Source organism: Paenibacillus sp. JJ-100 (genome assembly GCF_948329825.1).
Classification (GTDB): Bacteria; Bacillota; Bacilli; order Paenibacillales; family Paenibacillaceae; genus Paenibacillus.
Genome location: NZ_CAOJCM010000004.1, coordinates 346,028 through 461,370 on the forward strand (window position 1 = coordinate 346,028; position 115,343 = coordinate 461,370).

The 115,343-nt window shown below is 46.4% G+C and carries 110 protein-coding genes, 6 tRNA genes and 2 riboswitches (2 of these 118 running past the window's edge); of the genes, 82 read left to right on the top strand and 34 right to left on the bottom strand.

Features of this window, described 5'->3' with window-relative positions; genetic code table 11:
* Nucleotides 1-1,820, top strand: partial view of a Tex family protein gene (locus PQG66_RS17435; RefSeq protein WP_272039005.1) — the 3' portion only. 400 nt of this gene lie to the left of the window's left edge; only the last 1,820 of its 2,220 coding nucleotides appear in the window; its start codon lies beyond the left edge, outside the window; the stop codon is at nucleotides 1,818-1,820.
* Nucleotides 1,821-2,005: 185 nt separating this feature from the next.
* Here PQG66_RS17435 and cmpA read toward each other — a convergent pair whose 3' ends face one another.
* The gene (gene cmpA, locus PQG66_RS17440; RefSeq protein ID WP_272039006.1) at nucleotides 2,006-2,149 is read right to left on the bottom strand and encodes a cortex morphogenetic protein CmpA; all 144 of its coding nucleotides are present in this window, start codon (nucleotides 2,147-2,149) and stop codon (nucleotides 2,006-2,008) included.
* 271 nt (nucleotides 2,150-2,420) lie between these two features.
* On the bottom strand, nucleotides 2,421-2,777 hold the full coding sequence (locus tag PQG66_RS17445; protein WP_272039007.1) for a hydrolase/acyltransferase: 357 nt from the start codon (nucleotides 2,775-2,777) through the stop codon (nucleotides 2,421-2,423).
* Between the two features lie 120 nt (nucleotides 2,778-2,897).
* Between PQG66_RS17445 and PQG66_RS17450 the strand changes: the two genes are divergently transcribed.
* The 3 genes from PQG66_RS17450 to PQG66_RS17460 all read left to right on the top strand — a co-directional run bounded on the left by PQG66_RS17450 (nucleotide 2,898) and on the right by PQG66_RS17460 (nucleotide 3,622).
* Nucleotides 2,898-3,359 (top strand): SprT family protein, encoded by a 462-nt coding sequence (locus tag PQG66_RS17450; RefSeq protein ID WP_272039008.1) that lies wholly within the window; start codon nucleotides 2,898-2,900, stop codon nucleotides 3,357-3,359.
* A 92-nt stretch (nucleotides 3,360-3,451) separates the two neighbouring features.
* Nucleotides 3,452-3,527 (top strand) — tRNA-Asn (locus tag PQG66_RS17455).
* Between the two features lie 6 nt (nucleotides 3,528-3,533).
* Nucleotides 3,534-3,622: transfer RNA gene (locus tag PQG66_RS17460), tRNA-Ser, on the top strand.
* 208 nt (nucleotides 3,623-3,830) lie between these two features.
* On the opposite strand, the gene PQG66_RS17465 is transcribed toward PQG66_RS17460, so the two are convergent.
* A complete protein-coding gene (locus PQG66_RS17465) occupies nucleotides 3,831-4,532 on the bottom strand; it encodes an ArsR/SmtB family transcription factor (protein WP_272039009.1) in 702 nt (233 codons plus the stop codon).
* A gap of 122 nt (nucleotides 4,533-4,654) precedes the next feature.
* Between PQG66_RS17465 and PQG66_RS17470 the strand changes: the two genes are divergently transcribed.
* The gene (locus PQG66_RS17470) at nucleotides 4,655-5,266 is read left to right on the top strand and encodes a flavin reductase family protein (RefSeq protein WP_272039200.1); all 612 of its coding nucleotides are present in this window, start codon (nucleotides 4,655-4,657) and stop codon (nucleotides 5,264-5,266) included.
* Nucleotides 5,267-5,384: 118 nt separating this feature from the next.
* Here PQG66_RS17470 and PQG66_RS17475 read toward each other — a convergent pair whose 3' ends face one another.
* Together PQG66_RS17475 and PQG66_RS17480 are read right to left on the bottom strand one after the other, a co-directional pair.
* On the bottom strand, nucleotides 5,385-6,281 hold the full coding sequence (locus tag PQG66_RS17475; RefSeq protein ID WP_272039010.1) for a Cof-type HAD-IIB family hydrolase: 897 nt from the start codon (nucleotides 6,279-6,281) through the stop codon (nucleotides 5,385-5,387).
* A gap of 3 nt (nucleotides 6,282-6,284) precedes the next feature.
* The gene (locus PQG66_RS17480) at nucleotides 6,285-7,061 is read right to left on the bottom strand and encodes a DeoR/GlpR family DNA-binding transcription regulator (RefSeq protein ID WP_272039011.1); all 777 of its coding nucleotides are present in this window, start codon (nucleotides 7,059-7,061) and stop codon (nucleotides 6,285-6,287) included.
* Nucleotides 7,062-7,427: 366 nt separating this feature from the next.
* Between PQG66_RS17480 and PQG66_RS17485 the strand changes: the two genes are divergently transcribed.
* The 4 genes from PQG66_RS17485 (at nucleotide 7,428) to PQG66_RS17500 (ending at nucleotide 8,478) form a co-directional block, all read left to right on the top strand.
* A tRNA-Glu gene (locus PQG66_RS17485) sits at nucleotides 7,428-7,499 on the top strand.
* A gap of 120 nt (nucleotides 7,500-7,619) precedes the next feature.
* Nucleotides 7,620-7,695, top strand: a tRNA-Lys gene (locus PQG66_RS17490).
* 14 nt (nucleotides 7,696-7,709) lie between these two features.
* Nucleotides 7,710-7,792: transfer RNA gene (locus PQG66_RS17495), tRNA-Leu, on the top strand.
* Between the two features lie 260 nt (nucleotides 7,793-8,052).
* Nucleotides 8,053-8,478 (top strand): helix-turn-helix domain-containing protein, encoded by a 426-nt coding sequence (locus PQG66_RS17500; protein WP_272039201.1) that lies wholly within the window; start codon nucleotides 8,053-8,055, stop codon nucleotides 8,476-8,478.
* A gap of 77 nt (nucleotides 8,479-8,555) precedes the next feature.
* Here PQG66_RS17500 and PQG66_RS17505 read toward each other — a convergent pair whose 3' ends face one another.
* The 3 genes from PQG66_RS17505 to PQG66_RS17515 form a co-directional block, all read right to left on the bottom strand.
* Entirely contained in the window at nucleotides 8,556-9,182 is a 627-nt protein-coding gene (locus PQG66_RS17505) for a hypothetical protein (protein WP_272039012.1), read from the bottom strand.
* A 29-nt stretch (nucleotides 9,183-9,211) separates the two neighbouring features.
* Nucleotides 9,212-9,415, bottom strand: coding sequence for an XRE family transcriptional regulator (locus PQG66_RS17510; protein WP_272039013.1), 204 nt, complete (start codon nucleotides 9,413-9,415; stop codon nucleotides 9,212-9,214).
* 270 nt (nucleotides 9,416-9,685) lie between these two features.
* Nucleotides 9,686-10,390, bottom strand: coding sequence for an urease accessory protein UreF (locus PQG66_RS17515; RefSeq protein ID WP_272039014.1), 705 nt, complete (start codon nucleotides 10,388-10,390; stop codon nucleotides 9,686-9,688).
* A gap of 409 nt (nucleotides 10,391-10,799) precedes the next feature.
* Here PQG66_RS17515 and PQG66_RS17520 point away from each other — a divergent pair.
* Nucleotides 10,800-10,882: transfer RNA gene (locus tag PQG66_RS17520), tRNA-Leu, on the top strand.
* Nucleotides 10,883-11,073: 191 nt separating this feature from the next.
* Here the strand turns inward: PQG66_RS17520 and PQG66_RS17525 are convergent.
* A complete protein-coding gene (locus PQG66_RS17525) occupies nucleotides 11,074-11,550 on the bottom strand; it encodes a glutathione peroxidase (RefSeq protein ID WP_272039015.1) in 477 nt (158 codons plus the stop codon).
* Between the two features lie 377 nt (nucleotides 11,551-11,927).
* Nucleotides 11,928-12,103: riboswitch (cyclic di-AMP (ydaO/yuaA leader) on the top strand.
* Nucleotides 12,104-12,220: 117 nt separating this feature from the next.
* Here PQG66_RS17525 and PQG66_RS17530 point away from each other — a divergent pair.
* From PQG66_RS17530 to PQG66_RS17615, 18 genes are all read left to right on the top strand, one after another.
* On the top strand, nucleotides 12,221-12,649 hold the full coding sequence (locus tag PQG66_RS17530) for a hypothetical protein (protein WP_272039016.1): 429 nt from the start codon (nucleotides 12,221-12,223) through the stop codon (nucleotides 12,647-12,649).
* Nucleotides 12,650-12,792: 143 nt separating this feature from the next.
* Nucleotides 12,793-13,482 carry an HAD family hydrolase gene (locus tag PQG66_RS17535; RefSeq protein ID WP_272039017.1) on the top strand — a complete coding sequence of 230 codons (690 nt, stop codon included), beginning with the start codon at nucleotides 12,793-12,795 and terminating at the stop codon, nucleotides 13,480-13,482.
* A 246-nt stretch (nucleotides 13,483-13,728) separates the two neighbouring features.
* A complete protein-coding gene (locus PQG66_RS17540; RefSeq protein WP_272039018.1) occupies nucleotides 13,729-14,148 on the top strand; it encodes an organic hydroperoxide resistance protein in 420 nt (139 codons plus the stop codon).
* 173 nt (nucleotides 14,149-14,321) lie between these two features.
* On the top strand, nucleotides 14,322-14,567 hold the full coding sequence (locus tag PQG66_RS17545; protein WP_272039019.1) for a zinc ribbon domain-containing protein: 246 nt from the start codon (nucleotides 14,322-14,324) through the stop codon (nucleotides 14,565-14,567).
* A gap of 105 nt (nucleotides 14,568-14,672) precedes the next feature.
* Nucleotides 14,673-14,954, top strand: coding sequence for a hypothetical protein (locus PQG66_RS17550; protein ID WP_272039020.1), 282 nt, complete (start codon nucleotides 14,673-14,675; stop codon nucleotides 14,952-14,954).
* Nucleotides 14,955-15,098: 144 nt separating this feature from the next.
* The gene (locus tag PQG66_RS17555; protein ID WP_272039021.1) at nucleotides 15,099-15,521 is read left to right on the top strand and encodes a thiol-disulfide oxidoreductase DCC family protein; all 423 of its coding nucleotides are present in this window, start codon (nucleotides 15,099-15,101) and stop codon (nucleotides 15,519-15,521) included.
* A gap of 120 nt (nucleotides 15,522-15,641) precedes the next feature.
* On the top strand, nucleotides 15,642-16,502 hold the full coding sequence (locus PQG66_RS17560; RefSeq protein ID WP_272039022.1) for a DUF6612 family protein: 861 nt from the start codon (nucleotides 15,642-15,644) through the stop codon (nucleotides 16,500-16,502).
* 186 nt (nucleotides 16,503-16,688) lie between these two features.
* A complete protein-coding gene (locus PQG66_RS17565) occupies nucleotides 16,689-17,072 on the top strand; it encodes a VOC family protein (RefSeq protein ID WP_272039023.1) in 384 nt (127 codons plus the stop codon).
* A 159-nt stretch (nucleotides 17,073-17,231) separates the two neighbouring features.
* The gene (locus PQG66_RS17570) at nucleotides 17,232-18,569 is read left to right on the top strand and encodes a hypothetical protein (protein WP_272039024.1); all 1,338 of its coding nucleotides are present in this window, start codon (nucleotides 17,232-17,234) and stop codon (nucleotides 18,567-18,569) included.
* Nucleotides 18,566-19,840 (top strand): CpaF family protein, encoded by a 1,275-nt coding sequence (locus PQG66_RS17575; RefSeq protein ID WP_272039025.1) that lies wholly within the window; start codon nucleotides 18,566-18,568, stop codon nucleotides 19,838-19,840. The genes PQG66_RS17570 and PQG66_RS17575 overlap by 4 nt, the downstream gene beginning before the upstream one ends.
* Before the next feature lie 149 nt (nucleotides 19,841-19,989).
* Nucleotides 19,990-20,751: a type II secretion system F family protein gene (locus PQG66_RS17580; protein WP_272039026.1), complete on the top strand. Its 762-nt coding sequence runs from the start codon at nucleotides 19,990-19,992 to the stop codon at nucleotides 20,749-20,751.
* A gap of 12 nt (nucleotides 20,752-20,763) precedes the next feature.
* Nucleotides 20,764-21,633, top strand: coding sequence for a type II secretion system F family protein (locus PQG66_RS17585; RefSeq protein ID WP_272039027.1), 870 nt, complete (start codon nucleotides 20,764-20,766; stop codon nucleotides 21,631-21,633).
* An 11-nt stretch (nucleotides 21,634-21,644) separates the two neighbouring features.
* Nucleotides 21,645-21,854, top strand: a complete 210-nt coding sequence (locus tag PQG66_RS17590) for a Flp1 family type IVb pilin (RefSeq protein WP_442955116.1) — start codon at nucleotides 21,645-21,647, stop codon at nucleotides 21,852-21,854.
* Entirely contained in the window at nucleotides 21,838-22,512 is a 675-nt protein-coding gene (locus PQG66_RS17595) for a TadE/TadG family type IV pilus assembly protein (protein WP_272039028.1), read from the top strand. Before PQG66_RS17590 ends, PQG66_RS17595 begins: the two co-directional genes overlap by 17 nt.
* A gap of 61 nt (nucleotides 22,513-22,573) precedes the next feature.
* The gene (locus PQG66_RS17600) at nucleotides 22,574-24,724 is read left to right on the top strand and encodes a hypothetical protein (protein WP_272039029.1); all 2,151 of its coding nucleotides are present in this window, start codon (nucleotides 22,574-22,576) and stop codon (nucleotides 24,722-24,724) included.
* Nucleotides 24,725-24,821: 97 nt separating this feature from the next.
* On the top strand, nucleotides 24,822-25,802 hold the full coding sequence (locus PQG66_RS17605; protein ID WP_442955123.1) for a pilus assembly protein: 981 nt from the start codon (nucleotides 24,822-24,824) through the stop codon (nucleotides 25,800-25,802).
* On the top strand, nucleotides 25,802-26,314 hold the full coding sequence (locus tag PQG66_RS17610) for an A24 family peptidase (RefSeq protein ID WP_442955124.1): 513 nt from the start codon (nucleotides 25,802-25,804) through the stop codon (nucleotides 26,312-26,314). Before PQG66_RS17605 ends, PQG66_RS17610 begins: the two co-directional genes overlap by 1 nt.
* Nucleotides 26,315-26,332: 18 nt before the next feature.
* On the top strand, nucleotides 26,333-28,102 hold the full coding sequence (locus tag PQG66_RS17615) for a DUF6382 domain-containing protein (RefSeq protein ID WP_272039032.1): 1,770 nt from the start codon (nucleotides 26,333-26,335) through the stop codon (nucleotides 28,100-28,102).
* A gap of 26 nt (nucleotides 28,103-28,128) precedes the next feature.
* On the opposite strand, the gene PQG66_RS17620 is transcribed toward PQG66_RS17615, so the two are convergent.
* Together PQG66_RS17620 and PQG66_RS17625 are read right to left on the bottom strand one after the other, a co-directional pair.
* The gene (locus PQG66_RS17620) at nucleotides 28,129-29,040 is read right to left on the bottom strand and encodes a TIGR01777 family oxidoreductase (protein WP_272039033.1); all 912 of its coding nucleotides are present in this window, start codon (nucleotides 29,038-29,040) and stop codon (nucleotides 28,129-28,131) included.
* Nucleotides 29,041-29,204: 164 nt separating this feature from the next.
* Nucleotides 29,205-29,672: a DUF2621 domain-containing protein gene (locus PQG66_RS17625; protein ID WP_272039034.1), complete on the bottom strand. Its 468-nt coding sequence runs from the start codon at nucleotides 29,670-29,672 to the stop codon at nucleotides 29,205-29,207.
* 166 nt (nucleotides 29,673-29,838) lie between these two features.
* Here PQG66_RS17625 and PQG66_RS17630 point away from each other — a divergent pair, with 166 nt between their 5' ends.
* Both PQG66_RS17630 and purU read left to right on the top strand, forming a co-directional pair.
* Nucleotides 29,839-30,945, top strand: coding sequence for a deoxyribonuclease IV (locus PQG66_RS17630; RefSeq protein WP_272039204.1), 1,107 nt, complete (start codon nucleotides 29,839-29,841; stop codon nucleotides 30,943-30,945).
* A gap of 67 nt (nucleotides 30,946-31,012) precedes the next feature.
* Entirely contained in the window at nucleotides 31,013-31,906 is an 894-nt protein-coding gene (gene purU, locus PQG66_RS17635; protein WP_272039035.1) for a formyltetrahydrofolate deformylase, read from the top strand.
* 83 nt (nucleotides 31,907-31,989) lie between these two features.
* Here the strand turns inward: purU and PQG66_RS17640 are convergent, their stop codons facing one another.
* Nucleotides 31,990-32,466, bottom strand: coding sequence for a hypothetical protein (locus PQG66_RS17640; protein WP_272039036.1), 477 nt, complete (start codon nucleotides 32,464-32,466; stop codon nucleotides 31,990-31,992).
* Between the two features lie 271 nt (nucleotides 32,467-32,737).
* On the opposite strand from PQG66_RS17640, the gene tkt reads away from it, so the two are divergent.
* From tkt to PQG66_RS17665, 5 genes are all read left to right on the top strand, one after another.
* Nucleotides 32,738-34,780, top strand: coding sequence for a transketolase (tkt, locus tag PQG66_RS17645; RefSeq protein ID WP_272039037.1), 2,043 nt, complete (start codon nucleotides 32,738-32,740; stop codon nucleotides 34,778-34,780).
* Nucleotides 34,781-34,999: 219 nt separating this feature from the next.
* The gene (gene ppnP, locus PQG66_RS17650; RefSeq protein WP_272039038.1) at nucleotides 35,000-35,317 is read left to right on the top strand and encodes a pyrimidine/purine nucleoside phosphorylase; all 318 of its coding nucleotides are present in this window, start codon (nucleotides 35,000-35,002) and stop codon (nucleotides 35,315-35,317) included.
* Nucleotides 35,318-35,495: 178 nt separating this feature from the next.
* Nucleotides 35,496-36,851: a glucose-6-phosphate isomerase gene (locus PQG66_RS17655; protein WP_272039040.1), complete on the top strand. Its 1,356-nt coding sequence runs from the start codon at nucleotides 35,496-35,498 to the stop codon at nucleotides 36,849-36,851.
* Between the two features lie 222 nt (nucleotides 36,852-37,073).
* Nucleotides 37,074-37,706 carry a YigZ family protein gene (locus tag PQG66_RS17660; protein WP_272039041.1) on the top strand — a complete coding sequence of 211 codons (633 nt, stop codon included), beginning with the start codon at nucleotides 37,074-37,076 and terminating at the stop codon, nucleotides 37,704-37,706.
* A gap of 5 nt (nucleotides 37,707-37,711) precedes the next feature.
* Complete coding sequence (locus tag PQG66_RS17665) at nucleotides 37,712-38,296, top strand: TetR/AcrR family transcriptional regulator (protein WP_272039042.1); 585 nt, start codon at nucleotides 37,712-37,714, stop codon at nucleotides 38,294-38,296.
* Nucleotides 38,297-38,488: 192 nt separating this feature from the next.
* On the opposite strand, the gene PQG66_RS17670 is transcribed toward PQG66_RS17665, so the two are convergent.
* Entirely contained in the window at nucleotides 38,489-38,890 is a 402-nt protein-coding gene (locus PQG66_RS17670) for a secondary thiamine-phosphate synthase enzyme YjbQ (RefSeq protein ID WP_272039043.1), read from the bottom strand.
* 368 nt (nucleotides 38,891-39,258) lie between these two features.
* Here PQG66_RS17670 and cysT point away from each other — a divergent pair, with 368 nt between their 5' ends.
* The 11 genes from cysT (at nucleotide 39,259) to PQG66_RS17725 (ending at nucleotide 48,445) form a co-directional block, all read left to right on the top strand.
* Nucleotides 39,259-40,074: a sulfate ABC transporter permease subunit CysT gene (gene cysT / locus PQG66_RS17675; protein WP_272039044.1), complete on the top strand. Its 816-nt coding sequence runs from the start codon at nucleotides 39,259-39,261 to the stop codon at nucleotides 40,072-40,074.
* Nucleotides 40,071-40,868, top strand: a complete 798-nt coding sequence (locus PQG66_RS17680; RefSeq protein ID WP_272039046.1) for a sulfate ABC transporter permease subunit — start codon at nucleotides 40,071-40,073, stop codon at nucleotides 40,866-40,868. Before cysT ends, PQG66_RS17680 begins: the two co-directional genes overlap by 4 nt.
* Nucleotide 40,869: 1 nt before the next feature.
* Nucleotides 40,870-41,934: a sulfate/molybdate ABC transporter ATP-binding protein gene (locus PQG66_RS17685; RefSeq protein WP_272039048.1), complete on the top strand. Its 1,065-nt coding sequence runs from the start codon at nucleotides 40,870-40,872 to the stop codon at nucleotides 41,932-41,934.
* 4 nt (nucleotides 41,935-41,938) lie between these two features.
* A complete protein-coding gene (locus PQG66_RS17690) occupies nucleotides 41,939-43,027 on the top strand; it encodes a sulfate ABC transporter substrate-binding protein (RefSeq protein WP_442955117.1) in 1,089 nt (362 codons plus the stop codon).
* 143 nt (nucleotides 43,028-43,170) lie between these two features.
* Nucleotides 43,171-43,617, top strand: coding sequence for a hypothetical protein (locus PQG66_RS17695; RefSeq protein WP_272039049.1), 447 nt, complete (start codon nucleotides 43,171-43,173; stop codon nucleotides 43,615-43,617).
* A gap of 231 nt (nucleotides 43,618-43,848) precedes the next feature.
* Nucleotides 43,849-44,643 (top strand): MBL fold metallo-hydrolase, encoded by a 795-nt coding sequence (locus tag PQG66_RS17700; protein WP_272039051.1) that lies wholly within the window; start codon nucleotides 43,849-43,851, stop codon nucleotides 44,641-44,643.
* Between the two features lie 179 nt (nucleotides 44,644-44,822).
* On the top strand, nucleotides 44,823-45,803 hold the full coding sequence (locus PQG66_RS17705; RefSeq protein WP_272039052.1) for an RNA polymerase sigma factor: 981 nt from the start codon (nucleotides 44,823-44,825) through the stop codon (nucleotides 45,801-45,803).
* An 18-nt stretch (nucleotides 45,804-45,821) separates the two neighbouring features.
* On the top strand, nucleotides 45,822-46,400 hold the full coding sequence (gene clpP / locus PQG66_RS17710) for an ATP-dependent Clp endopeptidase proteolytic subunit ClpP (protein ID WP_272039053.1): 579 nt from the start codon (nucleotides 45,822-45,824) through the stop codon (nucleotides 46,398-46,400).
* Between the two features lie 180 nt (nucleotides 46,401-46,580).
* Nucleotides 46,581-46,955, top strand: coding sequence for a GntR family transcriptional regulator (locus PQG66_RS17715; protein ID WP_272039054.1), 375 nt, complete (start codon nucleotides 46,581-46,583; stop codon nucleotides 46,953-46,955).
* A gap of 4 nt (nucleotides 46,956-46,959) precedes the next feature.
* Entirely contained in the window at nucleotides 46,960-47,826 is an 867-nt protein-coding gene (locus PQG66_RS17720) for an ABC transporter ATP-binding protein (protein ID WP_272039056.1), read from the top strand.
* A complete protein-coding gene (locus PQG66_RS17725) occupies nucleotides 47,819-48,445 on the top strand; it encodes an ABC-2 transporter permease (RefSeq protein WP_272039058.1) in 627 nt (208 codons plus the stop codon). The genes PQG66_RS17720 and PQG66_RS17725 overlap by 8 nt, the downstream gene beginning before the upstream one ends.
* 53 nt (nucleotides 48,446-48,498) lie before the next feature.
* On the opposite strand, the gene PQG66_RS17730 is transcribed toward PQG66_RS17725, so the two are convergent.
* Nucleotides 48,499-49,920, bottom strand: a complete 1,422-nt coding sequence (locus tag PQG66_RS17730; RefSeq protein WP_272039059.1) for an aminotransferase-like domain-containing protein — start codon at nucleotides 49,918-49,920, stop codon at nucleotides 48,499-48,501.
* Between the two features lie 121 nt (nucleotides 49,921-50,041).
* Here PQG66_RS17730 and PQG66_RS17735 point away from each other — a divergent pair, with 121 nt between their 5' ends.
* Entirely contained in the window at nucleotides 50,042-50,974 is a 933-nt protein-coding gene (locus PQG66_RS17735) for a DMT family transporter (protein WP_272039060.1), read from the top strand.
* 56 nt (nucleotides 50,975-51,030) lie between these two features.
* Here PQG66_RS17735 and PQG66_RS17740 read toward each other — a convergent pair whose 3' ends face one another.
* Nucleotides 51,031-51,600, bottom strand: a complete 570-nt coding sequence (locus tag PQG66_RS17740) for a TetR/AcrR family transcriptional regulator (protein WP_272039061.1) — start codon at nucleotides 51,598-51,600, stop codon at nucleotides 51,031-51,033.
* A 164-nt stretch (nucleotides 51,601-51,764) separates the two neighbouring features.
* Between PQG66_RS17740 and PQG66_RS17745 the strand changes: the two genes are divergently transcribed.
* Nucleotides 51,765-53,285: an FAD-dependent oxidoreductase gene (locus tag PQG66_RS17745; protein WP_334220789.1), complete on the top strand. Its 1,521-nt coding sequence runs from the start codon at nucleotides 51,765-51,767 to the stop codon at nucleotides 53,283-53,285.
* Nucleotides 53,286-53,541: 256 nt separating this feature from the next.
* Here the strand turns inward: PQG66_RS17745 and PQG66_RS17750 are convergent, their stop codons facing one another.
* Together PQG66_RS17750 and PQG66_RS17755 are read right to left on the bottom strand one after the other, a co-directional pair.
* A complete protein-coding gene (locus tag PQG66_RS17750) occupies nucleotides 53,542-54,345 on the bottom strand; it encodes a Cof-type HAD-IIB family hydrolase (protein ID WP_272039209.1) in 804 nt (267 codons plus the stop codon).
* A 445-nt stretch (nucleotides 54,346-54,790) separates the two neighbouring features.
* Nucleotides 54,791-55,795: a lipoate--protein ligase gene (locus PQG66_RS17755; RefSeq protein WP_272039062.1), complete on the bottom strand. Its 1,005-nt coding sequence runs from the start codon at nucleotides 55,793-55,795 to the stop codon at nucleotides 54,791-54,793.
* 233 nt (nucleotides 55,796-56,028) lie between these two features.
* On the opposite strand from PQG66_RS17755, the gene cobD reads away from it, so the two are divergent.
* The 11 genes from cobD to PQG66_RS17810 all read left to right on the top strand — a co-directional run bounded on the left by cobD (nucleotide 56,029) and on the right by PQG66_RS17810 (nucleotide 67,658).
* The gene (cobD, locus tag PQG66_RS17760) at nucleotides 56,029-57,252 is read left to right on the top strand and encodes a threonine-phosphate decarboxylase CobD (protein ID WP_272039063.1); all 1,224 of its coding nucleotides are present in this window, start codon (nucleotides 56,029-56,031) and stop codon (nucleotides 57,250-57,252) included.
* On the top strand, nucleotides 57,249-58,172 hold the full coding sequence (locus tag PQG66_RS17765) for an adenosylcobinamide amidohydrolase (RefSeq protein ID WP_272039064.1): 924 nt from the start codon (nucleotides 57,249-57,251) through the stop codon (nucleotides 58,170-58,172). The genes cobD and PQG66_RS17765 overlap by 4 nt, the downstream gene beginning before the upstream one ends.
* Nucleotides 58,173-58,209: 37 nt before the next feature.
* Nucleotides 58,210-59,190 carry an adenosylcobinamide-phosphate synthase CbiB gene (cbiB, locus tag PQG66_RS17770; protein WP_272039210.1) on the top strand — a complete coding sequence of 327 codons (981 nt, stop codon included), beginning with the start codon at nucleotides 58,210-58,212 and terminating at the stop codon, nucleotides 59,188-59,190.
* On the top strand, nucleotides 59,181-59,927 hold the full coding sequence (locus PQG66_RS17775; RefSeq protein ID WP_272039065.1) for a histidine phosphatase family protein: 747 nt from the start codon (nucleotides 59,181-59,183) through the stop codon (nucleotides 59,925-59,927). The genes cbiB and PQG66_RS17775 overlap by 10 nt, the downstream gene beginning before the upstream one ends.
* 186 nt (nucleotides 59,928-60,113) lie before the next feature.
* Nucleotides 60,114-60,262: riboswitch (adenosylcobalamin (AdoCbl) riboswitch) on the top strand.
* A 250-nt stretch (nucleotides 60,263-60,512) separates the two neighbouring features.
* On the top strand, nucleotides 60,513-61,508 hold the full coding sequence (locus PQG66_RS17780) for an ABC transporter substrate-binding protein (RefSeq protein WP_272039068.1): 996 nt from the start codon (nucleotides 60,513-60,515) through the stop codon (nucleotides 61,506-61,508).
* Nucleotides 61,505-62,551: a FecCD family ABC transporter permease gene (locus tag PQG66_RS17785; RefSeq protein WP_272039069.1), complete on the top strand. Its 1,047-nt coding sequence runs from the start codon at nucleotides 61,505-61,507 to the stop codon at nucleotides 62,549-62,551. The genes PQG66_RS17780 and PQG66_RS17785 overlap by 4 nt, the downstream gene beginning before the upstream one ends.
* Nucleotides 62,548-63,348 (top strand): ABC transporter ATP-binding protein, encoded by an 801-nt coding sequence (locus PQG66_RS17790; RefSeq protein ID WP_272039070.1) that lies wholly within the window; start codon nucleotides 62,548-62,550, stop codon nucleotides 63,346-63,348. Before PQG66_RS17785 ends, PQG66_RS17790 begins: the two co-directional genes overlap by 4 nt.
* Before the next feature lie 45 nt (nucleotides 63,349-63,393).
* On the top strand, nucleotides 63,394-64,560 hold the full coding sequence (gene cobT, locus PQG66_RS17795) for a nicotinate-nucleotide--dimethylbenzimidazole phosphoribosyltransferase (RefSeq protein ID WP_272039071.1): 1,167 nt from the start codon (nucleotides 63,394-63,396) through the stop codon (nucleotides 64,558-64,560).
* Nucleotides 64,557-65,117: a bifunctional adenosylcobinamide kinase/adenosylcobinamide-phosphate guanylyltransferase gene (gene cobU / locus PQG66_RS17800; RefSeq protein WP_272039072.1), complete on the top strand. Its 561-nt coding sequence runs from the start codon at nucleotides 64,557-64,559 to the stop codon at nucleotides 65,115-65,117. Before cobT ends, cobU begins: the two co-directional genes overlap by 4 nt.
* Nucleotides 65,114-66,013, top strand: a complete 900-nt coding sequence (gene cobS / locus PQG66_RS17805; RefSeq protein ID WP_272039073.1) for an adenosylcobinamide-GDP ribazoletransferase — start codon at nucleotides 65,114-65,116, stop codon at nucleotides 66,011-66,013. The genes cobU and cobS overlap by 4 nt, the downstream gene beginning before the upstream one ends.
* Before the next feature lie 67 nt (nucleotides 66,014-66,080).
* Complete coding sequence (locus PQG66_RS17810; protein ID WP_272039074.1) at nucleotides 66,081-67,658, top strand: cobyric acid synthase; 1,578 nt, start codon at nucleotides 66,081-66,083, stop codon at nucleotides 67,656-67,658.
* A gap of 207 nt (nucleotides 67,659-67,865) precedes the next feature.
* On the opposite strand, the gene PQG66_RS17815 is transcribed toward PQG66_RS17810, so the two are convergent.
* Nucleotides 67,866-69,566: a methyl-accepting chemotaxis protein gene (locus tag PQG66_RS17815; RefSeq protein ID WP_272039075.1), complete on the bottom strand. Its 1,701-nt coding sequence runs from the start codon at nucleotides 69,564-69,566 to the stop codon at nucleotides 67,866-67,868.
* Nucleotides 69,567-69,912: 346 nt separating this feature from the next.
* On the opposite strand from PQG66_RS17815, the gene PQG66_RS17820 reads away from it, so the two are divergent.
* The 3 genes from PQG66_RS17820 to PQG66_RS17830 all read left to right on the top strand — a co-directional run bounded on the left by PQG66_RS17820 (nucleotide 69,913) and on the right by PQG66_RS17830 (nucleotide 72,805).
* A complete protein-coding gene (locus PQG66_RS17820; RefSeq protein WP_272039076.1) occupies nucleotides 69,913-71,310 on the top strand; it encodes an L-cystine transporter in 1,398 nt (465 codons plus the stop codon).
* Nucleotides 71,311-71,601: 291 nt separating this feature from the next.
* Nucleotides 71,602-72,285, top strand: coding sequence for a queuosine precursor transporter (locus PQG66_RS17825; protein ID WP_272039077.1), 684 nt, complete (start codon nucleotides 71,602-71,604; stop codon nucleotides 72,283-72,285).
* 166 nt (nucleotides 72,286-72,451) lie between these two features.
* Nucleotides 72,452-72,805, top strand: coding sequence for a hypothetical protein (locus PQG66_RS17830; RefSeq protein ID WP_272039078.1), 354 nt, complete (start codon nucleotides 72,452-72,454; stop codon nucleotides 72,803-72,805).
* Between the two features lie 88 nt (nucleotides 72,806-72,893).
* Here the strand turns inward: PQG66_RS17830 and PQG66_RS17835 are convergent, their stop codons facing one another.
* A complete protein-coding gene (locus PQG66_RS17835; RefSeq protein WP_272039080.1) occupies nucleotides 72,894-73,982 on the bottom strand; it encodes a M24 family metallopeptidase in 1,089 nt (362 codons plus the stop codon).
* 344 nt (nucleotides 73,983-74,326) lie between these two features.
* On the opposite strand from PQG66_RS17835, the gene PQG66_RS17840 reads away from it, so the two are divergent.
* Entirely contained in the window at nucleotides 74,327-75,535 is a 1,209-nt protein-coding gene (locus PQG66_RS17840) for a PQQ-dependent sugar dehydrogenase (protein WP_272039081.1), read from the top strand.
* Between the two features lie 125 nt (nucleotides 75,536-75,660).
* Nucleotides 75,661-76,524: an SDR family oxidoreductase gene (locus PQG66_RS17845; protein ID WP_272039082.1), complete on the top strand. Its 864-nt coding sequence runs from the start codon at nucleotides 75,661-75,663 to the stop codon at nucleotides 76,522-76,524.
* 104 nt (nucleotides 76,525-76,628) lie between these two features.
* On the opposite strand, the gene thrS is transcribed toward PQG66_RS17845, so the two are convergent.
* From thrS to PQG66_RS17860, 3 genes are all read right to left on the bottom strand, one after another.
* Nucleotides 76,629-78,551, bottom strand: coding sequence for a threonine--tRNA ligase (gene thrS, locus PQG66_RS17850; RefSeq protein WP_272039083.1), 1,923 nt, complete (start codon nucleotides 78,549-78,551; stop codon nucleotides 76,629-76,631).
* A 505-nt stretch (nucleotides 78,552-79,056) separates the two neighbouring features.
* Nucleotides 79,057-80,820 carry a sensor histidine kinase gene (locus PQG66_RS17855; protein WP_272039084.1) on the bottom strand — a complete coding sequence of 588 codons (1,764 nt, stop codon included), beginning with the start codon at nucleotides 80,818-80,820 and terminating at the stop codon, nucleotides 79,057-79,059.
* Nucleotides 80,817-81,581 (bottom strand): response regulator transcription factor, encoded by a 765-nt coding sequence (locus PQG66_RS17860; RefSeq protein WP_272039087.1) that lies wholly within the window; start codon nucleotides 81,579-81,581, stop codon nucleotides 80,817-80,819. The genes PQG66_RS17855 and PQG66_RS17860 overlap by 4 nt, the downstream gene beginning before the upstream one ends.
* Before the next feature lie 252 nt (nucleotides 81,582-81,833).
* On the opposite strand from PQG66_RS17860, the gene PQG66_RS17865 reads away from it, so the two are divergent.
* The 9 genes from PQG66_RS17865 (at nucleotide 81,834) to PQG66_RS17905 (ending at nucleotide 91,104) form a co-directional block, all read left to right on the top strand.
* A complete protein-coding gene (locus tag PQG66_RS17865; protein WP_272039088.1) occupies nucleotides 81,834-82,856 on the top strand; it encodes a M23 family metallopeptidase in 1,023 nt (340 codons plus the stop codon).
* Between the two features lie 114 nt (nucleotides 82,857-82,970).
* Nucleotides 82,971-83,486 (top strand): GNAT family N-acetyltransferase, encoded by a 516-nt coding sequence (locus PQG66_RS17870; RefSeq protein WP_272039089.1) that lies wholly within the window; start codon nucleotides 82,971-82,973, stop codon nucleotides 83,484-83,486.
* Nucleotides 83,487-83,748: 262 nt separating this feature from the next.
* Nucleotides 83,749-84,699, top strand: coding sequence for a YwqG family protein (locus PQG66_RS17875; protein ID WP_272039090.1), 951 nt, complete (start codon nucleotides 83,749-83,751; stop codon nucleotides 84,697-84,699).
* A 222-nt stretch (nucleotides 84,700-84,921) separates the two neighbouring features.
* On the top strand, nucleotides 84,922-85,386 hold the full coding sequence (locus tag PQG66_RS17880; protein WP_272039092.1) for a DinB family protein: 465 nt from the start codon (nucleotides 84,922-84,924) through the stop codon (nucleotides 85,384-85,386).
* A gap of 155 nt (nucleotides 85,387-85,541) precedes the next feature.
* Complete coding sequence (locus PQG66_RS17885; protein WP_272039093.1) at nucleotides 85,542-86,489, top strand: aminoglycoside phosphotransferase family protein; 948 nt, start codon at nucleotides 85,542-85,544, stop codon at nucleotides 86,487-86,489.
* A gap of 66 nt (nucleotides 86,490-86,555) precedes the next feature.
* Nucleotides 86,556-87,260, top strand: coding sequence for a response regulator transcription factor (locus PQG66_RS17890; protein ID WP_272039094.1), 705 nt, complete (start codon nucleotides 86,556-86,558; stop codon nucleotides 87,258-87,260).
* Nucleotides 87,261-87,290: 30 nt separating this feature from the next.
* Nucleotides 87,291-88,424: a sensor histidine kinase gene (locus tag PQG66_RS17895; RefSeq protein ID WP_272039096.1), complete on the top strand. Its 1,134-nt coding sequence runs from the start codon at nucleotides 87,291-87,293 to the stop codon at nucleotides 88,422-88,424.
* Between the two features lie 122 nt (nucleotides 88,425-88,546).
* Complete coding sequence (locus tag PQG66_RS17900) at nucleotides 88,547-89,233, top strand: hypothetical protein (protein WP_272039097.1); 687 nt, start codon at nucleotides 88,547-88,549, stop codon at nucleotides 89,231-89,233.
* On the top strand, nucleotides 89,227-91,104 hold the full coding sequence (locus PQG66_RS17905; RefSeq protein WP_272039098.1) for a transglycosylase domain-containing protein: 1,878 nt from the start codon (nucleotides 89,227-89,229) through the stop codon (nucleotides 91,102-91,104). The genes PQG66_RS17900 and PQG66_RS17905 overlap by 7 nt, the downstream gene beginning before the upstream one ends.
* 125 nt (nucleotides 91,105-91,229) lie before the next feature.
* Here the strand turns inward: PQG66_RS17905 and PQG66_RS17910 are convergent, their stop codons facing one another.
* The 11 genes from PQG66_RS17910 to PQG66_RS17965 form a co-directional block, all read right to left on the bottom strand.
* Complete coding sequence (locus PQG66_RS17910; RefSeq protein ID WP_272039099.1) at nucleotides 91,230-91,688, bottom strand: threonine/serine exporter family protein; 459 nt, start codon at nucleotides 91,686-91,688, stop codon at nucleotides 91,230-91,232.
* An 18-nt stretch (nucleotides 91,689-91,706) separates the two neighbouring features.
* The gene (locus PQG66_RS17915; protein ID WP_442955125.1) at nucleotides 91,707-92,486 is read right to left on the bottom strand and encodes a threonine/serine exporter family protein; all 780 of its coding nucleotides are present in this window, start codon (nucleotides 92,484-92,486) and stop codon (nucleotides 91,707-91,709) included.
* Between the two features lie 233 nt (nucleotides 92,487-92,719).
* The gene (locus PQG66_RS17920) at nucleotides 92,720-93,025 is read right to left on the bottom strand and encodes a hypothetical protein (RefSeq protein ID WP_272039100.1); all 306 of its coding nucleotides are present in this window, start codon (nucleotides 93,023-93,025) and stop codon (nucleotides 92,720-92,722) included.
* A 116-nt stretch (nucleotides 93,026-93,141) separates the two neighbouring features.
* Nucleotides 93,142-94,479 carry a DUF4179 domain-containing protein gene (locus tag PQG66_RS17925; RefSeq protein ID WP_272039101.1) on the bottom strand — a complete coding sequence of 446 codons (1,338 nt, stop codon included), beginning with the start codon at nucleotides 94,477-94,479 and terminating at the stop codon, nucleotides 93,142-93,144.
* Entirely contained in the window at nucleotides 94,476-94,991 is a 516-nt protein-coding gene (locus PQG66_RS17930) for a sigma-70 family RNA polymerase sigma factor (RefSeq protein WP_272039102.1), read from the bottom strand. Before PQG66_RS17930 ends, PQG66_RS17925 begins: the two co-directional genes overlap by 4 nt.
* A gap of 187 nt (nucleotides 94,992-95,178) precedes the next feature.
* The gene (locus tag PQG66_RS17935) at nucleotides 95,179-95,715 is read right to left on the bottom strand and encodes an ankyrin repeat domain-containing protein (protein ID WP_272039103.1); all 537 of its coding nucleotides are present in this window, start codon (nucleotides 95,713-95,715) and stop codon (nucleotides 95,179-95,181) included.
* Nucleotides 95,716-95,774: 59 nt separating this feature from the next.
* Nucleotides 95,775-96,890 carry a GNAT family N-acetyltransferase gene (locus PQG66_RS25370; RefSeq protein ID WP_442955118.1) on the bottom strand — a complete coding sequence of 372 codons (1,116 nt, stop codon included), beginning with the start codon at nucleotides 96,888-96,890 and terminating at the stop codon, nucleotides 95,775-95,777.
* Between the two features lie 222 nt (nucleotides 96,891-97,112).
* Complete coding sequence (gene flgB, locus PQG66_RS17950) at nucleotides 97,113-97,523, bottom strand: flagellar basal body rod protein FlgB (protein WP_272039104.1); 411 nt, start codon at nucleotides 97,521-97,523, stop codon at nucleotides 97,113-97,115.
* 233 nt (nucleotides 97,524-97,756) lie between these two features.
* Complete coding sequence (speD, locus tag PQG66_RS17955) at nucleotides 97,757-98,572, bottom strand: adenosylmethionine decarboxylase (protein WP_272039105.1); 816 nt, start codon at nucleotides 98,570-98,572, stop codon at nucleotides 97,757-97,759.
* 123 nt (nucleotides 98,573-98,695) lie between these two features.
* On the bottom strand, nucleotides 98,696-99,274 hold the full coding sequence (locus PQG66_RS17960; RefSeq protein ID WP_272039106.1) for a DUF1273 domain-containing protein: 579 nt from the start codon (nucleotides 99,272-99,274) through the stop codon (nucleotides 98,696-98,698).
* An 82-nt stretch (nucleotides 99,275-99,356) separates the two neighbouring features.
* The gene (locus PQG66_RS17965) at nucleotides 99,357-100,328 is read right to left on the bottom strand and encodes an RluA family pseudouridine synthase (RefSeq protein WP_442955126.1); all 972 of its coding nucleotides are present in this window, start codon (nucleotides 100,326-100,328) and stop codon (nucleotides 99,357-99,359) included.
* A 352-nt stretch (nucleotides 100,329-100,680) separates the two neighbouring features.
* Between PQG66_RS17965 and PQG66_RS17970 the strand changes: the two genes are divergently transcribed.
* Entirely contained in the window at nucleotides 100,681-101,088 is a 408-nt protein-coding gene (locus PQG66_RS17970) for a hypothetical protein (protein ID WP_272039108.1), read from the top strand.
* Nucleotides 101,089-101,343: 255 nt separating this feature from the next.
* Here the strand turns inward: PQG66_RS17970 and PQG66_RS17975 are convergent, their stop codons facing one another.
* On the bottom strand, nucleotides 101,344-102,054 hold the full coding sequence (locus tag PQG66_RS17975) for a GT-D fold domain-containing glycosyltransferase (RefSeq protein ID WP_272039109.1): 711 nt from the start codon (nucleotides 102,052-102,054) through the stop codon (nucleotides 101,344-101,346).
* A 308-nt stretch (nucleotides 102,055-102,362) separates the two neighbouring features.
* Here PQG66_RS17975 and PQG66_RS17980 point away from each other — a divergent pair, with 308 nt between their 5' ends.
* The 8 genes from PQG66_RS17980 to PQG66_RS18015 form a co-directional block, all read left to right on the top strand.
* Complete coding sequence (locus PQG66_RS17980) at nucleotides 102,363-103,052, top strand: glycosyltransferase (RefSeq protein WP_272039110.1); 690 nt, start codon at nucleotides 102,363-102,365, stop codon at nucleotides 103,050-103,052.
* 17 nt (nucleotides 103,053-103,069) lie between these two features.
* A complete protein-coding gene (locus PQG66_RS17985) occupies nucleotides 103,070-104,059 on the top strand; it encodes an SDR family NAD(P)-dependent oxidoreductase (protein ID WP_272039111.1) in 990 nt (329 codons plus the stop codon).
* 34 nt (nucleotides 104,060-104,093) lie between these two features.
* A complete protein-coding gene (locus tag PQG66_RS17990) occupies nucleotides 104,094-105,797 on the top strand; it encodes a nucleotide sugar dehydrogenase (protein WP_272039112.1) in 1,704 nt (567 codons plus the stop codon).
* Nucleotides 105,763-106,512: a class I SAM-dependent methyltransferase gene (locus PQG66_RS17995; RefSeq protein WP_272039113.1), complete on the top strand. Its 750-nt coding sequence runs from the start codon at nucleotides 105,763-105,765 to the stop codon at nucleotides 106,510-106,512. Before PQG66_RS17990 ends, PQG66_RS17995 begins: the two co-directional genes overlap by 35 nt.
* A 125-nt stretch (nucleotides 106,513-106,637) precedes the next feature.
* A complete protein-coding gene (locus tag PQG66_RS18000; protein WP_272039114.1) occupies nucleotides 106,638-107,720 on the top strand; it encodes a glycosyltransferase family 2 protein in 1,083 nt (360 codons plus the stop codon).
* An 858-nt stretch (nucleotides 107,721-108,578) separates the two neighbouring features.
* Complete coding sequence (recQ, locus tag PQG66_RS18005; protein ID WP_272039115.1) at nucleotides 108,579-110,459, top strand: DNA helicase RecQ; 1,881 nt, start codon at nucleotides 108,579-108,581, stop codon at nucleotides 110,457-110,459.
* A 1,555-nt stretch (nucleotides 110,460-112,014) separates the two neighbouring features.
* Entirely contained in the window at nucleotides 112,015-114,057 is a 2,043-nt protein-coding gene (locus tag PQG66_RS18010; protein WP_272039116.1) for a B12-binding domain-containing radical SAM protein, read from the top strand.
* A gap of 584 nt (nucleotides 114,058-114,641) precedes the next feature.
* Nucleotides 114,642-115,343: the 5' portion of a GNAT family N-acetyltransferase gene (locus PQG66_RS18015; RefSeq protein WP_272039117.1), read on the top strand. It continues 150 nt past the right edge of the window; the window shows 702 of its 852 coding nt (coding positions 1-702); it begins with the start codon at nucleotides 114,642-114,644; its stop codon lies beyond the right edge, outside the window.

The window sequence follows — 115,343 nt, forward strand, 5'->3', positions numbered from 1 at the left end:
TGGCTAAGGAAAAAGGTCTGGAACCGCTCGCTCAATGGATCTGGGAACAGCCTAAACAGGGCGACGCGCTTCAAGAGGCTGCACGTTATATTAACGCAGAACTCGGGGTAGAAGATGCAGAGTCTGCTCTTCAGGGGGCGAAGGATATTCTCGCTGAAAATATTGCCGATGATGCGGCCATTCGTGCCTGGATTCGTAGATACACACTGGATCACGGCATGCTGACTTCGGAAGCGAAGGATGCTGAGCAGGAGTCCGTGTACGAGAATTATTACAGTTATCGTGAATTGGCCAAAAAAATGCCGCCGCATCGTATTCTTGCGATTAACCGCGGGGAACGTGAGGGGATTCTCAAGGTTGGCCTTGACGTGCAAGCTGAACCAGCCCACCGTCACATGGAAGGACAGATCATTCGGGGCGCTTCTGCCGTGCAAGATATTTTGCGTAACGTTATTGAGGATGCATACAAACGATTGATCGCTCCATCCATTGAACGTGAAGTGCGTGCCGAGTTGACGGAAAAAGGGGAAAATCAGGCCATTTCGGTATTCTCCGCAAATCTGCGGAACTTGCTGTTGCAGCCCCCGATTCATGGCAAACGTGTACTGGGTGTCGATCCTGCGTACCGGACTGGCTGTAAACTTGCGGTTGTCGACGATACAGGTAAGCTACTGGAAGTGGCTGTCACTTACCCAACACCGCCGCATAACAAAAAACGTGAAGCGGCAGAAGTATTCCATCGTCTGATCAAACAATATGATATTGGATTGATTGTCATTGGTAACGGAACCGGATCACGCGAGACCGAGCAGTTTGTGGCTGAGATTATTCAGGAGAATGGCGACGAGAGCCTGGTCTACCTGATTGTTAACGAGGCTGGTGCGAGTGTGTACTCTGCTTCCAAGCTTGCTCAGGAAGAGTTCCCCGATCTGGATGTTGCTGAGCGTAGTGCGGCTTCGATTGCTCGCCGGGTACAAGATCCACTGGCTGAACTCGTTAAGATTGATCCTAAAGCCATTGGCGTGGGCCAATATCAGCATGATGTATCTCAAAAGGTGTTGGAAGAGAGCTTAAAGGCCGTAGTGGAATCGGCAGTTAACCATGTTGGTGTGGATGTCAACACAGCTTCGCCTTCCTTGCTGTCTTATGTTGCCGGTGTTAATGCAACCATTGCTAAAAACATCGTTAAATATCGCGAGGAAAATGGCCGCTTTACCAATCGTCGTCAGCTACAGAAAGTGCCACGGTTGGGGGCTAAAACCTATGAACAATGTGTAGGGTTCATGCGTATCTCGGAAGGTGAGAATCCGCTGGATCGTACTCCGATTCACCCGGAATCGTACAAGGTTGTCGATCAGCTCTTCAAGGAGCTTCAGGTTGATCTGGACAAGCTTGGAAGCAAAGAGCTTTCTGCACTTCTGTCTGAACAGCAGACAGAACAACTGGCTGTTAAACTGGATGTAGGTGTGCCTACGCTACGCGACATTCTGGACAGCTTGCAGCGTCCTGGCCGTGACCCTCGTGAAGAGATGCCCCTGCCGATCTTCCGTACCGATGTACTCAAGATTGAAGATCTGGAGGAAGGTATGGAACTGCAGGGAACAGTCCGGAACGTAATTGACTTCGGAGCTTTTGTTGATATCGGGATTAAGAGTGACGGGCTTGTCCATATCTCCCAACTCAGCAACGGCTATGTGAAACATCCGATGGATGTGGTGTCTGTTGGAGATAATGTGACGGTCTGGGTAATGAATGTGGATACGAAAAAGGGCCGTGTCGGACTCACGATGAAAAGACCTGCGTCCGCTTCAGCCAAATAATGTTCGTCCTCGAAAGTAAGACGTTTGATTGGTTACAGCCTTCCCGTTGCGGGAAGGCTGTTTGTCGATACATATTACGTCGAGATTAAAAAAGAGCTGAAAGGAATATGGTCAATACCTTTTCGTAATCTCATTATTTCTAATTAAGTAAGATAATACATATATATCCGTTTCCGTGATACGACTTACAGTTCATTTTCTGCACTGCGTGATGTTCCGCTTGCAGGTTTGTTTCGATAGAAATACCAGCATTCATTCAACAACTTGATTTGGCGGCTGTCCTTTTTGTGAAACGCTCGCATGAGTTGGTTACATAGCCATTGAGGCAAAGGAATCTCCTCCTTTTGCGTAATTCATCTGTACGTTAGCATATGTAGCAATAGCCTGGACTGTGCGAGATTACTCCATGTCAATTAATTGGTCAGTGTTTGTTGAAGGGGACGAATCGGAGGAAGAATGAAAAAAAAGCACATTACCCGGCTGAGGGAAGTGCGCTTTCCGTTGGAACCTATACAGTTGCAGAGATTAATGGCAGATCATTGAAGCACACGCACTAAACCATGGTGTGCATAAGAGCTTGACTGGTTTGAAGTAAAATAATTAGAGTGACTCCATCTCTTCTTCATACCATTGCTCCAATTGGGCTTGTAGTGCTCGAATCTCGGTAAGCAGGGAAATCAAAGGATAATTGCTCTCACGAACAGCTGCAAAACGCTCTTCAAGGGCGTTGATATAGTCAAGGCCGCCGATGATGGACAAGTTTTCGTTTAGCAGATCGAGATGGTCACATTCGGCAATGGCCCAGGGCAGAACAGGTATATCTGTTGCCGTGAGTTTGTCGATCTCCTTGTGCAGACGCAAATTAAGTGCACTCAGTTGATAAGCATAGTCTGCGGGCATCTCGACAAACTGCAATTGATGCTCCTGCTGCAGGATAACGTAGCGCATTGTTGGCATAACGAGTATTCGTCTCCCCTCATACATTCTACTTGACAGTGTAGCCTACGAAACAGTTAGAATTCAAGTATTGTGTCTTAAAATAAAGGACTTCAAAGGGGAGGGAGAGAGGAGAAAAGAATGGAAAACAAAGAATTACAACAATGGATTGAGCGGGTCTCATTAGAATATTTCGGAGTTCCATTCACCCATGAGGCGATTTTTAATCGTCGTTTGACGACAACCGGGGGGCGATATATGCTCAAAAGCCACCGAATTGAGATCAATCCACATCAGCTGGAAGTGTACGGGAAGGATGAAGTGGAGAAGATTATCAAACATGAATTATGCCACTATCATCTGCACATCCGGGGACGAGGATATCAACATCGAGACCCGGAATTCAAGGCGCTTTTGCAGAAGGTGGGAGGATCAAGATTCTGTCAGTCCCTTCCTGGAGATCAGGCTCGAAAACCGTTACCCTATCGATACAAGCTGGTGTGTAAGAGTTGTGGTATGGAGTACTTGCGTAAGCGGAAAGTAGATCCAAAGTGTTATCGCTGTGGTCGATGCTCGGGTAAGTTGGGCATAATATCCATATAAAGTGAAATTAATAAATATGGAATATAATGAATGTAGAAGTAGGTTGACTTGAATTATTAATCATGATAAATTAATGTTATTCAAGTTAATTTTCCCTGATAGCTCAGTTGGTAGAGCACTCGACTGTTAATCGAGTTGTCACAGGTTCGAGTCCTGTTCGGGGAGCCATTTCTTGGAGAGATACCCAAGTGGCTATAAGGGGACCCTCTGCTAAGGGGTTAGACTGCGTAAGCGGTGCGAGGGTTCGAATCCCTCTCTCTCCGTTCTGAATAAACTTCAATGGCAGGGATGAGAACCCTAAAGGTTCGTCGGAGCATATGCTTCGGTAGCGATACATCGCAGTCTCGAACGAAGTGAGAGTATCCCTCTCTCTCCGTTCTGAATAATAAGATGAAAAACCTTTTTACATGAATGATTTCTTCGTTCTCGTAAAAAGGTTTTTTTGATTTCAGTATATTCCCCTTAGAGGTATTAAATAGAAATATCTAAAACATCGTATAAACCTGACTTTCCAGTCTCTGTTACTTCAACAGCGCGGCTTCCTGATTTTTGACGAATCCAGTTTAGTTCGAGTAATCGATGAACGAGCTGATCACCAAGCAAACCGGACACGTGATGACGACGTTCGCTCCAATCCAGACATTTACGTGCGATGGCACGCCGAGATCCAGGTTTTAATTGAAGCTGAATTCCAAATGTAGTAAACCACTGTTCCCCTTCCTCTGTAATTAGAAATTCTTTACTATGTGCGTTATTCTCCTGTTCAGACAAATAACCTCTCTTGAGAAAAGCTTCGCACAATGAAGTGCCGAGTTTACCCGCCAGATGACTGTAACAGGTGCGAGCATAACTTAATTGCTGCAATTGATTCGATTGTTTCAATGAGCGAACCTCTACCGGTGGAGCGATGCTGGCCATTTTTTCAATCAAATCTGCGATGTCCTCGCTTGCGAGACGATAATACCGATGACGGCCTTGCTGTTCTACTTCCAATAGTCCTCCAGCTACAAGTTTGGCGAGGTGATTACTCGCGGTCTGTGGACTGACACCAGCCATATAGGCGAGCTCACCAGCAGGTAATGCACGACCATCTAGCAAAGCGGAGAGAAATATAGAACGGCTCGTATCAGCAATAAGTGAAGCAATAACAGTGATATTCGGATATGCATTCATACTTCGATGATAGTTGAAATAATGCTGTATTACAATGGGGTTTGAACTCAATATCCGAACAGGAGAGATGCATAGTGAATGGCCATACGCAGCAGCAAAATAGAACAAAACAAACTTCCCAAATGCGCAAGCCCAATGTTCATGAAACGATAAATCCAAGTATTCTATACTATGGCACACCTGTCATCATTCTCAGTACTTTAAACAAAGATGGGTCTACGAATCTTTCCCCTTTATCGTCTTCTTGGGCGTTGGGTGATTGTCTGGTGCTGGGGATAGGGACACAGGGCAGAGCTTATGAGAACCTTTGTCATCATCCTGAATGTGTGATTAATCTGCCGGATGAATCGATGTGGGGAAAAGTAGAAACACTGGGACGGACAACGGGGATTTCCCCTGTGCCTGAAATTAAAAAGCGAATGGGGTATACGTTTTGCCAAGATAAATTTAAGGCAGCGGGGCTGACACCTCAAAGTTCACTTCAAGTAGCGCCTGATAAAATAGCGGAATGTCCGCTTCAGATTGAAGCGTCTGTTCAACATATAAGAACCCCGGAACATACGCCATTCATGGCGATTGTAGAAGTAAAGGCGGTAAAGGTACACGCCCATACTCATTTGATCTCAGAGGTCAACAAGATTGATCCGGAGCAATGGCAACCGTTGATTTATAATTTCCGCCATTATTTCGGGTTGGGGGAGAGACAAGGTGAGAATTTTCGGGCTGGTAGATGAGTGGGGAATGGTATTGAGGGCGAATTGTAATTCTCCACATGTTGAAGAATCAAAAACAAGCACAGGCTCGGTTAACGAGTCTGTGCTTGTTTTCAATGGATCAACCTAGTGCTGGACGTTACTGGCCCTCTGAGACAATCGTTTCCAAAGGAGCAATAGGTTTACCTTCCAGCAGGCTATGAATCGCATGAGCAACGCCGTGCTCAACATTGGTAAGGGTTATCGTTTTAGCCAAGGCACGTATTTCAGGTTCGGCATTACCCATGGCGATGCCTAGTCCTGCCATTTTTAACATCGAAACATCATTGAAGTTATCTCCAATCGCTACAGTGTCTTTCATCGGGATATTTAGATGTTCTGCCAGTATGGTGAGTGCATTACCTTTGGATACATCAGGGTGCTGCATCTCGAAGTTATGCTCAAAGGATACAACCATGGCAACATCCGTTCTTGAAGAAAAGGTTTCGCGTCCCAGTTGGAGTTTTTCGGGATTCATTGAAAAGGCCATAATATTATAGATACACCCTTCTGCTGGAATTTCATGATGGCTAGTCACACGATGATAGTCTTTTTTGTTGTAATGTTTCTTAATTGAATGAATCATGCGAGCTATATCTTCGTCAGGTTCTGAGCCAAGTACACGTTCCAACTCCGCGAGCATGGCCTCGTGACTGCTGATTTGTGCGTAGATGCCCATCTGGGTTGAAGCTTCATAGTAAATCTGTTCGTCTTCCAGCCATTGCATCACCGAAGCAGCAGTTTCACGCGACAATGGCTGATGGAATAACCGTTCCCCGTTCTCATCATGAATGGTGGCACCGTTGGAGCCGATAATTGGGGTTTTAATTCCGCCTTGGCGACTGATTTCGACGACATCTGAGTATACACGTCCAGTCGCAATGGTTACTTTCATTCCAGCCTTTTGTGCCTTATGGATCGCATCAGCGTTCTCCTGGCTGATCTGACTATCTCGATTCAACAGTGTACCATCTAAATCGGTAGCGAATAACTTCATATCTTACAGCTCCTTATCTTGTGTAGGTTCGGGTATCAAAATGTCAACTTGTTGTTCCTTTAGAAAATCAAGCCATTCCTGAGCCGGCCATTGATCTGTAATCAACATATCCACGAGTGACCAGTCTGCAAAACGATAAACGTATCGTTTGCCCATCTTGGAATGATCGGCAAGTACAATAACATTTTTGGCTGATTTCATCATTTGATGTTTGATCTTGCCTTCCTCTTCGGACGCACTGAACCCATCCATGGTGAGACCGCCAATGCCAATAAATGCTTTATCAACATAGTAGTGAGATAGCGTCTCGATAACAGGTGTTCCATAGACATAACGCTGCTCCTTATCCAGCTTGCCTCCGAGCAGTCGGATCTGGACAGCAGTATGATTGGATAACAGATCAGCAGAATAGATTGAATTGGTGATGACGGTGCAGGATTTGCCGTTCAGATTCTCTGCGCAGGTCTGGACTGTGGTGGAGGAATCCAGAATAATGGTTTCGCCTGAACGAACCAGAGCAGCCGCCAGTTTGCCAATAGCTCTTTTTTCCTCAGTAATATACTTCAGCCGGTCTTGGTAAGACTTGAATTCTTGCGGTGGAGGAGGCAGGATTGCGCCGCCGCGTGTGCGAATGATCGCTTCCTGTTCTTCCAGTTTAATTAGATCTCGGCGTGCAGTGTCGCGCGAGACGTCAAATAGAGATACAATCTCATCTGCCGAGATTCGATTATGTTTGCGCAGGTGCTCAATAATGAGTTGCATGCGTTCTTCTTGAAACAAAAGTAAAGCCTCCTTCGTGTGGAGTGACCGTGCGTTGTACTGTAAATAATTATAAGTGATTATAATTATATCTGCAATATTTTAAGTAAATAATAAGCGTTTGTAAGTATTTAATTTGTTTTTTACAGAAAAAGCGTAGGGAGGAGACAAAATTTTGATTTTTGAATTTCGGATTGAAAGTTGGATGTTTATTAAAAGGTAGAAGTAATCAGAGAAACTTCAGTTAAATGGCGTGTGATTATAGATTTATATGTATTGATTTTGAAATAAGAGAGAGCATTCATATTTTTTTAAAAAAAGTGTTGCGCTATTCAAATTCATTATGCTATACTCATTCTTGTCGCCAAGAAAGACAACTTAGTATAAGGCCCGTTGGTCAAGGGGTTAAGACACCTCCCTTTCACGGAGGTAACAGGGGTTCGAATCCCCTACGGGTCATAGTATTACCTACTTCTTCACCGTATAGAGATTCACATTTTAGTGAGAATTTCTTCAAAAAGTCACTGCTCTGTAAAATCAATATGAAGCATGGCATAGCATCGGATGGAGTTACATTGAGAGCCATTAGCTCAGTTGGTAGAGCACCTGACTTTTAATCAGGGTGTCGAAGGTTCGAGTCCTTCATGGCTCACCATTTATATTTTATGTGCGGTCGTGGTGGAATGGCAGACACGCTATCTTGAGGGGGTAGTGGGTGTATACCCGTGGAGGTTCGAGTCCTCTCGACCGCATTACAGCAATAATGGTGTTGAAGAAGACTTTTGTGATTAATCACGAAAGTCTTCTTTGTTTTTTGCGAAGTGATTTTCAGTGTGAGTGGCCATGGTTTGCGGATGATATGGATGATCAAGCTTAAGACCAACCTTTCATAATTGCTGGTATTTGTTGAGTATGATTGAACGAATAAAAGGCTGAGGATTCAGGAAAATTGTGCTATAATTCTATCATATGGCTTGTGAGTTCATTATTACGGTTGGAAGGCGGTTCTTGCATGCAGTCGATCTATGAGCGAATTGAACACCTGATTGCTGAAAGAGGGATGACGAAGAAAGCCTTCTGTCAACAGCTGAAAATAAGTACAGGTAACTTGGGTGACTGGAAGCGGGGGAAGTCCATTCCGAGTACAAATAAACTGATTGAAATTGCTTCATTTTTTGATGTGAGTCTGGACTGGCTTATGATTGGACGCTTATCTAAGGAAGCTATTGTGCGGGAAAAGCGGGAAGATTATTTTTTTAACGTTTTGCGGCAATTGGATTGCCAAGAGAGCGAATTATCGACTGTGGAGCAGTCATTTATCAGTGAATATATCGAGTTCACGCGTTATCGCAAAATGAAAGAGGGTAAAGACAATAGTAGCTATCACTACCAACCTGAAACGAACGACGACGATAAGTCAGAACAGGACGGTAAGTGAATGCTTCTGGATGATGAAAAACCTCCATCTGTACCGAATTTCTTCGGAGACAGCAGGGAGGTTTTTTTGTGTTGAGGTTAGTGGGGGTGATCAAGGATGGTGGAGTATTTCGGGTACAATCGGCGAATGCATTCCGGGCAAATATCATGTGTGAACTCGGCAGAAGTATGTTTTTCCAGATAACGCTCTACGGAGTTCCACTCGTCCGATTCATCTTTAATATGTTTGCAAACAGCACAAATCGGTAGCAGTCCGTATAAAGTGCGCGCTTCATTCAAAGCTTGTCGCAATTCTAGCTCTGTCTTTTTTTGCTCCGTGATATCGGTGTGAGCGACTAATGCAAGGTGTTTATCCGCGAGGGAATTGTCTTGCAATGGGGTGAGTTCTACGCGAAACCATTTCTCTTCGTTGTGTTCTGTGGTGACAGGGATGTCGTATGTATGGGCCTCGCTAAAAGGGACTACATTGTGCCTCAAAAAGTGTGCGATTTGGGATGGGTAACCGTTTTTCTGTTGTGCTGACCAGGCTTCCATCAGATGTAGGTAATGATTATGGCGACAGGCTGCATAAGATAAAAGTTTATGAAGTCCATGCTGCCAAGCTCGATTGCAACTCCGGATAATCCAATGTTGATCGATAATAATGAGTTGATGTTTGGTGGACTGAAATGAAAGGCTCTCAAGGTCTGATGTGAAATGTCTCATGCAAGAGGTCCTCCTTTGATGGAAAAGTCTTATCGCAGCTCTTCTGGTATGTCTAAAATATCCGCCACTTGTTGTCTGAATCTCGTTGCTTTACGTGTGCCGTGAATAAGATTAGAGAGCCGGTAAGGGGGAATGCCGTGTTGTTCGCAAAAGGTTTTCTGATCGACTTGAAGTTCGGTTAGCCGTCGTTTTATGGCCCAGCCGAACGGAGTGACTGGTTTTTTCTTGTTCAAAAGGGCTCACCCCTGAATGAATTTTTGGATTTGCAGCACGTTATTCTTGGTGTAAGATGGATGTAGATGCGAATTGTAATTTCCATTATATACGTAAAACAGTCATCTAACAATTAAAAAATACGGAAAAAAGTGTATTTTATGAATTATTATGACGTAATTACGTATTTTGTTGTGGAGATTAATGAGAAAAATATAAAAACACGCCAGCGAGGGGGCGGCGTGTTTAAGAAACTGTTCAATACAGGCGTGGAAGAGATACGAGGTTTTTTAAGCTCTGTAAGCATGGAGCCCTGCTCCAAGCATATGAAAGCTGGGGAATAATGACTTCATTGAGATGGATGAAGGATACATGTGTGTATCTGTAGAAGTGGTGTTAATTGTAATCCATTCATTTTCAAGGTCTGCGGCAAGACGAGCGAGAAGCTCTTGGGTGAGATTTTCGCTAAGAGGTATGACTTTGCAGGCTTCGGATACGCAGGCATTCATGGCTGAATGCAAGTAACCAAGGATCGTATCTTCAACGGGGATGTCGAGATGGTGATTGATCCATGCGTGAACTGTGGGGAGACAGCCCACGGAATGATACTTCTCGAAGATTTGCTCAAGCGGGCTGAAGTCGATCCAGGGGTGCAGAGCGCGAGATAGTTTGATTAATCGTTTGCCTGTGGTCTTGGCTTGTTCTCTTAGTTCAGAGGGGGTTCGCTGTACGTGGACAAGTTTGTCGACGAGTGCGATTCGCCATGTATCCTGGTGATCTATTGCATTATAGATGCCTTTAATTGCCATGCCTTCGAGACGAACAAGGGTGGGGTGTAACTGACAACGCATGAATGATTCGAGATCTTCGCCTGTTCGAATCGTACCTTCATTCATGTGGGTGTGAATACCGAAATAGTGGGTGAAGCCTCCTAATTGAATAGAGGGATCAAGCAGTTTCACATAATCAAGCAACTTATTCCCGCGATTCATCATTTTCAACCTCCTAATACATTTGTGTTACATTTAATTACGTGAAGATGACCGTTTCATAGTAAATAAAGACCGTTTGAGAGTTTTATGGTATATATATTCACATATTTATCCTTAAATTGTCAAGTATCTATATGTGAATATGAGAAAAAATTATAGAAATAAAGATTTATGTTATATAAAATTACATACAAATTTCAGTTCATGTTATATATGTCCCAAACATCCTCATTTGTCGAATCAGGTTAATGATATGTGCTTTATCATTTTTTATGTTCGTTCTTGGAATTTCTATATAAACTTTAGATCAAATTATGTTGAGTTATATTTTTCGACTTGCTTCTTAATTAAATGCTTTACTTTTAGAATTAATTCTGGTATCATAATTTCTGTTGCCGATAATTTACGACATGCGGTCGTGGTGGAATGGCAGACACGCTATCTTGAGGGGGTAGTGGGTGTATACCCGTGGAGGTTCGAGTCCTCTCGACCGCATCATATGAAGAAATACTGAAGAAGCTCTCCTTAATGGAGAGCTTCTTTTTTGCTTGTTTCCGTAGTTGTAAGGCATATCGCAGACAGTGTAAGGTTATTCATAAGAACATACACCAAAAAGCCATTCTAAAGCTTGAGCAGAGTCTCAGCTTAGAATGGCTTTTTGGATTATTCTTCTGTATGAAATGGAACTATTTAAGCAGTTTCTGAATGTCTTCTTCAATTTTATCCGGTGTAGTCTGCGGGGCATATCGCTTCACAACTTTCCCATCCTGATCGACAAGGAATTTAGTGAAATTCCATTTAATTGCTTTGGATCCAAGAAGGCCTGGCGCTTCTTTCGTAATATGTTGGAAGAGGGGATGAGCGCTTGAACCGTTAACGTCAATCTTTTCAAACATAGGGAAACTTACGCCATAGTTCATTTGACAGAACTCCGCAATATCATCAGAAGATCCTTTTTCCTGTGCGAATTGGTTGCTGGGAAATCCGAGTACTTCGAACGGAGCATCTTGGAATTTATCCTGCAGCTCCTGTAAACCTTTGAATTGAGGTGTGAGACCACATTGACTTGCGGTGTTTACAATTAACAATACTTTGCCACGATATTGGGACATCTCAATCTCTTGCCCGCGGAGGGTGTTTACCTTGAAATCATAGACTGACATAGGGATCGCCTCCATCATCTTATGTTTGATGGTTATAGTATATTTTAAACAATTGAATAATGCAAAATTTATTTCAGTCTGACTTTACTCCCAGTAATCATATGGTTTCACCATTTTTGAAAGAGGGATATTCGAATTCATTTTTGTACGGATAAGAATTAGATAGCTTGAAAGAGTAGGATAGCGTATAAACGGTATGTAAGCGTTATTATGTGAGTTTATCTCTCGAAACCTGCCGATTCAGTGATCTGTCTACACTTTACATGATCATGCCGGCGGTGTATGATTCATATCGTGATTTGATTTATAATGAAGTTGTATTAAAAAATGAAACAAACGATAATATCGATCGATTTTATGCTCAAGATAAACGAACGATGTTTTAATCGCTGAGTTTCCATTCGTAGTGAGTGGAAAACGGGGGAACCAACGGGATGGGCTGTGTTACAACAGCAGACATCCATGGGGTGAATTTTCCGGTTGCAACCGGAAATAGGGCGACTCTCGCGCCCGAATCCGTCAGCTAACCTCGTAAGCGTTAAAGGGAGAGGCAACAAACCGCACGCTGATTCATGGCGATTTCGTCATGGGTTATTTAAGAAGCGTTTCGGAGGCCTTGGTCCCCACGCTTCTTTTTTGTTGTCTTTTCACGCCAAGGGAGGAACGAAGAATGGATAAAGAGATGATTCTAGTCACGGCTCCGAATGAAGCTGGACGTAAATTTGTAAAATTACTGATGTACAAAAAAATGCCGTTTGCGGTTTTGACGAACAGTGCTGATGAAGAGCGCAAACTTCGCCGAATTGGCGTAGAACACATTATCCGCATGAATACAGCGGCCGCTGAAAAATGGTTTTTGCCGCAAGCTAGTGTAGGTAATGTGTTCATTTTCGAAAACAGTTTAAACTTGACTTGCCGCTATCTTCAGATTTGTCGCTCGTGGACATCCAAATCTTTGTGTGTAATTACGGAGCAAAGCCATCCCAAAGGAATTTATCGTGGCATGGGTGCGGACAAAATTGTATACTCGCTCAACGGAGAAGTCGGCTTTCTTCTCAATAGTTGCAATAAGCCTGAGGCTGAAGCGAGCAGCATGTGATTGATCCCTTGTAAGGCGCCTGCTATAATCGCAGGTATAGACTAACGGAATATTGAGGAGACTCATGCTTGTCGTGGGTCTTCTTTTTTATGGATACAGCAAGAAAGCTGTGGAGAACCTGCGGCTTACAAGGAGGAATAGGCGTGCTGGATATTGCAGGATTGAAGTGGTTGTTTTTTGATGTAGGGGACACGCTGGTAGACGAATGGGAACCGGTAGACGATATTATCGGGCAATTCGTTCGTGAGGCTAATGCTTATGGCTATCCAGTAAAGATTGAGGCGGTGCGAGAGCTGTTCGCAATGTGTTACCGAAAATTTGAACAATGGCCGATGAAAGTTGCCATACGTACATATATTCATGATGAAGATCACCGCAATCAGATTCAGGACAAGTTGAAGTTTTGTAAAGAGCTGGAGAAGCCTTTTCCTCATGCAGCTGAAGTTCTAAAGCAACTTTCACAACACTACCGCATTGGTATCATCGCTAATCAGAGTCCTGGGACTGAAGTGAGGCTGGAAAGCTATGGGCTTCGGAAATATGTGGATGTTCTGGCCTGTTCGGCAGAAGAAGGATTATCCAAGCCTGATCCGGAGCTGTATGTGGTTGCTCTGAAACAGGCAGGATGTGAACCCGGCGAAGCGGTGATGATCGGAGATCGAATCGATAATGATATCATACCTGCGCGCAGTTTGGGCATGAGAACCATCCGTATTTTGCAGGGATATGGAAGGTTCCAGCCGGATCTGTCGGATAAAGAACGTGCAGACTGGACAGTGGAGTCGCTGGATGAACTGCTGCCACTGCTTATACCAGATGGAGCTACCAGCTGACTCCTTTTATATTTAGGTTAGAACAGCATGATTGTCTGGACAATCAAATACACATTCAGTACGACAATGATCGTAGCAATGATCCAGGAAACGATCTGGAGCCATAGTTTGTTTACAAAAGGCCTCATGCTTTATTTGTCGCTTGTAAACATGATGATAAAGAAATGATCAAGCGTTTCAAATCGAGCCAGAAGTTTAAAAAGAAAATGTAGGCAGTTAAAAATCAGTAGCGAAGGAGAGATTCTGATGGAAGCTTTATATACAGCAACAGCAACGGTGAAAGGTGGACGTACAGGTTCTGTGTCTTCTTCGGATGGTGTACTGCAGCATGATCTGAAAATGCCGAAAGAGCTGGGCGGTGCAGGTGGAGAAGGGACAAACCCTGAGCAATTATTTGCGGCTGGTTACGGTGCATGTTATGAGAGTGCTCTGGCTAATGTAGCTCGCAAAGCGGGTGTTAAACTGGAAGACGTGGTGGTAACTAGCAATGTATCCATCGGTAAAGATCCTACGGATGACGGGTTCAAACTGGCGGTGCGTCTGGATGTAAGTATGTCTGGAGTAGATCATAGTCAAGCTGAGGAGCTTGCTCGCAAAGCACATGATTTCTGCCCATACTCCAAAGCAACACGCGGTAACATCGACGTTGTATTGAATGTGGTTTAATCGTGGGGTATCTAGCGATACCTGATGTTATAGTACAAGCCCTGCTGCTAGTCAGCAGGGCTTTATTTCCCTATCTGGGGAATAGGGAAGCATATTTTTCCCGTCTCAGCACGTACTCTTTTACATAACAGAACAGTCACTTCATGCCACATATTCCATAAGGGGGAACGGTCATGAGTATAGAAGAAATGATTGAGAGAAGATTTGTATGCACCAAATGCCGGGGGACAGATTGCAGTATTAAGGAAGTCTCCATGTCGGGAGCGGGTCTCAGTAAAGTGTTTGATATTCAACACAACCACTATTTATTTGTAAGTTGTAACTCATGTGGGTACGTCGAAGTTTTTAATCCAGATGTGTTGAAAGGCAAGAAACAGGGACAGGTCGGAACGATACTGGATATTTTGTTTGGTGGATAAGCATATGTGAGTTGACATCGACCTGAAATTTCTTTAATATGACCTAGTACTGAAAAAAGTCAGTGCAGTTAGCATGAACCAAATTTGAATTCACAGGTGATATCCATGTCTTATAGACCAAGCATCGCAAAATTGCAAGTAGCCAGCAAAAATGAAAAAGACGGACTGTACGAATTTACGTTACAACTGGCGGACGGTACAAAATGCCGTGTATTCTACTCCAAATCTCCAGATTGGAAAATGACTGCGATCAGCCGTCTGCAGAAAACTCCTTGCCCTGTATGCCGTAAAGATTTCATCTGTAAATGTATGGATCAATGGTCAGGTGACCTGCATCAGCAAATGTCGGACGAATGGATCGAAAAAGCACTAGCAGAAGCTGAGTAATTGGTGGACAAATATGAGTGTGGGCATATGCCTGCGCTTTTTTTCTTTTTAAAATAAAAATAGTCATATAAAGTTTAGATTCAGCGAGAAAGTTGGTTCAAAGTGGGTAAGTATTCTAACAGCAATAAATAGGAGGCTACCATTATGACAGCAGCTTATGAGGACCAACATGAAGGACATTCAATTGTTCTTGTCGACGGTGTGTGTCATTTCTGTCAGGGAATAACGAAGTGGATTATCAAACGTGACCCGGAAGGGAAATATCATTTCGCTTCTCTTCAGTCGGATGTAGCAAAGGAATTATTAGAAAAGGGTGGCTTGAGTACAGACAGCATGGATACGTTTGTACTGATTGAAGATGGGGAATACTACACACGCTCGACCGCAGCTCTAAAACTGGCCAAAGGATTAAAATTCCCATATCCCTTGTTCTATGTGTTTATTATCGTGCCCAAATTCATTCGGAATGCGGTTTATAACTGGGTTGCGCGTAATCGGTATCGCTGGTTTGGGAAAGATGAAGCATGTATGTTGCCTACGCCTGAGATTAAAAATCGTTTTTTATAATTAATAGTTTTTCCAAATAAGCTTCCATTAAAGAGTCAACTCCTGTATTATGATTAATATCGGAAATTATTGGTTAATAGTTAATGGTCTTATTACTTACATTTTTAGGAGGATATCAACTTGAAGAAGTGGACAACAATTATGATTGGGGCATTACTAGCAGTAAGCTTGGCAGCTTGTGGAAACGATACAGATAAATCCGCAACGCCGTCAGCAGGAAACGAAACAGCAAATGAAAGCAACAAACCAGCTGAACAGAAAGCAGCTGTACCTACACTGGATGAATTGCTTGCAAAAACAAGTGAAGCATCGAAAGCACTGAAAAGCTTCACTACTGATGCTAATATTGATCAGAAAATCAAAGTGGTTGCTGGTGAGCAATCTCAGGATCAGGAAGTTAAAACTTCTCTGAAAATGGATATCATCAAAGATCCAATGACGATCTATCAAGAGGTAGAGTTGGATATGCCTGGACAAGGTAAGCAAAATGTGAAGCAATATATCACTTCCGATAACATTTACTCTCAAGTGGGTGACCAATGGGTAACGGTCCCTGAGGATCAAGCGAAAGAACTGATCGAGCCGATGAAAGCAAGTATGAATCCGGAACAAGAGCTGGATCAATTCAAAAAAGTGGAAGATAACATTAAAATCACTGAAGAAGGCGACAGCTATGTCATGAGTGCCGATGTATCGGGTGACAATGTCAAAGATTTGGCTAAATCCCTTATGGAACAGAATGGTTCAGATGCTCAATTGCAAGCTATGCTTGAGCAAATGACAATTAAGAGCATGAAGATGAAATATATGATTAACAAAGAGACTTCATTGCTTGAGAGCGTTGATGTAGATATGGTTATGGAATTGGAGCAAGAAGGTCAGAAAATGACGATGGACATGAAAATGGATACAAAGTTCTCCAACCATGACAAAGTTGAAGAAATCAAAGTTCCACAAGAAGCATTGGATAGCGCAAAATAAGTAAAACCTACACACCTTTGATCTGAAATCGGGAGAACCTGCGGGCAACCGAATCAAGATCAAGGGTGTTTTTTTGGATTTTGGCTAGAAGTTAGAGCTCGATCTAGATATGGAAAGTTTGCAGAATGGTATAGTATAGACTGATGAACGTAAGATTCATTGGAGTTGCTGGGAGGGGACACTAAAATGATTAGATATGCACATATTCATCACGTAAGTTTGGCCGTTCGAGACCTGGAGACAGCAAAAAAGTTCTATTCTGGCTTATTAGGTATGCAGGAGATTGAGCGCCCGCCGTTTCGTTCAACGGGTACCTGGTATGCTATCGGTAGTCAGCAGCTTCATCTGCTGCAGCATCCAGAAGGTCATACATTGAGAGAGGCAGGAATTGATACTACAGATGGACATTTTGCCATCTGGGTCGTTAGTTATTCGGAAACCATTGCATGGTTGGAACAACAGGGCATTGAATATGAAGCGAGACCCGATAGTGTCGCTGGATTTGCCCAGATTTTTATCCTGGATCCGGATCGAAATATCATCGAGTTTGGAGCACCCTATGGTTCATAACCCGGAGGTTTGAATAAATCACTTGCTCGTCCATAAAATGTATGCTATAGTATGCATACATTCATAGCACGTGACGGAAGCACCGTCCATATCCTGCAACTTCATGCGGGTAATGGACGGTGTTTTTTTTTGTGCTTTTTTGTGGGAGGGAAGCAGAATTTGATTGTACTTAAGACAGTATTGGTAGCCAGGGATAAAGACTATATTCGTGCCTGGCTTGATTATGCACAGAGTAGCCCAGCGGGCGATCATATGCGGTTTACGGCGTTTTCCCAGTTGGAAGCATTCACTAATTATATGACTGAACAGGAAGAGCGTGATTTGCCTGATCTAATCATAGCTGAACCAGAGTTTTTGAATCCGTGGCTGATCAACGGAGGAGAAGCATCCGGAATCCCATGGCTTATGCTTAGTGAAGGACATGAAGGTGAGCATGAGAATAAGCAACTGATGAAGTACCAGCCACTGTCCACCTTGTTAGAAGCTGCGAGGAATGCTTGCCGGCAGCCAAAGAGTAAGAAAAACCAACGTCGGGGTCAAGAGACGCTATGCATTGGTGTTCTATCAGCATCAGCCGGGAGTGGTAAAACAGCGGTGGCTATGCATATGGCAAAGCAGCTTGGGCTTGCAGGGTATGCTGTGTTGTATCTCAATCTGGAAACACTGGACAGTACGTTTCCCTTCCTGGAAAAAGGACTGCGTCAGACTCATCGGCATCATGCTGAGGCAGAGACGGGGCTGTCGCGGTTGTTATACGATCTGAAGATGCGCAGAAGAGAAGTGAACAGCGGTCAGATTCAGGGGCAACGAAAGGGACAGGAACGTGGTTCACATCAAGGCAGGACTACGAATATAAACATAGGTGAAAAAGTGCCTGCGCCTGCGATCTCTGGCAATGAGGCATCGAACGACGGGATTGCTCCATGTAAAGCAGCAAGCGAATATGTTATTTCGCATGAAGCATTAAAATCGGATGTATTTTGGCCTTTAACTAACCGGAAAGAAATGCTGCAGATGTCTAAAGGAGACACAACAGATCTGATTCGATATTTGACCGACTGTGGTCAGTATGAGTTACTGATTCTGGATGGAGATTCAGGCTGGGATGAACGAAGCGAAGGCATAATGGAGGCAGCAGATACCTTTGTATGGCTGGTAGAGGATGATATCGCTGCGATGCATCGATGGGGGCAATGGCTGTATCATGCAGAGCGTAATCGGCCAGATGTAATCGAAAGTGTATTGGAGAGGACATATTTTGTAATTAACAAATACCGGGAACAATTGCTTAATCCCTTGCCAAGGGCAGATCTGCGTGTGGATGCCGTATTACCCTATATCCCTTCATGGAAGCAGTTAAATCAGGAAGAAGTTATGCTGAGCTCACCCATTTTTCAGCGTGAAGTGAAGAGATTGTGTGCTCTGCTGGTTCAGACTATGGGAGACGAGCAACGACAGACAGGGCAAATGGTTCAACAGGAGTCAAGAGTGTTATGACGGAACATTTATGGAGCATCGCAGATCGGGAAGAACAGTTCCAAACGATACGTAAACAAGTACGTGCATCACTGGATCTGACTTCATCAGCTGGAGACGAGGAACTGTGGCGAGGGATCGAGGATAAGGTTCTTCGTGATTCGGACCTTGGGGATCTGACTTCAGGTGAACGCCATGCACTGGTACAACGATTGTTTGATTCTTTTCGCGGGTTAGATATCTTACAACCTTTAGTTGATCACCCGAACATTACGGAGATTATGATCAACAGTCACCGGGAGATATTTGTGGAGCAAGAGGGGGAGGTCAGACAGATTCCTCTGCAATTCGAGTCCAGAGAGCGGCTGGAAGATATTATTCAGATGATTGTCTCCGGTGTAAACCGGATCGTGAATGAATCTTCTCCGATTGTGGATGCCCGTTTAAAGGATGGTTCTCGAGTTAACATCGTACTTCCACCTATTGCGCTTAAGGGTCCAACAATGACCATCCGGAAATTCCCGAGTGAACCGTTGAAGATGTCTAATTTGATTGAAAAAGGCGCGTTGCATCAGGAAGCAGCCGTCCTATTACAGCAGTTAGTACGGAGCAAGTACAACATTTTTATTGGGGGAGGAACAGGATCTGGTAAAACGACATTTCTAAATGCCTTGTCTCAGTTCATTCCTTCTGACGAGCGGATTATTACGATTGAGGATTCAGCCGAATTACAGATCGTGACGGTGCCCAATCTTGTATCATTAGAAACACGAAATGCCAACACAGAAGGCAAAGGTCTTATTTCCATCCGGGATTTGATCAAATCCTCCTTGCGGATGCGGCCTAACCGGATTGTTATCGGGGAAGTTCGGGGAGCGGAGGCGTTGGATATGTTACAGGCAATGAATACTGGACATGATGGAAGTTTGTCAACGGGCCACGCTAACACCATCTCGGATATGATCAGCAGACTAGAGACAATGGTACTCAGTGGAGCGGATCTTCCTATTGCGGTTGTAAGGCAGCAGATCAGTTCGGCTATCGATATATTTGTTCATCTCTCCCGGCTTCGAGACCGTTCACGACGTGTAACAGAGATCAGCGAAGTGATTGGTATGGAAAATGGTGAAGTACTCCTGAATCCGTTGTATCGTTTCCAGGAAGAAGAGGAGCGTGAAGGTCATATCATCGGTGGACTAATACAGGTCGGAAGACTGAGCAAGACAGATAAAATTCAGGCAGCTGGACTTGGGAAATGGCTTGATGAATACATAGAGGGTTTGGCCAAATAGATCGAACATGAGGATAGGGACGGAAAATGAAATAGTTTGTTATCGTCGTGTAACAACGATTGTTCGACATTTGAAGTAAGCGATATTATTTAACCTTTCATGATAATGTGCTTCTTTATCAAATTTTAAATATGGGGAGGTGATGTAGTGTGGAGCAAAGCAGACAAACATTAACGGATTACAACGTGTATACGCTTAGCTCAAAGCAACGCCTTGTGTGCATGCTCGTCAGCGGTATGCTGTTTTTCGGAATTGGTTTGTTGTTTTATCATCACTGGATCGCCGGAATCGTATTAGCAGCAGGATGCATATGGGTGCCCAGGTTTTGGACAAAAGTGTTACTTGAACGAAGAAGGATGACGCTTAGTCTACATTTCAAGCAGGCACTCTATGCGCTATCTTCTGCGTTGGCGGCAGGGAAATCGGTAGAGAACGGCTTCAAGGAATCAGTTGAAGACTTACGCATGTTAAACCCAGAAGCGGATACAGATCTGATCCGAGAATTCACCATATTGCGGACACGCATGGAATACGGACAGCCAATAGAAGAGGCGTTGCAGGATTTTTCGGATCGGGCACAGATCGAAGACATCACCAATTTTGCAGACGTGTTCATCACTTGTAAACGAACAGGTGGTGATCTGGTTGAGGTCGTTCGCCGTACCTCCGGAGTGATTGGAGAAAAACTCGACATACAGCAAGACATTATGGTGGCTGTGGCACAGAAAAAATTTGAATCTAAAGTGATGTTTGCAGCTCCATTCATTTTTCTGTTGTTCCTCAACCTCACAGCCAGTGATTTCATGGCACCACTATACAGCGGGATGGGATACATCATCTCGACAATTGCACTTGCTGTCCTAGTCTGCTGTTATTTATGGATTCAGCGCATTATGAATATCAAAGTGTGAGGAGTTGAGAAGATGCTATTTCCTCTCATTATTGGAGGAGCACTTGGAGCGGGCTGGTTGATGCTTGATCGAACCCGAGGGCAAACCTATAAACATTTACGAAATCTAGATATGAAAGGGTTACGTTTCAAGAAATTGCACGCCCCGTTTCTATTCATGCTGGATAGATTCGAGATTGGCCGCAGATTGCCAGTGCTTATGTTCCGAATGCAGCATGCCATCCAAAAGATGTATGGCGTACAGCATAGCGGTGAGAAGACGCTGCTCTATTGTGCGGAAATGTTGACTTACTCTTGGCTCTTGCTACTGGCTGGGTGTGTACTTTCACTCGTCGGGGATACAGGTATGGGAGGAGTAGCCGGAGGATTTGTCCTTGGGATCGCTGTACCTTTTGCTATGTATAAAGACCTTTACACCAAAGTGAAACATAGAGATCAGGATATCCTCATCGAGCTACCGGAATTACTTAATCGGATTGTCCTCCTGGTTGGAGCAGGAGAAACCGTACAACGTGCGATTATTCACTGCGTGGATAGCCAAGGTGACCGGGACCATCCTTTATATAACGAACTGCGGAAGGCGGCAGGAGATTGGAATAACGGCTATTCGTTTCAACAATCCTTTGAGCAGTTCAGTCGCAGATGCGGGGTACAAGAAGTGACGATTTTTACAACGACAGTGCTGCTGAATTTCCGGCGTGGGGGAGGTGACTTTGTATTGGCGCTGCGGGATCTTTCACATGCACTGTGGGAGAAACGCAAGGCTGTTAGCCGGGCCAAGGGAGAGCAAGCTTCTTCCAAACTGGTGTTTCCGATGGTATTGATCTTTTTTACAATCGTAGTCATGATCGGTGCACCTGCTTTTATGATGATGAATATGTAGGAGGAAATGAGATGATGGATCTGAGAAGCAATGCAACGGAAGGAATGAAGAGCAAAATATCCTCACTGTGGAAGGAAGAGGATGGGTTAGGTACTCTGGAGTCAATTCTGATTATCGGCGTAATCATCATTATTGCCTTGATTTTTAAAAATCAGATTAAAACTTTGGTCGAAAATTTGCTAAAAAGTGTCAGCAGTAAAAGTAATGAGTTCTTTGAGTAGAAACTTCAAAAAGGAAGAAGGGAGCTTCACCGTTGAAGCTTCCCTCGTCTTCCCGGTTGTGTTGTTTACTCTTGTGCTGCTACTTTTCTTCACGATGTATATGTACCAAAAGACATTTTTGAACCAGCATGCCTATGCGGCATCCGAACGAGCTGCTTATAGCTGGGATAACAGTAAAAAACAGGCGATGACAGGCGAATACGCTGCTGGAGAATATGATCACCTGTACTGGAGGTTAACCGATGATCGGCTCTTAGGTGCCCTGTTTGGATGGGCGGGAGCGGATAATGAGGTGAGTATTTCTGTACCTTCCGGTGAAGGAGGAAGTCTATCGGAAAAGAAATTAGTACAAGCATCCAGCCAGATGCCTTCAGCTATGAAAGGTACGATGACATATCAAAATACGCTGATTCAGCGGAAAGTGACAACTCATCTGGAACAGGTTATTTCACTACCTTTGCCTATGTTTTTGTTTGATTCAGGAAATCGAGTACTCACAAGGGGCTCATCCGCAGTTGTGGAGCCGGTTGAATTCATCCGAACGGTAGATTTGATTCGTTACTATGGTGCGAAGTTCAAAGGTAAAGGCGGCAAGGCAGCCACTTCAGCTACAGAGGCGGGGCAAGTTGTGCAGTATTTTGGCACAAGTAAAAAATAAGCAAAGGAGGAGGAAGGAGCTGTTCAGAAAAAAAAACGGTGGTGAATCTGGAGCGGTAACATTGTTTTTGATCTTAATTTTGGCTGGTGTATATATGTTTGTAGCCATTTTTATAGATTACTCGAGAATTGCAGCCTTCAAGGTACAGACGGAACGTATGACACATGCAGCGATGAGATCGGTTATGTCTGCTTATGACACATCACTTCGGGAGTATGGATTGTTTGCATATGGGGATACCAGTGGAGATGCACTCATGGCAAAAGTGTTGAATGATAGTGTGAAACCTTCGTCTGTAAAGGATAGTTTTCCGATCCTGGATATCCAATGGGATACCACTTCACTCCAAATGGAGCGCGAGCTAGGCAGACATGATATTTTTAATCGTCAGATCCAGGAAGACATGAAGTATAGGGCTCCAGTTGATTTTGCTATTGAAGTGATTAATCGATTCAAGCCGATGTCGGAAGAGATGAAAGAAGCAGCCCATACGGTGGACCTGTTGAAGAAATTACAGAAGCTCTATGACAAACGTGAACAGCTGCTGGATGAAGCTATCGCTAATCAAGTAGACTCTGCTGAGAAGGTAAAGAAGCTGCCGGACCTGATTATGAAGCCGCCAGGCCAGTCAATCTATGAAGAAATGCTTGAAGCAGCACCGGAGACAGCGGCAGAAGCAGCAGCACGTTATAGCGATTACTTAAATAAAAAGCAGGCAGATGAAGGATTACCATTTAATCAACAGCAGTACATATTGGAATTGGGACGTTACCGGACAGGTGTCAATCAAATTGTGACAGGCATTAGCATGATCATACAACCAGCATTACAGGCACATCAGACCAAGCTTGCCGAAGCGCAGGCGAAAATTGAAGAAGCGCGCGGAATTAATGAAGAAATGAAACGGGTGATTGCCGAAGGAGAAAATCGTTCTGAGAATGCCAGTTATGATAGCGTGGGAAGCTCTACTCTGCCTGGAACGAGTCCGACATCTACGGGTTCCGGCAACGAAGCCAAGAGCACACGTTCACTCGCTTCGGAGCTTGTTAGGGAAGATGCTCTATTTGATCGGTTAAAATCTCGTGTCATCTCGCAAAATACAGACTTCTCTAATGTTCGAAAAGATAGCATAGAACTCAATAATCAGCTTCGGAATGTGACAGGTATGAGTGGTGTACCCATCAAACCTGCGGTTAGGCAAGGAAGTCAGACTGCGGAACGATATATGAATTCCTTCATAAGAACGGGTGCTGCCAATCTTATCACACAGAGCAAACAGGAGCTTGAGAATGGACGTGGGTCGGATGCCCAGCGTAAAGAAAATGACAAGCAGTCCCAACGTAAATTGAAGGAAATTAAACGGTTATTTAGCAAGATTGAGAACGGCAATGCGGGTTCAATGCAGGCATTCAAACAGTTGGAGGAATATTATGAAGCCAACATTGCGTTGAATGAGAGTAGCTCCGTACGAGCGGAAATGACGGGGATAGATAGTGATCCTTATGATTCTGGCGGAAATGCCATGAAAGGAATGGATCACCTATTTGGTGGAATGTCTGGGTTACTGGATCAACTTGGTGATGAGTTATTTCAGAATGAATATGCACTTGCCTATTTTAATCCCATGGATTTTGGTCAATTGTTTTCTTGGACGGAAGGCAGTGGAAATGCTGATGATGTGTTCAAGCTGGAGAATCAGGAACTGGAATATATCATATACGGATTTCACAACCCTTCAGGTAACATCGCATCTGCGTATGCCGAGATCTTTGGTATGCGGCTGGCGATCCGAACAGCTGAAGGACTTGCCGAAAACAGTAAGCTGGGGAATCCGCTTCTTGTGTTATCTGCGGCGATTCTATACGGAATTACACATGCTATAGAAGATATGATGAAACTGGCAAAAGACGGAAGTGTTGAATTATCCAAATACATCAGGGTGAAGTTGACGTATAAGGATCATCTTCGATTGTTCTTGCTTATGCATAGCAATAATGAACGCAAAATGTCTCGCATGCTGGCACTGATTCGAATGAATACGGGTGTAAACCCGGATGAGAAACAAACCTACGCTTCAGGCCAGATTCGTAGCAGTATTAAGCTATGGTTTTTACCTGGAATTGTGCGAAGTATAGGTGCTGCTATGGGGAGTACAGATCAAGTACAGGATGGACGATTTTACATTGAACGGAAGGCGGATTATTCCTATTGAACAGATGAACAAACCATTGGATGGAGGCGCGATGGATAAATGGATTCAGGTTCAAGATGAACGAATGAATGTGCAGGTGCAACATCGAATGACGCGGATAAGTAGATTAGATCGCTTGATGTCCTTGAGAAAACAGATGCTGGAAGCGAAAAAGGAACAGGGCAGTATGGTGCTGGAAGCTTCACTGGTTCTTCCTGTTTTTTTATTCTTTATTCTATTTCTTATCTTCATCGTTCAGATGACGCTGATCTCCACCGCATTGCAGAGTACAGCAGGGGAAACGGTGAAGCAGCTATCAACAAAGGTGTACCCAGTCTCTCTTGTCTTTGCTCCTTCGGATTCAGCAGGAGGTGAGGGCTCAAAAGAGGGATTGATGTGGTCAGAGCTTTCTCTTACCGAATGGGCAGATGAGTATGCCTCTTCATTGCCTGAACCGTTAAGTGACTGGGTGCAAGCAGCTGCAAGGAGTGGAGAAGAGCCACTGCAAAGAATTAAAACCTCGGCATTAGAGGTAGTGCTTGATCCTGTGATTAAACCGTTACTGCAACCGTTCGTTGACACAACGCTGCTAGATATGGAGCGAATTCATGTGAACGGAGTTTCCGTCCCCAATCTAAGGGATAAAACGAATCCTTATTTCAGACTTGAGCTAAGTTATGAGCTGCCAGTGAAAGTACCCTTTCTCGGTAAACCTTTGCGAATTCAAGTTGCTGCGGCAGAACGCATATGGATTGGGGATACAGGTGAGGGGTCAGATGGCGTAAGCGGGGAGGGCAAGAGTGGGAGCGCAGCGACCGTTTTATCCAAGCCAGACCCCGCATTTATAGGGAATCAAGCTAAGATAAAGGTTCAGGTGGAGCCTGGATCAACCGCCAATCTTACGATTTTTTACAAGTCGGGTGAGAGTTCCGCGCAGCATATAGGCTGGGCTGTTGCTGACGAGAATGGAATTATAGAGTGGAACTGGTTTGTCGGTACTCGAACAACAGAAGGCACATGGAGTTTTGTTGTAGAGACAGCGGACGGTGCTCAGACGGAAACGTCGTTTACGGTAGCATCTAGAAATAAGGAGAGGTGATCTCGGTGGGATGGTTTTATATAATCTGTGGCGCATATCTTCTAGCGGCGTTCATAACTGACATACGCTCAATGAAGATTCCTAATTGGCTAACTCTGCCCGTAACGGCAATAGGTGTAGCTGCCCATCTCCTGTGGGGAGGATGGCAGGGTGTGCTGTTTTCCTTAGCTGGATTTGCTGTGGGTTTCGGTATGTTGTTTTTAATGTATGTCATTGGTGCAGTCGGTGCAGGTGATGTGAAATTGTTTGGGGGGATCGGTGCATGGACAGGATTTACATTTGGTATACACGTTATTGTGTACTCGATCTTGTATGCTGGTGTGATTGGTTTAGTGATCCTCTTGTTTCGTAGAGATGCGGCGAAGCGAGTAAGGACAATGGCATTTAATCTACTAAGTTTCTTTAAACTAGGTTCTCTTAAACTTGTAAGTCAGGAGAAAACATTAAAATTTCCGTTTATGCTGGCGGTGCTGCCCGGCTTCGTTAGTTCATGGATATATGTGACGGTATAATGGAAAGTGAGGAGCGACATGTACGGATTAACGAGAGATTTCGTGCGGAATGGCGGAGCTTTTATGATTTTAGAAAAAGCAGACGGGCTTCGTATGGACGAGCTTAGCAAAGTGCAGATTGGTATGTTATTTTCCAATCGGATTCCACATGTTTTACCTTTACATACGCGGGAGATTGATCAGAATGTAACGTTGCAGTATGACATCTCAGGTTATAAAATGCTATCCCAGATGTTAAAGTCTGGACATATCAGCCTGCATGTTCTATATCATCTTTTGTTTCAATTGGCTGATGTTCTTGTGGAGTGTAGGCAGTATATGTTAGAACCGCAGAATTTTTGGATTCAGGAGGATTACGTATTTATTCAGGGGTCAATGGAGCAGGGGGAGTTAGGTTTAGTTTATGTGCCGATGATGAACACCGGACAGACGGATCAAACCCCGCAGTTATTCCGTGACTTGGTCATCAGATTAATGGCTCATGTACAAGAATTGCAAGGCGAGGGCATACAAAGGGTATTGCAACTCTGTGATGATGAGCGATGGGATATTCAGAAGTTGCGTGAGCTTTTGCATGAATTGTCCGCTGGAAGTTCCGCTCGACCGTCCAGCCAGCCAATAGGAGAGGAGAACGAGATCGGCTTCAATCTTAATACGTCAAATACAGGGCAACCGAATCTACCTCTACGTCCGTCATTACTCAAGCCAGATGTAGAGGTCCGAGACATTGACCCCAATATGAATTCTTTTTTACATAGGCGAACAAAAGAGAAAACTTCATCGGATAGCCCTAACTACACATTTCATAAACAGAACTCTGCACAGACACAGGTTCCTTTTGCCAAGTCGGCAGCACAGGAAGATATGGATATTGAAGAAGACAGTTCAGCGTCAAGTTCATCGCGTACTACATACCTATGGCTCGGTTGTATGGTCGCAATCGCACTAGTATGGAGATTTATCTACATGGAACAGCCAAGTCGTAATGTCATGATCCTGTCTATTTTGCTAAGTGTGGGACTGATTGCAGCTGCAGGCTGGATAGGGAAGACCGGGAAGAAAAAAAGTGGTTTTCGGAGTGAATCTGGGGATCGCAAACGCTTCACTTTATCATTGTCAGGAAGTAAAAAAGACAAACGGGCAAAGGTTGAAGAGGAAATGTTTCAAGAGAGTTGGCGCTGGAATACGACAGACAAATCTGGAGGAGTGAAGGAGCCGTATAACGAATCTTTACAGGCGGGTTCGGTTGATGAAAACCGTATAGCCTCTCGTTTCTCAAACCTTAGCACTATGAGTGCTTCTGACATAACATCTATGGGTGCCACGCCAGAAGTAATGTATAATCCTCTGACTTCACAGAAACAAAGTGGAGAGTATGCTGGTTCTTCTGGGATGGAAAGCGCCATTCCTGCTGTGGATGCAACAGTGAATCTGCAACAACTGGCAGCATCCGGCATAGCCAATATAAACTCCGCAGTCAAATCCTATTATTTAGAACGAACGATAAAAAAAGGTGAACGGAGTGAACGTGTAGATCTGAAGGGAACATCTTTTGTCATTGGAAGAGCCGAAGATATGGTCCAATGCGTAGATCGTTCAACAGGCATATCTCGTGCTCATGTAGAATTGAGCCGAAGTCAATCCGGTTATGTTATCAAGGATTTGGGTTCCGTCAATGGAACGATACTTCAGGGTCAACTGCTGGCCCCCTACAAGGAGTATCCATTGACGGATGGAGATACATTTATCCTGGCTGAAACGGTCTATGTTTATCGAGTGGCAGGTTAAATGTGCTTACGGATGACGTATAAATTTTAATCGGACAAGCCTCGATGCTTCAGATCTTCCAACGCTTGAGTCAGTGTCGGAAAAGTGAATTGAAAGCCATGGTCCAGTGCCTTTTGCGGAATGACACGCTGTCCTTGCAGCAGGACAACAGACAGCTCACCAACAATGGTTTTGATCAAGAAAGCGGGCACGGGGAACCAGTGAGGACGATGATAGACTTTGCCTATTGTACGACCGAATTCATCATTGGTTACGGGGTGAGGAGCAGCAGCGTTAACAGGGCCGGAGATTTCTTTGTTGTGAATGGTAAAGTCGATCAACCGAACGATATCCATAATGTGAATCCAGCTGGTCCACTGCTTGCCACTGCCGATCTTGCCGCCAAACCCCAGCATATATGGCAGTTTCATCAATGGGAATGCCCCTTTCTTATGTCCCAAAACGAGACTCACCCGAATTTTGACCAGTCGTACACCTTGGATGGCATCGGCAGCATTTTCCCATTTCTCGGAGACCCGTGAAGGGAAGTTCATACACCTTTGCGGACTGTTCTCATCAAAAGTTTCATCAGGGGAAGTTCCATAGATCGCCATAGCTGAAGCCTGAACGACCACTTCAGGCTTTTGCTTCAGAGTTTCTACCAGCCTAGCAACTCGTGCGACGGTTGTGACTCTGGATTCCACAATCTCATGCTTGGCCTTGGTTGTCCACCGTTGGTTAAGTGTCTCACCTGCAAGGTTCACCAAGGCATCAAAGCCTTCCAGTTCATGTGGCATTTCATCAAGCTGTTCCCAAGAAATATATGTAAGGTTTGTACTCGGATTAGGCATGTCAGGAAGCTTGCGAGTGATTACTTTCACATGATGTCCCACTTCTAACCAGTAATCCACAATCGCTCCGCCTACAAATCCGGTTCCCCCGCAAATGGCAATCTTCATAATGAGCACCCTCTCTACATGAGTCAAAAAGCCCCACACGGTAAGTTTTGAACGAGTGAACAAGCCTCACCGAGCGGAGCTAATCTGTGTAATTCATTTAACCAGATTTGTGTCAAGTCTAACGATCTGGTCTTGCTTTATTTTTCACCCAGTCCTTACGTAAATTATTTCATTAAGTGACGGTAGGGAGTGTAGTCGATTTTATTTTTCTCCAAAAATTTAACTAAAAATTTGTTGTCCCGTTTGGGTGTTGCGATGATATAACCTTTAATGCAATGATCTCTTGATACTTCGGTTGCACAATCCTCCACAGCAAGTTTACCGATCTCTGCTGCAATAGAATGTTTGGCGATGTCGCGAAAAGGGCCTGGCACAGGCTCAACAAGCTGGTCAAGGAAAGCTTTGGCTTCATCTGTCCATAAGTGTCTGCTTGTCTCTACCCAATAATTTTGCCAATCCAGCTTCGATTTGCCATCTGCTTTGGGCAGCACTTTGAGGAATTTGCGCATCATAAAAAAACCACCTATGCACATGCTTCCAAGTAGTACAAGCGTCCAAAATGCGATCGTATTCATAAACCAGTTACTGGGGGTACTGTTGGTTAAAAAGTGGGTGTAGGCATTAGCAATCATCGCGGAATCACCTCGTTTATTAATTTTACGCAGTAAAAGAAAGCGCTATCTATGTTGCGTACGTAACTGTAAAAAATAGCCTCTCATCCGAATTATAGCGCATTTCTAGATTTATTTCGATAATCGCGTTATGATAAGGGATAATTCGGAATAAGGGGGATCAATGATGCTGAAAATCGGCTCCCACGTGTCCTTTTCGGACAAGGGATTACTGAGTGCAACGAAAGAAGCGTCTTCGTACGGTTCTAGTTCGTTTATGATATATACGGGTGCACCGCAGAATACCCGCCGCAAACCTATTGAATCGATGTTCATCGAGGAAGGTAAACTGGCGATGCAGGCAGGTGGCATCGAGGAAATTGTTGTCCACGCTCCCTATATCATTAATTTGGGTTCATACAAGGACAACACGTATAGACTGGCTGTGGATTTTCTTCAAGAAGAAATTCGCCGTACCCATGCCATTGGTGTGAAAAATATTGTACTGCATCCTGGTGCATTCACAGATAAAGATGCTCATTACGGTATTGAGCGCATCGCACAAGGACTGAATGAAGTGTTGGATGGCGTTCAGGAGACGGATGTGAACATCGCCCTCGAGACCATGGCTGGTAAAGGAACTGAAATGGGGCGCAGCTTTGAGGAAATCGCTCAGATTATCGATAAAGTAACACACAACGAGCGCTTGACCGTGTGTATGGATACTTGTCACATTCATGATGCCGGCTATGACATTGTCAATGATCTGGACGGTGTGCTGGATCAATTCGACCGCACGGTGGGACTTGATCGAATTGCTGTTATGCACATCAATGATAGTAAAAATGCTGCAGGTGCACGCAAGGACCGTCATACGCCTATTGGATCGGGCTGGATCGGTTTTGAAGCGATCAATCGTATTGTGAACCATGAAAAATTGCACAATCGCCCGTTCATTCTAGAGACGCCATGGATTGGTAAAGAGGCGAAGACACAGCGTCCAATGTATGAAATCGAGATTGCATTGCTCCGCGGAGACGTAGAAGGTCGTTTTGGCCAGGAGTTTCTGAATGAGGTTGAGCAACTGCAGCATTTCTTCAAAGGTAAAGAACTGGCTTCTCGCGCCTATGTACTTGACGTGTGGACTCTGCTCAAAAATGATGCGAAAGCCAAAAAGGCTGATCCACGTGAACCGCTAGAACGGTTATACGACATGGTGACGGAAGCAGCGCTATTTCCACATCTGAATGAAGAACAAGTGAACCATCGCTTGATTGCATGGCTTGCAGGGTAATCCCTGCAAGTCTTGCCTGATATAATTCCTGAATGTTTGTTTATTTTGAAGGAGGAAGATTACCCCGATGGAGATTCATGCTAAACAAGTACGACCTGATAATCAAAACCGTGCCAATCGAGCACGAATGCTCATTTCCTGTCCAGATGGTCCAGGGATTGTAGCTGCTGTATCACACTTTTTGCACCAGCATGGCGCTAACATTGTACAATCTGACCAGTATACGATGGACCCTGCTGGTGGTATGTTCTTTATGCGAATTGAATTCGATCTTGCACAGCTGCAGGATAACTTAAAGAAACTGGAAACCGACTTTGCCGAAGTAGCGTCAAGATTTAAGATGGAATGGTCCCTTACCGCGGTTAGCCGCAAGAAAAGACTGGCTATTTTTGTCTCAAAAGAAGACCACTGTCTGGTAGAGTTACTATGGCAATGGCAAGCAGGCGATCTGGATGCAGATATTGCGCTTGTGGTCAGCAACCATTTGGACATGAAGGATTATGTGGAATCATTTGGTATCCCTTACCATCATATCCCGGTTACAGCGGATACGAAGAAAGAGGCAGAACAACGCCAATTAGAAGTCATTGGAAATGATGTAGATGTAATCATCCTTGCACGTTATATGCAGATTATTTCTCCAATGTTTATCGAGCATTATCACAACCGCATTATCAATATTCATCACTCGTTCTTGCCAGCCTTTGTTGGTGGAAAGCCTTATGCACAGGCGTATAACCGTGGTGTCAAAATCATCGGAGCAACTGCACACTATGTAACAGAAGAGTTGGATGGCGGTCCGATTATTGAACAAGACGTTCAGCGTGTAAGTCACAGGGATGATGTAACTGAATTGAAACGTATTGGACGCACGATTGAGCGTGTTGTACTTGCACGAGCGGTCAAATGGCATGTAGAGGATCGTATTCTTGTACATGAGAACAAAACGGTGGTATTTTAATCTTTTACTTTAACACTGTGCAAGGTTGATTCGTAACCTTGCAAGCGAAAGCTAGATAATTAAGCGAAGCGGCCCTCAGTTCATCATTGAACTGGGGGTCGCTTTTTGGCGAGTACATATTTTCCGCACATACCAAGCAATGTACCAAATAACAGATGACCTGCAACCCAATATAAGATCGCTCCAGTGTCATTCAAGTCAGGCACACGTGGGGATAACGGAGCTAAGGGGATGTACAATAGGGAAGAGAGCGCACCAAGTATTATTCCCCGGATGATCGGACGACCTGAACGCTGGATCCACCAAATATAGAAGATGCCAATGACCATAGAAACAGCGAGATGAAGGAAAAATTCAAACCATTCCGGTAAGTGGGCAGGTAGTCCTGGCACAAAATCAACGTTTAATAACAAGGTGTACACTTTCTCACCGCTTAGCGCCTGAACGGATTTGAGAAAGAAACCAAGAAAAACACCCGTGACTATTCCAGTTATGATTCCTGATAACAAGGGTAATGATGTTTTTAAAGAACTAGACGGGTGTCGCTTTGAATGAGGCATATTAATTCCTCCTTGGGTGTATGGTTTTTGGCTTAAGGGTTATACTTCATCCGATGGATTAGCAAGATTCAACATTTGATCAGCCGCATTTTCCGTAACTTTCTAAAAGAAGGTTATGGAAAAGCTTCACTCCAAGTGATACAATACAAAAGTGAATAAGTCAAAATGAAACATTCAAGCGGATTTACTTATTGTTTATGCGGTTTGCTTGTATGATGAGAGGGATTCGCTTGCGCACCCGACTTATCTAAAGACATGAGGAGGACAAACCATGACTGACAAGAACGAAGCGATTCAAAAGGACGAGAACAACACAATTGACAACCTGTCGATTACAACCGTACGTACTTTGGCGATTGATGCAATTGAGAAGGCTAACTCCGGACACCCGGGCATGCCGATGGGCTCCGCTCCGATGGGGTACCAGCTTTTTGCAAAAACGATGACTCATAACCCGGACCACCCGACTTGGATTAACCGGGACCGCTTTGTGCTGTCCGCAGGACATGGTTCCATGCTTCTGTATAGCTTGCTGCACCTGAGCGGCTATGATCTTCCGATGGAAGAATTGAAACAATTCCGTCAATGGGGAAGCAAAACTCCAGGTCACCCGGAATTCGGACATACAGCTGGTGTTGATGCAACAACTGGACCACTGGGTCAAGGTATTGCTATGGCAGTTGGTATGGCGATGGCGGAAGCTCAACTGGGCGCAACTTACAACAAAGACAACTTCAACGTTGTTGATCACTATACGTATGCCATCTGTGGTGATGGTGACTTGATGGAAGGCGTGTCTCATGAATCAGCTTCCCTGGCTGGACGTCTGGGCCTTGGTAAACTGATCATGCTGTTTGATTCCAACGACATTACACTGGACGGTAAACTGGATCTTTCCTCTTCCGAAAGCATTGCGAAACGGTTTGATGCGTATGGCTGGCAAGTGCTTCGCGTTGAAGATGGTAACGATCTGCCTGCAATTGAAAAAGCAATCAAAGAAGCTCAAGCGGACACTGCACGTCCTACATTGATCGAAGTGAAAACCGTTATCGGTTACGGTAGCCCGAACAAACAAGGTAAAGGCGGTCACGGCGGTACTCACGGATCTCCACTGGGTGCTGAAGAAGCTAAGCTGACCAAAGAATACTATAAATGGGTATACGAAGAGGACTTCCACGTACCCGCTGAAGTACGCAATCACTTTGCTCAAGTAAAAGAGCGTGGTATCGCTGCTAACAAAGCTTGGGATGAGAAATTCGCTGAGTACAAAAAAGCGTACCCTGAACTGGCTGCTCAGTTCGAAACTGCAATCAACGGCGACCTTCCAGAAGGTTGGGATCGTGACCTGCCGAAATATGCAGCAACCGACAAAGCGTTGTCTACACGTGTAGCATCCGGTAATGCTCTGAATGGTTTGGCGCATAACGTGCCACAATTGACAGGCGGATCTGCTGACCTGGAGAGCTCCACAATGACTCACCTGAACAATCTGACAAACTTCACTCCAGAAGACTACTCCGGACGTAATATCTATTTCGGTATCCGTGAGTTTGGTATGGCTGGAGCGATGAACGGTATGGCACTGCATAGCGGTGTGAAAGTATTCGGCGGTACGTTCTTCGTATTTACCGACTACCTGCGTCCGGCTGTTCGTCTGGCTGCATTGATGAATCTGCCAGTTACTTATGTTCTGACTCACGACAGTATCGCTGTTGGTGAAGACGGCCCTACGCACGAACCAATCGAGCAATTGGCATCCTTGCGTATCATCCCTAACCTGACAGTAATTCGTCCGGCTGACGGTAACGAAACTTCAGCAGCTTGGGCTTATGCGATCGAAAATAAAGAAAACCCGGTTGCTCTGGTGTTGACTCGTCAAAACCTGCCGATCCTCGAAGGAACCGTAGAAGGCGCACGTGAGAACGTGAAACGCGGTGCTTATGTTGTGTCTGATGCGAAGGATGGCAAACCGGTTGCTCAAATTATTGCTACAGGTTCTGAAGTACAGCTGGCTGTTAAAGCTCAAGCTGCACTGGCTGAGCAAGGCATTCAAGTTCGTGTAATTAGCATGCCAAGCTGGGATCTGTTCGAGAAACAAGACAAAGCTTACAAAGAGTCCGTGCTTCTGCCGGATGTTAAAGCTCGTCTTGCGATTGAAATGGCTCATCCAATGGGCTGGGAGAAATACGTTGGAGATCAAGGTGACATTCTCGGAATCAGCACTTTCGGTGCTTCCGCGCCTGGTGACCGTGTAATCCAAGAATATGGCTTTACGGTGGATAATGTAGTTAGCCGCGTAAAAGCATTACTGTAATAGTTCTTAATAGTTCTAGTTGACTTTGATTTTACGTTTCATTGTATGCAAGTCAACTTGTAATGAGCTTTTGTTTCAATAGTACTGTCATGGCCGGAACAGCTTAGTCCAGTTCTGGTCCATGACAGTTGTTATTTCCGCCAGTGCCAAGGGTGTGAATGGACGCCCGGGTCTGTGTTGCCTTTTGTTTTGTATTAACCTTCAGGGGAGCGGGTACACATGTCACAATTGGATCAAGTCAGTGTAGTGAAAAAGGCCAACATTTACTATGATGGTCAGGTAACCAGTAGAACGGTTATTTTGGGGGATGGCAGTAAAGTAACGCTCGGTATCATGCTTCCAGGCAGCTATGAATTCGGTACGGATTCCCGCGAGATCATGGAGATTCTGTCCGGAGACCTGAAAGTATTGCTTCCTGGTGAAGAAGAGTGGCAAGAGATTCAAGGCCAAGCGACGTTTCATGTGCCTGCCAAATCTACACTTAAACTGGTGATACGCAGCGTTACTGACTACGTCTGTTCGTACCCGGGGGAATAACTCAAGAAGGGGAACTCGAACCGCAATACTGCGGATTCGATTTGCCCTTTTTGCTTCTTGGCTGTGAAAGTCAAGTTATGCGTAAGCTTGTCAGCCTGATGGATTTGAAGTATCCTAAGGACAAGTTGTATAACATGAAAACGGAATAATATACCGATATCAGGAGGTTTTTGAGATCATGGCAAAAAAAGTGACATTTGACTATAGCAAGGCTTTGCAATTTGTGAACCAGCACGAAGTAGACTATTTCGCTGAACCGATTCGTTTGGCACACGAGCAGCTACATAACGGTACTGGAACAGGTTCCGACTATCTGGGCTGGATTGACCTGCCAACAGCATATGACAAAGAAGAATTTGCTCGCATTCAAAAAGCGGCTGCCAAAATCCAAAGTGATTCGGAAGTGCTGATCGTTATCGGTATCGGCGGTTCTTACCTGGGTGCACGCGCAGCGATTGAAATGTTGACGCACTCCTTCTATAACAACTTGCCGAAAGACAAACGCAAAACACCAGAAATTTATTTTGCAGGAAACAACATCAGCTCTACGTATGTAACACATTTGCTGGATCTGGTAGAAGGTAAAGACTTCTCCGTGAACGTCATTTCTAAATCCGGTACAACCACAGAACCGGCTATTGCTTTCCGTATTTTCCGTGCAGCTCTGGAGAAAAAATACGGTAAAGAGGAAGCTCGCAAACGTATCTATGCAACAACAGATAAAGAGCGTGGAGCACTCAAAAAACTTGCCAATGAAGAAGGATATGAGTCTTTCATCATCCCGGATGATGTAGGCGGACGTTATTCCGTACTTACAGCAGTAGGTTTGTTGCCGATCGCAACAGCAGGTATCAACATCGAAGAAATGATGCAAGGTGCAGCTGACGCTTCCAAGGAATACAGCAACCCGAACGTTGCTGAGAATGAAGCATATCAATATGCTGCTGTTCGTAACGCATTGTATCGCAAAGGCAAAGGCACAGAGATTCTCGTGAATTATGAGCCATCCTTGCACTTCGTATCCGAGTGGTGGAAACAGCTCTTCGGTGAAAGTGAAGGTAAGGATTACAAAGGGATCTATCCAGCATCTGTGGATTTCTCCACAGACTTGCACTCCATGGGTCAATTCATTCAGGAAGGTACACGGAATATTTTCGAAACGGTTATCCAAGTTTCTGAAGTTTCTGAGCATATTTCCATTGAAGCTGATCCGGACGACCTCGATGGCCTGAACTTCCTGGAAGGCAAAACAATGGATTTCGTTAACAAAAAAGCATTCCAAGGAACGTTGCTCGCACATACAGATGGTCAAGTTCCGAATCTGATTGTGAACATTCCGGATATGACTCCATATTCCTTTGGATATCTGGTATACTTCTTTGAAAAAGCATGCGGCATCAGCGGTTATCTGCTGGGTGTGAATCCATTTGACCAACCGGGCGTGGAAGCATACAAGAAAAATATGTTTGCGTTGTTGGGCAAACCAGGTTTTGAGGAAGAGAAAGCAGCGCTTGAAGCGAGACTTTCTGAATAATTCTTGGCTTAGCTCATATAGTTTAATAAAAGATCGTTAAGTCCATTCGGGAATCGGTGCTTTGCAGAGGATCGTTTCCTGAATGGGGTTAACCAGAGCAGTTCATCCGCGTTATGCGGAGAACTGCTTTCTTTTAAATGGACGATGTTTATACAGCGACCCGTAACCTGAATGATGGAATAGAAGACTAGCATTAGAAGATTTCAGAAAGTTGGATTAGAAATGATGGAACGTTATCGAACAGTGCGCGGACCAGGTCAACTGGAGATTGTCATTAAAAAATCACGTTTTATCGGTCATATTATGCCGGTTACAACCGAAGAAGAAGCGATTGCATTTATTGATGATATTAAGAAAAAACATTGGAACGCAACACATAACTGCTCGGCGTACATGATTGGAGAGCGGGATGAGATTCAGAAGCAGTCTGATGATGGGGAACCGAGTGGTACAGCAGGCAAACCGATTCTAGAAGTAATTAAGAATCAGCACTTAAAAAATGTAGCTATTGTAGTCACACGTTATTTCGGGGGAATTATGCTTGGTGCTGGCGGACTGATCCGTGCCTATACGGATGGAGCAGTGGCAGCAATTGAGGCAGGAGAGGTTATTACCCAGGTACTGCATCGTGAAGTATTTGTTGAGCTGGACTATACGTGGCTAGGTAAAGTAGAAAATGAGTTAAGGAGCCGGGAAGTGCGTACGGGTGAAACGACTTTCACCGATAAAGTTACGTTGACTTGTCTTCCGCCGGATAATGAAACCGAGGCTTTTATCGCCTGGATCACGGATTTGACGCAAGGGCAATCCCGGATCACGGAGGGACAGCGGCTTTATTTTATTGAAGGGGAATAAAATGTATGGCTAGAAGAGCAGTCGAACAGGAGTTGTCGAGGGAGCGGATATTGGAGGCAGCGAGACACCTTTTTATTACCAAGGGATACCGCGCCATTTCGATGCGAAGCATCGGCCAGCATCTTGGTTATAGTCATGGGTCGCTGTATTATCATTTTAAAGAAAAAGCAGAGCTGTTCTATGCGATCGTGGTGGAGGATTTCAATCACTTGAGACAGTTGCTGTTGCAAGCGATGGTCAGGCCAGAGACAGATGGCGTGAGCAGGGTTGAACATATTCTAATGGAATTTATTCGTTTTGGTCTAGAGAATCCGTATCAGTATGAAATCATGTTTATGATTCGGGATGAAGAATTATTGTCCTATTGTCGTACCGAACAGGGACGTTGTTTCGAACTTTTTAGGTCCATTATCGTGCAGTATATGAAGGAAGAAGACTGTTCCGAAGAGGACATCGAGCATGTGCCACGTACATTGTTTCTTGCCATGCATGGATTCATATCCTATTATATACAAGATCGTTTAACGTTTGCGGAGATCGAGTCTTCTGCACAGTCTCATGTTAAAGTGTTGTGCCGTAACATAGGTTAACAGCTTGCGTGCAATATGTAACACTTTTTCTTGTGCTCCTATACTTCAGGACGGTGATTGGTCATAACATTAATTCTTTATAACGTTATCTTGCGAAAGTTAATCATTATACACGCTTCAGAGACAAACAGGCGATTCCGAACCCCGATAAAGGGTGGATCGCCTGTTTTGTTTTGATTTTTAGAGTTATAACTACCCTTCCATAATCTTAATGAAATACTCCCGGTTACGCGGTCCATCAAATTCGCAAAAATAGATACCTTGCCAGCGGCCCAAAAGTAGCTTGCCTTCATGCAGAATAACGGTCTGTGACGGACCGGTAGTCATCGACTTAAGATGAGATGCCGTATTCCCTTCCGCATGTCGATATTGGGGATGTTCCCATGGATATACTTCATCCAGGCGTAACAATACATCATGTTTTACATCAGGATCTGCATTTTCATTAATGGCAATACCGGCGGTTGTATGCGGGCAGTAGATGAGCACGGTGCCATTTTGTATGCCACTGCTCTGCACAACTTGTCTTACATCTCGAGTGATATCTTTCATTTCATCTCGCACAGATGTGGATAAACTTTGGGTATACAACATGTGTAATCACTCCCTATCGTTGTAGTACTTCCTCTAAAGTGCAGCTTCCTAAATTGTACCTTAACCAGATCTAGCGAAACAAACCAAGTTTCAATCAGAAGCAAGGGTAAGCCAGAAAAAATTAGCGAGAAGCACGGTTACACTGGTGCTTATTCAATGAATCTATGAACAAAAAGATTGCATCCATAAGTTCAAATAAAAGCATTGACGATCAGCACTGCAAACTGGTAAAGTATCAGTTAAGAAAAAAAACCAAGTAGACTAATGGGAATAATATTAAAGTAAACTTATCCAACTTAGGGAATTGTCGTATGGTCAGTTAGACTGCCGACCGGATTGAAAGCCGGAGGCTGGGAGGGAACACAGTAATGAATACCGTTCTTCGTCACAAGGGATGGACTTGGGGATTTCGTAGCACTGTTTTGTTATATTTTATCGTACTCATTGTGCTTCCGATCATCGGTGTGTACGCGAACTCCTTCTCTGAAGGATGGAGTAACTTTGCCGAAAGTATTATGGACCCAATTGCGTGGAAAGCGGTCCTCTTGACGGTGCGTCTGGCCGTAGTCGCTGCGCTAATTAATGTGATTCTGGGCACCATGATTGCCTGGGTGCTGACAAGATACCGATTCGTTGGCAGATCATTTCTCAACAGTCTCGTCGATTTGCCCTTTGCCTTGCCAACAGCCGTAGGCGGGCTCATGATTATGCTTCTACTCGGTCCGGTGAGTATGGTAGGAAAACTGGCAGAATCCATGGGCTTCGAAATTGTATTTCATCAGCCTGCAATTGTGATTGCAATGACCTTTGTAACTTTTCCTTTTGTCATCCGGGCAGTGCAACCTTTACTGGAAGAGATCGACCCCTCCGAGGAAGAGGCTTCGTACACCATGGGGGCTTCCAAGGCTCGTACGTTCATGCAGGTTATTCTGCCTTCGATGGCTCCTGGTATGATTAGCGGCGGGATGTTGGCCTTTTCGAGAGCACTGGCTGAATTCGGAGCGGTTGTACTGGTTGCAGGTAATATTCCAGGCAGAACACTCACAGCTTCCGTTTTCATCTATGGAGAGATTGAAAGTGATAACCCGACTGGAGCGGCCGCGGTATCCGTGTTGCTTCTGACGCTCTCCTTCCTGATCCTCTGGCTGATCAATCTGGTACAGATGCGGGGGAGAAGACGATGAGAAGACTGTTAATTGGACTGACCTTTGCTGTTTTTACGCTGCTGTTGATCATTCCTCTTGGGCGCATTCTCATTGGAGCATTTGAGGACGGTGCTGGCGGCTTTGTCCAAGGGATTATGCGTCCTGAGGCACTTCATGCACTGATGATGACCGGATTGGTTGTACTGGTGGTTACCCTGTTAAATACATTGTTCGGGATTATGATGGCGATTTATCTGGTTCGGGCAGGCTGGCTGAGTGATCGGTTAAAAGGGCTGCTAAACAGTATTGTCGATCTTCCTTATGCGGTATCACCAGTGATTGGCGGTTTGATGATCGTTTTGCTGCTCGGACCGAACAGCATTATGGGTGGTTTTTTTGAAGGCATCGGATTTAATGTGGTATATGCTTTTCCGGGTATGGTTATAGCCACATTGTTCGTTACATTTCCGTTGATGGTGAGAGAGGTCATGCCCGTATTACAGGAGCTTGGTTCCCAACAGGAAGAAGCGGCTTCCACACTTGGGGCTTATGGTTGGAGAACATTCTGGAGTGTCACTTGGCCTTCTATTCGCTGGGCGGTCGTATATGGCTTGGTGTTGACGGTAGCGCGCTCCTTGGGCGAATTCGGGGCTGTATTAGTCGTATCCGGTAACATTATGAACAAAACACAGACGGCAACAACGCTGGTGTATCAGGATGTAGAGAATTTCAATGTGTCGGCTGCAAACGGTGTAGCATTGGTGCTGGTTACCTTTTCCGTAGGACTGCTGCTCCTGATGGAATGGGCCAAGAAGCGAAAGGAAGTGCATTGAGATGCATGTGGAAGTCCGTGATCTGAACAAACATTTTGGTGATTTTCATGCGGTAAAAGATGTCTCGTTTGATATTGCCAAAGGCCATCTAATCGGTCTGCTTGGCCCCAGCGGAGGCGGGAAAACGTCAATTTTGCGTATGCTGGCAGGGCTTGAAAGTCCGGGATCGGGAGAGATCCGCTTCCACGGACAGGTTGTCAATCATTTGCCGCCGCAAGAGCGGGGGATTGGATTCGTATTTCAGAACTATGCTTTGTTTAAACATATGAGTGTGTTTGATAATATCGCGTTTGGCCTCAAGGTGAAAAAAACACCCAAAGCCCAGATTCGTGATCGCGTGATGGAACTGGTTGAACTCACTGGGCTAAAAGGGTTCGAACAGCGGTATCCGCACCAATTGTCGGGTGGTCAACGTCAGCGTGTGGCTTTTGCCAGAGCGCTTGCGCCAGAGCCGCAGTTGCTCTTGCTGGACGAACCGTTTGCTGCCATTGATGCAAAGATTCGTCAGGAGCTGCGCTCATGGTTGCGTGAGCTGATTGAGCGCGTTGGCATTACGTCGATTTTTGTTACCCACGACCAAGATGAAGCGATTGAAGTGGCAGACGAGATTATGATTATCAGTCAGGGACGTTTGGAACAGAAGGGGACACCTTGGGATATTTATAAAAATCCGCAGACTCCTTTTGTGGCGACTTTTATTGGTGAGTCTACGGTAGTTGAGGATGCCTCGCAATTGAAAGGTTTTGAACATGCGGTGCCCGATCATCATACACGTGCGCTGATCAGACCGGAGTATATCGAGGTGGGATTGAAGAACGAATTCACGATGCTGTCTGCAACGGAAAAAGGGATCGTGAAACATCTTCACTTCCGCGGCAGTGAATGGATGGTTGAAGTAGAGGTCGAGGGCCACAAGCTCATTACCTATCGTTCGCTGGAGAAAACGACACTGGAGATTGGGCAGACCATTCGTGTGCTTGTACATCGTGCGTATTTGTTCAACGATTTGGATAGCTGGGTTGTTGAGAACCGACTGAAGGAAGATCCGATGCCGGTGATGATTTAGATCAATGAAGAAAGAAGGAACGGCCATGCAGACGAGCGAAAACAAGAAGAGATTGAACCCTATATACGTGGTCTTGATGCTTGTGCTCGTCTGTGTGACTGCAGGCTGCAGCAATCAGGAGCAAGAGCAGTCAGACACGGCTACAAGTGGCGATGCATCAACCACGCTGGTTATCGGTGCATATAGCGTAGCAAAGGATGCTCTGGGTGAGCTATTACCCAAGTTTCAGGCGGAATGGAAGGCCAAGACGGGACAATCCATTCACTTCCAGGAGTCTTATGAAGCTTCAGGAACTCAGGCTAGGGCAATTGCAGGCGGATTTGAAGCGGATGTAGCTCTGCTTGCCATGGAAAGTGATATTGATAAGTTGGTGAAAGCCAAGCTGGTCAATGCGGATTGGAAGCAGACCCCTAATGCGGGGATGATTACCCGTTCGATTGTTGTACTGGGTACGAGAGAGGGCAATCCGCTGGGGATTCAAGATTTTCAAGATCTAACCAAACCGGGTGTGAAGGTGTTGTATCCTAACCCGAAAACATCTGGCGGTGCGCAGTGGGACATCAATGCCATCTACGGTGCGGGATTGAAGCTCTCAGAAGAGCGAGAAGGCAAGAAAGACCCTGCCGCAGCCAAAGCTTTTCTGGAGGAGGTACACAAGAACGTCGAATCCCTGGACAAAAGTGGTCGTTCCTCGATGGCAGCCTTTGAATATGGTGTAGGTGACGTCATCGTGACATACGAAAATGAGTTGCTTGCCCGAATTGCAAAAGGTGTAAACTATGATATTGTTGTGCCGAAAAATACAATTTTGATCGAAAATCCTGCAGTGGTTGTGGATCAATATGCTGACAAACACGGTAATCGAGAGCTGGCAGAAGCCTTTGTCGCTTATCTACGAACGCCGGAAGCGCAGAGGATTTTTGCTAAACATGGTTTCCGTCCTGTAGACCCGGATGTATTTGCAGAGACACAGTCCGCGTTCCCGACACCAGAAGGGCTGTTTGATATTCATTATCTAGGTGGATGGGATGAGGTGCGAAGTACGTTGTACTCTAAACGTGGGGTATGGTATCAAGTGCTCGCGGGGTTATAGTTCAGTTACTGTTACTATAGGAATGTAAACCTTCATTTCGCTATATGCTGAGATGGAGGTTTTTTACTGCGGAAAGGTTATAATAGGAAGTATACGAATGCACAGGATGTCATCATCGTTAATTTCAGAAAGGCGTGACAGCAATGAGTACAGAGATCAAATTATCCCAAAGTACCGCCATTCGGCTGGAGCAAGCCCGAGGCAAAGGTATGCCGGAAGCGGAGATTTTAAAGGCGATTCAAGCCAAGGATAAGGCTGCCTTTGATGCCGTATCGGAGGAGCATTATAATTATGACACCTTCTTCTCCTATGCAGACGAGCACGGTGAGAACCTGGAAGGGGCGCTTCAGAGCGGGTATCGAATTACGTTTAATACTCGCGGCGGACTTGGCATCTGGCTTGAAAAGGCATTTAACCTTCAAGCCGAGAAGGATTTTACGGTGGGTGAGGGCATCATCACCGGTTTGCAGCTGACTGCTGCTCAGGCGGAGATACTAGAGCAGCGGCTGGCTTGGAACTGGGTCATTGCCGATTCCAAGGAGGTTCCTGCTGGACGGGAACTGACGCTGAAACTGCGTGCACTGGTGTAAGTGAACGCACCCGGCACAATCCGGTCTGACCTGTTACTCAAGGTCAGACGATAGACTTTCCCGGCCAGCATAGATGAGCTGCAGCGGGAGAGTCTTTTTTTTGCAAAAGCGGAGGTTGGAGATTACAATTTACATAGAATATTTGAAGATAAGAGATATGGATCGATTGAGATTGTAGAGATTTTACATCTGAGCTGAATCGGCTTCAGGGATCGAGAGGGGAATGCAAGAATGAATCAGCTCACATTTCTGGGCACAGGCGATGCCATGGGTGTTCCACGGGTGTATTGTGATTGTGAAGTATGTTCGGAGGCCAGGCTAACCGGTGCCAATAGACGAAAACGTTCATCGGTTCTGGTTCACGGTAGTGGTCAAGATCAAGGTATGCATGAAGATGACATGTTTATGATTGATTGCGGGCCAGACTGGCGTTCTCAGATGGAAGACCAGGGGATGCGGATGGTGAACACGCTGCTGATTACACATGCGCATTTTGATCATATTGGCGGGTTGCCGGAATGGGCGGATGCATGCCGCTGGCTAGGGGTGAAGGGCAAGTTGTATGCACCGCGTGAAGTGATTATCATGATTCAGGGACAATTCCCGTGGCTCACTCGTCATATGGATTTTCTGGAGACGGACAACGGGATCGAACTTGGCGGATGGGAGATTCGCTCATGGAAGGTGTGTCACGGACATAACGGATTTTCGTATGCTTATCGATTGGAACGTGAAGGGTATGCATGGGCGTACTGTTCAGATGCTATAGATTTGAAGGAAGATGAGAAGAAACCATTATATGGCCTGGATCTGTTGATCCTGGGAACAAGTTTTGTGCATGAACTGGCGGAATTCTCGACACGATCGGTGTACGATATGCAGGAGGCACAGGTACTTTTGCGAGAGTTGAAGCCGGGGCACACTTATTTTACACATATGTCGCATGATGTGGATGTACGGCGGGATTATGATCTGGAACAAGGGATTACGATTGCACGTACAGGGATAACGGTGAAACTGGACTAAGTTGCGATTGGATAACGGCATTACTAAATGAGATTCGGTAATCGAGATCCGAATATGGATCTTGAAAAATAAATAAAGAAGAGCGTATCCTTCGAGGGAAGTTCTTCGTTTACATAGTGAAAGTCATCTAAGAAGTAAGTATGAATTCAATCAGGAACCAGCAAAGGGGGGCCCCCGAGATGGCCTTTGTGAAGTCCGTAGATTGCCAAATCGACAGACCACAGTATGGATATAACAATACATGTAGTTATTACAGAACAGATGAATGGGTTACGTTCAATAGAGCCGGAGCCCAAGAACATGATGGGACTATAGAAGTTAATAAAACAACTCAAGGCGAGGGAAACGATGGCAAGACGGACGTTGTGGTGGATAAGTTGCGAAACTTCACGCTTCATTCTGTTCTGCCTGAATTGATGAAACCCCTCTATGCTTATTGCTTCTCTCTAACTAAGTCTGTTCCAGAGACGGAGGATCTGGTACAGGAAACCTGTCTAAAGGCGTTATCGTCTGCAGCTGGCAAGGCCTCGGAAAGAACAAGAGAAATGAATTGGGAGGCGTACCTGATTCGGATCGCACGCAATACATGGATTGACGGAATACGCAAACAAGAGAAACTGCGTTCCATACTCGACGGGCTGAAACCTGTTGTGCCAGCGTATGTGGAAGAGGAATCGTTTGAAGAACTGGAATCGGCGGTGCAACTTCTGGTTAACACATTGCCATCATGGCAACGAGCGATCTATATATTACGGGAAATATTGGGGTACAAGGCGGCAGAGACTGCGCAGATGTTGGGAACAACAGAAGGTGCTGTGAAAACAGCATTAAATCGTGCACGTACCGCTTTGAGCAAGGTGAGGCATGCGTTGGATAACTCTGAAATGGATGCCTTATTGGAAAAGGGTACAGCACCAAATGGCATTGATATGGATCAAGAACAGCTTCGTGATTATCTGATGGCATTTCGTCAGGGAGATACGACACGTCTTATTGACTTGTGCTTGAACCAGACAGATGATCCGATGGCTGTGGCAGGTACGATTCTGCAGCAAACTCTGCCGTCTCCATCCTTGCAGCCAGTGATGTACGGTTATGCGACTTCTGGCATGAATTTGATGTCTTATGGAAGTGGGTATACGGTCATCATGGCTGCCTAAAAATAAGGAGGCGACATCATGAACGTAGTACCTTATGTGGTGGAACAGACCGCTCGCGGTGAGCGGAGTTATGATATATATTCACGTTTGTTGAAGGATCGAATCATTATGGTGTCGGGAGAGATTGAGGATCAGATGGCTAATGCGATCGTGGCCCAATTGTTATTTTTGACTGCAGAGGACCCGGATAAAGATATCCAGATGTACATCAATAGTCCAGGAGGGTCAGTAACAGCTGGATTCTCCATCTATGACACGATGCAGTTTGTGAAACCGGACATTTCGACGATCTGCACAGGCATGGCTGCAAGTTTCGGTACGATATTGCTGGTAGGGGGTACCAAAGGGAAACGGATGGCATTGCCGAACAGTGAAATTATGATTCATCAGCCGCATGGCGGAACACGTGGGCAGGCATCAGATATGCTGATCCATGCGAATCGGATTATCCAGCATCGCCAGCGACTGAATCAGCTGCTTGCGGACCATACTGGTCAGCCGCTGGAACGAATTGAAAAAGACTCCGACCGTGATTATTTCCTCACCGCAGCTGAAGCGGTGGAATATGGTCTGGTGGATAAGGTTATTAGTAGCTAGCATACAAGGATGAGGGATGACAGGGGACTGTCGTCCCTTTTTGTTTTGGCAGGAGAGAAGAAAATAGATCAAAAGAAAAAAATAAATAAACATTGACCTCAACCAGGCATAGTGTATATATTATATATATACACTATGCCTGGTTGGTCATACGATACAGCAGCAATGAGGTGAACAAAGTTGAATATAAGGATTTCTAACGCTTCAAGCGACCCTATATATATCCAGATTTTATCCCAGATCAGGCAGATCATTCTGAATGGGGAGCTCGCTCCAGGGGATCATTTACCTTCGATCCGGCAGCTTGCCAAAGATTTGCAAGTCAGTGTCATTACAACGAAACGTGTATACGAAGAGCTGGAGAAGGAGCAACTGATTGATTCGGTTGTTGGCAAGGGAAGCTTTGTTTCGGGTGCTAATCAGGATTTTATTCGCGAGAGGCGCATGAAACAATTGGAAAACAAGATGCTTGAAGTCATTCAGGAAAGTAAGGAACTAGGCATGAACTCTAAGGATTTGATCCATCATCTTACTGTGCTGCTAGAGGAGGAATAAGCTAATGAATGCTATAGAATTGCGGAACGTATCCAAGTCGTACCCTTTATTCAAGGTAGATAACATATCTATGGATGTAAAACAGGGATTTATTACAGGGCTAATCGGGCCGAACGGTGCTGGAAAGAGCACGCTGATCAAAATGATTACGGGGTTAATTCACCCGGATCAGGGAACGTTACGTACCCTGGGCAGAGATATGGCAAATAACGAAGTCGCTGTTAAACAGCGACTGGGGATTGTGTCTGATGAATGCTTTTATTACGAGCATCTGACGATCCGGGAGACGGCGAGTATGATTGCTCCTTTTTACAGTCGATGGAATCATACTCTGTTCAAGAACTACTTGGAGCAGTTCGAATTGTCTCCCAAGAAAAAAATTCGAGACCTGTCCAAAGGCATGAAGATCAAATTCTCACTTGCCGTGGCATTATCACATGAGGCTGATCTGCTCGTAATGGATGAACCGACATCAGGTCTTGATCCGGTGTTTCGGCGAGAGTTACTTGATCTGCTGGCCGGAATGATACAGGACGAGACAAAATCTATTATTTTTTCGACTCATATTACGACAGACCTTGAGCGTATTGCCGATTATATCGCTTTTGTTCACAGAGGCAAGCTGATCTTCAATGAGGCCAAAGACGATGTGCTGGAACGCTATACCATTGTCAAAGGGGATACGGATTTGCTGGATGCCGATACCCGGCGCCATTTCGTTGGTATACGTGAAACTAAGGTTGGTTTTGAAGCATTGTCAGATAACAAGGAAGAGGCGCAGCGGTTGTTTGGCGACGAGGCTCTTTTACATAGACCTGCTCTGGAAGATCTCATCTATTTTACGGCAAAAGGGGGACATCAGCATGCTTAATTTACTTCGCAAAGATTTTATCGCTCTAAAGAGTTCCTTGTGGACGATTGCTCTATATTTGGTGGTGTTCAGCGTTGCTTTTATTCCGCAGATTGAAATGTCGATGTATTTTGTTGGGATCTATACGGCTTTTGGTTCGATCATGATGGCGACGATGATTGATATCAAAAATCATCATCATAACTTCCTAGTCACTCTGCCTGTGAGCCGTAAGCAGATCGTGCAAGCGAAGTATCTGTCTGCCATCCTGTACGCTCTGTTCGGAGTGCTCACATCCTACGGAATTCATAAGCTGGTTATCCTGAATTTCCCTGAACTCATCAAACCTCAGTATTCACTATTGGACATCGCTATTTCGATTGGAATTGTACTTATACTGGCATCCATCTATATGCCGCTTTTTTATGCACTTAGTAAAAAGGGAGCAGGCATTATTAACGCGATCTTTATGATTTGCTTAATTATATTTGCTCAGCCGGCGGCATTTATTCTCCATATTGCAGGTAACAAAGGGTTGACTACAACACCAATCATCGCGGGGATTTCCGTTGGTGTTATAGCTTTGTTTTTCATTTCGTATATCGTTACGATTCGCCTGTTTGAGAGAAAGGATCTATAAGCAGAGGAGGTCTACCTGCTAAGGTTCAATTCGCTCTTCGAACTTTCTTCGTTTTACCTTTTCGCCGCCAAGGTAATCAGTCTCTCCATGCCTTCCCGAATCTGCTGCTCACGAGCGTAGGCGTAGGAGAGACGAAGCTTGCGGCTCCCAGAGGCTTGGGAGGTATCAAACACTGTGCCGGGTACAAAAGCAACGGATTGCTCCATGGATTGGTGCAATAACCTGCCTGTGTCGATTCCCTCCGGCAGCTCCGCCCAGATGTTTAGTCCCCCTTCGGGGCGTGTCCATGTCCAGTCCGTCTCCAGCAGACACTGTTCCATCACTTCCATTCGAAGCTGAATTGCGGTTCGCAGTTTGGACAGATGCTGATGCATTCGTTCCGATTGAAAATAACGAAGAAAGAGCTTCTGATTCAGTAACGGTGACCCGTTGTCGGTCAATGCTTTGATCGCCTGTAGCCCTGCCATGAGATGTGGACGGCACATGATGGCTGCGATTCGCAGACCCGGAACAACGTATTTGCTGTAACTGCGAATATACAACGTATGTCCGGAAGTATCATAAGTGAAGATCGGCGCGGGCGGTTTTTCTTGAAAATAAATATCATACGTGCTGTCATCCTCCAGCAGATAACAGCCATACTGCTCAGCCAGTTCCGGCAGCTGTTTGCGCTGCTTTACAGAAATGCTGATACCTGTTGGATTCTGGAACGTCGGTGTCATATAGAACAGACGTGGCTTCTCTGTTTTCATCAGATGCTCAATCTGTTCCAGATCATATCCTTCCGATCGGAGATCGGTAAACACAAGCTGTGCGCCTTGTTTGCGAAAAATCTGCATTGCTGGGCCATAAGTTGGCCGTTCAATTAATACCCGATCTCCGGGCTTGACGAGAGCACGGGAGATGACATCAATCGCCTGTTGTGCACCGGAAGTAACCAGCACTTCGTCAGATGACAGGTAAAAGCGCTCCTTTGCGGTCAGATGGCTTGCCAGACTGGTGCGAAGCTCCAGATCGCCTTGAATGGTCGAATATGTGCCAAGCAGACGGGGGTACTGATCGAGCAAATCTCGCATTAACTCGCCCCAGTATCGGTTGGGCAGCAGGGCAGGATCAATTAATGATTTGGAAAATTGGTATTCAGCCTCTAGCGATTGAACGCGATCAAGTGTGTCCCAGTGGAGCCAGGCCGACACAGAGGGATCATCTCCCTGATCTGTATCCGCTAGTGGTTTCGCCGGACTGACATAATAACCGGACTTGTCTCTGACATAGACGATTCCGCGCTGTTTTAATTCCTGATAGGCTTTGAACACCGTAAGTCGGTGAACGCCGAGCTGCTCGGACAGGCTTCGTACCGAAGGCAGTTTTTGTTGTTCAGTCCATTCACCTGCCTCAATCCGTACCATGAGATAGTGGATGACTTGCTCGTACCGTTTCATACGGTTATCTGTCATCATTACGGTTTTGCCCACCCGTTTCACGCTCCTTTTTGAATTCCATTGTAACAGCTAATGGGAGATAACTGTTCTGTTTTGTTCATTCTGTTCTGTAGACCATGAGCTATGATGGAGAACAGATAAAGGAGTGGTTAACATGGTGGGGATTGCATTTACCGTAATGTGTCTCGTTTTTGGAACAACGTTTCTGGCCATCAAAATTGGAGTAGAGGCAGGCATGCCACCTTTTCTATCGGCTGGACTTCGGTTTGTCATTGCAGGAGCTTTAATGTTTACATGGATGTGGATGAAGGGCAAAGTGAGCTTGTCCCTGTTGTTCCGCAAAGAAATGCTGATTACAGGAATGGGACTGACGTTTGGGACGTTTGCCACGTTATATTGGGCTGAGCAGCATGTCAGTTCCGGTGTTGGAGCGATTCTATCGGCTACAGGACCACTAATGATTATGCTCATGCAGACGGCGTTGTTAAGGCAGAAAACTTCTGCCCGCATGCTAGTGGGTTGCCTGATCGGGTTCACGGGTGTTGTACTTGTTGTTTTGCCAGGCGTATCGCTTGGTGCAGGTTCTTTATTTTTGTGGGGTTGCGTAGCTGTGCTGGTAGGGGAAATCTGTTATTCCGCAGGTACGTTGTATTCCAAAAAAGTCATTCATCAATTCAGTGAGATGAGTCCTGTTGCGATTAATGCGGTGCAGATGATGTATGGCGGCGTGTTGTTATTCATCTTGTCGGCATGGACGGAATCTTGGAGTATGTCTACACTCAATGTACTGCCAGCCGTGTCATCCGTGATTTATCTGACGGTCATTGGTTCGATGGTCGGGCACAGTCTGTTCTATTGGATCATGTCGCGCACGAATCCGCTGTTCCCAGCAACCTGGTTGTATATCTCGCCACCGATTGCGGTAGGGCTTGGGGCTATAGTCTACGGGGAACATGTTAGCTGGGTGACGTGGATCGGTGTGGTATTGGTGATCTCTGGTTTACTAGCCATGAATGAGAAGGTGAGTGGCTGGTTGAAGAAAAAGCGTGTGACAGAGGTGGGCCAAGCTCCTGAATCTGTTTTGTAAAGAAAGTTAAAGGCTCAATCTCAAAATCAACTCATGATTTTGGATTGGGCTTTTCGTTATTCTAACCTGATTTTCTCGTTAACCAATTGGTAGTAATATTCATCCATCTGTTCAGCTGTAATATGATCCTCAAAATGAAGTATCCACCACGTCACAAGTAAACTGATGACCCCTGAGTGAAATTCCGCTACAAGTTCTACAGGAAGTGCAAATTGCTTCCCCCTTCTTTTTAATTCTAGAAAATCTTGCTTGAAGAGTTCTCCGATATAATTTCTGAAAAAATCGTTAAATGCCTCATCCTCCTTTTGATTCTGTACGATCGTTGTCAGCACGTTTCCAAGCATCATTCTAGACAGGCTTTGCAGTGGTTGTTGCAGACGTTTCTCTACGTCCATTTGCAAATAATCCCGAAGGCACCAAGTGAGGGTGGAGGACAATAGGGCAAACTTATCTTCAAAATGCTTGTAAAACGTTGTGCGGTGAACCATGGCTCCGTCGCATATCTCATTAACCGTAATGTTGCTGAAGCGTTGGCAGTGCCTGGATAACAGATCAATAAGCGCCATCGTTAACAATTTATGAGTTCGGGTAACTCTTAAATCGACCTTCTTACCCATCGTTTTCATCTACACCATTTCCTTATTGTAGTTTATCTATATACTTCTCTCACTTTGTCCCTTACCAAAAAAGAGATTTTAGTTATATATTGGTATTATAAGTATATTTTTGAATGATCTACAACTGTAGAAAAATAACCGTCATGGAAAGGATGGAATCAATGATGCCTGACATGAAAAAAGCTGTAATCATTGGAGCAGGAATTGCAGGGCTAATCACAGCCAAAATGTTATCTGAACATTATGAAGAGGTATACGTTATTGAGAGAGATGAACTGCCTTCTGATCCAACGAATCGGCAGGGTGTACCTCAATCCTATCATCCACATCGGGTATTGCCGCGCGGCGGCCTCATTCTGGAACAATACTTTCCCGGATACAATGATGAATTGATTGCGCTGGGTGCCATTCCTTCACAAGAAGAAAAATTTGTGATTGCCAATCGTTACGGAACGTTAGTCAATAAAGCGGATGCTGCTGCTTCTTCATTCAAGATTGCATCGTGTAGCAGAGCCCTGTTGGAATGGGTACTGCGTCAGCGAGTGCAGAATATCGATCATGTAAGCTTCTTGACGAGTACAGAAGTTACCGGATTAATGGTATCGGAAGATCGCCGTTCCATTACAGGAGTATATACGAAAGAAAGAGGCCGGGATCATCAGATCGGAATGCTTGCAGCGGATATGGTGATTGATGCCTCAGGACGCTCTTCCAAATTGATCAGGTGGCTTGATCAGATAGGAATACCCGTGCCTGAACCGGAAGTGCTGAAGGTATCTCTTGGTTACAGCACCCGTTATTACAACATCCCATCCTCTATTCAGAATGAATGGGGAACGGTGATCACAGAATCAGACCCAGAGCAAGGCGTTCGTGCAGGTATGTTATGGCGAATTGAGAATGATACCGCAGGAGTGCTACTTTTCAACGCAGGAGGCAATGAATATCCTTCCACCGATCCGGATGAGTTTCAAAAGCAAATCGTCCATTTGTTTGCTTCAGATGAAATAGCAACTTTGGTAGACCAGTTAGAGCCAATTCAAGGACCCCGGGGATACCGTATTTCCGAGTCAGTTCGTCAACATTTTGAACTTATGGAGCATTGGCCTTCGGGATTACTTGTGCTTGGCGATGCATTCTGCAGCTTCGATCCGATCCATGGCCAAGGCATGACGGTTGCCGCCATTGAGGCCGAGACGATCGGGAAATGTTTGGAGGCACAGCGAGTGCATCCCGAACCGCAGTTTGAGCGCCAAGTGCTGCTTCGTATGCAGCAGGAGATCGAACCGGCTTGGTGGCTTAGTTCGGTGGCAGACCTGCGCTGGCAAGGTGTTGAACATGTTGGACCATCTCAACTGAAGGGGGTTACTTTTGCTCAGAAATATATCAATTTGTTTATGAAGCAGGCAATGAAAAAATCGAGTCAGGAAAACAATAATCGTCTCTTTTTTATGCAATTTCTGATGAATGCCTTAATTCTTCCTCCAAGCGAATTTTTTAAAGGAGACCTCTTGAACCTGATTTTGAATGACAATGGCTCCAAAGAAGAAATGGAGTTAAGAGCAGAGCTTGGTGTAGAAGATCCAGAGCTTTTCCAGCAAAGAATAGATGAGATTATGCCATCATTTCAGTTGGAGACCGATGATCGAATCAAGAAAATGCTGGATTCTTTGCAGCTAGCTATGAGCAAGTAATGAGGAAAAATATATGAGAACAATCTTCCTGAATTTCGTAGCCAGCGTTATCATTACTATCATTGTTTTCATTCTTGTTTTATTTTTCGTTCATATATCAGATTCAACGAATATCATGGTTTCGGTAGCAATTACTGTGTCGTTACAGATTTCTTTTTTAACCGCAGTATTGCTGGCCAAAAATAAAAAATAAAAACAAAGCCCGGAGCCACAAATCATAGTGGCCTCCGGGCTTTGTTGAATTAACAAATTATATTTACTCCGCATTCAGTACAAACTTCTCAATTACCTCTTTGACACCGTCTTCGTTGTTGCTTGCTGTAATGTAATCCGCCAGCTCTTTCAGGGCAGGGATAGCATTGCCCATCGCTACACCAAGACCGGCCACTTCTAACATCTCGTGATCGTTCCACGAGTCGCCGATCGCGATGCACTCGCTAAGCTCGTGACCGAAATGATCGGCCAGGAACGTTAGCGCGTGGCCTTTCGTGCCTTCTTTATGCATGATTTCAAGGAAATATGGCTTGGATTTGGTAATATGAACTTCAGGTCCGAGCAGCTCACGAAGCTCTACAGCAACTTCATCCAAATAGTCCGGCTCATCGACAATGAGCAGCTTGGGAGTCGGTTGTTCGATCACTTTGATGAAATCAGGCTCGATGTAATATTGTGTGCCGTTTAGGTTGGCATAATCGAGCAGTTTTTGGTTCTCTTCACGGGCATACAACTTGTCGTCGATGTACGTTTGCAGATGCAGGTTTTTCTCCAAACAATACTCAAACAGCTTGCGAGAAGCCTCCTGCGGAACATAACGCTCATACAGTACTTTTTCATCAAGCAGGTTTTTCACCAAAGCGCCCTGATACGTAATAATCGGCACGTTCAATTTCGTTTGGCGAGCAAGTGCTTGTGCGGATGCGTATGCGCGTCCTGTAGCTAGGGTTACCACCACACCGTGTGCTACGGCTTGTTCCAGAGCAGTTTGCGTAGCAGGTGTAACTTCCTTGTTGTCGTTAATCAGCGTGTCGTCGATGTCGATGGCAATCAGTTTGTAGGTCATGTGATGTTTCTCTCCTTTTTTATCTGTATCTATATTCATTGAACGAAATAAATAGATTATACGAGTCACTCCAAATCAGATTCATCTTAAGATCGCTCTTTTAATCATCTCCGGATTTTTATTAGAGCTTACTATAAAAGTTGAACCACCGATGATTTACACATACACTCCGAAGACAGAATAACCTTACGATCGCTGTTATCCCCAGATTTTTTGAATCCCCTGAGAAAGGGGAAATCCGGTGATAAAGGCGAACGCTTCGCTTCTCCAGGTTTGTTCTGTCCTCTCCGTTATTGTGTAAATAAATAATTCAACTTAATAGATGGTAAATCCGGTCTAACGCGAGCACTCGCTTCTTCATATGAATTCTGCCTTTTCCGTTAAACGTGTAATCCAGAATTCGTTCAAACAATCGATATCCATCTAAATTTCGTATTTCCGTTTGTTACTCCTCCAGGAAAACAAGGCCAATAAAGTCCTCCAGCTCCAGGTTGCCGAAGTAATGCTTCACATCCAGGCCTTCCAGTGCTGATCGAACCTCAGTCTCGTCATAACGCTTGCCACGCAGCATATCCTCGATATCGGCTACATCGCCAACACCGAAGAAATCGCCGAAAATTTTAATATTTTCGATGCGTCCATCCTTGATGTTCATGCGCAGGTCGATGATGCCAACCGGGAATTTTCGAGTGTGCTTCACATTGCTCTCCGGTGACAAACCATAGTTCCAGTCCCAGTTGTTATAGCGCTCCGCCGAGATTTCCTTGATTTTGTCCCAGTCCTTCTCGGTCAGCTTGTACTGAGGAACGTCCTGCGGCTCCATACGGAAAATGTGACGCAGCAGTTCATCACGGAACTGTTCAATCGTCAGATTGGTGTCAATCAGATCGCGAATATTAGCCACGCGACTGCGAACCGATTTGGTGCTCTTGGACTTGAACTTCTCAGGATTGACGTTCAGGGATGCCTGAACATGCTCCAGATTCAGATCAAACATCAACGTGCCGTGACTGAACATACGTCCACGGGTGGCAAATTGGGCGTTGCCCGAAATTTTCTTTTCCCCGACTTGCAGATCATTGCGCCCGGTCAACTCGGCATTTACACCAAGCTCATGCAGCGCTTCGACAACAGGTTGGGTAAACTTACGAAAGTTGTGGAAAGATTGGCCGTCATCCGCCGTAATAAAACTGAAGTTCAGATTACCCAGATCGTGGTAGACAGCTCCACCCCCGGAAAGACGACGTACGACTTGTACACCGTTATCCTGAACATATTCGATGTTAATCTCTTCGATGGTATTTTGATGTTTACCAATAATGATCGACGGACGGTTGATGTAAAATAACAAATAACTATCATCCTCCATCGGCAGATGCTTCAGAATATACTCCTCAATCGCGAGGTTTACAGAAGGATCTGTAATGCCCTGGTTATCTACAAACAGCATGGTCATTCCTCCATTAATGTATGTGAGGGATGTTAAGTCCCTTATGTAGTGATGCTTGTGAATAAAGATGTGGAACCGTAGTTCCTGTATTTCTGAATTTCTTCTTCTATTGTAAACGAATTGTCGTTGGGACACAAAGAAAACAAGCTGACCACTTATTTACACCAACTCCGCATCAGTTAATGAATGGAGAAGTAATACAGGATTGACCCATCCGACATATGCCATCCATAATGAAAAGAACTGACAGAGAGGATGACGGAAGAATGACCGGTTATATTGAAGTGTTCGGACATGGCGGTGATGTGGAGACAGCGGCTTCGCGTTTTGGAGGTAATGCTGTGGAGTTCCTGGATTATAGCGCCAATATTAACCCCTTAGGGCCACCTAAGGAGGTTCTGGAAGCCTTGCAACAAGGTCTGCAATCGGTGCTTCGTTATCCCGATCCAGCTCATCGGGGGTTCAAGTTGCTGTTAAGTAAGCGTCTGGGTGTAACACCAGAACAGATTTCTGTGGGCAATGGTGCGGCTGAAAGTATGGCACTGATTCTGCTAGCACTTGCTCCGCGTAAAGTAGGAACCGTGGAACCGGGATTCTCTGAATATCGAGCTTTGGCAAGGCAATTTGGTGCAGAGGTTCTGCATACGGAAGGCCGGGAAGAACTAAATTGGCAAGCACAACCTGAAGATATCGAACAGTTGATCGAAAAGGTAGACCTGCTATTCCTTGGACAGCCGAACAATCCGAACGGGGTACAATACCCGGTCGAGGTGCTTCGCCGGCTGGCCCGCAAAGCGGAAGAGAGCAATACGGTGCTTGTCATTGACGAAGCGTTTATTGATTTTATTCCGATCTCTCAGCGCCAATCTCTAGCGCCGGATTGGAGTAAGTATCCGCAAGTCATCATCATCCGCTCAATGACCAAGTTCTATGCAATTCCAGGTCTGCGGCTCGGATATGCTATAGGCAGCCCGAAATATATACAGGCGATGATGGAGAAGCAGGTTACCTGGAGTGTGAACGGCTTGGCTCTAATCGCTGGAGAGGCTTGTCTGCGCAGTGGCGAACGCTTTGAACAGGATACGATATCGCAGATTACACGTGAACGGGAGCGTTTAACGACAGGCCTGCAGGCATATGGATGCAGCGTGACGCCGGGTGAAGCTAATTTTATTCTGGTGCGAATTCCCGAACCTTGGACGGCTTCTACGTTGCAGGAAGCGCTTGGACGTAGAGGCATTTTGATACGCAGTTGTGCCATGTATCCGGGGCTTGATGCACGACATGTACGCTTTGCAGTCAAAGGTGCTGAGTCCAATGGCCGATTCCTTGAGATGATAGGGAATGTATTTGAACGACCGGAACATCAGAATGACGAACCGGCAAAGATTGATGAAGCAAGCCATCAGCAGCAGATGGAGTATGGGTTGAAACAGCAGGGAGGGGAGCGTTTGTGACACTTCCGTTTTATAACTATTTTACACATGGGACAAAAGACGAGGACACCTATGTCTCTTCTTCTTGGCCAGGTCTGCGCATATCTGCTCACGAACGGCATATCAGAGCACAGAACCCTCATCTTGCCTATGCGCTCTCCAGTGCGGTATATGGCGGAGGGATGCTCGAATTAAACCGTGTCTTTAACATCTATGTGGACAAAAACTATCGTTGCGATGATCCGCCCCGTGATATCAGACAGGCACTTCAGGAATGGCAGGAGCAAGTGGATAAATGTGCGGGATTATTGACCGCGGTTAGACTGGAACATACCTCCATTCAAGAATATACGAGCTCGGAATTCGGATTGCTGTGCTGCACCACAGCTGGCGTCTCGAATGCAGCAAGAGCAGGTTCAGAGAGGACTGTGTTTGACGTACACGGTGGAAAACGAAAGACGGGAGCCCTAGCTCAACAGAAGACAGATGCTACATCAGCTCCAACAGAGGCTCGCCATCCGTTCAGTGCTGACCATGTCCTGGATACCATGAAACGGAATTCAACATACACCACGAATGGTACTTCGACAAACAAACGTAACAACAGCACTCCATACGTCCCAGGTACAATTAACATCATGCTCTGGTTCAACGGACAGATGACACCGGGCGCAATGGTTAATGCGCTTCAAACGGCAGTGGAGGCCAAGACCGCAGCGCTAGCTGATGCAGGTGTCGCAGACGCAGAGAACGGACTCTCGGCCACTGGCACCACAACCGATGCCATGGTGCTTGCAGTGCGTCAGGATGAGCATGAAACCAAGCCGCTTCACACGTACGCCGGTACAGCTACGGCTTTGGGTGCAGTTATCGGCAGATTGACGGAGAGCCTTCGGGCTGGGTTGCAATGGAAAGAAAGGAAAGGACACAATGACATTTGAATGGGGTCAATTATGGGAATCGTCGTTCTGGATAGGAATGACGGGGGCATGGGTCATCATTCTTGCGTACGTACTAGATCGGTGTATCGGAGATCCGCGCTGGATTCCGCATCCGGTTATCGGCATGGGTAAAGCCATCTCGGCACTGGAGCGTATGATTCGATCACGTGTGAATACCGATGCAGGTCTGAAAAAAGTCGGAATGTTATTTCCGCTCCTGATTGCAGGAGGGGCTTTCGCTGCCACATGGGGACTTCTGTTTCTACTCGGGATGATTCATCCGGTCTTAGCGGTTGCAGCCGAAATCGTTCTGATTGCAACCACGATTGCTTCCAAAGGGCTGCGGGATGCAGGCATGGAAGTGTACCGCCACCTGAAACAGCAGGATTGGCCTGCCGCACGGCGTTCACTGAGCATGATTGTTGGACGGGATGCGGCACATCTGGATGAGCCTGAGGTGGTACGGGGGACGGTGGAGACGGTTGCGGAGAATATTGTGGATGCGATAGTATCGCCTCTATTCTATGCACTCATTGGTGGTGCTCCGCTGGCTATGGCCTATCGTGCTGTCAATACGCTTGATTCCATGGTTGGTTATAAAAATGACAAATATCTTCATCTCGGCTGGGCATCTGCCCGGCTTGATGACTGGGCGAACTGGATTCCGGCGCGTACTACTGCGTTGTTGCTCATTGTAAGTGCATGGGTGTTAAAGCTGGACGCCAAAGGAGCAGGGCGTATGGTTGCCCGGGATGCGAGATTGCATCCTAGCCCCAATAGTGGTTTCCCTGAATCAGCAGTGGCTGGAGCACTAGGTATTCGGCTGGGTGGACATAACGTGTATCACGGTGTGGCTTCGTTTCGAGCGTATATGGGCGAAGCAACGCGGCCAATGGAGGCGGAAGATATCGTGCGAACGACACGACTGATGTTCTGGTCGGCAGGATCTTTCGTTGTTCTTTGTTTCTTAGTCACCTTGAGTGTGTGGCTGGTAGGAGGGACGTTATTATGGCAATAAAGCCAGGGCAAGAGCAACGTGAATTACACGAAAGTTCATCCGTACAGAATAGATGCGTACAGAGTCGATGCGTACAGAGACGATCCCAAGAGAGTGAATCACAACCATCCGGCTCACATCACAGCATTGTGCTGATCCGTCATGGAACAACCCAGTGGAACGTGGAAAAAAAATATCTGGGGCATACCGACATCGGTCTGTTACCTGCTGCACAAGAAGAACTGGCGTCGCTGCGGGAGCAGTGCCTTCATCTGACATGGGATGCGGTATATTGCAGCGATCTGCTTCGCTGCCGCCAGACGCTGGCACAGATTGCACCGCAGGCTGATGAGCAGGCGAAGTTTGACCCTCGCCTGCGCGAAAATGATTTTGGACAGTGGGAAGGCCTGACGTATGAGCAACTGAAGTATAACCCATTGTATCGAAGCTGGATTGATGATCCTCAGGAAATTACGCCTCCTCAAGGGGAAGCATGGCAGACATTTACGAGACGATTAGATTCTTTTTTACATGAACATATTTGGTTGGAGGAACACAGGAATTCACAGAAGACTTCGCACAGGACATTGATTGTAACTCATGGCGGGGTCATCCGTTATTTGGTTTCAAGGCTCATCCAAGGCATAGGGTTCTGGGATACGCATGTCATGCCGGGACAAGCCATTCAGGTTCAGATTGAAAAACAAGGTCATCACTGGTTGGGCAGACGGAGTGATTTTCCATCCATCGGGTTGTAAGGTGGTGCATTATACCCTATAATCACAACAGAAGTGTGACTCGCTACGGACGTATTTCGTATGACAGGCTACAGTGCCTGAATGAACGGATCTGTGCAAAGAACACTGCGACTATGTTTTGATCTGAGTGAACTATCTTTAACGACCAAGGGTCCCGTGTGCAATGCAGTATTCATGATGAATAAGGACAAGTCATGATGTGCACAAGGGTAAAATGGGGAAGCTGGTGCAAATCCAGCACGGTCCCGCCACTGTGAAACAGGAGTCTTCCTGTAAGTCAGATTACCAGCCCTGGGCGTACAAGCCGGTGTTCCTTCGAGGAAAGGACAACGTTTCGGGCACATCTATGCGCATGTACAGCTACCTGCTGCACATGTTCAGATTGCTGTATGCGAGACGTCATCCCTGATCCTTGTTTGAGGATTAGGGATTTTTCTTGTTGTGCGCGATGTGTTGAAAAATATGATGTTACACGTGTACACATCTTCATTATCCTTTCATCGGAACACCAAGTTGGGGTAGAGCATTAAGAGTGAGGTAATGTGCAACAACAATAGTACATATAGAGAAGGGGAGAATGAATCAATGATTAAGAACTGGAAAGCACTAACGTCCCTGCTAAGCGCAGCGATGCTGGCATTGGCGCTGGCTGGATGCGGCAACGCAACTACAAAAGAAGGAGCAGGTAGCTCCCAGCAACCTGCACAGGAGCAGACTCAGGAACAAGCGCAAGCGGATCTGAAAACTCAGTATCCACTGACCGTTACGGATGCAACAGGTGAATCGTTTACGTTTGAGAAAGCACCTACCAAAATTGTATCTGTATCTCCATCCGAGACAGAAGCTCTATTTGCCCTCGGTTTGGATAATGAAATCATCGGAGTCTCCGACTATGATGATTATCCGGAAGCGGCAAAAACAAAGGAGAAAATGGGCGGTATCAATAAGCCGAACGAAGAATCTGTTATCGCAGCAGAAGCAGATATCGTATTCGGAGGTATTTCATTAAGCGAGGATGCAGTGAAAAAGCTGCGTGACTTGGGTATTACCATTTTTAAAACGGACCCTAAATCCATTGACGATGTGATGAACAATATTGAAACATTTGGTAAAATTACTGACCGTCAGGAACAGGCACAGAAGCTAATCACACAGATGAAGCAGGACGTGACGGATGTAACAGAAGCAGTGAAAGCTGTGAAGCCAGAAGAGAAGAAAAAAGTATTTATTGAGTTCTCCCCGGGCTGGAGTGTGGGTAAAGGGGAGTTCATGGATGAACTGATTACGGTAGCCGGGGGTACGAATATTGCCGCGGATCAAGAGGGCTGGTATCAGATTAACGAAGAAAATGTGATTGCCTCCAACCCGGATGTCATTCTGTACGCTAATGATGTCATTGATGAAAACTCCAAAACGCTGGATCAGATCATCAAAGCACGTAGCGGTTGGGATCAAATTACAGCGGTGAAAAACGATGCTGTGATCGGACTGGATGCGAACTTGCTGAGCCGTCCAGGCCCCCGTGTAACTCAAGGGTTAATAGAAGTAGCCAAAGCGATCTATCCCGACCTGTTCAAATGAGCAGAAAGCTGATCCTGTTCGGAACGATGGGGATGGTGCTGCTGGTGCTTACGGTGCTCATCTGCACAGGCATAGGGTCAGTGGCGTTGCCCATCGGGGACATTGCAGGTATTCTCGTTCACAAAATGCCATGGGTGGGTGACTGGATTACACCGGATTGGAGCAAGGCTGCTGAACAGATTATCTGGAAGGTACGTTTTCCGCGTGTACTACTTGGAATGCTCGTTGGCGCTTCGCTGGCGATTGCGGGGGCGGGCTTCCAAGGTGTGCTGCGCAACCCGCTGGCTGATCCATTTACATTGGGAGTCTCCTCAGGTGCTTCGGTCGGTGCGGCTTTCCTGATTTTTTTCGGTTTGCAGTATGCGCTGATTGGGATCTGGACATTGCCGCTGGTTGCCTTTTTGACTGGGGTTGTGACATTATGGTTTGTAATGGCGCTGGCTCGTGAAGGACGGAAAATACCAACACATAGCCTCATTCTGGCAGGTGTGGTAATGCAAAGTTTCCTCGGAGCGGTTGTTTCCTTCCTGTCGACGATGTCGAAGCAAACGATAAATGAAATTATATACTGGACGATGGGAAGTCTGGCACTGCGCGGATGGTCGTATACGGCCATCCTTTTCCCGTATTTCCTGCTTGGATTCATTTTTCTGTGGAGCCGGGCACGTTCATTAAATGTACTGGCGCTGGGTGAACGTCAGGCAGCACATATTGGTGTTGGCGTGGACAGACTCAAGCTATCTGTACTCCTTGTGGGTACACTGTTAACGGCAGGAGCCGTCTCCGTCTCGGGTGTCATCGGTTTCGTTGGACTGGTTATTCCGCATATACTTCGGTTGCTTGTAGGACCAGACTACCGATTGCTCGTACCGCTCTCTGCAATTGGAGGCGCGATCTTTATGGTATGGGCGGATACAATTGCCCGCTCTCTGCTGTCACCAACCGAAATTCCGCTCGGTGTTGTAACTGCATTTGTGGGGGCTCCATTTTTCGCGTACCTATTACACCGGAATAAAAAGCTGCGGAGGGGGATGATGCCGTGAGTGAAGATAACGAGCTGCTAATATCGGTTACAGGAGCAGGCAAAACTTATGGTGATCATCGCGCCCTACATCCTATAAACTGGCAGGTTAACAAAGGAGAATGGTGGGGAGTAGTCGGACCCAATGGAAGCGGCAAGTCAACACTGCTCCAGCTCATAGCAGGAACGGAAACGTTAAGTGAAGGCCAGATCAGCATTGAGGGTCGTGACCTTGGTTTATATAGCCGTAAGGACTTGTCACGTATGATCGCGGTTTTACAGCAAGATGGTCTTCCCGCAATCGCCTATCCTGTACGTGATGTTGTAGAGATGGGGAGATATCCTTACCAGAACTGGCTGGGCCGGGAATCGGCAGATAGAGCCGGGGTTGTGGACAGAGTGCTCGAAGAACTGGGATTGATGGAGCTGGCGGATCGAACGCTGGATTCTTTGAGCGGTGGACAACGGCAACGTGTAGCTCTTGCCAAGGTTATGGCTCAGGAGCCGCGTCTGCTGTTGCTGGACGAACCAACGACTTTTCTGGATATCAATTATCAATTGCAATTTATGGAGTTACTGGCTGCGTGGCAGCAGAAAAGCCAAATTACGATTGTAGCCGTGCTGCATGATCTTAATCTAGCCGCATTGTTTTGTGATCATATTTTAGCTCTGCGGGATGGTAGAGATTCAGGACAAGGCACACCCCAGAGTTTGATGACGGGTGAGCAGATTCATGAGATTTTTCGTGTGAACCCTACGATGGTATCGCATCCAGATCATTCCGTACCTCAATTGCTGTTGCGAAGAGAGATGGATTAGACGAGGCGGGGAGCCTTTTATTTTGACAAAGGAAGTGCTGGTTGTATGAAGAATGAACAGGTATTGCAAGAAGTAATAAACACAATTATAGCTCCTGATGAGGACATTGCTGCCGAAACGTCAGCTCATGTAGATATGCTCACGAAACCACCAGGCAGTCTAGGTAAATTGGAGAATCTTGTTATTCGCCTGGCGGGGATGACAGGTCATGCACGTCCGCGTTTTGATCGTAGAGCTGTCATTGTGATGGCCGCTGATCACGGTGTTGTAGCTGAAGGTATCAGTGCTTTTCCAGCGGAAGTTACTCCTCAGATGGTGATGAATTTTCTGGCCGGAGGTGCTGCAGTCAATGTGCTCGCACGCCATGCCAGGGCAGAAGTAATCTGTGTCGATATCGGCGTGAATGCTGACCTTGAACATGTTAATCTGCTCTCTCGAAAGATCCGTAAAGGGACTGCCAACATGGCCCAAGGCGCAGCAATGACTCGAGAAGAGGCAATCCAAGCGATATTAGTCGGCGTGGACGTTGTGAAGTCCGAGGTGGCGAAAGGAACACAGTTGTTTGTAACCGGAGAAATGGGAATCGGCAATACCACAGCAAGTGCTGCGGTGATGAGTGCGCTCACCGGGATTGCGCCTGCTGCTGCTGTAGGTCGAGGAACCGGCTTGGATGATGCAGGGGTACAGCGCAAGGCGGCTGTTATAAGTCAGGCCCTGAGTACAAATGCACCCGATCCTGAAGATGCACTGGATGTGCTGAGTAAGGTCGGTGGACTGGAGATTGCGGGACTCACAGGTGTTATTCTTGCAGCTGCGGCGCATCGCTGTCCGGTAATTGTAGATGGTTTTATCTCTACCGTTGCGGCATTGATCGCAAGACAGTTGGCCCCTATGAGTACATCGTATATGATTGCTTCCCACACGTCGCATGAGAATGGACATGCTGCGCTGCTGCGTGAACTTGAATTGAAGCCGATGCTCGATCTGGATATGCGTGTAGGTGAGGGAACGGGCGCAGTGTTAGGGTTACATCTATTAGATGCGGCTTGTCTGCTATTGAATGAGATGGCTACCTTTGCCAGTGCAGGGGTGTCGGATGGCACGAATCAGGCTTCGGAAGCTGGTGCTGATGCCGATCTGAACGGGAAAGAGCGTGTGGCTGACTCAGCCAGTCCAACGGTTCCATCTGTTCAGGAGGATGGAGCCGAATGAGTGTATTGGTTACGGGCGGGGCGCGCAGCGGGAAAAGTTCGTTTGCCGAACGTCTCTGCATGCAGCGTTCCTCGGAGGCTTGGTATGTAGCAACAGCTCAGGCATATGACGATGAGATGCGTGAACGTATTGCTATGCACCAGAAGCAACGTGAGGATTCCGGTTACCTCTGGCATACGATGGAGGAACCTCTGGAATTGCCTGCTTTAATTCAACGGATGGGTGAAGGACATACCGGCACGTCCGCACCGACGATTTTGGTGGATTGCCTGACTCTCTGGCTGACGAATGTTTTGTTAGCCCATGAGCATGACGAGAGCCACGTGTTACAAGGTCATCTGGATGCGCTGGTCGAAGCGATTCGTACCTATCCGGGCTTACTCGTGCTTGTTACCAATGAAGTAGGGGACGGAATTGTACCAGAATATAAGCTTGGCCGAGTGTATCGTGATCTGGCAGGTGTGCTTAATCAGCGGATCGCGGCAATCTGCCGTGAGGTTTTCCTTGTGACAGTAGGTATTGCGATCGAATTAAAAAGTAAGGAGTATCGCTTATGAAGGATACTACAGCAGGCTCGGCCGTTCCGGATCGGAAACATGCGGCTGCAGCCGCCTTTCAATTTCTGTCCCGTTTCCCTGTGAAAACGCAGCTTGATTTCGTGCCGACATTGCTGCGTGAGAGCGTAGTCTATTATCCACTGGTCGGCGCTGCAATTGGTCTATCCGTCTGGTTAGCCGCTGCGCTGGGCGGTGTGCTGCTTCCGGCTCTGCCTGCGGCAGTTCTGATCTTGATAATCTGGGTCTGGCTTACTGGAGGATTACATCTGGACGGATGGATGGATACAGCGGATGGCCTGCTCAGTTATCGGAGCCGTGAACAAATGCTGGAGATTATGAAGGACAGCCGCGTGGGAGCGATGGGAGTCATTGCCTGTGTGCTACTGCTCATGATGAAGGCGGCGCTGATTGCGGACATTATTGCTCGTGGCAACTGGATGTACGGGGCGTTACTGATTCTGCCTATGATCTGGAGCCGCTGGTTTATGGTTTACGCTATGTCAGCTTGGCCCAATGCACGCGGGAATGAAGGACTCGCTGTGTTATTCAAAGGACTTGGCGAACGAAAGGAAGTCGAGCGGTCACGCAACACAGCGATTAGACTGACACTGGTCTCAGGAGTCGTTACATTCGTTGCGGTATGGTTGTTCAAGCCGGATACAAGGATTGCCGATGCGATGGTCAGTGGGTTTGGATCACTACCCTGGTGGCTATACCCTATAGCAGCAGTGATCGTGTTGCCTGTAGCATGTTATTTTATCGGGAAGTTCGTGGCTGCACAGATCAGTTCACGTCTGGGCGGTCTTACTGGAGACACCTATGGTGCCATCAATGAACTTCTAGAGGCGGCATTATTGACGGTGCTAATCCTGCTCCAAGGATTGTTCTGGCTGTAGTTGTGATTACGATAGGGTTTGTATTTCATAGAGAATGTTAATCGCATAATAGACAGGGGGAGCAAGCATGGAAGCTCAGGTTAAAAAAACAGCGGCCGTACTTATGCTGCAAGGAACAGCATCCGACGTAGGTAAAAGTGTTATTACAACGGCGCTGTGCCGGATTTTCAAACAAGATGGCTTCAAACCTGCCCCGTTCAAATCACAAAATATGGCGCTGAACTCTTATGTCACGGAAGATGGCAAGGAGATTGGGCGAGCTCAGGGAGCGCAGGCGGAAGCATGCGGCATTGAGGCGACGACCGATATGAATCCCATTCTAATCAAGCCCGTACGAGATATGCATTCACAGATTGTGGTACATGGTGTACCTTTTGCCCAGATGAGTGCGTCGGATTATCGGCAGCATTTCCTGCCGGAAGCGAAGCGTACCGTAATGGACGCATTAAACCGGTTGCGAGATACCTACGATATTGTATTAATGGAGGGGGCGGGGAGTCCAGCAGAGATCAATCTGAAAGATCGGGACATTGTTAATATGAATTTGGCCGGGTGGGCCGATGCACCGGTGATATTGATCTCAGACATAGATCGTGGCGGAGTGTTTGCCTCTATTGTTGGTACGCTGGAGTTACTGGAGCCCCATGAAGTCGCCCGTGTAAAAGGTTTTATTATCAACAAGTTCAGAGGGGATCTCTCTCTATTGCAACCTGGCCTGGACTGGCTTGAAGAAAGAACGGGGATTCCGGTCCTAGGTGTGTTGCCATACATAAGGGATATTCAGATTGAAGCGGAAGATTCGGTGGTGCTGGATTCCTTGCGTCATGGCAAAAAGGAACATACCGAACTGGATATTGCGGTTATCCGTTATCCGCGCATCTCCAACTTTACGGACTTTGATGCGTTGTCTCGTGAACCGGACGTGAATGTACGTTATGTGACTTCAACGGAGGAGCTGGGTAGTCCCGATGTCGTCATTCTGCCAGGTACCAAGGATACGATCGGCGATTTGCAATTTGTACGGGATTCTGGATTGGAACAAGCAATGATGGATGAGGTAAAGCGGAAGCATGTTCAGCTTGTGGGCATATGTGGTGGATATCAGATGTTGGGACAGCGCTTGATCGATCCTTTTACTGTTGAAGCGAAACATACTCAGGAGGCTGCAGGTATGGGCAAGCTACCTTTATCCACAACATTTCTTCAGCACAAACAGACCGTCAGAGCCTCTGGTTTTGTGCAGCCCAAGCATCCACTTCGCTTGTATGGGGAAAAGACTACCGGCATCTCGCCAGTACCTGTGAACGGATATGAAATTCATATGGGTGTGACGGAATGTCATGAACCTGAACAGGTAACACCCTTGTTCGAAATTGCACATTCAGGTGAGCAGACCTTCTTGGAGGGTTGGGGAACTCCCGATGGCAAAGTATGGGGAACCTATCTGCACGGGTTGTTTGAGAGCGATCAATTTCGCCGTGTCTGGCTGGATGGTCTGCGTGAAGCGAAAGGGCTTGCACCACTGAAGACAACCTACAGTGCTCAGGAGCGCAAAGAGATGGAATTTGATCGTGTAGCTGCTTCTTTGCGTTCTTCACTGGATATGAAGCGAGTATATGAGATTATGGGTATACAGCAGCGATAAGCTGAATGTACATAATCACTGCAAGAAGTACAGTTGAAATGATAAAAAATACCCCCGTAACCGGTAGCACGTTCATTCTTGAACGATTGCAGCTAGTTATGGGGGTGTTTAATTATGCATTGATGGATGAAATCAAAAGAATACTGCTCATCGATGATGGGATAAGACATACAGCTTGATCATAATCATTGAAACGAAAATACATTGTTAGTTGATTTTAAACTTCTTCATAGCTGTTTGCAGTTCGACTGCTTGTTCATGTAAATGACGCACGGTACTCGTATGAGAGTCCATCTCATCAAGCTGCAATTCCGCAGTCGTTGCAATCTGCTGCATGCTCTCACGGGACTTGGACGTAATCTGTGCCGTCTCTTCCACTGAAGCGCTGACTTCTTCTGCTCCTGCAGATACTTGTTGTGTAGATGAAGAGACCGTTTGAATCGTGAGATTCACATTCTGAATCAATTCGTTCAATTGTTGGAAGGCCGAACCAGCCTGCTGCACGACTTGTGTTCCTGAGCCAACCTCTTGGGTTACTCGGCTCATGGCACTTACGGAGCGTTCGGCATCTTCACGAATGGTACCGAGATATTCAGCAATTTCCTCTGTCGCCGTCTTAGATTGTTCTGCCAGCTTGCGAACTTCTCCAGCAACGACTGCGAATCCACGTCCGTGTTCACCCGCACGGGCAGCCTCAATAGAGGCGTTAAGTGACAGCATGTTAATCTGTTTCGTAATCTCAAATATAGAATTTACGATGGTACCAATGGCTATAGAGCGCTCATTCATCGTTTCGATGTAACGCAGCGACTCGTTAGCGGTCTCTCCAACAAGCTCCATTTGCTGAACCGCATTTTGTGCCAGCTGATTGCCATTAAGCGCTTCTGATGCGGCCTCACTGATTTGTTCCGAGACTTCTGAGGCAGAAGTTGCAATATGCATGATCCCTTGGGTGATCTCTTCCATAGCTCTTGCGTTCTCGGATGCGCTGGAAGCTATACTGGAGCTTCCTTTCTCCGCTTCTTCAGCAGCACGGCTTGAATTCTGAACCATGCCGGACATGGACTCTACACGATTTAGCAAATCGTTAGAGCCAACAACCACTTCATTGGAGGTTGACAAGGCCCGACCAATCATATCTTTAAGATTGTGTGTCATAGTCTGGAAGCTGTCAGCCAGTTGGGCGATCTCATCCGAGCCTTTCATATGAAGCTCGGCTGTCAGATCACCTTGAGAGATTTTTTTACTATGTTCCACAAGTGTAACAATCGGTTTCGTCACTCTTTTGATCATGCTCGCAGAGATAAGCCAGCCAAGTACAAAGACCAGCGCTGTAATGCCTAGACACAACCAGGAGATTTGAGCGATTTTATCCTGAACAAACTTGGCATCCATGCTCACGGCCATCAGCATATTGCTTCCGGCAATGGGCATGAATGCTGCTTTATGTACACCAAAAGAATCAGAAAACACCGGACTAATTACTGATTTTTTCGTTTCGCTTGCTTCCACCATAGCAGGCTCTATTTCAATGGCGTCCCCGGGTTTCATTTTTGAATCGGTATTGGCGACAACGACACTCGCTTTACCATCTTGTAGAGCAATGACATATGCGGCATCCAGATTATGTGTTTTCACTTGTTCAGCCAAGTCAGACCCTATTGTCAAAGCAGCACCTTCAGCACCTGAACCGCCACTTTGGATCTGCAATATTCTGGATGCAGATGTGTTTTTGTGAATATCCTGAATGGACGTATTCAGATTATTGTCAAACTGAGGCAGAACGTAACTTTGAATAATATTCATTGAGACTGCATAAAAACTGACACTGAACAACAGGGAGGCAACCAGCAGCACAAGGAACAAAGTCCCTCTGATTTTGCCGGCAACGGTTCGTATACGAAACATAGAATCATCCTTTCATGTCATCATCATGAACAATATCCTTTATTCTATCTCTGTTGGTCTTTATGCTCATGAACAAAGACCTAATTTTATCTCTATATAACATTGGAATAAGAGGATATACCTATATTACAAAATTAACCTCAGGTTGAATAGAAAAATTTTCATGAAAATGCATAAATATTTTCGTGATTCATGAATGTATGACATGCTTGTTACATAATATCAATTAATACCTACCAGAATAGTTTGATATGTGGTATATTGTTCATTGTCATATTTGCAGGTTAAGAATAAATAGAAAAATCGGTTCAAATCCGGTGATACATGTCTGAGGAGGACTTAGGTAATGGATACATTTTTAATTGTTGTGAATGTAGTGGTCATGCTGGCACTGCTGGGTGTACTCTACTGGATGCAGAAGAAACACATCTCGTTTACGAAACGTGTATTTGCGGGTCTCGGTATGGGGGTTGTGTATGGCGTTATTCTGCAACTCATCTACACGTCGGGTTCCGATGTCGTTGCAAAATCAGTCGATTGGTTTAATCTTGTTGGCTCAGGATATGTTCGTTTGCTGCAAATGGTCGTTATTCCACTCATCATGGTGTCTATAATTTCGGCTATTATGAATCTTAAAGGGAAACAAAATCTCGGTAAGATGAGTGTTTCCATCATTGCTATTTTGTTGATCACCACAGCTATTGCTGCAGGGGTCAGCATTGTAACCAGCTTAGGCTTCAACCTGACATCCATCGAGATCGAAGGTGGAGATCGTGAGCTTGCTCAAGGACAAAAACTAGAGGAACGTCTCGTAGATGTGAAGGATCAGACGATTCCACAGCAGGTGCTGGAATTCATACCTTCCAATCCATTCGCGGATATGACGGGTGAACGTCGTACGTCTACCCTTGCTGTTGTTATTTTCTCAGCCTTTATTGGAGTAGCTGTACTGGGACTGGATCGTAAAAAACCACAGCAGGCGGAAACGTTCCGTGGTATGGTGAATGCCGTTTATGCGGTAGTAATGCGGATTGTAACCTTGGTGCTAAGGCTTACGCCTTACGGAATTCTAGCACTGATTACGAAAGTAACGTCGACAACGAATCCGGAAGAGATTTTGAAGCTCATTAAGTTTGTCATTGCATCTTATGTGGCACTGGCAGTTATGTTTGTAATCCATTTGATTATTATCGCCCTGTCAGGGTTCAACCCGATTACGTATCTGAAAAAAGCCCTGCCTACTCTCGTATTCGCCTTTACATCCCGTTCAAGTGCAGCTTCCATTCCACTTAACGTGGAGACTCAGACGAAGAAACTGGGCGTATCCGACGGGATCGCCAACTTGTCTGCCAGCTTGGGGGCTACGATTGGGCAAAACGGCTGCGCTGGAATCTATCCGGCCATGCTGGCGGTGATGATTGCTCCGACGGTTGGTATTGACCCGCTGAGCTGGGACTTTATCGTAACGTTGATCCTTGTTGTTATGATCAGTTCGTTCGGAGTGGCTGGCGTCGGCGGCGGAGCAACCTTCGCTTCCCTGATCGTACTATCCACGATGAACTTGCCGGTAGCCTTGGCTGGTCTGCTGATCTCCGTTGAACCGCTGATCGACATGGGTCGTACAGCGCTCAACGTGAACGGGTCCATGACATCTGGACTGGTTACGAGTAAGATTTTGAAAGAAAATGATCAGGATACGTTCAATGATCAGAGCCGCCAGTTGGATTCTGCGGCTCACGTATAAGCTGGGGCTTGGCCTTGCGCCACAGCTCTTGCATGGAATGAGCAGATGCTCGGCAAAGTGAGCGTTCTGCAACAAAGATGGCGCAGAGCCGCTCTTCGGAAATTTTCGAAGAGCGGCTTTTGCGTATGTAATTACGCCGGTGCGTGCGGTCAGGCACGAGAGCGAGAGTCTTTTTTTCCATTAGACAAGGGGGGAGAAGATATGATAGAGTATTCATGTTTTGGCCCTGCGCCAAGCCGCGGTTCGTAACCATCCCGCGTAATCAAAACTAGGAAGGCAGTGTATGTATTCATGTTTAATTTAGGTTGGGGAGCGCTCTTCGTTCTCGTGACGTATGGATTTTTCCTCTTGTGTTACCGCTTGTTTGGTAAAAAAGGTCTGTATGCCTGGATTGGAGTAGCTACGGTTATCGCCAACATTCAGGTGACCAAAACGATAGATATTATGGGTATTGTGCTGACGCTAGGTAACACGATGTATGTGAGTATGTATCTGACCAGTGACCTGCTTAACGAGAAGTACGGATCAGGTGAGGCGCGGAAGGCCGTATGGTTTGGATTTTTCACGCTGATCATGACAACAATTCTGATGCAAATGGTGTTGTTCTTTGATCGGGCACCGACAGATTTTGCACAGGAATCCATGGAAACATTGTTTGGTTTATTGCCACGTCTTGCGCTTGGCAGTCTGTCTGCGTATTTTATCAGTCAGTTTCTGGACGTGCGTCTGTTCAGTTGGCTGCGTAAAATTGCACCAGGACATCATCAGCTGTGGATTCGGACAAATGGCAGCTCAATCATCAGTTCTTTTGTGGATTCTTTCGTATTCTGCACGGTCGCGTTTGCATTCATCTATCCATGGGATGTATGGCTGGAAATTTTCCTGACGACGTATCTGATCAAATTTGTCCTGACTGCAGTTGGTACGCCGTTCCTGTATGCTGCTCGTAGCTTCAAGTTTAAGGACGAGACATAAGTTGCTCTGTTTTCAACTAAACTCGGGCCAACTTCAATTCATCCCCCTGCGCAGCCGGTTGCATATCGGACTTCATAGGGGGATGTTTTTTATGTGGAATATGTTTCCTGTTTATTTGGTGTGATGTATTATTAACTGCATATTACCTTATATAAGGGGGATTGGCATGTATTCCACACTGCGTTATACACTGGAGAGCAACGGCACAACCTACGAGAATGAGAGTATTAATGCCTCGCTTTTGGTGGATTTGATTACCAATCTGGAATTGCAGGAATACGTGGTGCTTGAACCCTCGGAGCTGGTGGAGGGAAGCATGTATTTTCAAGCCGCTGCGCTGGAGGAGCCGGGACAAGTGGTGGCGGAGATCCGTTTGCAGGAAGGGGAACATGGTTTCCGGCATTACAGCTATATGACGGCAGACACAAATGTGGTGCTTCAATGGTTTCTGGATTATTGGGGAAAGCAACAGCTGCCACAGCTGGAATCCTGGCAGGACATCACGCATGAGCTGAGTTAATGGGAAGTAACAAAAGTCCCGCAACCTATGAGAACATGGGTAGCGGGACTTTTGTTGATGTTAGCATGTATGCGGCGGCCTTTGCTAATTAGTCTGTCAGGATTTGCAGTTCTTTTGAATACGTCGTGAGCACCTCTACTCCCGTCTCCGTGACAAGAACGTCATCCTCAATACGTACGCCGCCTGCTGCGGTATAGATGCCTGGTTCGATGGTAAATACGGTTCCAGCCTGCAGCAGATCCTGATTCTCTCCATGCAAGGAAGGATACTCGTGCACATCTATACCGAGTCCATGTCCGACACGGTGCATAAAACGCTCGCCGTATCCGGCATCGATCGTAACCTGCCGCGCGGCTTGGTCAACCGATGCACAGGTAATGCCTGGTTTAACCACTTGAATAGCGGCTTCATTGGCGGCAAGCACGGTGTTATAGATGGTTCGTAGTTCCGGCGAAATCTCTCCAAATGCAAATGTACGTGTAATGTCCGATGCATATCCTCCGGCATATACGCCCATATCAAACATCAGCAGATCCCCGTGTTGCAATTTACGATCACCAGGCGTACCATGCGGCAGGCCCGTTTTAGGGCCCGTCAGCACCATTGTATCAAAAGAAGGGCCGTCTGCTCCCAGTTTCTTCATCTGATATTCCATCTCGGCGACCAGCTCAATCTCGGTAACCCCTGCACGTACATGTGTGAGACCTTGACGCAGCGTCTCTTCAATCAGATAAATCGCATGGCGAATGCGGGCGACTTCATCCGGTGTTTTATTCACACGCAGCGAGCGCAGCAGCGAACCCACATCTTCAAAATGTGCACCGCCGAGTGCAGCGCTGAGCTGTTCATAACGCGAGACGGTGACGTATTCTTTTTCCAAGCCTACCCGGCCCAGACGTCCCTTATATCGGTCAAACAGCGCATAGGGATTATCCGTGTCCGGATGTGTAGCAATGTTGGATACAGAAGAAGCCGCTGCTGCAGCATCCGCATCCAGTGCAGGTACGATTAATAAAGGCTCTTCGCCTCGTGCCAGCATCAAGCCCATAAAACGTTCATGTGGATTGCTTGCATACCCCGTGAGATAATAAATATGTTTTGGATCTGTAATTAGCATGGCGTCCAGGCCTTGCCGGGAGAGGTCAGCTTCCAGCCTTGTTAAAGGGTTTTGGTTCATAAGTGTAAACGTCCACCTTTCATATGTACTTTATCCAGAATAACGTCTGCTTCTTCTATTATAGAAGATGTTGGAGGAATTCTGAAATGGCGGGGGATCGGTGAGCGAGAAATGCATATTTTTACCGTTTAGGTGAAGAGTTGCAAGGGTAATACAGGGCGAAACCGCTCTACAAACGAGTCAGTGGCTGGACTAAAGAAAGCATAGATTGAAATGGACAGTATAGAACAATGCTCACAGATAAAACAGTTACTGACCTTCAGAGATATATAACGTGTGGGAGAGAAGAGGATCACTTTTTATGCTTAGGATAAAATTTAAACGGAAGGGGATCTCAGACGGTCATGAACAATCGATTAACTGTACCGCTATATGCCTCGTTGCTTAGTATGGCTCTGTTAACCGCATCTTGTGCTCCGGGTACTCTGAACTCAGGTTCACAACAGTTGTCTCAAGGCGAAGGAGCTGGTCAAAGACAGACGGCCAACGGAGGACATACGGAAACAGGAACTGGACAACGTGATGAGCAAGGGAGCGCGGTTGTTCCGTATCAAGCTTCTGTGCTGGTCGAAGGACTGGATGCACCTTGGGAGATTGTAACGGTTGGAGATGGACGGATGTTTGTTACGGAGCGCCCGGGTGTCATTCGAGTGATTAAGGATGGGAAGCTGGAGAAGGAGCCGTTGATTGAATTGGAAGCCCCATTTAACGAAGAAGGTGAGGGCGGACTGCTCGGACTGGAGGCCGATCCAGACTTCGAGAGCAACGGATATCTGTATGTGTACCACTCGTATAAGGATGGGCAGGATATTGCGAATCGCGTGTTGCGGTTGAAGGTGACAGATGGAAAAGCGGTCATAGACAAAGAATTGCTGACAGACATTCCGGGCGGAGTTAACCATAACGGTGGGCGCATCAAAATCGGACCGGATCAGTTACTGTATATTACGACAGGAGAGCGTTATGAACCGGAACTGGCACAGAACCAGGATAGCCTTGGTGGGAAAATACTGCGTATCGGTCTCGATGGATCGATCCCGTCAGATAACCCTTGGCCGAATTCCCCGGTATTTAGCATGGGACATCGTAACGCTCAAGGGCTGGCATGGAACCCGGATAACGGATATCTCTATGCGACCGAACACGGTCAGCGCAACCATGATGAGATTAACCGGATTGTAGCCGGAGAAAATTATGGTTGGCCCGAAGTAGAGGGCGACGATGATGCGAATGGAACCTATCAAGCTCCGCTGGCCCATAGCGGTAAGGACACCTGGGCACCTTCGGGTGTAGCCTTCATTACAGAGGGCCCGTGGGCGGGTTCATTGGTGGCTGCGAATCTGAGAGGAGAGCAGCTCCTTCGGGTTGTATTGTCAGCAGACGGTACGAAGGTCGAGCAGGTTGTCCCTTTTTTCCAAGATGAGTGGGGACGTATACGCAATGTCAGCGCCGGCGAAGAAGGTAAGCTGTACGTGTTAACCAACAATCGCGATGGTCGAGGCTCGCCGCGTGACGGAGATGACAAATTAATTATACTTACTCCGATAGAGTAGTACTCTTTGCAATCCCCAAAAAAAGCTGCCCCAGTCAGAATATCGACATAGGACAGCTTTTGAATTGAAGGATTATTAACCACCCGTTGTTTATCATTTATTCAGGTTCAGAAGGGAAGGCGTTCATGTCCATTCAAACAGCTATTGTAACGGGGGCCAACTCCGGTATGGGTTTGGCTACCACGATTGAACTTGCACGGCAAGGTTATCACGTCATTATGGCCTGCCGCAGTGAAAAGAGAGGACAGGAGGCGCTTCAGCAAGCGCTGAACCAGTCGGGCTCCTCTAAGATTGAACTTATGTTGTGTGATTTGGGTTCACTGGACAGCATACGTAAGTTTGCCCATCGTTTCCGCGAGCATTATGACCAGTTGGACGTGCTGGTTAACAATGCTGGGGTGGTAATGATGAAACGCAAGGAAACATCGGACGGCTTCGAGCAGTGTATCGGCATTAACCATCTTGGACATTTTCTACTGACCTTGCTACTGGTTGAACCGTTAAAGGCCTCCAATCAGGCGCGCATTGTGAATGTATCTTCAGGTGCATATAAGGTCGGGCGTATTCATTTTGATGACCCGCATCTACACAAAGGATATAATCCATTCAAAAGTTACGCCCAGTCGAAGCTGGCGAACGTGCTGTTCACCCGTTCTCTTGCTCGAAGACTAGAGGGAACTTCCGTTACAGTTAACTGCCTGCATCCAGGTGCGGTAGGAACCAGTATCGGAGTGGATCGGAGCACTGGCTTCGGTACTCGCATTATGGCGCTGGTAAGCAAGCTCCCCTTTTTTCAGAGTCCCGAGGAAGGGGCCAGGACAGCCCTATATCTGGCAACAAGTCCAGACGTTAAAGGCGTGACCGAGCGTTATTTCTATCAGCAGAAGGAGCAGCCTCTCAAAGACCATGCGTTGGATGATGAGGCAGCCCAGCGGTTATGGACGTGGAGTGAAGAGCAGGTTGGACTGGGAGAGAACGAAAGGATATAACTTGTTGAGATTCTCTTGGTCTTCAAAGTCTCACATGCTTACCTCACTCCACCCCGCAAATTAGTTGCAGAAGTATCCGCTAATTAGCTGCAGCAACATCATGTTTAAACTTTGTTCTTCACGGCTTCCTGAATGTCCCGGATAAACTCATCAATGCGCTGCATGCCTTGATCCACCTGGCCGTAAGCTCGGACAGAGACGGACGAGGCATGTTTTTCTTGTTCGCCAAGCACGAGCGAGTAGGGCACCTTTTGCATCTGGGCCTCTCGAATTTTGTACCCGAGTTTCTCGCTGCGTAAGTCTGTCTCCACACGTATACCCGCCGCTCGAAGCTGGCTCTGCACCTCAAGTGCATAATCTGCATAGTGATCTGACACAGGAATCAGCTTCACTTGTACAGGGGCAAGCCAGAGCGGGAATGCACCTGCATAGTGTTCTGTCAGAATGCCAATAAAGCGATCAATTGAACCATAGATGGCCCGGTGAATCACGACAGGACGGTGTTTGAGGCTATCTTCGCCGATATATGTGAGGTCGAATTTTTCTGGCATTTGAAAATCAAGTTGAATCGTTCCGCATTGCCAGCTGCGCTTCAGCGCATCGAGGATATGGAAGTCAATCTTGGGTCCGTAGAAGGCACCGTCTCCCTCGTTAATGCGGTATTTCACCCCGCGGGCATCCAGCACATTGCGCAGCGCCTGTTCCGCTTGTTCCCATAATTCCTCCGAGCCCATGGAATCCTCTGGGCGTGTGGATAGTTCAATTGTATAGTCAAAACCAAAGATGTCGTACATCCGTCCAATCAGCGAAATCGCTTGATTGATCTCGTCTTCGATCTGTTCCGGCATGACATAGAGATGGGCATCATCCTGGCAGAATGTTCTTACACGCATCATGCCATTCAGGGCACCTGAAAATTCATGACGGTGGACCTGACCGAATTCCATCATGCGAATGGGCAATTCGCGATAGGAATGCAGTGTGTTTTTGAAAATAAGCATATGTCCAGGACAATTCATCGGTTTCAATGCGAAAGTGGCATCATCCACGTCTGCAAAATACATATTGTCCTTATAATGCTCCCAATGCCCGGACTGTTCCCACAGGCGGTTGTTCATCATTAGCGGAGTACGAACTTCCTGATAGCCTTCTTGCAACTGTAGATCCCGAGAGAATTGCTCCAGCTCTGTACGAATAGTCATACCTTTCGGTAAATAGAAGGGCATACCCGGGGCCTCTTCGGAGAACATGAACAGCTCCAGTTCCTTGCCAAGTTTACGGTGATCCCGTTTCTTCGCTTCTTCCAGCATGTGAAGATGCTCATCCAGTTGGGCTTTATTCGGAAAGGCAGTTCCGTAGATACGCTGCATCATTTTGTTGTCCGAATGTCCTCGCCAGTAGGCACCTGCAACCTGTAGCAGCTTAAACGCTTTGATGCGGCCAGTAGAGGGAAGATGAGGGCCACGGCACAAGTCGAAAAATTCACCTTGTTCATAGATCGAGAGCTCAGCGTCTTCAGGCAGATCGCGGATAAGCTCCAGCTTGTAAGGGTCCTGGATTTCCTCGAATCGATGAATGGCCTGCTCGCGGCTAACGACTGTACGACAGATTGGAAGATTTTCCTGAATGATCTTGTGCATTTCCCGCTCAATGGCAGCCAGATCACTGATAGAAAGGGAATGTTCCAGATCGACATCATAGTAAAATCCATCTTCAATGACAGGGCCGATACCTAGCTTCACTTGGTCTGCACCGTACAAACGTTTCAGCGCCTGAGCCAGTACATGAGCTGTACTATGACGGTATCGATACAAGCCTTCCTCACTGTCCAGTGTAACGATGATTAATTCGCAGTCTTGCTCCAGCTTCTCGTTCAGATCGACATTTCGGCCGTTTACGATGCCGCCGATGGCTTGTTTTCCAAGGCTAGTGCTGATCGAAGAGGCAACCTCACCCACAGTCAGGCCTGCTCTAAAAGAACGTGACGCCCCACCTTGTAGTTTAATTTGAATCATTAATTCTGGCATGTGTACCACTCTCCAATGTTTGTAATGGAAGCGCAAAAAACACCCGTCCCGGAGAAGGGACGAGTGCGCTTAGCTCGTGGTTCCACCCTAATTTGGTTATGGTACTTCCGCTTCGACCAACCGCCGCAAACAGAAAACATCATAACCCTCATTGGAATCCGTTATCGGGGATCAGGCGGTGAGCTCTACTGATCCTTGATGCAAATATCCTGTGAGGACAGTTGGTTCAAAGAGGTTCGAGACCACGGCTGCAGAGGGGTAACTTCGGTCCGTTCGCTGAAGAAGGTTTCACCAATCCCCTCTCTCTCTGGGCAGCACGCAAACGAAATCATGTCTCTGGTCATCGCCAAATATGAATGGATGCAGCGATATGAACTGTATAAAAGTTCAAGGACGTTGATCCAGTACATTCAATATTTTAATCGTTCATGTGGAACAGGTGTTACTTGAGTGTCGATTATAAAGACTGAAAATGGAAAGGTCAAGCGCAATGTTCAAAAAACATTTATTGTTTTTTTTCGGTACGCTCATCCCAGATCAATCGAATCACGGTTCCTTCACCCGGCGTGGAATGTACCTCGATCCGGCCGTTCATCGCTTCGATCAAGCCTTTGGTCACGGCCATTCCTAGTCCAGATCCAGTGTCCGACGTGCCCGTATCCGTCCCCCGATAATATCGTTCGAACAGCTTCCAGACCGTCTCCGAATTCATGCCTGTTCCATTATCGGTGAACTCGATTGTGAAATTTCCGTCCCCTTCACCAGCTTGCACACGTACAACAAGTTTGGCTTCGGGCGGGTTGTGGAGCAAGGCATTCGCAGTGAGATTATCTACGATTCGTTCAAAAGAAGGTACGTGCACCAGACCGTATATGGGCCCGTCAGCGGATTGAAAAAGTAGACGCCCTTCTCCATAGGCGGGATTGTGCTCCGTCCGCTGCAAGAGGTCACGAAGTAACGCATTTACGTCAGTTCGCTCCACTTCGGGCTGATACCCTCCGCTCCGCAACCGATAAGTCATGGCGAGATCGGTCACAAGTCGATCCATGTACATCGACTTGTCTACCATAATCCTTGCAAACTCCTTCACTTCATCTGTCGTCCAGCTATATTTGTCCGTCTCGAGCATATGAGCATATCCCTGAATGGAAGAAAGGGGTGTCTTCAGATCATGTGTAATACCTGCAATCCATTCCTCTCGCAAGGAATCGGTCTGTTTGCGCTGCTCCTCATCTTGCTTGAGCGTAAGAGACAAAGCTTGCATAGAATGAAGCACTTCGGCATATACCCGGAATTTTCGTTTCCATTTCCCATTACGATGTTGGCTTCTGGGCAGGCCCGAAGCTCCTGTAGGTTCTTCATAATGCCCTTGCTCTAGACGCTGCAGCCATTGAAGCATATGCAGCATGGGCGAGCCGAATCGATTGGCATACCATAGAGCCAGCAGAACGAGCAGGATGATGATGGATAAGATCAGAACAATCAATGCCGGTTCCAGAATGAAAGCGTAGGGGTTCTCCAGATCACCTGCGGAATAATCTACGGGCACACTCAGCATCCAAGTCGTTTCATTCTGGTCGTCGTACCATGTGGCGACAGCTACCCCCGTACGATTGGGATATCGCATCTGGAGTACGAGATTCTGAATGCTGTATTCTTCGGGAACACCCATAGCTGGTTTGTTGTAGGAGGCTGTTTCCCTCCCGTAGGCGTCCAGTATTTGAATATAGGCACCTGCGTTGCGGAGTGTTTCTTGTTCAGCAGGGTTCACTAGAAGTTGGCCGCGTGTATACGAGAGGTCTGGACGGATCTGATCCAGCAGTGACCTGGCAGCATTCCGTTCTCCATATAACAAGGTGAACATCTGTCCATCCTTTTCCCGAATCATCATGTACAGCTGGTATGGAAAAGGCGTCTCGGCTTCCCAGTATGCAATTAATTCCCCAGGCTTATAGTGATCTGGTACGTCAGGGGGGACGTGATAACCGTCAATGACATAACCTTTTTCATCGAGTACCTGAAGCCAACCGTGGTTTTTATCTACCTGTCTAAGTAGATCGGGATCGTATCGTATAGTGTTGTCTGGCATAATCTCGGCAGTGCTGATGAGTTGATCCAATCCGCTGTTTGCGAAATCATCCACGATATTCACTTCATTGACTTTTTGCAAAACCCAGATCGTGACCATAGTTCCTAGCAAAATAATCAGAATGACCGTGACTGTGAGCATGCCGATGAATCGAGTCATTAATTTGCGGCGTATGTTCATATCGATGACACACTGCCCGGCTGAACCAGTTTGTAGCCCAGACCACGCACATTGATGAGGAATGCCGGATGGGAGGGATTAGCTTCTATCCGTTCCCGAATGCGATGGATATGCACCATGACGGTATTATCATCACTAATGGCTTCCGAACCCCACACGCGTTCATACAGTTCCGATTTAGTGAAAATTCGGTTGGGATGTTTGCAGAAGAAGAGCAGCAGCTGGAACACCAGTGCCGGACAAGTTACCACTTTCCCTTCAACGCGCAACTCTCCGGCCAACTCGTGCACCTGAAAACGTCCGTAATCATATATGGCCCCTTTTGGCACACCTGATAATGACGTTTTTACGTGCTCCGAAACTTCCGGTTGAGACAATCCCGTTCGGGAAGGCAGGTAGCGATTCAGTAATGACTTAATCCGTGCGACCACTTCAAGTGGGTTAAAGGGCTTAACTACATAGTCATCTCCACCAACTGCAAAGCCAGTCAGCTTGTCATAGTCTGTCGTTTTGGCGGTCAAAAACAGAATAGGTGCATCTGTGACCTGTCTTAAAAAAGGACAAATTTCCAATCCACTTTTACCCGGAAGCATGATGTCCAGAATGATGCAGTGATAGGTTTTATTTCGGCATGCTTCAAGTGCAGCCTCACCTGTTGTCACTGTATCGATATGGTGAAACTGCTCTTTGAGTAGAACGGTTTTGAGCATATGTAGAATGGCCTGTTCATCATCTACAAGCAGCAATGAGACATGATCCATCGTGTTACATTGACCTCCTAACTAGCATCTTGCATTGCAGTATAGTTCCCATCATATCATTTCAAGCGTGCCTTGGGCTGTGTAAACCGTCTTAACAGAACCTTAATTCTGAATGGGAAATTGGTTATTGAGAGTTTATCTCGAAGTAAGATGGCGTTACACGTAGCGTAAGATTTATTTCGTAGAGTGAAGTCAAGGAACTTATTTCTAAGAAAAGGGGTGTTGGAGTTGAATCAGAGATGGAGGTTACTTTTGTTAACATGGGGGGCGGTTGTTATATTATCGGCTTGCACAAGTAACAAAATTACATCAGATGAAGCTGAGCAGTCTTCTGCTAAGGAGGGAGTTGAACAATATAAAGATAATGACAAGTCCAGCGAAGAACAAGTCGGAGGTTTGGCTAATCATGAAGCCATCTCCCCAGATCGTTTGATCGATACGTTGATGAATGGTTCTAAGGAAGCCATCTATGATCAGTTTACTCCCGAGATGAAGCAGGCCGTGTCCTTGGCCGATTTCAAGACGGCTATCGAAAGCTATATGAATCCAGAGCAGTCTTGGAAGCAGGTCGTTTATGCCGAGCTCAACGGTTTGAAGGAATACGGGTGGATGGATGAGACGGGAACCCAGGGCATTCGCGCCTATTTTACAGAAAATCACCAGATAAGTGGTCTGACCATTATTCCAATGAAACCTCATCCCGATACCGACAGCAAGCTGACCAAAACGGAATTTCAGTTTCCGATGAAAGGGGATATGTTCGTCTTCTGGGGCGGCAACAATGTCCTTCTCAACTATCATTACGAACATGAGACGCAGCGTTATGCCTTGGATATTGTTCGGACTCAAGACGGTGCAAGCTATAAGGGTGATCCGAAAGTAAATGCCAGCTATTATGCTTTTGGAGACCCGCTGTATGCGGCTGCGGACGGAACCGTGGTTGACATTAAAAATAATATTGAAGATAATGTGCCGGGTGTCTTGAATCCGCAGGAACCCGCGGGGAATTACGTAGTCATTGACCATGGACAGGGTGAATACAGTTTTACGGCACATATCAAAAAGGGCAGTGTTGCTGTGAAAAAAGGAGATCGAGTCAAACAGGGCGATTTGATCGGTGACTTGGGTAATTCGGGTAACTCCAGTGAGGCACACCTGCACTTTCAGGTATCGGATGGACCGGATCTGTTCACATCCCGTTCAATCAATATTCGTTGGGCGGATCAGAGCCAGGATTTGACGAAAGGAAATACCGTTCAGGGACTCCCGCAGTAATTCAACTTGTACCTGATTTTGGTTTCACGCATGTATTCGAATGACGCAGACTTCCATTCTCCGTTATAATAGCCTCTATACTTAGATTTGAACTGGATTAATGGAGGAATCGGGATGCAGCTGCAAAAGGTACGGATTGAATACGCGAGTCTGGAGGACTTGCCGAGAATTGTGGAGATTTATAATTCCACCATTGATAGCCGCATGGTAACAGCAGACCTGGAACCGGTAACGGTAGAACAGCGTTTGTCATGGTTCAACGAGCATACTCCAGATCGTCGTCCATTATGGGTGATGAAGCTAGATGAACAGGTCGTGGCATGGGCCAGTTTGAGTTCATTTTATGGACGACCGGCATACAATGGGACGGTTGAAGTTAGCATATATGTAGATCAGAAATGCCGGGGGATCGGGGCTGGTGGCCGTTTGCTGGAAACGGTGTTTGAGGCGTGTCCTGCCCTAGGTATAACAACCGTATTAGGATTTGTGTTTGGTCATAATGAGCCAAGTCTAGGTTTGTTACGCAAATATGGTTTTGAACAGTGGGGGTTTTATCCCGAAGTGGCTGTGCTGGATGGAGTGAACCGGGACCTGGTAATTCTGGGTAAAAAAATTGAAGCGAAGCTGTAAGGAAAACCGATATTAAACTGTTAATAAAATTATAAATCAAGTCGTCAATAAAATCGTAAGGTAATTACGCCTTAAATCGGAAGGGCCTCCGTATCCACGAAGAAGTGGGGATGCGGGGGTTTTTGATTTATTTTAAAGTTCAAGCTTTTGGATGGCCACTTTTTACACCAGAAAGCAGGGAAAAAAGACAAGGCAGAAGAATATACAGGTGTGAACGTGAATAAGTCTCAGCATAGGTGTGAAGTCAAAAGGGAGGATCTATATGATTAAGCCGGAACAATGTGAACGTTTGACTAGAAAAGCACGTAAAACCCTGGAAGAAGAATACGGTCTCGGTGCGGTTGCCGATCTGGTGCTGGATGCTGGGCGCTGGGGCATTCGCCTGGATATATCCACGACGGATGAATATCGTAGAACAGGGAATTCGCGTGTCGGCGGTGATCCAGATCTACCGGAAGGTTTGGATTGGCCGTTGACAGAGGATGGCGTGCCAATGACTTTTTTGGCCCAGCTAAATATGGTGGACCTGTCTCCATACACGCCAAATGATGGGCGCGGAACGTTGCCGGAGCGTGGCATGTTGTACTTTTTCATTGGCAGGGTGAACGCAGCTTATCCGATTGAACATCGCGTGATCTATGAGCCTTCGACACTTAACCTTGTAAAACGTGAACCAGACGGGGTTACTGCACTCGGAGGTGAGCCAACAGTAGCTCATGCTGTTACAATATTGCCTAACCTTGAAGTTCCTACTTATGCGTACATAGACGTTGCGGCGTTGAATGAAATGTATGATGCTTCAACGACAGTAGCTGAAGATGGAGGTTCTATAGAAGGAAATTTATTTGACCGTTATCTGGAATTCGAATCCGATTGGAACCATCCTAGTCCCCTTAATTGGGGCGGCATGTTTGGTTACCCGGAAAGGCAACAACCCGATGCTGAACACCAAGCTTTGAGCTATATTGAGCTGGGTGAGGAATACAATGGCAGCGAGCACGAATGTATGAAGAAGTTGACTGCTCATTACGGCGGAGATGAAGAGCTCGTATGGGAAGAGTTGTCCGATACGCTTCTGTTGCTCAAAATTGATACCCATGATGCCATCGGTTTTCAGTGGCTAAATAGGGGCGAACTACAGTTTTTCATTCGAGGCGCGGACCTTGAGGCTGAACAGTTTGATCATACATGCTGTTCCATCTATTCGAATTAATTCAAGCTTCACTTGCATCTAATCCTAGATTCATTCCATAAATTAGGTAAAAAAGTGTTTGGCAGATGTAACAAAATGTCCTGCTTCCCGTCTATAAGAGGGAGGAGGGACTTTTTTTGTGCGCATATGTTAATTAAACATGGAAGGACGTGTATATAGTAAAGGTGGATAATGAATTGAAACAAGATCGTATGTTCCGTATAATGGAATGAAAAGGAAGTGATGATGATGATTCAATCTGTATTCAAACATATTGATACGGCGGTTGCTTCTTTAGTTGAAATTTGTGATCAATTGAATGAAGAGGACTTGCGTCTGGTTCCCATCGAGGGAAAACGTTCTGTCGGAGATCTACTCTCTCACCTGGCATTGATCTGTCGTGCAGATCTGTACATATCCGAAGGGGCGTCGGAGGAAGAGATGGCTCAATTTTATGAAAAGAACGCCCTGTACTCTGTTGACCAGATTAAGCATGCACTTATCACGAACCGGGACTTTCTATATCGTCAGTACATGCAGTTTACAACAGAAGAATTGCTTCATGTAACAACATCCTATTGGGGTGCTTCCTATAGCCGTTTGGAATGGCTACTCGAAATGATGGGACATATGTATCATCACAGGGGTCAACTCTATACGATGTTAACCTTGACGGGAAGAGAGCCCAAGATACCGATGTTTACATGAATGCAATACATATTATCAATACATATCAGGTATAGGGATAAGGTGAATGAAACGGGATATTAAGGATTATGAGGAGGGAATATGCAGCTATTTTTTGGCATGAGCTGACTTCTGGCACATGACCTAACTAAGGAGGGATACAGTTGGTAGACTTCATGAATAATCGGAACCTATCTTCAACTGATCGTGGGATACTTGAGCTTGTGAAAGCGATTCCTCAACTTCGAGAGGCTGTACAGATTGAACGTATATCCAAAGGATATTCCCTGGATCACAAATTCAAAATGGAGGTTCCAGGTGAAGGGAATGTATTGCTGCGAATTTTTCCATACCGTGATATGGAAGGCAAGCAAAAAGAAATTCATATTCTGGAATCTTTGAAGAAAATGGGGGTTCTTTGCTCTACGCCACTTGGCATTGGCAGGCTGGATGATAACAACGGGTACATGATTGTCAGCTATCTGGAAGGTGAAGATGCCGCAGAGGCATTGCCTCTAATGAGTGCACAGCAACAGTACTCTATCGGCATGAGAGCGGGGGCTGAGCTGCGGCGCATTCATCAGTTACCCATCGAGAAGCAAGAAGAATCTTGGTACACACGCAAAAGTATGAAGCATCAGCGTTATGTCGAACGATATCAAGCTTGTCCAATTGTAATGGGTAACGATCAGCACATTTTACATTTTATTGATGATCATCTGGAGTGGATGAAAGGACGTCCTGATGGTTTTCAACATGATGATTTTCATCCGGCTAATCTGGTCGTGAACAATGGAGAGTTAGCTGGAGTAATCGATTTTAACCGGGCAGACCAAGGGGACCCCGTGCATGAATTTTTAAAACTGGGCTTATTCGCGACAGAAGTCAGTATTCCGTACTCGATTGGGCAGGTGCAGGGTTACTTTGAGGGACATGATCCCGATGAGGAATTCTGGAACTTGTATTCGCTATACATGGCTATGGCACTGGTATCCTCTGTCGTGTGGATTCAGAACGTGAAGCCGGAGGAGACAGATCAGATGATGATGAAGATTGAACGTGTGCGTGAAGATCACGATGATTTTCGTAGTGTAATTCCAAGTTGGTATACGTTGAACAAATAAAATAACAGGAGTTTGGATTATTCTCATTCAAAACTCCAAAAGCAGAAAGTAGAGGGCATTACAAAAGTGGCACAACCAGCATCTATACTGCTTGTCGATGATGAGCAGGAGATTATTAAACTAATGGAGATTTATTTCGGGAATGAAGGATACCGGATCCTTACAGCGAGTGATGGAGCACAGGCTCTTGAGCTACTTCAGACGGAAGTGATCGATCTGATTATCCTCGATGTAATGATGCCTAATATGGATGGAATTGAAGTTTGTATGAAAATTCGGGAACAGCAGAGAATGCCAATTATTATGCTATCTGCGAAAAGTACCGACATCGATAAAATAACCGGACTAAGCATTGGTGCTGATGATTATGTAACCAAGCCGTTTAATCCGCTTGAACTGGTAGCGCGAGCCAAATCTCAGCTTCGAAGGTACCATACATTTAACGAAGGTAGAGAGAGCAGGGAGCACGAATGGGTGATTGATGATCTGGTTATCAACACCGATACACATGAAGTGTGGGTGGACGACAGACCTGTTCATCTGACCCCGCGTGAGTTCGCTGTGCTGGAGCTGCTGGCGCGTCATCAAGGATCGGTACTTAGTATGGAACAGATTTATCGGCAAGTATGGAAAGAAGATTTTATGGAATCCAACAACACGGTCATGGTACATATTCGTAAACTTCGTGAGAAAATTGAACAGGACAGCAAACGTCCGAAATTCATCCAGACCGTATGGGGTGTCGGGTATAAGATGATCAAACCGATGTAAGTTGAATGTTAGAAGCAGGGAGTCTCTATAATGAATTCGAAACTGATTAATACCGTGCGATGGAAATTTATCTACGCATTCCTTTTGAGCGGCATATTAACAGCAGTGATGTTGTATGGGGTGGCCAAACTGTGCGAGACGATTCTGGCTACCCAGCGTTATCCGAATTATACGATTCCTGGACAGATGGTTAGGTGGCTCGTGAATCATATCGGTTCTGTTCCTCTAATGATTGCTGTAGGTATCATTTGTTTTGTGCTCTTTTTTTTCCTGTCTACTCGTAAAGTAATGGTTGTATTGGACGAGATCACAGCGGGAATTCAGGAAGTAGCCAAAGGAGAGCTGTCACATCGAATTGAGGTGAGGACTTCGGATGAGTTCGGAGTAGTTGCAGCGAGTATCAACCAGATGGCAGAGCAATTACAGCGCTCCCTTCAGGAGGAAAGAAGTGCAGTTGCTGCCAAGAATGATTTGATTACAGGCATTTCGCATGATCTGAGAACACCATTAACGTCCATTCTCGGATTTCTGGAATATGTGGAGAAGGATCGGTATCAAGATGAACTGGAAATGCGTTATTATGTCAGCATCGCTTATGAGAAATCGCTGACCTTGCGCAAGCTTATTGATGATTTATTTGAGTATACACGAGTGAGCGGGGGCGGTCTGCCGCTATGTCTGACCCCACTGAATCTGAGCCCGTTCTTGATGCAGCTGGCTGAAGAATTTACCCCAATGCTTGAAGAAGCAGGTATGACTTATCAAATCGTTGGAGCCGAGGAGCCCATATGGATTGAAGCAGCTCCTGGAGAATTAGTTCGAGCCTACGAAAATCTATTCAGCAATGCCATTCGTTATGGTGCACAGGGCAAAATAATGGAAATTGGGTTGAAGCTTGAGAATGGAGAAGCTGTAGTCCGTATCAGTAATTATGGCGATCCGATCCTGGCTCAGGATTTACCGCATTTGTTCGAACGGTTCTATCGAGTTGATAAATCACGTTCCCGTGATACTGGTGGAACAGGGTTGGGTTTAGCCATCGCCAAATCAATGATTGAACTGCATCAAGGGAAGATTGCTGCATATAGCGAGCATGGCAGAACAGACTTTGTTACCCGCTTTCCGATGATAGCCCCCCCAGAGCATGATGAAATAAAAGAATAGAACTTTTTAAATTCTATCGGTGTGAAGTTAAGAATTTAATAAGAATTTCACAAAGCTTCCTTAAGAACTATTCGGTATGCTACCTCTATGACTTGGTTAGCAGCTTGAGGAGGATGCCGAATATGAGTTCGAGATTTAACACCGTTAGAATGAAATACATATATATTTGCGGAGCAAGTGCGCTTCTCAGCATAGTGATTTTGTTTGTTGTTTATCAACTGATGAAATTCATTTATCTTCTCATGTTCAATGACGTTGCTTGGATTAACCGTGTAATTCAATGGGGCATCAACCACATAGGGAAGACACCGCTGTTCTTGCTTGCCTTTGGGGTGCTGTTTGCTTTGTTTTTCTGGATTCGCTCTCAGAAAATAGCTGAAGATATGCAACAACTTGTCCAGGGAACTCGTCAACTTGCGAATGGTCAGACGATTGATCCCATCCGAGTACTAAGCAGTGGCGAGCTACGACAATTAAGTGATCAGATTAACGCTATTGCAGTTCTCGCCACTAGAGGGAAGGATGGCAGTACATCGCCTCATGTGGCAAGAGAAGCTGCACGAATGGTCCAGCCTCCAAACAAAAGTGAACATATCTCCTTACCTATTGAACTTACGCTGTATGGCATTCAATCTGCTCTGGAGGAGTTGCTGAAGACGAGCGGCAGACACGACAGCGAGGTACAGCATTGGGCGAGAGTGGCTTATGAACAGACATCTCTGCTCCAGCTTGCGCTTGGTATATCGGAATGGAAAGAAAATAGTGACAGCCCTTTAATAAAGGGTGAAACTGAGGAAGCGCAATGTTAAGAATCAAGTTTAAGCGCTCGATCTATCGACTATTTGATGTTGCTGTTGTTGCAGCGGTCCTGCTGGTACTGATATATATGTATTTGTTTTTTTACGGCAAAATCATCATCCAAAATCAACCGGAAGTAATGCAGCAAGTTTCCTCTACATCCATTCTGGACGGAAGCGGAAACGAAATATCCAAGATGATTACATCGAATCGGGGATACATTGAGTATGCAGACCTAGATGAAATGCCGGATATGCTGAAACAGGCTTTTTTAATTACTGAAGATAAACGTTTTTACCGTCATGCCGGACTTGACCTGATTGGTGTTGGGAGGGCAGGAGTGCAAAATATAATCCATATGGATTGGAGCCAGGGCGGTAGCTCGATCACACAGCAGCTGGCAAGAAATCTATACCTGGATGGCAGCAAGACCCTTATCCGCAAAATAAACGAGCTATCCATTGCTCTGGAGTTGGAGAAGAGATATTCAAAAGATAAAATTCTGGAAATGTATCTGAATCAGATCTATATGGGACGGCAACAGTATGGAGTCAAGGCGGCAGCCTGGCGTTATTTTGGTGTGGATGATCTGAATAAACTGGAACTATGGCAGATTGCTACACTTGCTGGTATTCCCAAGGGACCCTCCATTTACAATCCAGTAGATAATGAGCTTCTATCCAAAGAGCGACGCAGTGTAGTGTTATCGCTGATGCATGAACAAGGACTCATTACAAGCAAACAGATGAAAGAAGCTGCAGCAGTTGAGTACAAACCACCCCGTCCCGGCATGGAGCGAAAATCAACCACACAAATATCAGACGTGAGACAGCCTTCCTATATATCTGCTGTGGATGCCGTCATTGCAGAGGCCTCCCTTCTAACAGGTAAAAGTGAGGCTGAGATTCGCTCAGCGGGCTGGACGATCCGCACCGGGTTAGATGTAAGTGCTCAGGAGGCGATGGAGAAAACTTTTGCCGAGTCAGTTTGGTTCCCGGATGATCGAAAGGACCAGCAGGTGCAGGCCAGTATGGTTATCCTTGATCAGCATAACGGCGAAGTGAAGGCGATCATGGGCGGACGAAAACCTGTAAAGGGAGATATCAATCGGGCTCTGATAGATGCAAGGCAGCCTGGTTCGGTGTTCAAACCTATAGTTGCTTATGGTCCAGCGTTGGAGTCGGGGAAATTCAATCCAGGAACTATGCTGCCGGATCGGCCGATGTCTTATGGCGGGTATCAGCCCAGTAATCTGGGAGGAAGATATCGTGGGACTGTATCGATGTCTCAGGCGCTACAGCAATCCATCAATGCGCCAAGTGTATGGCTGCTCGACCAGATCGGATTGAGACAGTCCAAGGATTTTGCTCAGAAACTAGGGATTGAGATTGGGAATGAAGATACGAATCTGTCCATTGCGCTGGGCGGATTACATAAGGGTATTTCACCGTTGAAATTGGCACAGGCTTATGCTGTGTTTGCCAATGATGGGAAATTTAATCGCGCACATCTTATACGTGAAATAACGGATGCTCAAGGACAAGTAATCTATGCACACCAGTCTACTAATAAACAGGTCATAACGAAGCGGACCGCACAAGAAATGACGAAAATGTTGCAACTTGTCGTTAGTCAAGGGACCGGGAAGCGAGCTCAGATGTCTCAGGTTAGAGTGGCAGGCAAAACCGGTACGACACAGGCGGCTTTCCCCAATGCTCCGAAGGGAGCCAACCGGGATATCTGGTTTGCCGGTTATACCGAGAAGTGGACTGGTGTTGTGTGGATGGGATTTGATTACACGGATGCTTCGCATTACTTGCAGTCGGGGAGTGGTACTGCAGCAGAATTGTTCTCAACGGTGATGAAACAAGCTAAGCAATGATCTAGAAATGATACATTAGTCGAACAAACCAAAATACCCATGGCATGTACAAGCAGAAGCTTGCAGGCTATGGGCTTTTTTTGGTGAGAGAATCACCATCTCGAATCACCATCTCGTTTGTTACATCATTTAGAGGCTGGCTTGACGCGAGCTACATGGGATAAGTTACGAACGACCTGATTCAATACCTCGGATAATACAAGTCCTACGGCGATCGAACCGGATAACATCAGTGCTTTCGCTGCCATTTCGATGGCAGCACTATAGTCGTTTTGTACAAAGCTGCGCATCGCGTTATACGCCAGTCCTCCCGGAACGAGCGGGATGATGCCTGCCACGCTGAATATAATGACTGGCGCACGAAACATGCGGGAGAAGAGCTGGCTGATTGCACCAAGAGCTATCGTAGCGATCAGCGTTGCTGGAACGGCGTTTGTGGCATATTCGAGCACAACATAGATAATCCAGCCAACCATACCGACAAATCCACCATGAATTAGCATACGTCTTGGAGCATTGAAGATAATCCCAAATGCTGCCGAAGCGACAAAACTGGTCAAGGCTTGTTCAATATAATGGAGCATAACTTACATACCTCCGTCTTACAGCAAAAGTGTAATCACTACAGCAACGCCTGTGCCGATGGCAAAAGCAGTCAGGAAAGCCTCTGCACCCTTGGACAAACCGGATACAAGATGCCCTGCCATCAGGTCGCGTACTGCATTGGTAATAAGTAGTCCCGGCACAAGCGGCATGACAGAACCGATAATAATTTTATCCCGTTCAAAGCCTACACCCGCATATACCAAGAAAAAGGCAAGCATCGCGATGACAAAAGAGGCTGTAAACTCAGCGAAAAATTTGACACGTACCCATCGGTGAAAAAGAATAACCGAAGCATACCCGATTCCGCCGCAGATCAGTGCTGGAATAAAGTCTCCCCAGCTACCGCCGAACATAATCGTGAAGCAAGAGCTGGATAAGGCAGCAGCCCCTAGCTGGACGGCAAACGTATAACCCGAAGGTTTGCCTTCAATCTCGATCAGCAGATTGTTCGCCTCCTTAGCAGTAAGCTGCCCTTGTCCGATCCGGCGTGAAACGTCGTTGACCTCAGACACTTTATCCAGATCGGTTGTACGTTCAGAGATGCGGATCAGCTTCGCTGGTTCAACGGCGTCTACCGAGAAAAAGATGCCTGTAGGCACAACGTAACTATGAGAATGAGGGAGCCCCAGTGCTGCTGCCATTCGTTTCATGGTATCTTCGACGCGGTAGGTTTCAGCACCACTTTGGAGCATAATTTTGCCGGCAAGCAAACAGATAGCTGCAACTTCAGATTGCTCAGATGGCTCAGTAACCATATATTGACTATTATCGCTCATCTCCGCTTCGGGTTTAAGAGGAGAGGTTAAGTCATGATCTATGTATTTCAACCGGATCAAGCTCCGTTTCCTATAAGTTAAGGCATTATACAGAGACCATTGTATCATATTTTATACGTCGAATAGCAGTCTAGAAACATGTTGTGCGTCGAGCTATTCGATGTGGATTTTCATGCCCCTCCCCAAAAAAGCTTCGTTCAATCCCGATGGGGAAAGAGACGAAGCTTCCTGGTCTACATCAACAGAGTGATGACGAGCAATTCATACAGTACCAACGGCAGAATCGTCGGGCCAAACAAGGCACGCGGTTCGGGATAACCATGCATCGGCGTCACCTGGAGGTATAGAATTCCGCGGTCCGCACTAATAATGACACCTTCCCATACTTGACCGTCAATGTTCTGAACTTGTACTTTTTTGCCAACATGCTGACGAACCGTATGATGCAGCATATTCCGCACACTTTGCACGGATTGCACCATCGGTTGATTGGCCTGATACACAACACGAGCGGATGGTGTAGATGTTGATTCAGACATGATGCACAACCCTTCCTCGAAATAAAATCCTTCTTCCTTCAAGGTATGCATCTGCCTACAAAAGGTGATTACGCGTAAAGTTTGTTGAGTGCTCTACAGCCTGTGAGTCATATCTCTTAAGGATGTACAGGGATTTCAAGTGAAAAGGGGGAGTGTGTCTTGGACGGATAAGTAGCAATTTGCATCTGAAGATCCCCCTGCAATTTTGCACCTTTTTCAATGGTAATAGACACCGTGGTATGATTTTGATCTTTCCCGTGTCCCGAACTCCAGCTTGCGCCTGGAGTTTCATAAGATTGACCTGTGCTATCTTTTACCTTGCTGAAACTGAAAACAAAACTATTTTCCATGCTGTCAGGAACAGAGAAATCAACAATCAGATCTTTGCCTTCCACCTTACTGCCCAGCATCCGAAGTCCGGAAGGGCCGCCCGTAATCTCATGAGTATTCAAGTTCAGACTGAATTCCAGTTCTTTTTTATCCAGTCCTGAGAACCCTGAACCTTGCAACGTCAGCTTTTTAGGCTTGGAAAAATACATACTTTCAAAATAGATAGAACGCGTATCTTCGCCAATTGAGGTGTTAGTTTTCCAGGCGCGTCCTTGTTCATCCACTAGCTGCAAATCACTGAGACCAAAGATTTTTTTGGTGTTGTTCGGATCAAGCTGCACGTCAAGTACCAAGCGGGTTGGATACATGGTGGCCTGTTTCACCTGGATATGTTGTCCTTCAATGATCAACGTTTGGTTGACGGGTATCACTTTCATCATGCCTTTGGTTAGATTTTTATCGACAGGCATCGTTACTTTCCACACCCCTGGATTGTTTTGGTTTCGGGATGTGAATACCACCGTTAACACATCTGGAGGAGAGGATTCATTGGTAAAGAAGACATCAATTAAGTTTTCATGGACTTGATCTTCTCCATCAGCGTGAGGTGCAGAATAGCTTAAGCCAACGGGAAGATGCTTCCCATTACCATCAAGCAAATCAACGTCATAGTTAAATTGCTCTGTATCTTTCATGCCTTTCATCTTATAAAAGATAACCATGCGTGAGTCGTCTGTTATAATGCCTTCCACGGTTACAGAACCCCCGTCCTGTTCGTCGGTAATCCCAACTTTTTGCAAAAGGGACTGATCAATTGCCATCATCAATCCCTTGTCTTGGCGAATCAGATCAACGACTCCTTCCATGCCAGGCAGTTGCTCGACAAAAGACGCAAACGCAGGGGATACCCGAATACAGCCAGTGAACAATAAAATCAGGGCAACTGCAGAGATGGAACTAGTCAGCCAGCGTAATTTTGTTTTTCGCTGACGAGAAGCTTGGCGAATCCCGGTCTTCACCGCCTGTGAAGCTGCCATATCCGGTATGGGCATGGTGTCATATTCGGTCTTACGAGCTTGAAGACGTTCCTCCAAAGCATCAAACGGGTTGAGTTCGTTGGTCATAATAAGTGCTCTCCTTTCGGTTCAAGTCGATTCCGAAGCTTGCCAAGAGCGCGGTGCAGTCTTGATTTTACCGTGCCTGCCGGGATTTCGAGAATGTCAGCGACCTCAGTCAGTGAGAAACCTTCGAAATAGCTCAGGATAATAATTTGTTTGTATTCCGGTTCAAGTGTAGCGACTGCGGCTGCCAGATCCGGATCCTCAGGGTGATCCCAACGTCCGGATTCCTGAATTTCGGTGACGGGGCTGAATCGGATTTTGCGTTTTCGTTCATCTGCACAGTAATTCAGAAGAATGCGAATTAGCCACGTACTGAAATAGGAGGGTTCTTTCAATTTTTTGATTTTGCGGAATGCGCGGTAGGTTGCTTCCTGTATCGCTTCCAGTGCATCGCCTTCGTTATGCAGATAGGCATAAGCGATTCGGTACAGACGGCTCTGATTCATTTCCATTAAGGCTGTAAAAGCAGCAGCATCCCCCTTTTGTGCAGCTCGCGTAAGTTCGGTAGGGGTCACAAGGCTCCTCCTTTGTAGATATGGTTTCGTATTAGACAGAGAAAGCCGCCGAACGGTTCTCGTTTTGTGAAAAAAATGATATTGCTCATATCGATCTGTTCACCGAATGTGAAGAGATAACAAATAACCGTCAGCCTTCCCAGGGGCATGATCTGCGCCAAGGAGAGACGGACGGTTATGAATATGTCTAGGATATCGGCGGGGCGACTTGCTGTAGAAGAGCCGCCACAGAGGAATTGCCGCGTTGCTGCGCAATTTGTAGTGCGGTTGCGCCTGCAGCATCTTGTGCTGAGACATCAGCACCATGTTCAAGTAACAACTCAATGATCGCTGTCTGATCCGTATGAAAGGCCGCAGTGTGTAGTGCATGTTGTCCGTCACTGTCTGGAATGCTTGTGGATGTGCCATGTTCTAGCAATTGTCGGATGACTTGCAATGAGCGCTCTCCAGCGAGTGCGGCGTGCAGGGCTGTGTTGCTGGGAATGAACGAAATCCGTGAATGGGAGACCGCATTGACATCAGCGCCATGTTCGAGCAGTAATTGTACACTTCCGGCTTGCCCATAATGGGCTGCATACCCCAGAGCGGTTAAACCGTCCTTATTTTCGATATTCGCTAGTTCTGGACGTTCTTGAAGGAGAGACTTCAGTTTGTTGATCTCTCCATGCTCTGCTGCTTGAAACAGTTGCTCTACCATTGCTGTATCCGATTGTTCCTCTTTCATCGGTAAAACCTCCTCTTCGCTACCCTATGAATGAGATATGACTGCTTATTATTGAGTTATTAATCCTGTACATAACGTCGCTTCGCTGCTTCTAATGCCGGAATGGCGAAGCTGGCAAGTGGAGCAGGTAGATCATTAAGCGGAAACCATCCGATCTTGCCGATGGCTCCGCCTTCTTCCAGATTTCGTGCCACCCCGCTAATCACTTTGGTGGAGTATAACATCGAAATCCAGTGCTCCTGCTGTTCCGGGTGAATGGTCTCCGCCGTACAGAGAAGACAGCCAATAGCGATATCGAGATCAACCTCTTCTTTAATCTCACGAATAACGGCTGATTCTAGTGTCTCATAGGCATCTACTTTCCCCCCTGGAATACTCCAGGTATGCTGCTCTGGTGCACGATTGCGCCAGGTGAGCAATACTTCATTACGTTCGTTAAGGATTACCGCACCGACGCCAATTCGGGGGAAGACCTCGACATTTCGAGTGCCACTGTTAGATTCCGTTGAGCTAACTAAGCATACAGAAGCAGTATCCGATGCAGAACTATGGTCCGTGCAACAATGGGCGTCTTGATGGGGCTTAGTTTCAGTTGAAGAAGCACCCGACGGCAGGAAGGAGACCGGATATCCGGTTTGGCTTGACCACTCCGCGGCCAGAATACTCATCGAGATCAGATCATATTGTGTACCGTCGCGCATGACGGCAGCGCGATGCCGGCCTTCCTCGCGGAATCCAGCTTTCAGGTATGCTTTTCTAGCTACTTCGTTGTATTCAATGACGTCCAAAGCGATTCGATTCAGATTTAATTCATGGAAGGCGTATCTCAGAATGAGAGCAAGTGCATCACTGCCGTAACCTTTGCCACGATTACGTTCTTCACCAATGCCGATGGCGAGTTGTGCAGAGCGGTTATTCCATTCAATCCGGTAGATCGCGACGAATCCGAGGAAGCGATTGTCTTCCAAAGTGCGCAGCGAAAATTCAAAATCCTGACCATTGCGGACGGAAGAGGCACCTGTTTCATCTGAAGTTTGCGGAACGGCAATATCCGTATCCAGGTTACGCAAATACTCATACTTCTCCGTGAAGTGTGCAATTTGCATGCGATCTTCAGGGCACGGCGCCGTGAGTCTGACCTTGGAGCCTTGAAAAGCGTTATATTGTGGAGCCATGTTGCACCTCTTTTGGATGGAATATCTTTCTTCATAATACCATTATACTACAGGGCCACAGAATACCGAACCTACGGGGTAGATCAGCACATGCTCCTAAAAAAGAGAAAACTAGGACAGAAGAGAAAGCTGGTACAGAAGAGGAAACACGGACAGTTGCAGTGGAGTTTCCATACGAAAAAAAACAGCCACGAGGGCTGTTTATCCATTATTCAGATTATTTTATTTCAGGTCATTCAATAAATTTTTCATCTTTTTGTAATGTCCGCTAACGCGATCAGCCATGTAGTTGTACAGAAGCTGATTCTCAGAAAGCAGAGCCATTTCACGGTCAATATCCACATTATTGTTGTTATTGTTCATAGCCGTTTCATTATTCTGTATCACACGGTAATGTACAATAGAGTCATTTGGACTACCGACTGGAAAATGTTTCTCATGCGTCCGGCGCATTCTGAGCTGCCCATTTTTACCGTTCTCGACGATCCGTCTGAGCTCATCCTCAAACTCGACCGTTGTCTTTTTATAATTGGGCGTGTCTGCATTGGCGATGTTGTTGGTAATGGCCTGATGCCGCGCATTAAGAGCTTGCAAAAGGGATTCATTCCGTCTGGAAGTATTGGTTTCGATCATGCTCAGATCCTCCTTCACCGCAACCGAATGCAGTTCCCTCTATTTTAAGAAATCCGTCTGCACACTGTCAAGATATCTAGCCCAAAGAATCGACGGTTATCTCCAAAAATCTACAATGTTTATTCAAAAACATAGCAAAAAAGACAAGTATATGGTTAATCTGACTTCTGTTCAGGAAGCCAGCAACCATAGAGACTTATCTTTGTCATCGTTTATATTCACTTCAATGTACCTTAAGAAGAGCGGTTAATATTTTTACCATAATAGATCTCGTCCATTTCGAGCTTCAGCCACTCAGTGATTTCCTGTTGTTCGGCTTTGCTGAGTTTGTCTTTCGTGTACCCGAATAGATAATTATCCAGATCAAACTCCTTCAGCTTACATTTGGTGTGGAAAATGTTCTCCTGATAGACGTTCACATCAATCATATCAAAGCCGCTTTTGATCTCGTCTGGAATATAATTCTGGATCGAACTGATTTCATGATCAATGAACAGTTTGCGCCCGCTCGTATCCCGCGTAAAGCCACGTACGCGATAATCCATAATCATAATGTCTGTATCGAACGAATGAATCAAATAATTCAGTGCTTTCAATGGTGAGATCTCACCACAGGTGGACACATCAATATCTGCACGGAAAGTGCTGATTCCTTCGCTAGGGTGAAATTCAGGATAGGTGTGTACGGTGATGTGGCTTTTATCCAGTTGCATCACGACGTTATCGGGCAGAGGACCAGGTGATTCGTCGAAGGATTCTTCGGGAATTTCCACGATGGGACCTTCTGAGACTAGCATCGTTACGCTGGCACCTTGCGGCACGTAATCTTGTTGCGCTACATTCAGGACGTGTGCACCGATGATGTCCGATACATTTTTCAAAATATGAGTCAGCCGATCTGCGTTGTATTGTTCATCAATATATTCAATGTAAGCTTCACGTTCTTCTTTGGTCTTGGTGTAACAGATATCGTACATATTGAAACTGAGCGACTTGGTAAGGTTATTGAATCCGTGCAGCTGAATACGCTGCTCTGGCGTTAAAGTCATATTGCCGTTCCCCTTTGTCCCATACGACATAAAAATCGCAGTTTTAATACTACTTATACCCAACCTTGCCCGAAAAAAAACATAGGTGTACGCAATCTACGGTCAAGATGAATCTACTATCGATCAGAAGGATACATCCTCGTCATAAGAAAAATCATTCATGCGCTCATCCTCTGCGATGGATTGAATATCCTCTGAGGTTACGATGATAATCGGGTAGTGCTCGTTCTGCTGTTTTTTGACTGCTTTTTCTTTCACAAAACGCGGACTGCCTTCTCCGGCATCTTCATCATAGACAAGTAATAATCCATCACTTTTACGAAGCAACAGATCGTCCCGTGCGGTGAACTGCCATGGCCCGATATATGGCTGTTTGCTGATTGCTCCGTAATAGTCCACCCCGGATAGGATGGCGCGATAGTATTCCTGCTTGTCTTCCTTCCATTGCTCCTCCGGATTCTGGAATGCAGTAATGATCGACAGCTTCAGATGCGGATAAGTCTGTTTTAGCTCCAGCACAACCTCACAGGCCCACAGGTCAACGCCGTATTGACCGGGGGTAAGCACCCATTCCAGCCCATCTTCTACAAGAGGAGTAAGGCGGGAGGCAATTGCTTTTTTAATGTAGGGAATGCCTTCATGCTTTTGTCCAAAAATCTGCAGTTCGTGAGCACGGTACCCGGTAATGAACAGGTTTTGCAAACGTGATGACCTCCTTTCAGGCGGGTAGGGCACTAGGGGGGAAACTTAGTTTCCGCTTTGGCTTCGTCTTCGTATGATCACGTTATTGTACAGGCGTGCTGTCTCCACGGAACGGATATAGGAAGGGCTTCGGAATATCCGTCTCGAATGTCATCAGCTTACCTGTCGTGGGATGAATAAATGAAAGTACGCGTGCATGCAGTCCCAGACGTCCAAGATCTCTCGTGCGTGCACCGTATTTGCGATCTCCCGCGATCGGATGTCCCAGATCTTCCATATGAACACGAATCTGATTTTTGCGACCTGTCTCCAGACGCACTTCCAGCAATGAGAACTCACGGTTTGCTTTCAGGCGCTTGTAATGGGTAACAGCATGTTGTCCATCGTTCGGACGGGAGCTGGAGTACATTTTGAGCGTTTTGGTTTCTTTGAGCCAAGAGGAGATCGTACCTTCTTCTTGAGCGACAGCTCCTTCAACCAGTGCGATATAGACACGATCTCGTACGTTTTCTTTCCAGTGGTTTTGTAACTGCTGCTGTACTTCTTCACTTTTGGCAAACATCATCACACCTGATGTATCCCGGTCCAGGCGATGTACGACGAATATCCGATTTAGCGGATTCGTACGACGGACATGTGCCATCAGTTGACGGTAAGCGGTCAGGTCATCACTTTTGTCAGCCGCGATGGAGAGTAGCCCCGCTTCTTTGCGAATGACGATAATGTCATCGTCCTCATGCAAAATGTTGATGCCTGTGAGAGAAGGAGCGGCGACCGCACCTTCTTTGCTAATGGATATGATCTGGCCAGGTTTCAGCGGCTCGTTAAACTTGGTCACGACTTTCTCATCAATTGATACTTGCCCACGTCCCAAAATTGATTTCACAGCATTTCGACCTGACTTCACATGTTTCAGCAGAAAATTCAGCAATTCGTCCGGTTCCGTGACATTGTACTGACGGGGCGGTTCGGACTTGCGGTAATGGCCTTGACCCGGGCGTTTCGTCGCAGATGATTTGGCTGCCACTTTGCCATCTATTCTTGCAGAGGTCATAGACACATCGGATGCTGAGGCATTCTGAGCACCATCGCGCGCGCGAGGGGACTTGGCTTCGGATGAGGAAGCATGTGGGCGGCCAGAACGTGGCTTGGAAGAACCCCCGTATGATTTACCTTTGGCAGATGACCGACCTTTTGAGCCTTTTCGTTTATTCATGAATACATATCTCCTTCTGAACAGCCTGTACCCTTTATGTGCATACGATCCGTTCGTTTCGTTATGCAGTTCAATATACCATTAACCGCATTGAATTAAAAATAGGTTCATCAAATCTGTTAACCATCCAATCGGAAGAGTTATCAGATTCATAGGATATGTTATCCCATAGCATTGGAGGTGTTACTTCATGGGCGTGTTTCTCGATATGAGAACCTCGGCGAACTCGGGATCCGTAGGAGCGCCGGGATTGCCGTTGTCTCAATCACCTGAAGCCTTCGGGGTAATCGGTCTTCAGACCCAAGGAGTCATTAATCCTATAATTACCTTGAACGGCACAGTGGGTGTTACGGGAGAACTTGGCGATACATTTGTAGTCGAGATTGTACGCGGATTTGTATATGATCCATTCTTCATCATATATCGCGCAGAAGGTACAATCGGGCAAAATGGCGGAGCCGAGTTCCATTCGTTCACAGCTCAGGATTTGTCTGCACCACCAGCGCTGGAAAGTGTATATACGTCGTTCATCTCAGGCGTGTCTACAGCTGTGCGGACCGGACCAGAGATGTTCTGCGGCATTGCTGCGACCAACTAATAGAGCATAGAGGAAGTTGGTCAAGCCGCGACTTCTTCTCAAGATCGTTCTCTCTTTACCGAGAAGTTTGGATTATGATTCTGGCAGGATTCATTCAGGTTGTATCTCTTAAAACCCCCGACCGAAGCAGGTGGGGGTTTTAAGTATTCGTTGAGTGAAACACCGAAGGGGAAGGGTTCTGAAGTTAGGAGTAAAGAAGAGAGAGCATGAAGTGAGAGCATGATGAAGTGAGAGGGTGAAGTAAGTGGACGAAGACTAGTTGGCTTTCCCTTTCAATATCATATTATTCGCTTTGCCGAAGTCAATAGCAACTGTGCCTGTAAGCGCCGCAGTGCGTTCCGCAAGAATGACTGCATTGACGCCACAGGAGAAGAGCGCGATATCAAATTTGTTCCGCTGACTTTGAATCCATTCCAAAGTTTCATCCATCTGATCATAGTTGTCAAAAGAACGTGCATTAACAATGTCGAGATGATAGGGATCTTTCATGAGTGCGGCTTGTAGCTGCTCCAGCTCACGCGTAACAAGCAACACACGTTTGCCTGCGAGGATCTGCCAGAACCGCGGCACCTGCACAAGTTCACGATTCACACAGGCATGACAGGTCAACGCAGGCGTAATGCCATAATGAGCAAAAATCATGTCAGTCAGCGGTCGTTTAAGATGATCCGGGGCTTTGATGGTACTGTCCCCTCGTGGCAGTACGCCCACAATGGTAGCACGTTGTAAAGATGCAGCAACTTCATCACGCATCTTCAGATTGGGAAGGCGTAGCCCCTTTTGTCCAAGATTAGCTTTGATTGCCCAGCGTTCTTGTAATACCTGCTCTATAGGCCACACCGTTTCCTGCGACATGACGATATTTTCGCCATCCCCCACACGCACCAGTGAGAGTGCGCGCTTCTCTCGTAGCGCTGTGTCGAGCTGATCCAGCACATCCTGCATTTCAAGATAAATGGAATTCATTCGAATGCTGCCTCCTTTGAAAATTAAGCCTTCTCTATTCTATGTTGCGAGAGAATTCGTGATCTATGTGTTCGACCTCCAAGAGACATATCAGGGTGTATATCAATCTATTTATTAAGTTAATCAGTACATCTGTCGGTGCCGGAATGCTATGAAGTTCATACGTTATACAGAGCTGGCATTCAAGAAGTTGACGTATACAACGATCAGCGCGAGAAACGAGATTCGTAGATGAGAGCTTTCACCAAAACTATGAAAATGACTGTGCTCGGACAAACGGGTATACAGCATTCATGAGGAGGAAGGACATGTCCAGAAAAGTTGTCATTGAGATTAATTTCAATAACTACGGGTTGGACCCGCAGCGTCTGACACGTGAGTGGCTGGAGCGTCGTATGACGATTTTTCGCACATTCACACTGCATTGTCTTAAGGCCCAGACCAATCAAGATTTCTTGACGGTGGTGAAGCTGTCGAAGGAATCTGGGGAGCTGATGCAGGAGATTCTGGCGAGCCAGGAGCCGCTGCCTTCGAATATTCGGTTTGGAACCCATATTGAAAGTGTGCGGGCCATTTTGGAGTTTGCAAAAGATGTGGAGGACATTTACATTGCCCGTCTGGATTCGGATGACCTGTATCATAAAACATTTGTGCAGCAGCTCTATGATGTACAGCCTCAGCCAGGCACGATGGCTCTGATCAACCAGAATGGCTATCTGTGGGACAGTGTGAACAACGAGATGGCTCCGGCGTTTCATCGTTCACCACAGTTCTACGTGTATCTCTACAAGACAGCGGAATATGCCGCAGGATATCGGATCAAACTTCCGGGCCGAGGTACGCATGGTAATGTCATCGACTTGCCGCATGAGCTGCTAGCGCCGCGAAACTACGTCAACATCGTGCATTCCAGCAATACGTCAGTCAAAAAGGTACCGCCCAAAGACCGTTTAAGCCACGAAGAGATGGCACAGGTTTTACGTGAATTCATGATCTGAACTGGAGGGATTCATCCATGATTGAAGGACAAACGATTCTGGTTACCGGAGGAACAGGCTCCTGGGGCCAGAAACTGACCGAGGTGCTGCTTGCACAAAACCCGGCAGAGATTCGGCTCCTTTCCCGGAACGAATATGCTCAGATTGCGATGCAGCGGGAGTTCAATCATGATCCACGTCTGCGTTTTATTATTGGCGATATTCGGGATTATCAAGCAGTCGAGGATGCATGTAAAGGTGTGGATGTGCTCTTCCATCTGGCAGCGCTGAAGCATGTTCCAGTCTGTGAAGATCAGCCGGATGAAGCATTCAAAACGAATGTGATCGGAACACAACATATTATTCGCGCGGCAATTCGCATGGAGATTCCCAAAGTGATCGATGTATCCACCGACAAAGCGGTTGATCCTATTAACGTCTACGGCATGACCAAAGCGCTGGGTGAGAAAATGATGATTCGTGCCAATTGGCTGAGCGAGAAAACGCGTTTTGTGTGCATTCGTGGTGGCAACGTATTGGGGACTAGCGGAAGTGTAGTACCTTTGTTCCGGCGGCAGATCGACGAAGGCAAAAGCCTGACCATTACAGACGAAGGTATGACACGGTTTTTCCTGACACGTACGGAAGCTATCCATTTATTGCTCAAGGCAGCGGAAGCGGCAGTGGGTGGAGAGACATTTGTGATGAAAATGAAAGCTTGCAACATGACCGATCTGGCTTCCGTCATGCTGGAACAGGCAGGTCGCCCGTCAGGCGACTATAAAGTGACAGGCATTCGCCCCGGGGAGAAGCTGCACGAAGTGCTGATCTCGCCATTTGAAGCACCACGTACACGCCAGTACGATGCGCAGTATTATGTCATTTTGCCAGAGCGCCCTGATCCAGAGTTGACGAATCGTTATGATCATTTGCCACATGTGAAATTTGAACAGTATCGCTCAGATAGTGAAATGATGAACAAACCGGCCATCGCAGCGTTTTTGCGGGCTGGAGGGTATATCAACTAACGGAAGGGAGGCGGAACGTTTGGAGGTGGAAGATATGAGTGAGAATAGTCCGTACCCTGAGCAGAAAGAACAAGAGAAAGTAAGGAAAGGAAAGAAACAGGCGACATCAGTACAAAGGAACGAACAACAGCAGCTAACGAATCAGGAACGCGCAGATCAGGAATACCATGACAATCAAGCAGACGATGAGTCTCAACGAGAACATGAAGCTCCCACCCCTCAACCTCGTCCATCATCCCAAATTCATTCATCACCTCAAGCTCATCAGGATCATCAAGATCATCAAGATCATCAGGTTCACCGTTCGTTACCTAATCAGGTTTACTCCCAGCAACGGAAGTCCACACTTCAACGCATTCATGACCGCTCCCTGAAAGCTGTAGTCATCGGTCTGGGTTACGTCGGTCTACCGATGGCTGTTGAGATGGCGCAGTCCGGTTACCGTGTACACGGCATTGATATAGATGCAGGTAAAGTGGCAAAGCTCCACGCAGGCCATTCCTATATTATTGGCATCGAAGATAACATGCTTCAATCGCTTCTGCAGGTTGGATTGTTCACCGCAGGTACAGATTATACCGCAGTTGCTGATGCGGAAGTGATTGTCATCTGTGTACCGACGCCGCTGACGGATGCACATCAACCGGACATCTCTTATATCTCCTCCGCAGTTGGGGGGATGACCCCCTATCTTCAGGAAGGCAGCTTGATCATTTTGGAGAGCACCACGTATCCGGGTACAACCGAAGAACATGTGAAACAGCCCGTGGAGGCAGCGCGCAGCTGGACAGCGGGTGAGCAGTTTTATGTCTGTTATTCGCCTGAGCGAGTTGATCCGGGCAGTCAGCATTATAGCGTGAAAAATACGCCGAAGATCATCGGCGGCTCTACTCCTGCTTGTCTAAGCTATGGGACTCAATTCTACGGCTCGTTTCTAAATGAAGTCGTGCCCGTCAGTTCCACGACGGTTGCGGAGACAGCCAAACTGTTCGAAAATACGTTTCGCAGTGTTAACATTGCACTGGTCAATGAATTGACACCCGCCTGTGAGCAGATGGGTGTGAATATCTGGGAAGTGCTTCAGGCGGCGGCAACGAAGCCATTCGGTTATATGCCGTTCTATCCTGGCCCCGGGATTGGGGGGCACTGCATTCCAATTGATCCGATCTATCTGTCTTGGGCGGCCAGCCGTCAAGGATCAGAGCTGCGGTTCATTGAGCTCGCAGATGCCACCAATAGACGAATGCCGGAGCATGTCGTTCATCGGGCAGCAGCACTGCTGGAGCAACGGGGCATTTCTATTCGCGGAGCCCGCGTCGTACTGGCGGGAATGGCGTACAAAAAAGACATTGACGACTTGCGCGAATCCCCCGCGCTTGACGTATTCCGGCTGCTGAGCGCAGTGGGAGCCGAAGTTGTTTTCACCGATCCGATGGTGCCGGTGTTCCGTCAAGATGATGGTTCAATGGTCTCTTCTAAGCCTGCTTCGCCCGAATTGTGGACGTGGGCTGATCTGGTCATCATCACGACCGACCATACGGGGTTCAACTATCAGGAGATGGCAGATCATGCACACCTAATTTTTGATACACGCAACGCAACTGCCGGATGCCATGGGGGGAATATCGTTGTGCTTGGTCAGCCGGTGCAACATGAGATGCAGTCTGCGCAAGACACGAAGTCACAACCTCACGAAAATCTGCATGGGAAAATGGGAGATGGCTATGGCGAATCATGACCGAGTGAACGAACGTTATTATGGACAGATCAATTCAGAGGATTCACATGAAGCAACCAGAGCTCGTGTACACTGGATGTGCCGTGAGACAACGGGCAAGCGCATTCTGGATGTGGGATGTAGTCAGGGGATCACGTCTATTTTGCTTGGACGGGAAGGATTTCGTGTGACAGGCGTGGATCTGGAGGAGGACAGTATCCGCTACGCGCAGGAGGAGCTGGCCAAAGAATCAAAGCCTGTACGCAACAATGTAGATTTTCGCATGCTGGACATTACCAAATGGAAGATTAGAACGACCTTTGACACCATCCTGCTGGGGGAGGTACTGGAGCATTTTGCTCATCCCGAAACTCTGCTTACGCACCTTCACCGGTTGCTGGGGGAGGAAGGTACGTTAATTGTGACCGTTCCCTACGGGTATCATCCATTCTACGATCACAAGCAGACATTCTATGCAGGTAACCTAGGGATGAGCATTACTCCATATTTTGAAGTCTTGAAACTGGAAGTTCATCATAAATATTTATGTTGTGTGGCACGCAAGCGGCGGAATGCTCCACTGCATACGACGCCTTCTCTACATCAGGTGTTATCGTGGATGGAACTGGATCATGAGCATTTCGCTAAGGTAGAGCAGCAGCATCTACGGTCCATGAAACAACGCAAGAAAGCATTGGACAGTGCCGTTGAACAATTGAAACGGTCACGCGAGTAACCTGTAATCTCTTCATTAGTCCGAGATGAGTACGATGAGATGGACTTGGTGAAGTGATGAAAAAGAGGAAATCCGTACGTGTACGTCAGGAAGGGGCTTGAACCGTGGTCACCATCAGTTTATGTATGATTGTGAAAAACGAAGAACGCACACTGGCACGTTGTCTTGACTCAGTGGCGGGTATCGCAGATGAAATCATCATCCTCGATACGGGTTCGTCAGATCGGACGATGGACATCGCTGCGCAGTATACCGACCAAGTCTATACGTATGCGTGGAACGATGATTTTGCCGCAGCACGGAATGAGTCCTTCGCCCGAGCCACACAGGAGTATATCCTATGGCTCGATGCGGATGATGTGCTCTTGCCTGGAGATCGGGCAAAGCTTGCGGTATTGAAGGAGCAGCTGCCATCTGGAGGAGCAGCGGGTGTGATCTTGAACTATACGCTGGCCGAGGGGCCGGAGGAAAGTCCGCTGGTGGCGGACCGCCGACTTCGCCTGGTCAGGCGAGATGCCGGGTGCCGCTGGCATGGCCGGCTGCACGAGCAGTTGCGCTTCCCGCAAGGCGAGGTCATTACGGCAGATATTGCCGTCACTCATCGCCGCGAGGCGGGCAATCATTCGGCGCGGAACGTGCGCATTCTGCGCAAATGGATCGCCGAAGAGGGCGTAGCCCAAGGACGCCTGCTGTTCTACTATGCAGGCGAATGTTATGACCGCCAGCGCTATGCGGCGGCGGCACGCGGTTATGCGAAGCTGCTGGAGCAGCCGAGTGGTTACCGCGAAGATTGGCTCATTGCCTGCGCAAGGCTGGCGGAATGTTATGAGCGGCTTGGCGAGCCGAGCCGCAAGCTGGGCGCATTGCTGCAGTCGTTCCAGTTCGACCTGCCGCATGCGGACTTTTGCTGCGCCATTGCCTCCTGCTTCCATGAACGGCAGGAAGTCATTACGGCCATCTACTGGTATATGCAGGCAGTGGATGTGAGCAGCCGTGATCCCGGTCTGCGACCCGTACCGGCGGCATGCCGAACGTGGTTGCCGCATGCCAGGCTCTCGCTCTGTTATGCCCATCTGGGGAACTGGGAACAGGCTTTATTGCATAATTCTAAAGCTCGGGCATATCTACCGAATGATCCCGGTCTGATCGGCAATCGGGATAAGCTCGAAGCGGTCATTCGCAAGCAGAAGAAAGAGAGAGAAGGCTAGCCTTTGACGAAATAACGGTGGAACTACTAGCGGTCAAAGTGTGCAGATTTACACGAAGTGAGGTTTGGATGTTCATGTGTCTCGTGAATCGAATGGTGGGAGTTATGAAAGGTAGAACTTTTGATGAATGTAATAAAGATGTAATAAAAGATGGAATGAAGGATGCAATAAAGGATACAATTCAAAAAACAATACGGGAGATACGCCGAAATTAGAGCCTGATACGTTCAATAAGCTTGTAGTATATTTGGGTCATTAGAGATAGAAGAGTTACCGAATGTAGCGAGTAGATCCGGTTTGAATATGAGAACTAATAGAGAACGCCCCCGTTAACCGTGAAGCGGTCAACAGGGGCATTTTATTATATACCAACTATACCAAAACCGACTATCCCCTCTAAATACTCTAGAACTAGAATTTTGCACCGGGTGCAGCTCCCGGCGTGCGGTGTCCTGCTTTCATGACAAGGGTGGTCAGCCATATTACTGAAATCTACACGGTCCAAGCCTCACAAGCTGCTCTGATTTGTATTGCAAGGGCCTTAACTGTGAATAGAGACTATAATCATCGCATGGATTGCTGATCGGCGGCGTCTATGAAAAACAGAACTCTGTGTCTGTCTGCGGATGAACAGTTGTATTGCTTTGCTTAGAGAAGGTTCAAGCGTTTTACAGGAATACGCGGTTGCTCATTCGGGGCTAGCCCGTTAAACTAAAGAGAGCGGCGTTTTGCTTGACGAACAAGTCATGGGAACGCCATTTTGTTGTCAGGGATGCGGCAATGATGTCGCGTCTGAATGTCAGATCGGATAGAACCAAGCTGGTGAAGGAACACCAGTGACAAGTAAGGAGTCTTTACATGAATGTGCAAACACCCACTTTAGAAGAAGCGCAGGGTCTCCTGCAAAAATATTATGGTTATCCCGATTTTCGTGAGGGTCAAAAAAAGATTGTCTCCAGCCTGCTCGAATATGAGGATACGCTGGGTATTATGCCAACTGGAGGCGGGAAGTCGATCTGTTACCAGATTCCCGCTCTGTTATATCCGGGGCTGACACTGGTTGTCTCCCCGTTAATTTCGTTGATGAAAGACCAGGTCGATGCGCTGACGACCGCGGGCATTGCCGCCGCTTATATTAATAGTACGTTAAGCGGCAGAGAAGTGAATGAGCGTATCCGCGCAGCGCAGCGCGGTGAGCTGAAGTTGCTCTATGTCGCGCCGGAGCGACTGGAGCTGGATTGGTTCCGCGATGAGATGGGGCAACTGCCGATCTCTTGCGTTGCAGTGGATGAGGCTCACTGTGTGTCACAGTGGGGACATGATTTTCGGACAAGCTACCTGGCGGTAGCGCCGTTCGTGGATAGTTTGCCGGAGCGGCCGGTGGTTGCGGCCTTCACGGCGACGGCGACGCCCGAGGTCATGGGCGATATTTTGCGGTTGCTGCGTTTGCAGGACCCGCAGACGTATGTGACCGGACTTGGGCGGGATAATCTCGCGTTTAGCGTGCTGCGTGGCGAGAGCAAAAAAGATTTTGTTTTGAACTACGCACGTGAGCATGCGAGCGAGCCAGGTATTGTCTACGCCGCGACCCGGAAGGACGTCGATGATCTGCATCAGCGTCTGCTGCAGGCAGGTCTGGCTGCAGGGCGCTATCATGCAGGGATGACAGACGATGAACGGGCGCAGAGTCAGGAGCAGTTTTTGTATGACGATATCCGCGTGATGGTTGCGACGAATGCGTTTGGAATGGGGATCGATAAGTCTAACGTGCGTTATGTGCTGCATTACAGCATGCCGAAGAATATGGAGGCTTATGTACAGGAAGCTGGACGTGCAGGACGGGACGGTGAACCGAGTCAGTGCATCTTGCTTTTCGGAGCACAGGACATTATCACGCAGAAATTTCTGATTGAACAGAATCCGATGGAGAGTGACCGCAAGGCGAACGATTATCGCAAGTTACAACAGATGGTGGATTACTGTTATACCACTCGTTGCTTGCGTAGTGCGCAGCTAGACTACTTCGGTGAGGTTCATGAGGACAAGCCATGCGGCATTTGCAGTTCCTGTACAGACGATCGGGAATTGGTGGATATGACGATCGATGCGCAGAAAATATTCAGTTGCATTCACCGTATGCGTGAACGCTATGGTGTATCACTGGTTGCTTCAGTGCTTAAAGGATCTCGCGCCAAAAAAGTGCTGGATTACGGCTTCGATTCCTTGCCGACCTATGGTGTTATGGGCAATCGCACAGAGCGAGAAATTGCCGAGATCATCAACGTTATGGTATCCGAGGGTTATCTGACGTTGTCCGAGGGACAGTACCCGGTGGTGCGTTTACAGCCGCTGGCGGTGGACGTGCTGAAGGGGCAACGGGAAGTTATGCAGCGTGTCGTGCGTAAAACCGCAGCAACGGCTTCCGGTACGAACTACGGTGGACGCCGTGGACGTGATGCGATGCCTTCTGCTGTGAATGAAACCGTGTTTGAGCAGCTACGCCTCATCCGTCGTGATCTGGCGGCAAAAGAACACGTTCCATCCTATATCATCTTCAATGATGCGACTCTTCGTGAGATGAGTGTGGTATGTCCACAGACCGAACGTGACATGCTGAGTATTAAAGGAGTCGGTGAGGTCAAATACCGAAAGTATGGGCTGCCATTCCTGGAATTCTTCCAGAAACAATCGGGCGAAGAAGTGGATACGGACGATGATGCTTTTTATGAATATGAGTGATGTGAGATGGTATTAAGAGGATAAGAGATGAAAGTAAAAGATGAAGTAACGATGAAATAAAGACAAAAGACAACAGGCAAAAGATAAAAGACCAAACGTAGACCAATATAGAGACAGGGACAGCACTACGGATATGAGTATAAAGACGAATAGGGCATAAGGCAAACAAGAGCCTTAACTCGAACAGGGGCATAAAGGCAAACAAAAGCCAAAACGCGACACAAGCACCAGAGACGGACAGCAGCAGAAACACGATTAGGAGCACGAACGCAATAGAAGCAAATCAACAGCAAAAGCCAATCAGGAGTAAAAGCTTAAGCAGAAGCGTTAGCAGGATCAGCGTGTCTTAGGGGTTGTCTCTGTACAGTGGACGGAATGAGTGAAAATGTTTTTCAAAGGGTGGACATTCGTCGAACATGTTGTGAAAGAATGTCAGTACAGGATATAGTGCCTGTTTTGTGTTAAGATCTATATGTTGTGTATTTTGGCGGACGGAGAGCGGGTATGTTTTTGAAAGGGGTGTCCACTCTTTGAAAGACAAAATGAAGATATGTTTGCGTATGACGGACGGTTGTGACCTTTCACCGTTCGCTAGAATTAGTTAGTCTTCACTATTAGTTAGTTTCCGATATTTTCAATGTAGATAGTACAGGACACCTATAAAACAAGTATTAAGATACAATACTATACGATATGCAATATGTTCGGTATTATCATGGCAACTACGGACAAAGTGCAGTAGAAGTAATCCTGTAATATAGGATTGGGTAGTGTTTATTGAACATTCCATGCAAGTGCGTTTTAGCAGTGTGACTCATCTGCCTGAATTGGGTTACAGGAAATCGATCGACATAGTTTGTCCAATTAGGATACACTGTGGGATTGCAGAATACGACTTGTCTCAGCTATAACAAAACAGTCATAGTAAAAAAAATCATGTTGGAATAGTCTTAGTAAAATAGGTCAACTTTCTACTTGTCTTTGTAGAGTGGACAAAAACAGAAGGTTTGTCTTTTCGGAAGGTGGACAAGGGTTATATACCTGCTCTGAGCAAACTTGATCAATATGTAGTTTTATATCATTGAATTGTACTGCATGTAGTAGTTTGAGGCGGGTCAAGAGGGTTGATGTAATGAACAACGGTGTCCACTCTTTGAAAGACAAATTTTGAATTTGTTTGTATCCGGTGGACTTTTTGACCGATATGCACGTGATTTTTTGACCATTATGTACGTAGTTTGTAGTCCAAGTCGTGCGGCTGGATATCTTGATACATTTAGATGCACGAAACGCATTATACAAATTACACAATTTAACGAAGATGAAGTTGTAAGTCAGGATGTAATAACAAACTCTTAGATCCACAAGGGTTAGAAGGATATATCTGCGTGTGTTGACGCAGATATCAATAAGAGTTTGTACAAGGGCGGCCATGAGCAGGGCGCGGAGATTGTGTTAGAGATTTGTCTGAACAGCATCCGGAGGGAGGATGGCTGTGGAGATTTACTTTTCCCCAAAAAAATATGGTCTGGTGTCCAGGCAAAGGTTGTGAACCATGAAGGTAATTTTATCGACTTTGAATGCAAAGTACATCCATACCTCGCTAGCGCTGCGATGTTTGAAGGCGTACAGTGAGAAGGATTTTGATATTGAGCTCGCGGAGTATACGATTAAAGACCCGGTGATGAATATTGTGTCAGATCTGTACCAGCGCGGGGCGGATGTGATCGGGTTTTCGTGTTATATCTGGAACATTGAAGAGACGATTAAGGTCATTGATAATTTGAAAAAGGTTATGCCTGACGTGAAAATTTTGCTGGGCGGGCCGGAGGTGTCCTACGACACTGAATATTGGATGAACCGTATCCCTAATGTCGATTTTATCGTCATGGGTGAAGGTGAGGAAACGATGCATCAGCTCTTGATGGAGCTGGAAGGCAGTAAGAAGTTCCATTTTGTCTACGGACTGGCGTATCGCAAAGGAGAAGAGGTCATTATCATGCCTGCGCGGCCAAAGGCAGATCTGAACGATCTACCGTCACCACATCGATTCGAAGAGGATATTCCGGATCTCGGGAAGCGGGTTGTATATTTTGAGACCAGCCGGGGCTGTCCGTTTAGTTGTCAGTTCTGTTTATCCAGTATTGAAGTTGGTGTCCGGTATTACGATATCGAGCGAACGAAGTCAGACATTCTGTACCTGATTGAGAAGGGTGCGAAGCTGATCAAGTTTGTGGATCGGACGTTTAACATTAAACGGGATTATGCGATGGAGATGTTTAAGTTTCTGATCGAGAATCATCAGGGGACGGTGTTTCAGTTTGAGATTACCGCTGATATTATGCGTCCTGAGGTACTAGACTATCTGGCAGAGAATGCGCCGCCAGGCATTTTCCGTTTTGAAATCGGGGTTCAGTCCACGAATGATCCAACGAATGAACTGGTGAAACGCCGTCAGAACTTTGCTAAGCTGAGTCGCACGGTGAACAAGGTCAAAGCCAGCGGCAAGATCGATCAGCATTTGGATTTGATCGCAGGATTGCCAGAGGAAGACTACAATACGTTCCGCAAGACGTTTAACGATGTATTTGCTCTGGGGCCGGAAGAGTTACAGCTTGGGTTCCTCAAAATGCTTCGTGGTACGGGTCTGCGTCTGGATGCAGAAAAGTACAATTATACGTACATGGATCACGCGCCATATGAGATTTTGGGCAGTGATGTGCTTCCGTTCAGCGACATTGTGCGCTTGAAGCGACTAGAGGATGTACTGGAAAAATACTGGAACGCACACCGGATGGATCATACGCTGAAGTATTTGATGGAGCAGGAGTTTGATTCGCCGTTTGATTTCTTCCAGGCGTTTGGCGATTACTGGGAGGAGCAGGGCTGGCAAAAAATCGGTCACCAGTTGGAAGACTTGTTCACTCGTCTGCATAGCTTCCTGGAGTCCCGCAACACACCACATATGGATGTTGTACTTGGTCTGATGAAGCTGGATTATTTCCTTGGTCACAAGTACAAGCCGCGTAAAATCTGGTGGGAGGATGCGCTGGAGAAGGATCAGTGGGCGTTGTATATGAAAACGCTGGCCGAACGTCCAGAAGACGTTCGTCTGCCACGTATTGCCGGTGCTGCAGGCTCGGCATGGCTGGAAAGCAGCGGCGCAAGTGTAACGTCCGCTGCGGGAACTTCGCCGGCTGCCGGAGAGGACACTGCCGCAGATGCGGCGGGTGTGATCGGCAGCCATGGCGGGGATGCTGCGTCGCAACCTGTGGGCGACGCAGTTCTGTCCGCCGCGGATGGAGCGGCGGACATGGGGGACGGCAACGCTTCGCGTGCGTTGCCGATGACCTCGGCCATGACCGCACAGACGGTCATGGGTGCCCGTGCTTTCGCCGATCTGAGACTCGGCGAAAAGGAACTGCAGAAGCACGCCGTACTGGACGTGCTTCCGTTCCGGCTTGAGCGTGTGCTAGCTGGCGCCAGCCCGCTTGCCGCGAAAGGCCAGACGCTGCTGGTCGTGGTATACCAGCAGCATGAAAACCAGCAGGCGCAGTATTACATGCTGCCGCTGGGGGAAGAAGCCGCTGCCATATAGGTGCAGCGGCATTAGGGGAACTGCATGGCCGATGGCGGCATGCAGTGAGGTTGCCACCACGGCTTTGCTGTCGTGGGGCTAGAGAAGTGAGCACCGCAAACATGTTCTGCGGTGCTTCCTCATGAGTTGCTGCACACGCTTGGAGCAGCAACTCATCCTTACGCGGCTTGCAGTTGCATAAGCCGCGCCCCGTTCTACTTTTTACAACAATATATATGATCCGAAAGCATCGGAAGGTCGTCTGATTCCTTATGTGAGGAAGAAGGCCTTCCTTTTGTTTTTTTCAATGCAGCGATTTGGATAATGAGCGTCAGAGCCCGCTAGATCGTTTGGAACTGGGAGATTGCATTTTTACAAAAGTATAACTTTTTAACCAATTTATTCTTCGCAAATGCCAGCACTTGGGTTATCATGGACGTAGTTCAGATATCAGGCAGAGAAGTCAAGTTATTCTGACCCGGTCGCGTTCGCTCCCTTAAGCCTCTCGGGTTCCTAGATACATGAATGTTATAAGAGATAGACACAGGATTCATATGTGATATGGGGGATTAAGATGAAAACTGATTTAGAAAATTCGATGATTCTTGTGTTATGATCAAGTTTGTGATTTTTTGATTGAATTATCAAAAGATAACCGTAAACGTATAAATTGGAATTGGGCAAGGTGGGAATGGATGTTTTTCCATCCTGATTTTAATCGTGACATAAAAAATAAAATTGGATTATGGTATCTGGATGATGAGTTAGTAGGTATAGCAACTTATGATCATTATTTCGGTGAAGCATTTTTTGCTACTAAACAGGGATTTGAAGAGTTAGAAAAAGATATTTTAGAATATGCTATTGCTACTTTCAGTAATGAAAATGGCCTTGGGATTGCAGTGAATGACAAGGATACTCATCTTATAGATTTATTGCGTAGTCATAATTTTGTCAAGAATGATCTGACAGAAAACATACTTGAGCTCACACTAGAGAATGTTAGCCTTGATTTTGTAACTTCTAAAGGCATAACAATAAAAAATATTGATATAAGAAATGACTTATATAAACTTCATCATATGCTATGGAAGGCATTTGATAACGAAGGGCCTGTACCCGTTGATGAAACTACGATGAGTAAGCAAAAAGAAATGTTTTCAGCAACAAATTTGAATACATTTCTACATATTGTTGCTGAAAATGAAGATGGGGAATACGTTGCATACTGTGGCTTATGGTACAGTCAGAAAACGGATTATGTTTATGTTGAACCTGTGTGTACAATTCCGGAGTATCGACATAAG

Excerpts from the sequence above, each read along its gene's own strand:
- PQG66_RS17445 (WP_272039007.1), bottom strand. The coding sequence starts at position 2,777 with ATGCCAACAATGCGCTACGTTATCCTGCAGCAGGAGCATCAATTGCAG.
- PQG66_RS17450 (WP_272039008.1), top strand. The coding sequence starts at position 2,898 with ATGGAAAACAAAGAATTACAACAATGGATTGAGCGGGTCTCATTAGAA.
- PQG66_RS17465 (WP_272039009.1), bottom strand. The coding sequence starts at position 4,532 with ATGAATGCATATCCGAATATCACTGTTATTGCTTCACTTATTGCTGAT.
- PQG66_RS17470 (WP_272039200.1), top strand. The coding sequence starts at position 4,655 with ATGCGCAAGCCCAATGTTCATGAAACGATAAATCCAAGTATTCTATAC.
- PQG66_RS17475 (WP_272039010.1), bottom strand. The coding sequence starts at position 6,281 with ATGAAGTTATTCGCTACCGATTTAGATGGTACACTGTTGAATCGAGAT.
- PQG66_RS17500 (WP_272039201.1), top strand. The coding sequence starts at position 8,053 with ATGCAGTCGATCTATGAGCGAATTGAACACCTGATTGCTGAAAGAGGG.
- PQG66_RS17505 (WP_272039012.1), bottom strand. The coding sequence starts at position 9,182 with ATGAGACATTTCACATCAGACCTTGAGAGCCTTTCATTTCAGTCCACC.
- PQG66_RS17515 (WP_272039014.1), bottom strand. The coding sequence starts at position 10,390 with ATGATGAATCGCGGGAATAAGTTGCTTGATTATGTGAAACTGCTTGAT.
- PQG66_RS17525 (WP_272039015.1), bottom strand. The coding sequence starts at position 11,550 with ATGTCAGTCTATGATTTCAAGGTAAACACCCTCCGCGGGCAAGAGATT.
- PQG66_RS17530 (WP_272039016.1), top strand. The coding sequence starts at position 12,221 with ATGGATAAAGAGATGATTCTAGTCACGGCTCCGAATGAAGCTGGACGT.
- PQG66_RS17540 (WP_272039018.1), top strand. The coding sequence starts at position 13,729 with ATGGAAGCTTTATATACAGCAACAGCAACGGTGAAAGGTGGACGTACA.
- PQG66_RS17545 (WP_272039019.1), top strand. The coding sequence starts at position 14,322 with ATGAGTATAGAAGAAATGATTGAGAGAAGATTTGTATGCACCAAATGC.
- PQG66_RS17550 (WP_272039020.1), top strand. The coding sequence starts at position 14,673 with ATGTCTTATAGACCAAGCATCGCAAAATTGCAAGTAGCCAGCAAAAAT.
- PQG66_RS17555 (WP_272039021.1), top strand. The coding sequence starts at position 15,099 with ATGACAGCAGCTTATGAGGACCAACATGAAGGACATTCAATTGTTCTT.
- PQG66_RS17565 (WP_272039023.1), top strand. The coding sequence starts at position 16,689 with ATGATTAGATATGCACATATTCATCACGTAAGTTTGGCCGTTCGAGAC.
- PQG66_RS17575 (WP_272039025.1), top strand. The coding sequence starts at position 18,566 with ATGACGGAACATTTATGGAGCATCGCAGATCGGGAAGAACAGTTCCAA.
- PQG66_RS17585 (WP_272039027.1), top strand. The coding sequence starts at position 20,764 with ATGCTATTTCCTCTCATTATTGGAGGAGCACTTGGAGCGGGCTGGTTG.
- PQG66_RS17590 (WP_442955116.1), top strand. The coding sequence starts at position 21,645 with ATGATGGATCTGAGAAGCAATGCAACGGAAGGAATGAAGAGCAAAATA.
- PQG66_RS17595 (WP_272039028.1), top strand. The coding sequence starts at position 21,838 with ATGAGTTCTTTGAGTAGAAACTTCAAAAAGGAAGAAGGGAGCTTCACC.
- PQG66_RS17615 (WP_272039032.1), top strand. The coding sequence starts at position 26,333 with ATGTACGGATTAACGAGAGATTTCGTGCGGAATGGCGGAGCTTTTATG.
- PQG66_RS17620 (WP_272039033.1), bottom strand. The coding sequence starts at position 29,040 with ATGAAGATTGCCATTTGCGGGGGAACCGGATTTGTAGGCGGAGCGATT.
- PQG66_RS17625 (WP_272039034.1), bottom strand. The coding sequence starts at position 29,672 with ATGATTGCTAATGCCTACACCCACTTTTTAACCAACAGTACCCCCAGT.
- PQG66_RS17630 (WP_272039204.1), top strand. The coding sequence starts at position 29,839 with ATGCTGAAAATCGGCTCCCACGTGTCCTTTTCGGACAAGGGATTACTG.
- purU (WP_272039035.1), top strand. The coding sequence starts at position 31,013 with ATGGAGATTCATGCTAAACAAGTACGACCTGATAATCAAAACCGTGCC.
- PQG66_RS17640 (WP_272039036.1), bottom strand. The coding sequence starts at position 32,466 with ATGCCTCATTCAAAGCGACACCCGTCTAGTTCTTTAAAAACATCATTA.
- tkt (WP_272039037.1), top strand. The coding sequence starts at position 32,738 with ATGACTGACAAGAACGAAGCGATTCAAAAGGACGAGAACAACACAATT.
- ppnP (WP_272039038.1), top strand. The coding sequence starts at position 35,000 with ATGTCACAATTGGATCAAGTCAGTGTAGTGAAAAAGGCCAACATTTAC.
- PQG66_RS17655 (WP_272039040.1), top strand. The coding sequence starts at position 35,496 with ATGGCAAAAAAAGTGACATTTGACTATAGCAAGGCTTTGCAATTTGTG.
- PQG66_RS17660 (WP_272039041.1), top strand. The coding sequence starts at position 37,074 with ATGATGGAACGTTATCGAACAGTGCGCGGACCAGGTCAACTGGAGATT.
- PQG66_RS17665 (WP_272039042.1), top strand. The coding sequence starts at position 37,712 with ATGGCTAGAAGAGCAGTCGAACAGGAGTTGTCGAGGGAGCGGATATTG.
- PQG66_RS17670 (WP_272039043.1), bottom strand. The coding sequence starts at position 38,890 with ATGTTGTATACCCAAAGTTTATCCACATCTGTGCGAGATGAAATGAAA.
- cysT (WP_272039044.1), top strand. The coding sequence starts at position 39,259 with ATGAATACCGTTCTTCGTCACAAGGGATGGACTTGGGGATTTCGTAGC.
- PQG66_RS17680 (WP_272039046.1), top strand. The coding sequence starts at position 40,071 with ATGAGAAGACTGTTAATTGGACTGACCTTTGCTGTTTTTACGCTGCTG.
- PQG66_RS17685 (WP_272039048.1), top strand. The coding sequence starts at position 40,870 with ATGCATGTGGAAGTCCGTGATCTGAACAAACATTTTGGTGATTTTCAT.
- PQG66_RS17690 (WP_442955117.1), top strand. The coding sequence starts at position 41,939 with ATGAAGAAAGAAGGAACGGCCATGCAGACGAGCGAAAACAAGAAGAGA.
- PQG66_RS17695 (WP_272039049.1), top strand. The coding sequence starts at position 43,171 with ATGAGTACAGAGATCAAATTATCCCAAAGTACCGCCATTCGGCTGGAG.
- PQG66_RS17700 (WP_272039051.1), top strand. The coding sequence starts at position 43,849 with ATGAATCAGCTCACATTTCTGGGCACAGGCGATGCCATGGGTGTTCCA.
- PQG66_RS17705 (WP_272039052.1), top strand. The coding sequence starts at position 44,823 with ATGGCCTTTGTGAAGTCCGTAGATTGCCAAATCGACAGACCACAGTAT.
- clpP (WP_272039053.1), top strand. The coding sequence starts at position 45,822 with ATGAACGTAGTACCTTATGTGGTGGAACAGACCGCTCGCGGTGAGCGG.
- PQG66_RS17720 (WP_272039056.1), top strand. The coding sequence starts at position 46,960 with ATGAATGCTATAGAATTGCGGAACGTATCCAAGTCGTACCCTTTATTC.
- PQG66_RS17725 (WP_272039058.1), top strand. The coding sequence starts at position 47,819 with ATGCTTAATTTACTTCGCAAAGATTTTATCGCTCTAAAGAGTTCCTTG.
- PQG66_RS17735 (WP_272039060.1), top strand. The coding sequence starts at position 50,042 with ATGGTGGGGATTGCATTTACCGTAATGTGTCTCGTTTTTGGAACAACG.
- PQG66_RS17740 (WP_272039061.1), bottom strand. The coding sequence starts at position 51,600 with ATGAAAACGATGGGTAAGAAGGTCGATTTAAGAGTTACCCGAACTCAT.
- PQG66_RS17745 (WP_334220789.1), top strand. The coding sequence starts at position 51,765 with ATGAAAAAAGCTGTAATCATTGGAGCAGGAATTGCAGGGCTAATCACA.
- PQG66_RS17750 (WP_272039209.1), bottom strand. The coding sequence starts at position 54,345 with ATGACCTACAAACTGATTGCCATCGACATCGACGACACGCTGATTAAC.
- PQG66_RS17755 (WP_272039062.1), bottom strand. The coding sequence starts at position 55,795 with ATGCTGTTTGTAGATAACCAGGGCATTACAGATCCTTCTGTAAACCTC.
- cobD (WP_272039063.1), top strand. The coding sequence starts at position 56,029 with ATGAAAAGAACTGACAGAGAGGATGACGGAAGAATGACCGGTTATATT.
- cbiB (WP_272039210.1), top strand. The coding sequence starts at position 58,210 with ATGACGGGGGCATGGGTCATCATTCTTGCGTACGTACTAGATCGGTGT.
- PQG66_RS17775 (WP_272039065.1), top strand. The coding sequence starts at position 59,181 with ATGGCAATAAAGCCAGGGCAAGAGCAACGTGAATTACACGAAAGTTCA.
- PQG66_RS17780 (WP_272039068.1), top strand. The coding sequence starts at position 60,513 with ATGATTAAGAACTGGAAAGCACTAACGTCCCTGCTAAGCGCAGCGATG.
- PQG66_RS17785 (WP_272039069.1), top strand. The coding sequence starts at position 61,505 with ATGAGCAGAAAGCTGATCCTGTTCGGAACGATGGGGATGGTGCTGCTG.
- cobT (WP_272039071.1), top strand. The coding sequence starts at position 63,394 with ATGAAGAATGAACAGGTATTGCAAGAAGTAATAAACACAATTATAGCT.
- cobU (WP_272039072.1), top strand. The coding sequence starts at position 64,557 with ATGAGTGTATTGGTTACGGGCGGGGCGCGCAGCGGGAAAAGTTCGTTT.
- cobS (WP_272039073.1), top strand. The coding sequence starts at position 65,114 with ATGAAGGATACTACAGCAGGCTCGGCCGTTCCGGATCGGAAACATGCG.
- PQG66_RS17810 (WP_272039074.1), top strand. The coding sequence starts at position 66,081 with ATGGAAGCTCAGGTTAAAAAAACAGCGGCCGTACTTATGCTGCAAGGA.
- PQG66_RS17815 (WP_272039075.1), bottom strand. The coding sequence starts at position 69,566 with ATGTTTCGTATACGAACCGTTGCCGGCAAAATCAGAGGGACTTTGTTC.
- PQG66_RS17820 (WP_272039076.1), top strand. The coding sequence starts at position 69,913 with ATGGATACATTTTTAATTGTTGTGAATGTAGTGGTCATGCTGGCACTG.
- PQG66_RS17825 (WP_272039077.1), top strand. The coding sequence starts at position 71,602 with ATGTTTAATTTAGGTTGGGGAGCGCTCTTCGTTCTCGTGACGTATGGA.
- PQG66_RS17830 (WP_272039078.1), top strand. The coding sequence starts at position 72,452 with ATGTATTCCACACTGCGTTATACACTGGAGAGCAACGGCACAACCTAC.
- PQG66_RS17835 (WP_272039080.1), bottom strand. The coding sequence starts at position 73,982 with ATGAACCAAAACCCTTTAACAAGGCTGGAAGCTGACCTCTCCCGGCAA.
- PQG66_RS17840 (WP_272039081.1), top strand. The coding sequence starts at position 74,327 with ATGAACAATCGATTAACTGTACCGCTATATGCCTCGTTGCTTAGTATG.
- PQG66_RS17845 (WP_272039082.1), top strand. The coding sequence starts at position 75,661 with ATGTCCATTCAAACAGCTATTGTAACGGGGGCCAACTCCGGTATGGGT.
- thrS (WP_272039083.1), bottom strand. The coding sequence starts at position 78,551 with ATGCCAGAATTAATGATTCAAATTAAACTACAAGGTGGGGCGTCACGT.
- PQG66_RS17855 (WP_272039084.1), bottom strand. The coding sequence starts at position 80,820 with ATGAACATACGCCGCAAATTAATGACTCGATTCATCGGCATGCTCACA.
- PQG66_RS17860 (WP_272039087.1), bottom strand. The coding sequence starts at position 81,581 with ATGGATCATGTCTCATTGCTGCTTGTAGATGATGAACAGGCCATTCTA.
- PQG66_RS17870 (WP_272039089.1), top strand. The coding sequence starts at position 82,971 with ATGCAGCTGCAAAAGGTACGGATTGAATACGCGAGTCTGGAGGACTTG.
- PQG66_RS17875 (WP_272039090.1), top strand. The coding sequence starts at position 83,749 with ATGATTAAGCCGGAACAATGTGAACGTTTGACTAGAAAAGCACGTAAA.
- PQG66_RS17880 (WP_272039092.1), top strand. The coding sequence starts at position 84,922 with ATGATGATGATTCAATCTGTATTCAAACATATTGATACGGCGGTTGCT.
- PQG66_RS17885 (WP_272039093.1), top strand. The coding sequence starts at position 85,542 with ATGAATAATCGGAACCTATCTTCAACTGATCGTGGGATACTTGAGCTT.
- PQG66_RS17895 (WP_272039096.1), top strand. The coding sequence starts at position 87,291 with ATGAATTCGAAACTGATTAATACCGTGCGATGGAAATTTATCTACGCA.
- PQG66_RS17900 (WP_272039097.1), top strand. The coding sequence starts at position 88,547 with ATGAGTTCGAGATTTAACACCGTTAGAATGAAATACATATATATTTGC.
- PQG66_RS17905 (WP_272039098.1), top strand. The coding sequence starts at position 89,227 with ATGTTAAGAATCAAGTTTAAGCGCTCGATCTATCGACTATTTGATGTT.
- PQG66_RS17910 (WP_272039099.1), bottom strand. The coding sequence starts at position 91,688 with ATGCTCCATTATATTGAACAAGCCTTGACCAGTTTTGTCGCTTCGGCA.
- PQG66_RS17915 (WP_442955125.1), bottom strand. The coding sequence starts at position 92,486 with ATGAGCGATAATAGTCAATATATGGTTACTGAGCCATCTGAGCAATCT.
- PQG66_RS17920 (WP_272039100.1), bottom strand. The coding sequence starts at position 93,025 with ATGTCTGAATCAACATCTACACCATCCGCTCGTGTTGTGTATCAGGCC.
- PQG66_RS17925 (WP_272039101.1), bottom strand. The coding sequence starts at position 94,479 with ATGACCAACGAACTCAACCCGTTTGATGCTTTGGAGGAACGTCTTCAA.
- PQG66_RS17935 (WP_272039103.1), bottom strand. The coding sequence starts at position 95,715 with ATGAAAGAGGAACAATCGGATACAGCAATGGTAGAGCAACTGTTTCAA.
- PQG66_RS25370 (WP_442955118.1), bottom strand. The coding sequence starts at position 96,890 with ATGGCTCCACAATATAACGCTTTTCAAGGCTCCAAGGTCAGACTCACG.
- flgB (WP_272039104.1), bottom strand. The coding sequence starts at position 97,523 with ATGATCGAAACCAATACTTCCAGACGGAATGAATCCCTTTTGCAAGCT.
- speD (WP_272039105.1), bottom strand. The coding sequence starts at position 98,572 with ATGACTTTAACGCCAGAGCAGCGTATTCAGCTGCACGGATTCAATAAC.
- PQG66_RS17965 (WP_442955126.1), bottom strand. The coding sequence starts at position 100,328 with ATGACCTCTGCAAGAATAGATGGCAAAGTGGCAGCCAAATCATCTGCG.
- PQG66_RS17970 (WP_272039108.1), top strand. The coding sequence starts at position 100,681 with ATGGGCGTGTTTCTCGATATGAGAACCTCGGCGAACTCGGGATCCGTA.
- PQG66_RS17975 (WP_272039109.1), bottom strand. The coding sequence starts at position 102,054 with ATGAATTCCATTTATCTTGAAATGCAGGATGTGCTGGATCAGCTCGAC.
- PQG66_RS17980 (WP_272039110.1), top strand. The coding sequence starts at position 102,363 with ATGTCCAGAAAAGTTGTCATTGAGATTAATTTCAATAACTACGGGTTG.
- PQG66_RS17985 (WP_272039111.1), top strand. The coding sequence starts at position 103,070 with ATGATTGAAGGACAAACGATTCTGGTTACCGGAGGAACAGGCTCCTGG.
- PQG66_RS17990 (WP_272039112.1), top strand. The coding sequence starts at position 104,094 with ATGAGTGAGAATAGTCCGTACCCTGAGCAGAAAGAACAAGAGAAAGTA.
- PQG66_RS17995 (WP_272039113.1), top strand. The coding sequence starts at position 105,763 with ATGGGAAAATGGGAGATGGCTATGGCGAATCATGACCGAGTGAACGAA.
- PQG66_RS18000 (WP_272039114.1), top strand. The coding sequence starts at position 106,638 with ATGATTGTGAAAAACGAAGAACGCACACTGGCACGTTGTCTTGACTCA.
- recQ (WP_272039115.1), top strand. The coding sequence starts at position 108,579 with ATGAATGTGCAAACACCCACTTTAGAAGAAGCGCAGGGTCTCCTGCAA.
- PQG66_RS18010 (WP_272039116.1), top strand. The coding sequence starts at position 112,015 with ATGAAGGTAATTTTATCGACTTTGAATGCAAAGTACATCCATACCTCG.